We start from the raw sequence: 115343 nt of genomic DNA, 5'->3' as shown, positions 1-115343 counted from the left end.
ATTGCAATGGAAATCCCAACCAGAAAAGGAGAACCACACTTTTTATCTCAGGATGAAGCTTTTTCTAAGGCCAACTTTGAGAAAATGCGAACTTTAAGACCTGCATTTTCAAAAGACGGAACCGTAACAGCAGCGAGTTCCAGTCCAATGAGTGATGGGGCCAGTAGTATGGTTTTGACCGACGCCGAAACGCTAAAAAGTAAAGGACTAAAAGCTCAAGCCAAAATAGTGGCCTATGCAGAAGCCGAGCAAGACCCAATGTTTTTCACTACTGCTCCCGTTCTAGCTGCAAAAAAAGTATTAGAAAAATCTGGATTAGACATTTCTGACATAGATTTCTTTGAAGTAAACGAAGCCTTTGCGGTAGTGCCATTAGCCTTTATGAAGGTATTAGAAATAAGTCCAGAGAAAGTAAATATCCATGGCGGGGCTCTGGCAGTAGGTCATCCTTTAGGAAATTCAGGAAGTAGAATAGTCGTTACACTTCTCAATGTTTTGAAACAGAAAAAAGCAAAATATGGTATGGCAGCTATTTGTAATGGTGGTGGTGGAGCCAGTGCCATCATTGTAGAGAACTTGGACTTATAAATTGAGAATCAATCAGGCTTTCTTTTTTCCTGATTGAATAAATTTATCTTGATACATTTCTATCCACTGATTCACCGTCATTTTAGAAGCCAGCTGCCCTATCAGTTCAAAAGGGATTTCATCTGGTTTCTTAAAACGGATGCACGACTTACCCATATCCAGTTTTCTTGAGTTGTATTTTGGGTAAGCTTTCACAAACCAATCCTTTAGCTCTGGGTCTGCATATATTCCCATGTGATACACCGCCACGAAATTCTTTTGCGAAGCAATATTCATAAAAGGTAACGGTAATTTTGGATCACAGTGATAACCCGACGGAAATATAGCATGTGGCACCACATAACCAATCATGCCATAATTCATACATTCTTGAAAACCTTCTGGAATGTTTTCAAGAATTACATTTCTCAGCTTCGTCATAGCTGAGATGCGTTCCTCAGGAACTTTTGAGATATAATCGTCAGGGTTTTTGGCGTCAATGGTCATAAGATTAGGATGAAATTGATTTCCGAAAATACGAAAATCAATCTTTAATTTTTTCTACAAACTTCACTGCAAGTAATCTTAATCCAATACGCCTTCTTCCAAAGAGTTTCTAAAGACATATTCTTTCGTTGCCCTACCGCCTGCCTGTCGGCAGACAGGGGCATGCCTGACCTTTTTGTTTAGGCAAAAACTAATCGCGGCGGCGAACCGTTCAAACCACCTGTCAAAATAAACTTGCACAGTCAGAATTTTGCTAACAATTGAAATTGTTAACGAGTATTACTCCTATAATTCTGACCGTGCTTCAGACAATATTTTGACAAATCGGAATTTATTCCATTACTCTTCTGCATAGAAAGAAATAGTTAAATACCTTATATCGCTCTGTACTGTCTGAGCACAAGCAAAATTCTAACATCATAATCTAAATTACATCGACCAGCATTAAGAATTTTGAATATGCGAGTTTACAGTGTAGCTTTTTTTGGAGGAACGCCTCCCCGGTTCGTTTTTTACGCTAAAAAATGAAGTTCCCACTGGAAAGTGAGCCGAGAAGCAGAAACTCTTTCTTAACAATATTCTTTCCCAATGTGAAAATTTCAATCTCTAAAAAAACCTCCAATTACATCTCATCCGCACTAGGCCCATATGGTCCAGGGATTGAAATATCTAATAGTCTCAAGAATACACCCAACTGAGCTCTATGATGTGCATTTTGACCGAATGCATGTCTTACTGCCTCCCACTTTTCCATTTCTAAATAGGTGACATCTCCAGCACATAACTTCCATTTGTCTAAAAGAATATCATCTTTCGACTGCTCTAAAGCGGCACTTGCCTTTGCTACAGATTTCTCAAAAAATGCTAGCAATTCGTCGTTAGTTTTAAAAACAGTGGGCTGCCAAGCTTCTTCTTCAGCAAAATCCCATTTATCAGACAATAGTCCTTTCTCTATCATATCTGGAATTTCGGCTAGATGACAAGCCAAAACACCTAATTTCATACTCTTTGGGTGAGGCTGCCAGTCGTACTTCTCTACCGGTACTTTTTCCAACATCCTTCTTGTCTCCTTTGCCTCATCGGCCAATTCTCTTTTAAATGCTTCAATAAATGTTATCATGTTTTTTTTTGATTTAAATTGCTTTGAAACAAAACTATGAGTCGCCAGTGACAACCTTCTGTCAGTAGAGTGCCCGAGCTTTTACAATCAATATTCCTTTATCTGAAGAGATTGATAGAATTTGGGCGGAAAATGTGCTTTTCTGATTAAATTGCGTTTTAAAGGAAATCTTTACTCTACCAAATTGGTAGAGTATTAAAAACAGCCCTATATTTGCCCGAAATTGGTTCGCTAATTTATGCCAACAGACCAACTCATTTTCTTAACCTTAAGTCTTTATATACTGGGCTTTGCAGGGCTATTAACCTTTAGGAATTCCTTTTCTAAAATCATAGCTTCTGCTTTTTCTATTATTATAAATCTTACTGGCTTAACCATTGCCCTCTTATTACTCAGTCGTTTTCAAGAAGTAGAATTCTTTGAGTTTTCTTGGGTAACCTTCGTCAATTCTTCCTTATCTGCCAGTCTTCTCATAAATAAATTGACCTTATTAATGTGGGCTTTAGTGCAGTTTATAGCACTTCTGGTTCAACTTTTCTCTGTCAAATACATGGCACAAGACAGTAGGTTTAACCACTACTTTGCCTACTTAAATATGTTTGTCTTTTCTATGCTAGGCTTAGTCTGCAGTGGAAACCTCCTTTTCATATTCATCTTCTGGGAGTTGGTTGGCTTTAGTTCTTATCTCCTAATAGGATTCTGGTACAAAAAACAATCCGCCACTAACGCTTCTTTAAAAGCATTTATAATGAACCGCATTGGAGATGCAGGCTTTTTGATAGGTATAGGCCTCGTCTATTTTCAATTTGAAACTTTAGAGCTTTCTGCTCTGTCAACTATAATTTACGAACCAAGCAGCATATTAACCTTAACAGGCCTTATGCTTTTTGGCGGCTGTGTCGGAAAATCAGCACAGTTTCCATTACAGGTTTGGCTTCCTGACGCCATGGAAGGACCCACGCCCGTTTCGGCATTAATTCACGCCGCCACCATGGTAGCAGCAGGTATATTTTTATTGGCAAGAGTTGATTTCATTTTCACGCCTACAGCAGGCCAAGCAATTGCTTTCACTGGTGCTTTAACTTCTATTTTGGCGGCATATTCTGCCGTATTCCAGTCGGACATCAAAAAAGTTTTAGCCTACTCCACTGTATCACAATTAGGACTCATGGTCATGGCTATGGGTGCAGGAGCTACCAATGCCGCTCTTTTTCATTTATTTACCCACGCTTTCTTTAAAGCAGGTTTATTCTTAATAGCAGGGGCTGTGATACACCATTTCCATCACGAACAAAACATGTTCAAAATGGGTGGTCTTTTTTCTAAAAAAACACTTTTGGCTATTCTATTTATTATCTGTGGTGCTTCACTAGCCGGTTTGCCATTTTTCTCAGGATTCCTTTCCAAAGACGCCGTTTTACTTTCAACTTGGAATTGGGCAGAAAGCCAAAACTCAACATTGCTTTTCATCCCTATTTTGGGGATTTTAGCGTCTGTATTGACAGGGTATTATATGATGCGGGCCTTTGTTTTAGTATTCCTAAAAAGAGGAAACAGCCAAGAGCATCATACAGCCAGGAGCGGACTTAGCATTTTTGAGTGGTCTATACTTCCCTTGGCTCTTTTATCTTTTTGGTTTGCCTTTGGCAATAGTCCATTAAATTTTGAGGTGAACAGATTTACCAATCATTTCCCTATTCCTCATCAAAACAATCATTGGCTAGGTTACTTGGTTTTAGTCCTTGCTATTTTAGCAATAGCTCTATCTTATATTAAAACGAAAAAGGAAGCGGCTTTAGAAACACAAACACTTAATTTCTGGTCGAAACTAGGACTTAATCACTTTTATATTGATTGGTTTTATTTGAATAAAATCTCAAAACCTTTGGCAGGACAATTACACCAAATTGCCCATGAAGAAAGCCTCCACCCTGCAGGTACACTTCATAACATGAAAGGTTTTGCCAGAATGATTTATAAATTCGACCATCTTATCGTAGACGGAAGCATAAACCTTTTAACCAAAGCCTTCACAGGATTAGGAACGCTGGTCTATGCCATTGATGAAAAAGTAGTGGACGGAGGCGTAAAACTCATTTATATTTGGGTGGAACGCATTGGCAATAGATTAAAAACAATACAAGGAGGAAAAATACAGAGCTATTTGATAGCCCTAATTCTATTTTTCTTGGCAATAATGATACTTTTGAATTTGCTCTAGCAGAATATGACAGCATTTCTATTATCCTTTTTAATATTTTTACCGCTACTGGCGGCAGTACTCATTCTATTTTTACCGAATAGACTGGAGGCCTCATCCAAACATATAACCATTGGTATTTCCTTGGTTAACCTGCTCATCTGTATATTTCTCTTTTACAGTTTTGATAAAACCATTACTGGCTATCAGTTTTTGGAAGAAGCGTCTTGGATAAACCTAGACCTCGGAAAACTTGGTGTAATTAACATCAATTACATCTTAGGTGTTGACGGCATCAGCTTACCTATGGTTTTATTAGCGGGTATTGTGTTTATGGCCGCTGCCATAGCATCTACCAGCATTACTAAAAGGCCAAAGGCATATTTTGCCTTCTTTTTACTTTTGACATCTTCGGTTTATGGTTGTTTTATCGCCTTAGACTTTTTCTTATTCTTCCTGTTCTTTGAGTTTATGCTCTTGCCTATGTACTTTTTGATAGGTATTTGGGGGGGAGAAAGGAGAGAGTACGCCGCCATGAAATTCATTATTTATACCTTGGTGGGTTCCGTTTTTGTTTTGATTGTCATGTTAGCCATGGGCTTATCAGTGACTAATCCAGAGCTTTCTGCCGCACTTGGCAAAAACGCCTTTACTTTTGATTTTAGACTTTTATCAGACGCTTCTAATTATGTACCAGGTTCGGTTTTAGATGCTGCTAGCGGTACATATTGGTTTGGCTGGCCTGTCAAAAGCGTCCTTTTCATATTACTTCTAGTAGGTTTCGGTATAAAGCTTCCAATAGTTCCTTTTCATACATGGCTACCCGATGCTCACGTAGAAGCACCTACCGCCATTTCTGTGGTATTGGCAGGCATTCTTTTAAAAGTGGGTGGTTATGCATTCTTGAGAATAGGCATGGACTTTTTCCCGCAAGAAGCCATGGACATGGCTTCGGTCATTGCCATTTTGGGTGTACTTTCTATCATTTATGGAGCCTTTAACGCATTGGCTCAGGACGATTTGAAAAAGCTAATCGCTTATTCTTCCGTTTCTCACATGGGTTTTGTGTTCTTAGGCTTTGCGGCTTTTAACGAAGAAGGTATAAACGGAGGTATTTACCAGATGTTTAGTCATGGTATATTATCTTCTATGCTCTTTCTTATAGTGGGTGTAATTTACGACAGAACGCACAACAGACTTATTCAAAACTACCGAGGTTTAGCCAGCAAAATGCCTCTATTTACAGGCGTAGTTATTTTGGCTTTCTTTGGCTCTTTAGGTTTACCAGGAATTTCAGGATTTATTGGCGAGTTCTTCTCCCTTTTAGGTGCTTTCAAAACTTCAGCACTTTCTAAGTGGATTCCAGCCTTAGCAGTGCTAGGAATAGTTTTATCGGCCGTTTATCTTTTATGGACCTTACAAAGAATGTTTTTTGGCGAATTTTGGGTCAATAGAAAAATGGAAGAAAAAATGACCGACTTAAATACCAAAGAAGTGGTGTTACTTTTCTCTTTAGGTTTTCTTGCCATACTATTTGGGATATACCCAAATCTGCTTTTATCTATCTCAACCGGTGCAGTAGATGCATTTTTAAACAAATAAATGTTAGAGCAGCTTTCACATATCCTTCACAGTACTTCGTTTATTTCTGCCGAGATAAGCTTGGTTTTGGGAATAGTAGCCATTATTATTTTAATAGCCTTTGGCAAAAAAAACAGCACTTTTAGAACAGCTGCTTGGGCACTTGGTCTTTTAACTTTTATCGCTGCTTTTTTTCTAGTAGCCACCACTCCCGAAGCATCACAAAGCATTTTCAATGACCTTTTCATTAGTGATAAAACGAGCCTTTTTGGCAAAGAGTTAACCTTACTCGCTTCTATAGCCATTATGCTTCATATCAAAGTCATGAAGCACGACCTTGACGGCGAATATTATGTTATACTACTCGCCATTGTCACTGGGCTTCTTTTTCTTTTGATGGCTAACAGTTTTATTAGCGTTTTTGTTTCGTTAGAAACCGTTTCTATCTGCTCTTATATCTTAGTGGCCATGAATGGCAAAACCTATAACCTAGAAGCCAGTATAAAATATTTAATTTTTGGAGCTGCTAGTACCGCCATCATGTTATTTGGGATTTCCTTTTTATATGCCGCTACAGGGTCCTTAATATTCAACTCTGATGCATATTTAACACACATCCCAAACAATGCTGACTGGGTAATATTAACGGCTTTTAGTATGACCTTGGCAGGCCCTCTTTTTAAACTCTCCGCTGCTCCTTTTCATATCTGGGCACCTGATGTTTATGAAGCCACACCTACGCCATTGGTTTCATTCCTTGCCATTGCACCTAAAATTGCATCCGTCTTTTTAATTTATAAGTTATTAGGAGCTATTCCTGTAGACACCACATTGGTACTTGGTGTGATCATCTTGCTATCTATTCTGATAGGTAATTTCGCGGCCTTGTCGCAGAAAAATGCGAAAAGAATGATGGGTTATTCAGGAATAGCCCAAGCTGGTTTTATCTTAATTGGTTTACTAGCTTTTGAGAGTTCAGGTTTTCAGGCTTCCATTTTCTATTTGACGGTATACCTATTTATGTCCATCGGAGCATTCTTAATGTTGGATATGATTTCTGAAAAAACAAAGTCAGACCTTTTTGAAAAGATGGCAGGCTTAAGTCAGAAGTTCGTTTTCTTTGGCGTTGTGGGGCTTATATTTATGATAGCCTTGGTAGGTTTGCCGCCTACGGCAGGTTTTACCTCCAAGTTTTTGGTGTTTAGCTCGCTTTATGAGCAATACCATAGCTCTGGCAGAAGCATTCTAATGTGGGTCTTGGCTTTTGGTTTACTAAACACAGCCGTTTCCATTTATTACTATTTGAAGGTGCCTTATTTCATGTTTTTGAAAAAGCCAGCTGACACCCTAGAAAGTAAAAGTATTCCGCCGCTACAGCTTATTTACCTCAGCATACTGGCCTTTATAGTGCTTGGTCTTTTCTTTGCTCCGCAATGGGTGCAGGGGTGGTTTTAGTAGATAAGGGCTAAAGGGACTGTGAGCCCCCACAGAGTATGATACCTAGACCGGTCCATGGGGAAGTTCTTGGTGTTTTCAATTCCTTACTGTTCCATTCCGTTTTCAAAATGCCAATGTTCAATCGAAGCAGAAGAGAAGTGTTAAATGAAAAGTGACCCTTTCTGATTATCTCTTTTTGGCTCGAAATAATTCTTTGAAATAGCCCAATCATATAAGCTTATATCAACCGGCAGCTTATTCAAGGAACCGCTAAGAGAGTTCTTGCTTATCCAATCCTTGGACTTGCCAAACTCCGAAAAAATACCTGAAGGAATTGAAGACCCTTCTCCAATAAAAACAAACACATATTCTAACATAACTATTTATTATCAAAGGTAAAGTAATACACTAAAGTCCTTTTAGACATAAATTTCAACTAGCTAAAGAAAATCAATTCACCAAGCCTCTTCAAAAACATGACCAACAGCAGCATCCCTACTGAGTAAACACAGCACCCAATTCAAGAGTCTTGCTTAACTTTACCTAAAAGAAAGAAATCATGAAACCTTCAAACGAAACAATGCTGAGTTTTAAACAGCAACTAGAGTGACCGAAACTCAGTTAAGTGAAATGTACTCATTTGAACAAAACAAATTTATTATACTAAGAACGCAGATACCTACAGCGAGTGTCCTATTTTTTTATTTCGAATTGACTTCTTTAAATGTTCTTATTTTATCCGCTCGCTTCTGATGTACCCAATCTGGCCACGAAGTAGGATCTTCAGCATCATATATTCGGACTTTTTGGTTTTCACCATCGTTTAATAAGTCTTGTGACTTACAGCCCAGTACTACCGCTGCGGTTTCAAGCCCCGAATTAGTGGCACCACCAACACCGTGAAATAGTGTGCTTGCTCCAGTTAAGAACAGGTTTTCAATTTCTGTTTTAGGTTTAAAAGCCAAAGGACCAACGGCTTTCAATGTTTTTTCAGTTCCATATACATTGCCTCGAGTAGAGTTAATATAGTATCTATTGGTCATGGGAGTGCCTAATTCAACCTGAACGACGTGTTTTCTGGCATCAGGAATAAGACTTTCGACCGTATTTAACATCTTGTCTATCAACTTCTTTTTAAAGTCTTTATACTCTTTAGTATGATAATCTTGTCCTTTTTCGAATTGTTCAAACGCCGAAAAGTCTAAAAAAGTAACGATCTCAAAATTATGATAACGTCCATTAAAACTTGGAGGGTCTTTAAGTGTGGTGCAACTAAGAAAAACACCACTAAACTGTTCACCTTTTAGCACATCATTTTCGGTTAGCTTACCATAGACAGCATCTAAATCAGGATCGCTAATTTTCCAGACATTTCCGGAATCAATTCCATATTTTGTAACATCGATGTCTAATGTTAAAAACATGATGAGAGAGGTCACCGAATATTTAGTATTGTCTAATCTTTTCTTCAGCTTTTTGCTAATGTTATTTTCCCCTACGAGTTCCAAAAAGGTAATACTTGGATCTGCATTGGAAATTACATTTTTGGACTTGATTACTTCTCCGTTTTCTAGCTTTACACCAATGGCCTTTTTTTGTTCTACTAATATTCTTACCACTTTTGATTTGGTTCTAATTTCGCCCCCAAGTGATTTTATTTTTTTCGTGAATGCTTTTACATAACCTCCTCCACCTCCGGTGGGGTAAAATGAACCTTCAAAATAATGAGCCATTAGCATGGCATGAACCAAAAAACTTGCCTTAGATGGCGGCAAGCCGTGATCCCCGCACTGAACGTTGAGAATTGTTTTAAGTAGTGGGTCTTTAATATGCCAATCAATCACTCGTTTGAGTGAAAAAAGTCCATATTTACCAACATATCTCGTTTTGTAGGGAACTATTAGGTGATCCCAAAATCCTTTCATTGTTGGAATGAACATCATCTGAGTATAAATAGAGTTGACCAAATCGACATATTTAATAATGCCTTTTTCTTCTTTTGGAAAGCGTTTACATAATTCTCTTTTAAAATTTTCAATTCCAGCAGGTATTGAGAATTTCTCGTCTCCAATATGACAATGCTCGTATCCTTTTTTATTCATTTCAAAAAAGACAATGTCATTTGCAATTCCCAAACCACACAGCAGTTCATTGGTCCCTTCTCCTTCTCCAATTAAACCAACATAATGAACCCCTGGGCTAAAACGCTGACCGTTTAACGTAAAACTATGACACCAACCTCCTGGAACATCATGTTGCTCCAAAAGCAGGACTTTTTGACCAGCTCTAGCCAAACATAAAGCGTTTGATAAACCACCAGCACCTGAACCAACAATAATCGAATCGTATTCTTTATCCAAAGTCTTTAATTAATAATTAAATAATTCGCTTTGATACCAGTAGTCGCGTTCCGCAGAGCTAAACCGCTCTTCGGTTTTGAAGTAGCTCTTTATTTTTCAGTTTCAATATAAGCCTTTAATTCAACATTAATTTCGTTAAAACCAGATGGAGCTATTTTCATCATTGGCAAGTTTTACATTACCTTATTTAAGAAGTGCCTATTGAGATCCAAGACGCTACGCTCAAGAGCTTTATATACTATTTCTGTTTTTATTTAAGACGGCATTCAACTCAACCCTAAATATAGGGCAGTAGCTAAGCCCAAAAAAAAACATGACCTACGACAGTAAACCTATTGAGCTAACACAGCACCCAATTCAAGAGTCTTGCTTAGCTTTACAAAAAAGAAAGAGATTATGAAACCTTCAAACGAAACAATGCTGAGTTTTTATCAGCAACTAGGTAGAGTATTTTACGGCATTGCTGACGCAGACGGCACCGTCCGACTGGACGAAGTAGAAAAGCTTGACAGCATAGTAAAAGAGCATTGGCTTCCTTTAGAAGGTACTTTTGATGAGTTCGATACCGATGCTGCTTATCAAATTGAGATTGTATTTAGCTGGCTTCATGAAAACGACTGGCACGAAGGAAACACCTTACAAGAGTTTGGTGATTACATGAAAGAACACCCGAAGCTTTTCACAGAGAAAAACAGGCAACTAATTTACAATACCGCCGAGAAAATTGCGGAGTCTTTTCATGGCTTTAATAAAAAAGAAACCACCTTTTTGCATGCTTTGAGTGACTTGTTGAAGTATTAGTTTTTCTTCTGGGCTGAAAATAAAAGCTAGAACCTAGCTCACAGAAGCTTGGAGCCTCGGTGTGGAGTTTACAAATGGCTGGTTTAATAAGTAGCAGATATTAGCCAGAGGCTGATTAACCAGCCGACGGCAGACAGGCACTCCTACGAAGCTACAAACTTCGTAGAGCGAAAAATTGCATTAGTGTTTCAGAGCTCAAGAAATGGGAGGCGTTCCTAATTACTTATTATTAAAATAAATTAAGTTTACGACAATGAAATTTGAAGATTTTTTAGAGGTTCATAAAATAAACTCTGAGGGTAATCCCTTGTTTGAAATTTATTTCGAAAAAGTTGAATTGAATGATGACTCTTTTCGAGAGATAGAGGGCATACTAGGTTTTGAATTCCCTAACCATTTTAAACAGTTCTGGTTCTATTTTAAAGCTAAATATTTTGGTGGTTTAGTTTTATTACCTATAAAAACTAACCAAAAGGGTTCAATATTACAAGTATTAAAACAATTTGACTTCTTCTTGCCAAGGTATATTCCCTTTTGCGACGACCAAACTGGAGGACATTACTGTTTTGAAACAAATGGAAATATTGTCTTCCTTGACGAGGTTGGTAATCTTGAAGTTACGGAATATTTAGATTTTTTGGATTTTGTAATAAAAAATGCCTATTAGAATATAGTGAGAGGGGCGGTGTTGGTCAATCTTCAGATTGACCTAGCTCTCCGAAGCTTGTAGCTTCGGTGGGGTGATTACAAACCTCTGGTTTGAACGAGTAGCAAAAAATATCAGCCAGAGGATGATTAATACTCCTACGAAGCTACAAGCTTCGTGGAGCGGATTCAAGTTAAGACTTCATATAAATAAACAGAAGTTCTCTTTCCAGCTTTTGATTTCTCTCTATGCCTTCGAGAGAACGATTTTCTTTATAAAATGGATAAAAGCTATCCTTTAAACTAAAAGAAATCCTTTTAAGAGGTGAACGGTGTAATTCCACAAAAGGGATTATCGCAGAATTAACAGGTCTATAAATAATTAGTTCGGGTATTGAATTTGGCAAAATGTCATTTAAAAACCATTCTATATCTTCTTGAACTTTTAAAGGATATCTACTTCTTGATATTAATTCCATCGACAGATAAATGGATAAGCCATCAGTGTTAATACTATCCAAATACTTCGATGTCTTCTCTGAAATTAAAAGTATATTATCATAAAAATCACCTGAATCAATATATTCTACCAATTCATCTATATGTAATGCCTCAACCGAGTTTGGGCAAGTTGCTACCTTTTGTATAGCACCTTCTAGCCACTCGTATAATTTGTAAACTCCGTCCATTACTTTTTTACCAGTTGTTTTTTTTATTGCCTTTGGCCTTCCAGAAATATTGTCCAACCGCGACCCTATTACGGAGACGCCATTTGAGAATTGTTTAGGATTAACTACACTCTACATCAAAAAGAACCCCATCCCATGCGTTTTATTGGCCATTGGATGTAAGAAACAGAGGATTGCAATTCCCAGTAAAATCAATCGTAATTGTCTGTCGGTCAAATATCTTTTACAAATGGCTAAGCAGAAAAATATAGTCAAAAAAGCGAAGGTTCCGCTTCTGGTAGAATCATAAATTATCATGGCAGACAGCGTAGAAGCCGCACCTGCTATAAACATAGGAGCCAAAGCCAAGTATTCTTTTTTAGTCCACAGAATAGCACCAGCCAAAAGAAACAACAACCACCAGCCTTCAAACTGCCATAAGAGCCTAAAGCCTAAAGAGTCTATACTTTGCTGTATTCTGATAGCAAACTCGCCATCTGGATTATAAGTAGGTTTCATGCCCACCACATTCATCAAATAATAGCGACCTGCCACCCAAGCACCCCAAGCCAAAATAACGGCCACCATAGACCAGTTAAACTTGATTTTTATCTTCTCGTTTGCTTTAAACTGTGGATACCACCAAAGCCAAACAAAGGCTAATCCGCTACCTACAAAAGCTCTTTCATCGTTCCAAAAGGCCAGACTTAAAAAGATAAATACCAAATAAGGTTTTCGAGCAAAATAGATACCTAGAAATAAGAAGAAGTAAGAGAATAAATCGCCGTAGCCACCATTGTCAATAAAGAAACAAGCACCTAAGTAAATGGATGCTATGCCTAACATAGCATAAAGCGTGGCAGATTTATCTTTCAATAAGTCATTAATAAAACCTGTGAGCATGTAAAAGAATAACAAGCCACAGAGCAACTGCAAGCCATACAAAACAATGCTGATATGGGAAATACCTAAAACTCTTACAAAAATGGGTGCTACTAGCCTGAAGGTTCTACTTTCTTTGCCCGAATAGGGCTCATAATCAAAGTTTGAAGTGAGCGACTTTGCACGGTCTTCTACTGTTTGATAAAGGAAGTGTTCGGTCTTATCTACAAAAACAGATTGATAAAAATCTCCAAAAGATTTAAGCGGCGAAATATTATTAAAGAAAGATAAAACAACCACCAGAGCACATAGCAAAACAGTCTTAAATCTCCAGTTTTCGGCCGAAACAAATGATGCTACCCAAGCTTCTATTTTCTCTAAATAACCTGTAAGTATTGACATATCTTTCTAAGAGATTTTCTCTATTTTTTCTATAAAGGGCTTGTAATCTGAAAGTGGAATAAAGTGTTTATTACTACGATAACTCAACACGGTAAACACCAAAAACAAAGAGATAAAAAAGGCCTGAAGCACTATTATCATAAAACCAGAGGCTAATGAAGAAGCCCAACCTGGTGTAGCCATTTCTGCCACAAATTTCAATTCAAAGACAACTGCAATTCCTAGAAAGGAACAGGCTATCAGGAAGATGGAAAAAAGCATAATTCTTACTGCCGTCACATCCAAGAAAACGGCGATGGTGCTCATTCCATGTAATACCAATGACACAAAATTCATTTTAGATTCGCCTGCCAATCTAGTACCTCGCTCTAAAGGAATAGAAGTATAAGGTAGTTTTGAACGAATTACTCCACCAGGATAATTATTCCATATTTCAGAAACAAAAGCCAGCTTTTTTAACATCCCATGTGGCACTATAGAAAAATTACCAAAAGTGATAACCTGCGAAGTCAACAACTTAAATACCAACTTATAAATCTGATAAGATACTTTAAAGACTATACCCTCACTTCTTTTGCTTCTATGAGCAAATATTATTTTATCGGGGTTTTCGGTACTAGCCTTTATCATAGCCGGAATGTCGCTTGGCTTATCCTCGCCATCCGCATCCATTACCAGCACATTTGATTTAGCATCTGAATTCGCCAAATGAGCTAAACCTACCGCTATGGCCTTTTGATGCCCCACATTTCTTAATAAATGAACTACCGAAATATCCAAACTAGGATAACTAGCCACCTGCATAGGCAAACTGGAGCAATCGTTCATCACTTGCACCGAAAATCGAATTTTAAGCAAATTAGCCTGCTCTTCTATTTTTTCTAGAAGTTTAGAAAGGGCATCCCAGTCGTTAAAAACAGGGATTAAAATGGTAATGTTTTCAGACATTTATCTTTATCAAAGGCTATTCAAAAATCTAAAATATTTTATTTATTTGGCTTTTTCGCCAAGTACTTGAAAAAGAAGGTTTCTTCAGAGGCCACAAACTGCGTTATTGGGTAACTCACGCATATCTCTGGCAAACTTAAAACATCTTGTTCGTAGGGTGGCCTAAACTTAGGTTTATAGCCCGAATATTTGAATGAACCAACCATATCCATCATCGGACCTATCGAAGCCAAAACCAATAGAGCAATCATCCAAACTCGTTTAAGTTTTTTGGACTTCATGAATGCATTAAAAGCAAAAACTGAAAGCAGCACCAAGGAAGGCATAGACACTCTATTGCACCAGTCGTTCCAAAGTCCAAACCTATAAAGTGGAATTAAGAGTAACACCAAAGTAAGCAAGTAAAAAAGTGGCTTCTCTCCTTGTTCCCAATTACCCTTTTTGATGAAATAAATAGGCAGAACCCAAACCACTACTTCAAAGAACACAAAATAAAGGAAGACCAATATTTGATCTCTTAAGGCTGAGCCTTCAGCTGTAAAAATGAAGTGCTTCACCAAATCACCAGATTCAATGGCTAACAAATAGCTCGCTAGAAAAAGGAAAATAATTGGAGCTATCACCAAATTGGTAATATTAAAAACACCTTTAAATCTTTGCTGAAATAAAACGAAAACGAAATAAGGAAATATACCCACCAAAATCAGCGGCGACCACATCACCAGCAAACAAAGTAAAAAAGGTGTAAACGTAATGTTTTTATCTATCAGGCCATCATTAAGTAAAATCCCGATGCCCAAAATAGCAGGTATAAAATGCTGTGGTGTCCAGTAGAGCATATCCGTAATATGCAGGTAGTTTAAAGGAATCACATCCCAACTATTCATCCAAAAAACAAAACCGTGTTCGTTGACTCGTTTGAGTATTTCTGTAATAAAACCACTTTCATATTTAAAGATGAATGAAAATATAGAAATGCCACCGAACAGGACAAAGAATAAAAAGAATCGCCAATTAAAACCTCCTGCAGCACGAGCCAACCAAAATACACCTAAATAAACACCCAAAGCTGTCCATAAAAAAACGATGAGCTGTGCATAGGTATAGCCTATAAAACCTGCTACAAAAGGACCTACTATATAGAAGGATAGATAATGACTGAGGTACATTTTTTCACCATCCACGTCATATTCAAGCGGCCAGCTTAAATTACTTAATTCTTTAGCTAGCGTATTGTTTTTGACATGGTCAGAAACTTGATAACCCATGCCCCCTGCTCCGGAGAACAAGAGCCAAACTGTTAAAATAACAAGTCCGATAAGTAAGTCTCTTTTCCTTAAAATGAAGCGTTCTTTAAAATCCAGCGATTTTACATAATTGAAACCTCCAAAAAAGAGCAAGCCAAGCATAGGAATCCCATACTCCAACCTCACCCAACCTAAAAAGAAGGGAATTAGTGGAAAAGCGATGTATAAAAAAGTAATTATTCTGATGTATGATAGACGCAGATTCATTGATTTTATGCTGACTCAGCCCAAAAGTAGTAAACCTTTATGAGGACTTAGAAGTCATGTCTGATTTTGTGTTAGACTTTATTACTTTTGTTTACCCAATAAAAGTGATTCATAAATGGAGAAATCCTTACTGATAGTAGTCCCGTGTTATAACGAAGAAGAAATCTTACATTCTTCTTTTGATAAACTCAGTGCTTATCTTCAAAACTTAATTGACAAGAAGTTAGTATCCAGCTCAAGTAAATTATGCTTGGTGGATGACGGCAGCAAGGATAGAACTTGGGAAATCATTTCGGAGCTTACCGCAAAAAGTAACATCACCTCTTCTATCAAACTTTCTAAGAATTTCGGTCATCAAAATGCCGTCTTAGCGGGTCTTTTAGAAAACAACCTACAATACGACGCCTTCATTACCATAGATGCTGACCTCCAAGATGACATCAATGTGATAGAAAAAATGGTGCTTAGTTTCCTTCATGGCTCGCATGTAGTTTATGGTGTACGAGACGACAGGTCTTCTGATAGTTTCTTTAAGAAATTCACAGCCGAGTCTTTTTATAAACTGATGCAAAAAATGGGCGTTCCCGTTGTTTTTAACCATGCCGACTTCAGGCTTATGTCTAAAGAAGTTGTGAACGAATTAGGAGCTTATAAAGAGGTTAATTTATTCATTAGAGGCATTATACCTACCATAGGTTTTAAATCTGACAAAGTTTTCTATGCCAGAAAAATAAGAGAAGCGGGCGAAAGCAAATATCCTCTTTCTAAAATGCTGGCCTTTGCATGGAATGGCATCACCTCCTTTTCCACCACACCCATGAAAATCGTACTGTGGTTTGGAATCTTTAATTTCTTGCTAGCACTCGGAATCACCGCTTATGTTTTATACAGCAAACTGGTAGGTGTTACGGTTCAAGGGTGGACCTCCACCCTGCTTCCAATGGCGTACTTCAGCGGCTCAAATATGATCGCTGTTGGATTAATCGGGGAATATTTGGGTAAAGTTTATGAAGAAATAAAGGCTAGGCCAAGATACATTATTGAAGAGAAGGTCAACCTAAAAAAAAACTAGGAGCTTAAATGGTACAATACGTATCCGCTTAGTGGTTAAAACTTATATTAAACTTTCGTTAACCTTTATTGTTGTAAAAAAACCTTGGAGTCTGCTGGTATAATACCCACCTTTGTGTTTTAAAAATCGCAGGTAGTTATTTATTACAAAACATCCCAGATTTTTTGCTATGAGTGAAGCAATAAAACACGAATGCGGCATTGCCCTCATTCGCCTTCGCAAGCCTCTTGATTATTACATCGAGAAATATGGCTCACCACTTTACCCCATAAATAAGTTATATGTCCTCATGGAGAAACAATCCAACAGAGGGCAAGACGGTGCGGGAGTGGCTAATGTAAAAGTGAATGTTCCGGCGGGGCATCGTTACATTTCAAGATACAGGTCTATCCAGAATAGGCCTATCGTTGACATTTTTGGAAGGATAAATTCCAAATATCGAGATGTACTAAAAAACAATCCAAGTAAGTTCAAAGACGCAGATTGGCTACAACAAAACTTAGCCTTCACAGGAGAAGTTTGGCTAGGCCATCTGAGATACGGAACTCACGGAAAAAATGAAATTGAAAGCTGCCACCCAATGCTTAGACAGAGTAATTGGCGAAGCAGAAACCTAGTTTGTGCAGGTAACTTCAACATGACCAATGCGGAAGAACTTTTCAAAAAACTGGTTAAACTAGGTCAGCACCCTAAAGATATGGGTGACACTGTGACCGTAATGGAAAAAATCGGTCATTTCCTTGACGAAGAAAACCAAAGGGTTTTTGAAAGGTTTAAAGGAATTTATGACAATCCTGCTCTATCGGATATTATTGAAGATAACATGGACCTTCAAAGAGTCCTTCACAGAGCCTGTAGAGATTTTGATGGAGGATATGCACTTGCAGGTGTCACGGGATACGGTTCATCTTTTGTAGTAAGAGACCCCGCAGGAATTAGACCAGCATATTACTGGGCAGACGACGAGGTCGTGGTAGTCACTTCAGAGAGACCACCTTTAAAAGCCGCATTCGGAGCCAAATTTGAAGATATTAAAGAAATTCAACCCGGAAATGCTGTCATTATTGACAAATACGGTGAATTTGACGAATATAACATCGTTCCAGCTGTAGAGCGTAAAGCCTGTAGTTTTGAGAGAATCTATTTCTCAAAAGGGTCGGATGATGAAATCTATCAGGAAAGAAAAAAACTTGGTAAGCTTCTGGTTCCTCAGATTTTGAAAGAAATTGATCATGACCTAGAAAATACGGTCTTCTCCTATATTCCGAACTCTGCTGAAGCTTCTTTCTATGGATTAATGGAAGGTCTTGAAGAGCATCTCACAAAGTGGAGAAAAGAACAACTTCTCAAAGGAGATGTGAGCGAAGATAGACTTGACAAGATCTTAAATTTCAAACCTCGTTTTGAAAAACTGGTTTCTAAAGATGTAAAATTGAGGACTTTTATCACCAACGATAACGACAGAGGTGAGATGGTTTCTCAGGTTTATGAAATGACTCAAGGTGTGGTAAAAAGAGGCGTAGACACCATAGTGGTCATTGACGACTCTATTGTCAGAGGAACCACGCTTGAGAAGTCTATCCTTAAACTTCTGGATAAACTAGAACCTAAAAAAATAGTCATCGTTTCTTCTGCTCCGCAAATTAGATACCCAGATTGTTATGGTATTGACATGAGTAAGGTGAGAGAGTTTGTGGCCTTTAGAGCAATGCTGGCATTGTTAAAGCAAAAAGGTCTGGACTACATGAAAGAAGAAGTACTAGAAGAGATTCAAAGAAACTTTGCCAATAATAAAGGTCACAAACAAAACTATGTCAAGAGGCTTTATGACACCTTCGAATACGAAGAAGTTTCTGAAAAAATATCAGAAATATTAAAACCTGCCAAACTCAAGGCGGAGCTAGCCATCATTTACCAAACAGTGGAGAACCTGAATATTGCCTGTCCTAAAAACTTAGGAGACTGGTACTTTACGGGAAATTATCCAACCAAAGGAGGCAACAAGGTGGTAAATAAGGCCTATATGAACTTTATGGAAGGGAAAGAAGTAAGAGCTTACTAAAAAAATTAAGCCCCTTCCTTTTTTTTAGATGGAAGAGCGTAAACGTTAGCGGTTACCTCTTTCATCCCTATAAGTTTTAAACAGTCGTGAATATTTAAGAAAGACTCTTTACTGTTCTCCTTAGATTTCTGATTATTTTTGGTATCCATGATTTCTTGATTTTCGGTGTGTTAAATAGTTATTCAAAAATAGAACTGTGACACGCTTACTAAAGACATTATTTTAGAAATTTATTATACGGTAAACTATATTCGTAAGTTAATGAAAAAAAATCTATTTTTTATCTGTTCATTTCTGATAAGCTTCTCCACGTTTTCACAATCCAATGACCCCATAATCAAAGGACTAATTAAAAAAACTGAAAAGGCCATGGGTGGTCAAAAAGCTTTTGACGCCATCCATCATTTATCGTGGAACTTCTTTAACGCCAGAACATTGACTTGGAACAAAAAGTCTGGAGATGTGAGAATTGATAACCACAAGGAAAACACGGTTTACCTATATAACCTAGAAAATAAAACAGGGAGAGTACTTAAAAATGGCGTAGAATACACTCAAAAAGACTCTCTGGACAAATACTTGACTCAGGCTTATCAACAATGGGTTAATGACTCTTATTGGTTAATAATGCCATTCAAACTAGACGACCCAGGCGTTAATTTAGAATATATTGGTAAGAAAAACGCCATTGCTGGTGCCAGCTGTGATGTACTCCAACTTACCTTTGATCAAGTCGGTGTAACGCCTCAAAATAAATATTTAGTCTACATTGACGAGCAAACAGATTTAGTTTGCCAATGGGATTATTTTCCTAAAATCTCCGATACAGAGCCACGGTTTTCTACCCCGTGGAATAATTATCAAACCTATGAAAAAGTTAAGCTATCTGGAGATAGAGGAGAGCGGCAAATAACAGATATTCATGTTTACAAAAAATTAGACGCCGCTGTTTATACAGAATTTGAGAGACCTTCTTTTATAAAATAAATGAGTAAACGAATTAAGACTGGTGTATTTTTAGTCAATTTAGGAACGCCAGATAGTCCAAGTACGCCAGATGTAAGAAAGTATCTAAGAGAATTTTTAATGGATGGAAGGGTCATTGATATCCCTTTCCTTCAAAGGTGGCTTTTAGTCAATCTTATTATTGCCCCATTTAGATCTCCCAAATCGGCTAAGATTTATAAAGAATTATGGACAGAGCAAGGCTCTCCACTCAAAATTTATGGTGAAGCCAACGAAAAACAATTACAAGATTTACTGGGAGACGACTACATCGTAAAACTTGGTATGAGATACCAGAGTCCGTCTATTGAAGATGGTTTATTGGCTTTAAGAAAAGCTGGAGTGAAAAAGATAGTGGTCATTCCTCTTTTTCCTCAGTATGCCTCTGCCAGTACGGGTTCTGTGTATGAAGAAGTATCAAGGGTTTTAAGCACTTGGCAGAGCATCCCGGATCTGAAAATCGTTAGCAATTTTTACAACAGAGATAAATTCATCAACAGTTTCGTTGAAAACGCACAGGAGCTCCAAAAACAAAGAAAGTACGACCATGTGCTTTTTAGCTACCATGGCGTTCCAGAAAGGCAAGTCCTAAAAGGAGATGACGACAAAGACTGCTGTCAGCTAGGAAGTTGCTGTAATAAAATTACGGCCAAGAATCAGCTTTGTTATAGAGCCCAATGTTTTGAAACCACGCGATTAATGGCGAAAGCCATGGATTTGAAAGAGGGTGAATACACACTGTCATTTCAGTCAAGATTAGGACGTAGCGAATGGATTAAACCATACACAGACCATGTCGTTAAAGAACTGGCACAAAAGGGTGTGAAAAACATATTAGCTTTCTCCCCAGCCTTTGTGGCAGATTGCCTAGAGACGACTATTGAAGTGGCCGACGAATTCAATGAACTGTTCATTGAAAATGGAGGAGAGCACTTGCAGCTGGTACCTAGCCTTAACGACAAAGAGGGCTGGGTAGAGCTTCTAAAAGAATTGGTTTTAGAGGCTTAAGCAGCCTTCTTAAACCTAACTTGAAGTCCTCTATCGAGTTTTGCTTTAATGTCTTCAATCGTAACTAGCTGCGAAGAACCTAAATCCCAAGTAGGTTGAGAAATCCCTTGCTTGGGCTTACCGTATTTCTGCGTAAAATGTATGACTAAAGACTCCATCATTTCATTAGAAGCGGAATCCGTGTCTAAATAAATGTCTAACTGAACTTCATTGATAACATTTGAGGCATCATAAAGATAAAGAACGTCAACTATTTCGAATTCAGAAATCTCAAAAGTATAACCCAATAATTCTTCAGATTCTTCAAACTTCTCTAATTTCTCTTGTTCCTTAACCAGCGAAATAGGGTCTCCTAAATCGAAACCTCTGATGGTTTTCTCCCCACTACCCAAAATCTCATTCACCAAGCCCTCTGTATAAGCTGTAACTTCAGCTTTTTCTTCCACTAAAAACGAGGTGTTTTCAGCTTCCTCATTCTTATCAGATGTACAAGACACAACCGAAAAAAAACAAAATGCTACCAGTAATTTTTTTTTCATAATTATTAAAATAATGCTTCCAGAGGCCTATAAGCTATATTCCCCTAAAAACGCCGAAATATACTTTACTAAATCCATATTGATTCACCGATAGATTTATTTTTAAAGCGGTGCTATAGAACGATACCAAGTCAAAACCCACTCCACCGCCATAAATAACTTTATTGGACAGGCTACTTTGACTTAGTTCTGGATAGTAATTTTTGATATAACCCAAGTCTGCATAAACTATAGAATATAAAGCTAAAGGCATAGAATTAAATTGCTTAAACTTTAATATCTTAGATACATCAAGCATTTTATTGAATACCTGATATTTCAAATCAGTCTGTAATAAGCCAAAATGCTGACCATCTATAACGTTTAGTTCATAACCTCTTACCGTGTTCTTTTTAGACCCAAAACCAGAGATGAACGGATATAACTGTTTTTTAGGATAAGAAACCTGGCCTTTCAATATCACATCACCATAAAACTTCCCTCCCAACGGAAAATACTTTTGCAGGTTCAGTCCAAAGTTTAATTGATGAAGATGTTTTGACAATCCCAATCCATAATGAAGAGCACTGGCCGTAAAAACATACCCATCTAATGGGTATTGTATATTATTTACTTGCTCAAAACGGTAATCATACCTTAAAGTAAAGTATTTAAGATGGTCTATTGCAGAGCCAAAATAATTTGGATTTAATTCCGCAGCCACCTCGCTTAATTTACTGTCGGTATAACCTAAATATATTTTATGAGAATGATACAAGGCGTTTCTTAAGTTATACTCCACAAAAGCCCCCTTTCTTTCCACTGTTTTTAAATCGGTCTCTATAAAGTCTAGTTTGTCTTCCCATGTTCTGAAAGCAAAGCCCTTTTGAGTAGAATAAAATACACCACCCCTTAAGCCCATCCTCTGTTTTTTATCTATATATGGTCTCCCATAGGACATTTCAAAATAAGGCACAAAACCACCATAAGCTTTTAATTTTAAAACATCCGCATTTCCAGAAAGGTTAGAATGATTTAAAAGGAGCCCATAGGTCAAGCGTTTTAAATCGTGATTCCTATTATACCACCATTCATTGAAGCTTCTGTCTGCCAGAAAAATGATGGGCAATGGTAATAAATAGAGTCTTTCTCTTACTTCTAGAAAAATAGTAGCCTTCCCATTTACTTGGTCAAAATCTGCTTTAACCCATAAAAAAAGATTGGTATTGAAAATATTCTTCCGTGACCGTTCCAGCTTATCTGTTAACTCCCCTTCGCTTAGTGTATCACCAATTTGAAAAGTCATCTCCCTAATTATAATCTTTTCTTTAGTCTTAGCGTTGCCCAAGATCTCAATCCCTTCAACAAAAAGTTCTCTCTCATATGTAACCGTATCTTGCACAGGAAACGGCTCTATAATACTAAGAAAGCACAAAAAAATACCGAGTAGGCTCATCAACTAATTTTAGTAAACACGCAAAATAAACCTATTTTAAGTCCGAAATCATCTAAGGAACATCAATAAAACAAAAAATATACGCTTGAGTGTGCTCTAAGGATTCCAACATGACAATCTGAAAATAAAATATAACGAAAAGACCATTGCATTATTTATATCGTAATGTATTGCCCTCTTAAATTGCCGACATCTTAAAAAATTCCTATTTTTGCCGCCAGAATAATGAAACAAGAAATCTTAAATATTGCATGAATTATCACCTAGATCTAGTACCAGAGCGTACTTTAAAGCCAAGAGAATCAGGACTTACAATGGTCATGGACAAAGGCTTAAGTGTTCGTGAAATAGAAGATGTTTTATCGACATCTGCAGAATATATAGATATAGTTAAATTTGGTTGGGCTACGTCTTTCGTATCGCCAAACATTGAAGACAAAATCAAGATATACCAAGATGCCGGAATTCCGGTATATTTTGGAGGCACTTTATTTGAAGCTTTCACCGTAAGAGGCCAGTTTGAAGATTACTTAAGAGTATTAGAAAAGTTCAAAATAGAGCACGCTGAAGTGTCAGACGGTTCTATAACCCTGCCCCATGACGAAAAATGCGAGTACATCAGAACTATGGCTAAACACGTCAAAGTCCTTTCAGAAGTAGGTTCTAAAGATGCAGAGAAGATTTTCGCTCCATATAAGTGGATTGAAATGATGAGAGCTGAACTTGATGCTGGTGCGTGGAAAGTGATTGGCGAAGCCAGAGAAGGCGGAAACATCGGACTATATAGAAGCAGCGGTGAAGTGCGTCAAGGTTTAGTGGACGAGATCATTCATGCTATTCCACCAGAAAATATCATCTGGGAAGCCCCTCAAAAAGGTCAGCAAGTATATTTCGTAAAATTAGTTGGCTCAAATGTAAACCTTGGAAACATTGCTCCAAATGAGCTTATTCCTTTAGAAACCATCAGATTAGGACTAAGAGGAGACACTTTCGCCACTTTCTTACCAGACGATATTAAGAAAAAATACAAACTTGGCAAGTATTATCAGGACGACAGAATTGTACAAAACGATTAATCTTTAAATAAAAATCTGTTCATTATCTCATGGAAATCATTCACTTTCTGCTTGAGTTTTTGAAGGACCCACTGACTACGTTAGAAGGTTTCTTAGACCAATACGACACTTTAACATACGGTATTCTATTCTTAGTTATTTTCGTGGAAACTGGCCTAATTGTTATGCCACTTTTACCTGGCGACTCCTTACTTTTCGCTGTCGGGCTATTAGCGTCCACCACAGGAAAACTAGAATTAACTATTGTTATTCCTTTATTGATTGTGGCAGCATTACTTGGAGATAATGTCAATTATTTTGTTGGCCGAAAATTTAGTGCCTTTATAAAATCTAAAGAAAAAATACTCTTTCTTAAAAGAGTGTATATAGAGCAAACAGAGGAGTTTTTCAAAAAACATGGCCCAAAAGCAGTTATACTAGCACGTTTTATGCCTATCATTCGTACCATAGCTCCTTTTGTGGCAGGTGCGGGAAGTATGAATTATGGCAAATACATTCTAAACTGTTTCCTAGGTGCTGTGATATGGGTGACGTCTATTACTTCATTAGGATATTTTCTTGGTAATAATGCGTTCGTGAAAGACAACTTCGAAAAAGTAGTTTTGTTCATCATTTTCGTTTCTGTGGCACCCATGATTTGGGGAGTACTTAAAATGAAGTTGGCAAAGACAAGTTAACACCAAGGCGTTCTTAATAAATTTATGGAATTATTCGCCCTTATAGGATTTCCTCTTACGCATTCCTTTTCAAAAAAGTACTTTACAGAGAAGTTTGAAAAGTTGGGTATTTCGGAGACGCATCAATACGATCTAATTGAAATAGAAGACATATCAGCTTTCCCGAGTCTTTTTAAAGGAAATCCAGAATTAAGGGGTATCAATATTACCATACCGCATAAGCAAAAGGTATTTGATTTTTTAGACGCTTTAGACATATCTGCAGAAAAGGTAGGTGCCGTCAATGTGGTCAAAAGGACGGAAGACAATAAGCTCATTGGATATAATTCAGACTACTACGGATTTCAACGTTCTCTTCTTGAGTTTTTAGGCTCAGACATAAAAATAGATAACCTGAAAGCTTTAGTACTGGGGTATGGTGGAGCGGCAAAAGCGGTCGTAGCGGCCTTAGAAGACCTCGGCGTTAAAGTACAGCCCGTAAGTAGAAAATCCTCTGATAACGCAATAAATTACGCTCAAAGCAATGAAGTAATCAACGACCATAAAATTATTATCAATTGCTCACCTTTGGGAACATACCCAAAGACAGACCAATACCCAAGCATTGATTATGACCAACTAGGCGAAGGTCATTTTCTATTCGACTTAGTCTATAACCCTGCAGAAACTTTATTCCTCCAAAAAGGAAAAGCAATGGGGGCAAACATCAAAAACGGATACGACATGCTGGTCTACCAAGCAGAGAAATCTTGGGACATCTGGCAAGAAAAATAACAAAGAACACTTTTACAACAAGCTTTAATACCTCATTATGAAATTCAAGAAACACATTTTCATTTGTACCAATGACAAAGACGCCCCTAAGAAATGCTGTGGCAGTGAAAGAGGAATGGAACTGGTAGAAGCATTCAAGGCAAGCCTAACAGAAAAAGGACTTCAAAAAGAAATAAGAGCTCAAAAAGCTGGCTGCCTAGACACCTGTGCCTTTGGACCGTCTATGATAGTTTATCCAGAAGGAATACACTACGGGCACGTAACCCCAGAAGATGTAGAAGAAATAGTGAATGAACACCTAATTGGTAACAGGCCCGTAGAAAGACTTAAATTGGACTTATAGTTTTGTTTAAGCACAAAAAGCATCTTTTTTTCGATTTAGATCATACACTTTGGGATTTTGAAGGTAATGCCCAAGAATGTCTTATAGAAATTTATGATAAATTCGGTGTAAGTGAAATTACACCGAGTTTTGAAGCATTCTTTACCACTTTTAGTGAGTTAAACAGGTCCCTGTGGACCCAGTTAGAACAAAACCTTATCACGCATGAAACTATCAGAAAGTTTAGGTTTCAAATGGCTCTTGATAAACTCCAAGCCGTCATTGATATAAAACAGTCGGAGGCTATGAACGAAAGCCTTTTACAACTTCTACCTTACAAAAAAAAGCTTATTCCTGACTGTGAAGAAGTGCTGGACAGACTAAAGTCTAAGTACAGCCTTCATATTCTTAGCAATGGTTATGCAGAAATACAGGCAAAAAAACTTCAATATAGTGGCATTAACCACTACTTTAATGAAGTAATAACCAATGACGCCGCAGCATCTCGAAAACCTGACATTGGGATTTTTAATTTCGCTTTAAAAAAAACTTCCGCCACCACGCACCATGCACTCATGATAGGCGACAGCTACCAAGCTGACGTACTAGGTGCAAAAAATGCAGGCTGGGATACGATACATTTTCAGCCATTGCCCGAAGCTTCTGAGAACTTAAGTACACTTAAGATTACTGCACTCAAACAAATACTTGATTACCTTTAACAAAAACTAGCTGTAAAGTTTATGAATTATCTAGAAGCAAACATTGAAGTCAATGCTGAGTTTAGCGAGATTTTAGTAGCCGAATTAGCCGAAATAGGTTTTGACACTTTTTTGGAAAACGATAACGGTCTTCAAGCTTACAGTACAGATGAGCTGTTTGACGATATTGCCTTCAAACAACTCATGGAAGAATATGCTGCCAAAACAAGCCTATTCTATTCCCTAAAGAAAATTGAAAAAGAAAATTGGAATGAAGAATGGGAAAAAAGCTTTGAACCTATTCAAGTTTTGGATAAAATATTAGTTCGTGCTTCTTTCCATCAGCCATCTGCTGATTTTGAACATGAAATCATCATTACCCCTAAAATGTCCTTTGGCACAGGCCATCATGAAACCACATCTCAAATGATGGAACTTCAGCTAGACATAGACCATAGTGGTAAGTCCTTATTAGATGTAGGAACTGGCACAGGTATTCTGGCCATTTTAGGAGAGAAATTAGGAGCAAATGATATCAAAGCATTTGATATTGACGAATGGAGTGTTGAAAACACCATTGAGAACATTGAGCTAAACGCCTGTCAGAATATTGAGGTTTCTTTAGGAACAATAGCAGACGAACCACAGAAACAATATGATATTGTGATTGCAAATATTAACAGAAACATACTTTTAGACGAAATTCCAACCTATATCACATTCATAAAAGATGGTGGTCTATTGCTACTTAGTGGCTTTTATGAGAAAGATATAGCAGAAATAGAAGCTTGTTGCGTCCGCAACGGCATAAAAAAAATAAAGCAAATAAGTAAGAAGGAATGGGCTGCTGTCGTTTTTAGTAAGCCAACCGCCTAATTAATAGTTCAGAATGAAAATGAACGTGATTTTCAAAAGTTTTTCAACACTTCTTATTTTATTAGTATCAGGAACCTTTCTTCAAGCTCAGGTTATTCGGTTATCTACAGAAACCGACGCCTTTATGGAAGATTTCGAGAAAGTATTTAAGGATGGGAAAAACGCTGTATCTATAGCGGAATTTGAAACGTTCAAACCACATTTTCAAAACGATTTTACGCTTGACACCAAACAAGAGTTTATTGCTTTGTGTCAAAAAATGGCTCAGAAGAACCATAAAATGCCAGAATATTATAGGCTTTTAGTGCTTATAAATACGGCATATAATACAGAGGATTTCAATTCGGCCAATATGCCATCATTGGTTTCTACCCTAAAAGTATTAGCAGAAAAGCAGGCCTCAAAGAAAATCATTGAGACTTACGTCCAACTAAAAGAGCTGATAGCAACTAGATTACTTTATAATGGCAATTTCAATAAGCTTTACGTCTTAAATGGTACTTATGAGTTTCAATACCTTGAAAAAAAACAAGACTATTTTGAACCGCAAAAAACGCCCATAGAAACTGCTCCTAAGGATAAAGGCGAAGATTTTGGGTTGTTTGATGATTGGGACGAAACTGAAGAAGTGGATCCTTGGGACGACCCCAAGCTGACTGTTGACCCCAATAAATTTTACAGACGAATACCCATTCCTCTAATTTCCGACTTCATCATTATATTTTCGGGCGTAGATCTTGTTTTCGTTACTCCATCAGACTCCGTTTTTCTTAGAAACACCTCTGGTGCGGCAGATTTAATTCAAGATGTATGGGTGGGAAACAAGGGTAACATGAATTGGGAAAATTTAGAAATGCCAGATGTAAAAGCCAACTTAACAGAATACAGCTTCAAACTCTCTTCCCCAAAAATAACAGCCGAAAAAGTTACATTTACCTATGATAATTATCTATTAACACCAATTGAGGGGGTTTTGGAATTTAAAGGAGAAAAAAGGGTAGCGAATGCTTTGAGTAACTTTCCTCGATTTAAATCTTATGAAAATAATGCTCGGTTTAAAAAACTGGAATCCAATCTTAATTACAAAGGAGGCTTTTCATTAATAGGAAATAGAATTTACTCTACTTCTTTAAACCATAATGTTTCCACGCTTATTGTCAACAAGGGCTCACTAAACTCATTTAAGGTAGAAGGTAAAAAGATAGAATTTACAGATTCGCTAATCACAGCCGATTTTGTAAGTTTCACTACCTATATCAAAGAAGACTCCATTTATCATCCTGCCGTTAGATTAAAATTTAATTCCCTTACTAACCAGCTCAAACTTTATAAGCAAGAAAACGGTGGGTTCAGGAACTCCATGTACTCCGACACCTTCCATGAAATGGATATTAAATGCGATGCCATGCAGTGGAATCTTAACGATGGTAACATGGAGTTTTATATCATTGCCGGTAAGTCTGAAATTCCAGCGGTTTTTGAATCTTTTAATTATTATAACCCTGCCAGAATGAGAACGCTGAGCAATTTGACAGGTTTTAATCCGCTCATTTTTTTGGGCAATTATGTTTATCGAAAAGGTAAAAATCAATTCAACCTATTTGAGATTCAAAACAAAATAGCTAAAACACCCGACCAGATAAGAAACGGTGTAAATGTGGCTCGCCAGATGGGCTTTATTGACTATGACCCGCATACAGACCAATATCGCTTAAGCAGAAAAGGATTACACTATTTCAAATCTGCCACAGGAAATGGCGATTACGACGACTTAGTTTTTGCTTCTGTGGCTCCTGGTGGTGGCGGAAATGCAACGATTGATAGAAATTCCAATTCTTTAGATATTTCTGGAACTCAGGAATTTAAACTTTCAGATTCCCTAGGAATAAGATTCCTTCCAAGAGACCAATCTCTAAAAATGGAAGGAAGTAAGTCTTTCAAGTTTCATGGAGAAATTATTGTCAAAAACTATAGATTTATAGGAGACTTTGAAGTAGACTACGAACGCTTCTTGGTTAACTTGAACAGAATAGACTCTATTTCATTCATTCCTGTTGATATTTATAATGCAGGAGGTAGAACAGAGATTGGTGCTCATATGGAGTATGGAAAAACAGGTACATTATATCTCAATGCTCCAGATAATAAGTCTGGGAGAAAAAGCCTCCCGCAATACCCTCGACTAGTTATCCCAGATGGCGTTTTGGTCAAATTTAACAATCCGGTAAGAGGGAAGTATGCATATCCTGAAGATGTTTTCTTTAAAATTGACGCTGTAGATCATGACAGCCTGAACACCAGAAACCTGATGTATACAGGAATGTTTAGTTCGGGTGGTATCATTCCCCCTATCAGAGAAACCCTGATGGTTATGCCAGATACCTCCATAGGCTTTGTTCATAAACCTAAAGGTGCTTATGAGCTTTATAAAACACCTTCTACCTTTAAGTTTGACACGCCCATATCCATGACTAAAAAAGGTTTAATCTCCAGTGGCGTATTAAGTCATTTGGCGTCCAGTCTAGAAGTTGTCAAGGCAGAGTTTGGGCCAGAAAAGCTAATAATGGAGGGCGAAAAGGCACGCATTAAAGAATCATATACCACTGGAAATAACTATTTCCCAGATGTAGCTATCAATAACTACAAGGCCTCTTGGAAACCAGAAGCAGACAGTCTTGTTATAAAGTCACCAGAACCGTACAGTTTTTATAAAACCACCACCATGTTAAGCGGAGGCTTGGTAGTAAGACAAAATGGACTTTACGGGCAAGGTGTGCTAGAGAGAGATGATTCGCAAACTAAATCTGAGTCTATTAAATTTGATAAAACGGGTTTCTTAGCCTCAGAAACTGGATTTATTATCAAATCAACCACGGGTGGTGCTTTGCCTGTGTTAAAAGGACAGAAAGTTGAAATCAACTTCAATATCGAGAACAACTTAGTAGATATTTCTCCAAGAAGCGGCGATTTTAATGACACCATATCTTCCTCTATTTCTTTCCCTAATGCGGCATATAAAACCACTATTGATGATGCGAAATGGGATATCAATAAGAAAACCATTACCATGAAAGGCAATGTGTTAAACTCTAAGTTTACCTCAACTGCTGCCAATCAATTTGGACTTTCTTTTAATGGTGAATCTGCTCTCTATGACATTGCCCTAAACACTTTAAATGTAAGTGGTGTACCAGGCATAAACTCGGTAGATGCCATTATTGTGCCTAGAGATGGCAAAGTGGCCATTAAGGGCGAAGGAAAACTAGAACCTTTTACCAATGCCACCGTCATAGCAGATACCCTAAATAAGTATCATACCTTGTCCAATGCCAATATTACCATCAACTCAAAACTAAGCTATACGGGTAATGCCTCTTATCAGTTTGTAAATGTGAGCTCAGATACCTTTAACATAAAAATGGGTAGCTTTGAATTTGCTGAAATAAGCCCAGATGGACAGGTATTAAGAAGTAAGAAATCTCAAAAGCTCTCTACCATTGCAAAGGCTTCTTTAACAGAAAAGGACAGTGTTTACCTATCTCCTAAAATGCTTTATATAGGAGAAATAACCATGCAAGCACCCTTTAAAAACTTAAACTTAAACGGTCAGATAACGCCAGTTTTAAATAAATACCCAGCCTTAGGAAGCAATTGGATAAATTATTCTGGTAATAAATCTGAAGAAATAATTATCAATGTAGATGAAACACTAAAAGATGGTGGAAAACCATTATTTGCTGGTTTGCACTTAAAACCTTCCGCATCTTCGGAGGCCCTTTACCCTACTTTCCTTTCGGCTAAAGGTTATGAAGATGATTACGACCTATTCTTAGCAAGAGGTGTTTTTAAAAGAGATGAACCCAATAAAAGGTTTACCATTTACCCTAGTGAAAAGGATAATCTGGGAAATAAATATGAACTCTACGATGACGCTGGTCTTATAGAGCTAGAAGGTAAGTTTAATTTTTTAACACCAGACCTGTCTACTTATGTAGAAACAGTGGGCTTAGCAGAAGTAAACCTAGATTCCATGGTATATAAATTCAATACCATGATGAAATTTAACATGCCTATTCCTATCCCAATGCTTCTAAAAATGGGTGATAACATCGTTAAAACGAACCTAGATATTGGTAATTCTGACGGTGCCATAGCATTTGAGAGCCCAGAATTCTTAGCCAAAATGGCCCAGTTTGTAGGAACAAAAACCACTGAGGATTATAAAACCAAATACTATAAAGGGCATATTCCCTTATTTCAAGCTTCGCCAAAGTTTTTTGCCAGTATACTATTTAGCGACTTAAAATTAAAATGGAGTCCTATCTTTAACGCTTTTCATAGTACAGAGGCCTTGGGTATTTCCAATATTGGTGAAACTGATATTAATGCGAAAATCCCTGGATATTTTGAGATTAATAAAAATCCAAGAACAGGTGATGAAATCTATATTTTCTTGGAAGTTTCCCCAGACACTTGGTATTATATGGGCTACAAAGCAGGACAGTTGGGTATTATTTCGTCTGACTTTGAATTCAATAAAATGTTGGGTACTAAAGATAAAACAGCCAAAGGCATAGAACTCATAAACATTGACATGGCCGAAGCTATGGCCTTCAGAAAGCGTTATTTAATGTCTTATATGGGTGTTTCTGAAGAGGCTTTTAACCAGCCAAAACGAGCCACAAGCTCTACCCCGGGGAAAATAGAACCTATAACAGTACCAAGCACCGCAAACCCAACAGATGGGTCTGTCCCGAGCCAGCCTACTAAAAAAGTGATAGAAGAAAAATCCGATGGATTCTAAACTTTAGGGTGACAAAGATTCATGTTCCTATTTCCCTTGCTTAATATTTGGCATAAGTTAAGAAAAAAGAACGACCTTTGCGGCTGATTATGAAGACAAAAGGAAACAGAAAAACACACGTCAATATTGTTACATTGGGGTGTTCCAAAAACGTTGTAGACTCAGAAATTCTATTTACCCAGTTAAAAGGTAACGGTGTTTCTGTAGAACATGAGGCCAAAAACGATAACTCCAACATTGTGGTTATAAACACTTGTGGATTTATTGACAACGCCAAACAGGAATCTATTGACACTATACTAAGATATGTGGATGCCAAAGAAGCTGGCATCGTAGAGAAAGTATATGTTTCTGGCTGTCTTTCTCATAGGTTTAGAGATGAATTGGCTCCAGAAATCCCTCAAGTAGATGCCTGGTTTGGTACCAATGAACTCCCAAGGCTCTTAAAAACATTAAAGGCTGATTATAAGAAAGAGCTCGTAGGAGAAAGACTCTTAACCACTCCAGCTCATTTTGCTTATCTTAAGATAGCAGAAGGTTGTGATAGACCTTGCTCTTTCTGTGCCATTCCTTTAATGCGTGGAAAACACATTTCCACCCCAATGGAAGACCTCATTACGCAAGCCAAGAGCTTAGCCCGCAGAGGTACGAAAGAGTTAATCCTGATTGCTCAAGACTTAACCTACTACGGGTTAGATATTTATAAGAAGAGAAATCTAGCTGAACTCCTGGATAAACTAGCCGATGTGGAAGGCATAGACTGGATAAGACTGCAGTACGCCTACCCTGCTGGGTTTCCTATGGATATATTGGATGTCATTAAAAACAGACCTAATGTTTGTAATTATCTGGACATGCCCTTACAGCATGGTTCTTCCGAGATATTACAACTCATGAGACGTGGAATAAACAGAGAAAAGACAGAGGCATTAGTGGATGCCATACGTCAAAAAATACCTGAAATAGCTCTTAGAACTACACTCATAGCGGGTCATCCCGGAGAAACCGAAGACCATTTTGAAGAGATGTACCGTTTTGTAGAAAAAATGAGGTTTGACCGTCTTGGTGTTTTCCAATATTCTCATGAAATAGACACGCATTCTTTCTCTATGCCAGACGACATCCCTACCGACGTGAAGCAAGAAAGAACAGATCTTATTATGGAATTACAGCAAGGCATCTCTCAAGAGTTAAACTCAAAAAAAGTAGGCCAAACTTACAAAGTACTTTTTGACAGAAAAGAAGGTGATTACTTTATTGGTAGAACAGAGTTTGATTCCCCAGAAGTAGATAATGAGGTGTTGGTCAGTGCTAATCAATATGTAAGATTAGGAGACTTTGCCAATGTCAAAATTCACTCTGCCGAAGAATTTGATCTTTATGGAGATGTGGTAATCTAATTTTCTTTCTTAAGATATTTCGGAAATCTCATAAACCTTAGACCTATAGAAAAGTCTAGGCGATCCATTATTATTGGATTGTCTAGCGTTAGCATTCCTTTGCCGTCGCCATAGTCTATATCATTTAGTTTTCCAGAATTATATCCTGCCTCGAGGCTAAGAATAATATCTCTCCCTATGATGTCATTGCCTAAAAGGAAATCTAAACCTAAAGTAGCTGCAGCACCAAATTGTTTGCCAGTAAAGTTAAAATTAGCTCCATTATAGTCTCCCTTGTCGCTATAAAAGTACATCCCAGGACTTACACCCAAGACCACAAAAGTTTTAAAATCAATGCTTTTTCTTAAGAAAACTGCTGGCCCAATAAACTTTCGTGAAACTTTATTAGAAATACTTCCTGTCATTTCAGCATCCGTGATTTTATTCAAATAAGTTATATTATCAGCAGCGTTAGAAGATTTAAAATCGGTATAAACTACTCCAAGTCCAAAACTTTCCATTGGGAAAAATGCTAAATCTGCACCAAAAGTCCATCCTTTCAGAAGCTTCTCTTGGTATAAACCGTAAGCATTAGTTGCCTCAAATCCATTATCCAAAATATTTCCTATACCCGCCTTTACGCCTACTCTCCACTTTAAATAATTCTTAAATTCTCCCGTAGAAACTACTGGATTAGAGGAGATAACAGGTGCAGGACTTTTCTGAATTGGAACTGCTTGCTTTTCAACTTCCTTTTTCGTTTCAGTCTTTGGAGTATTTACTTTCAAATCTTTCCTTTCTGATGTCTTAGGAGCAATTTTATCAGCCGTACTTTCTTCTGTCTTTGGTGCTTCATCTAACTTGGGATTTGCTTTATCTTTTGATATTTTTGTACTCTCTAAATTCAAAGCTTCTTTCTCAATCCTTTTATTCTCTTTTTCTAGCTCCTTCTCCTTTTTCCTCAATTCCCTTTTGCTTTCAATCTCCTGAGCGGGAGAATTCTCTATTGACTCCTCCTCTAAAACAGGAATATTTGCCAATTCCGTGGTAAGCTTCTCTGCTTTGTCTTTAGAATCTTCCTGTATCTTTTCAGCCTTCGTGGCTTCTTCTTTATCCTCTTTTAAAGATTTTTTCTTGTTTCTCTTTTTTGTTTTAGCATCTAGTAAAATCAAATCGCTATCATATTTATTATAGCTAAAGCTTTTGACCAAATTCTTAAATATTTCATTTCTGAGTATTGTACCCTTTGGTCCTACATAAGCATATACAAACCTGGTAGGACTTTCATCCAATATTCTACAGCGAATTTCTTCGTTTGCCTGCGTTACAATAACATCCCTTTGAGCCGTAGCATTCAAAATGAAAAAAGCATTGAACACTACTAAAGCAATCATGAACTTAAAAAAGGCCATGGCCCTAAGTTTGATTACCTTCCTTATTATAAACTGTTTATTAGCTGTAAGCATGTTCTACTAGCACGTTAAATTATCTTATAACTTAAGAATGCAAAAACTATACCGCTATTATACCGTTGCATCGTTTTTTCTTTTCAAATGGAAATTACAAATTAATAGCTAATATAAATCTTGGAACGTATTTTGCACGTATGTAAGTAAGAAAGGCGAAAGTTTGATAGTGCTTAACTAACCGTTAACTAAGTTTTAAAGCTCAGAACTTGACATTATCAAAAACATTGCTTTATCTTTCGAACTCTTAATTATCAATTAAACCAAAAGCGAACAATATAGATACAAACCTCGACGTTAACTAAACGACATGTAAGAATGGAAAAAGTTCAGATTAACGAGAGTGAACTAGTATCAGCATATATCCATGGGGATGATGCGGCTTTTGACACGCTAGTAGAGCGTTACAAATCAAAGATATATACCACCATTTATCTCGTAGTGAAAGACCAGTATGTGGCTGAAGACCTTATGCAGGATACTTTTATCAAAGCGATAAAGACATTACGAAATGGTAAGTATAATGAAGAAGGAAAGTTTCTTCCTTGGATACTGAGAATAGGTCATAACCTCGCTATAGACTATTTCCGTAGAGCAAAACGCTACCCTAAGGTGGTTTTTGAAGACGGAAGCAATGTATTTAACACGCTTAACTTTTCTGAGAACTCGATAGAGACCAAACAGATTAAGAAGGAATCTCACGAGCATCTAAGAGGATTAATTAAGCAGTTACCAGATCAGCAGCGAGAAGTGCTCATAATGAGACACTATGAAGACATGAGTTTTCAGGAAATCGCTGATGCCACTGGGGTAAGCATTAATACAGCTTTAGGTCGTATGCGTTATGCTCTCATTAACTTAAGAAAAATGATGAGTAAATCTGTATATGCGTATGACACAAACCTTTACAACACAGTTGAATGATGTAGTTCGTTACATTTATAACGAAACATCTAAAAAAGAAAATGTTCAAATCGAAGCATCTCTTGCTAGAGATGTTAATCTGCTAGACTTCTATTTAGATAGTCTGAGTATTAAAGCAGAAATGGAAAACATAAAAATGATTCCTTCGGAACAGTCGGTTAGTAAAATATTGGCATTTTCTAGAAAAACCAGTCCTGTACTTTAAGTACAGACTGGTTTTTTTTATTTCCTCCCTTCTTAAAAAATTATCCTTTAATTCAATTAAGGGTTAATAAGGTATGCCTTTGTTATAAATTAATCTAAATACCTTAAACCCGCTTTATTCATCAGAAAATCTCCCGATTTTATCGGAACCGTAGCTAAATTGCTTCAAATCAGTTCGTAAACCCATTTAAACTCAATCACCAGAACCCTTCGACAAAAAGCTCAGGGCAGACTGCTATGATAATCTCGTTTAAATGTCTGATTTATTCCACTTTAAAACTCATTACGATTCTCCAATGCATAAACCGGGTTAAAATAAGACTCATAAATCTATTTTTTTGGTAAGTTTATTATACTTTTAATTCAAAAAACCTTGAAAGTATTAAGTTTCCCTTTCTTCCTAATGATATGGTTAAGCGGTCTTTTTAGTGCCTCTGCCCAATGGCGTGGCACATCGATAGCAGACTTCACTTCTCTGGTACCCGCAAGCCAATCCGATTCTCTTTTTATTCCGAAGGGATTTTCCTTTCAGGCCATTGCAGAAAAAGGAGAACCTATGGCTGATGGCAATACTTTTCCTGCAAATTTTGATTTCACTGGCTACGTCCCTATTAATGGAAGTAGCCAAAATGGGTACTTATCCATCAATTCGGAATATGTTCCTGGGGGTGTTTCTGTTATGGATATCAAATTGGACACGAATACACATCGCTGGAAAAGAGTTAACGAAAAAGCCATTGACTTTAGCTCTCTTGTAGGCACAATAGCCAACTGTTCTGGTACGGTCACGCCTTGGAACACTATTATTACTTGCGAAGAAATCATCAGTCAAATAGACTATGACAATAATGGTTATAATGATGCCGGCTGGGCTATTGAAATTGACCCAGTGTCCAAAACCATTGTCAAAAATCAAAAAATATGGGCTTTAGGAAATTTTGCACACGAAAACTTAGTGGTTCACACCAACCAAAGAACAGCCTATCAAGGTGCTGACAGTAGTCCTGGTTATCTCTTTAAATTTGTAGCAGATACTGCACAAAACTTGCATTCAGGAAAACTGTATGTTTATGTGGGATCAAAAAGTGGGTCAGGTAATTGGCTTTTGTTAAACAACACCACAGCAGCCGAAAGGAATTCGACCATGACCCAAGCCGCAAATTTAGGAGCCACAAGTTTCGCGGGAATTGAGGATGTGGAAATAAGCCCAATAGACGGGAAGGTTTATGTGGCCGTAAAAGGAGAAAGTGCCGTTTATAGATTTCAAGATTCTGACCCCATTACAGGAACTACCGTTACTAATTTTGAAACTTTTGTAGGCGGTACAGGTCAATACTACAATTTAAGCACAGAGCAAGGAGTCATATCTGAAGCTTGGGGTACAGGAAATGATAACCTTGCTTTTGATAATATTGGCAATTTGTGGGTGCTACAAGACGGCAGCAAAAACTATGTTTGGACGATAGGCCTAAACCACACACAATCCAGCCCCGACGTTAAAATTTTCATGAGAACTCCAGCTGGTTCCGAACCTACTGGGCTTACCTTTTCGCCAGACAATAAATTTATGTTTATGTCTATTCAGCACCCTTTAGGAGCTAATAATTCTAGCTCACAACGTGATGTAAGAGGGGTTCCTATAGCTTTTGAAAAGGATGCTGCCATAATAATTGCCCTAAATAAAGACTGGGGAATTTACCCATGCGAAAGTCAACTAATATTAGGAAATGGAATATTAGTCCCTGGTAAATATCAAAGTATAGATTTTATAAAATCTTCTTCACTCATTAAATCCGATGTAAAAGTTGATTTACAAGCCAAAGATTACATTATGTTAATGCCGGGATTTAGGACTGAACAGGGTTCTACGTTTTCTAGCTATACCGGTCAATGTGAAAATTAAGAGCCAAATTCACTTTACGATCGTACCTATTATTCAACCGAGACTTCTTTCATAGCAAATTATACATGACTAAATACCTGTTATTTACCTTCATCCTTTTATCTGGCTGTACCATCACCCAGAAAAAAAGTCAAAAACTTTTTCAAGCGGCTCAAAATAGGGTTTACGATATGGTTATTGTACCAGGAACACCGCATAATGGAGAACAATGGGACAAAATTTTAAGATGGAGGGTATATTGGGGCAAATACTTATATGATCAAGGCATAGCCAAAAATGTCATGTTTTCTGGCAGTTCCGTTTACACGCCTTATTACGAGTCAAAAATAATGGCCTTATATGCAAAAGAGATAGGCTTGCCAGAAAACGTCATTTATACCGAAACGAAAGCTGAACATAGCACAGAAAATATCTATTATGGGTTTAAAAAGGCAAAGCTATTAGGTTATGAAAAAATAGCACTCGCCACGGACCCTTTTCAATCCAAAATGCTGAAAAAATTTATTAAAAAGAAGGTGGATTCTTCCGTAGGGATAATTCCGTTCGTTTACGACAGTCTGTCTCTATTGGAGCCGATCATGATAAACCCAGAAATAGAAGATACTTTGGCATATAATCCAGACTTTGTTTCTATTATGGAAAGAGAATCTTTTAGAAAGAGGTTTCGTGGCACACAAGGAAAAAACCTAAACAAATCATATTATTCGAAATAGCTAAATCCATGATATATCTATTTATCCGTGAATCTTATATACCCTTTGAGCCGTTTCACCCATCACGTTAGAAATCTCATTCTCTGAAAAATCGCTTAAATATCTTTCTAAAATTCCTTTTACTTTGCCATATTCTCCTGCAACAAGACAAACCGGCCAATCCGAACCAAACATCAAACGCTCCGTTCCAAAGGCATTAAAGACAATATCTAAATAGGGCACTATTTCTTCGTAGCTCCATTTGTCCCAATCTGCCTCTGTAATAATACCAGACACTTTGCAACTCAAATTTTCTATCTGGGCTAGTGCTTTCACATCATTTGCCCATTCGTCTATCAGACCATCTTTGATATATGGTTTGGCAATATGATCTAAAACAAAAGGTTGGTTTTTAAAATCTTGAACCAACTTCAATGCATTTTTAAGGTGCTTGGGGTAAATGAGAATATCATAAACATAATTATAATCACCCAAAAGCCCAATGCCCCTTTTAAAGTCTGGATGAAGCATATAGGCATCATCTGGCTCTGCTTGTAGCACATGCCTAAAACCTTTTATCAGCTCTATTGAAGCATATTTATCCAATTGACTTTCTAAGTCTTCCGATTTCAAATCTACCCAGCCTACTACCCCTTTCACAAAAGAATTCTTTTGTGCCAGATCCAACAAAAACGCCGTTTCAGACTCACTTTGACTTGCTTGTACCGCAATACAAGCATCTATTCCGTTTTGAGCCAAAACAGGCTTTAAATCCTGAGGTAAAAAATCTTTTTGGATAACAGACATATCTTCTGAAATCCAAGAATCTCTTATAGGATCAAATTTCCAGAAGTGCTGATGAGCATCTATTTTCATAATTTTTAAATGGTTTGAGGTAGTTTAAAAACTTGCTCCATTAAAACCCATTTCTCTCCCGGCTTAGCACCAGGAATACTTTGCTGAAAGCCCCACATCAGGTTCTCCCACTCCACAGATTTAGGACTTTGATTTATCTCATTCATTCTTTCAAAACTAAAACTTTCATCCACCTCCATTATCATGAACATGCGATTGGCGAATAAATAAATTTCCATATTTAACACTCCCGCCGCCTTAATATTTGCATTAATTTCTGGCCATTGATTCTCAGGTGCATGATGCCATTTATACTTTTTAATTAATTCCGCATCATCTTTTAAATCCAATGCTAAGCAATATTTTTTACTCATTTCTACTTGTTTCAATCGGTTTACTATTGTTTTAGGCCAGCGTTAAGCCATTTCATAAAGCACTTATCAAAATTAAGATGCTCAAAAAATAAGTCCCGTGCAATTTTCATCTAATTCAACGAAATTAATCCTAAAAAGAAAGCAAAACATAATACTAAACTGGCAATGTCCATTATGGATGCTAAAACTTACTATGATATTATATTAATTTCAGACAACATTTACTTTAAAATATATTTAACCTTAATAGCGAAATGCAGAAAATAGCGATTATTCTTTGTTTGTTAGCATGTTTCTCATGCTCCAAAAAAGAAAAAGACAAACCGAATATAGTTTTTATTTTTACAGATGACCAGACTTTCGATGCTGTAAATGGGCTCGGAAACAAACAAGTTAAAACACCCAATCTAGACAAGCTCTTTCAAAGTGGAACCACTTTTTCACATGCATACAATATGGGTTCATGGAGTGGTGCTGTATGTACGGCTTCTCGTTCTATGATCATATCCGGAATGTCTGTTTGGAACGCCAACAAAAACAGAGAAAATTGGCACCAAAAGGACTCTGCTTCTATAGCACAGACTTGGCCAAAGCTCATGGAAAGTGCAGGCTATGACACCTATATGACCGGAAAATGGCACGTGGATGTTCCTGCCGAATCAATATTCCAGAACACCGTTCATATTAGACCAGGCATGCCAGATGATTCCTACAAAAATGCTAACATGGGACAAGTTTTTAAAGAGCAAGTAGCAACAGGTAAAAAAACTTTTGCCGAGGTGATGCCAAATGGTTATAACAGACCATTAAGTCCTACCGATAATTCTTGGAGCCCAACAGATACCAGCAAAGGTGGATATTGGCAAGGCGGAAAACACTGGAGTGAAGTCTTAAAAGACGACGCCAAAACCTTTATTAACAAAGCTTCTACCAAAGATAACCCCTTCTTTATGTATTTGGCTTTTAACGCTCCTCACGACCCACGTCAAGCACCACAAGAGTTCTTAGATTTATATAACGTGGAAGATATAGAAATACCAGCAAGCTTTCAGGCAGACTATCCATTACATGACGAGATTGGTGTAGGACCAAAACTGAGAGACGAAGCTTTAGCACCGTTTCCTAGAACTGAATTTGCCATAAAAACGCACTTAAAAGAGTACTATGCCTTAATATCTCATCTTGACCATCAGATAGGAAAAATAGTGAACGAATTAGAAGAAAAAGGTTTGATGGAAAACACTTATATTTTCCTTACAGCAGATCATGGATTAGCTATGGGAAAACATGGTCTACTAGGAAAACAAAATATGTATGACCATAGCATGAGGGTTCCTTTATTGGTCGCTGGACCAGACGTGCCAAAAGGCACGACCAACGACCAAGACGTTTTTCTTCAAGACATCATGGCCACCAGCCTAGAATTAGCACAAATAGAGAAACCAGCTTTTATAGAATTTAACAGTTTACTATCTAAAGTTAAAAATCCTGAAGAAAAGTCTAAACTTAACGGCGTTTATGGAGCCTATCTGGGTCTTCAAAGAATGATGAGAAAAGATGGCTACAAGTTGATCGTCTATCCCAAAGCCAAGCAAACGCTCTTATTTGACATGACCGCAGACCCGTTGGAGATGAATAACCTTTCAGAAGACCCTGCCTTTGAGGATAAGAAACAAGAACTCTTAACAAACCTAATTGCAAAACAAAAAGAGCTTAATGACGAACTTGATTTAAGTCCTTTTTTGAATAGCAGCAAATAGCTTTAGTTCTATCATTTTTTTGAATATCAATTCAAAAATTAACGAAAGCCCTTAAGGAGATCTTGAGGGCTTTCGTTTTGGCAATTAGCCAAGATCGTTAAACCCGATTTATGCATTAGGCAATCTCCCGATTTTATCAGGACCGTAGCTAAATTACTTCAAATCAGTATACTTCGCCAAGCTCAGCACAGGCAACATCCATTTAAACTCAATCACCATAGCCCTTAGACATTAGCTCAGGGTAAACGCGATGCTAATTTCCTTTAATTGTCTCATTTATTGCACTTTAAAACTCATAACGATTCCCCCGTATAAATCGGGTTAATCTGCCTTAGCCAGCTCTTCTTTGGGTTTCGTTCGCATTAAACCCACCATCATGACTAAGGCTGTCAAAATAATCACTTGTATCACCAAGGAGTTATTCACCAAGTCAATGGATTGACTTACAGGAATACTTAAAAACAAAAGGATAGTAATTAAACCCCGAGGAGCCAGATAAACGAGCGGACTTATTTGCAATCTGAATAACTTTAAGAAAACCATTCTTAACACAAATAAGCCAAGTGTAATCAAGACCGCCCAAGAAATGGTATCTACATTTAATATTTCTTCTATTTCAATAAGAAATCCAAATAAGAGAAAGAACAAAGCCCTTATTAAGAATGTTATTTCAGTAGTCAGCTCTTTGAATTTATGTACCTCCTTATTGAAGTTGATTGGGTGAAACTGCTGAATGAATTTATAGTGCCTTAATTCATCTATGTTTCCCATAAACAAACCAAATAACAAGATAAATATGAGTGCTGGTAAATGAAAGATTTTGGAAAAGGCATAAATAAGTGTCAATAGGATGATAATAGGAATGAATTTTATGTGGTGCTTTATTTTATGTAAGAATAAAGCAAGAGCTAAAGTGGCTATAAAAGAAACAAAAAGCATACACAAAATTTGCACTACGAAAAACAGAATGGACTCTGTATTGAAATATTCATTTAGCGTTATGAAATTGAAAAAAATAACGCCAAATATATCCGAGAAGCTACTCTCATAAGTAATAAATTCCTTGTCTTTTGCCAAGAGATTAACTGCACTTGGAATAGCAATGGCACTGCTTATGACCGCAAAGGGTATGGCGTTGGCCAAAGCAATCTTGAAAGGAACCTGTCCAAAATACTGAAAGACATAGGCAAGACCAAAACTTAAAAGTATTAAAGGAATTAAAGCGAGAAGCGATGACTTTCTAATGACTTGAAGTTTGGATTTATTAATCTCTAACTCTAAAGAACCTTCTAAAACAATCAAGATTAAACCCACAGTACCTAAAACGGGTAATACTGGCGTAAGATCAGGGATATTTATTGAAAAAAAATCTCCTACCTGTTTGGTCAAAAAGCCCAATACTAGGAGTAGGATGACAGACGGAATTCGAGTTTTGGCTGAAGTAATATCAAAGAGATAAGCCATTAAGATCAGTATACAAATCGTAATAATTACAGTCATACACAAAAAATTATATGGATAAAAAGATTCTTGAATATCTAAGAAACATTACCGCTCTTACTTTGGGTTATTAAATTTTATTCAACGCATATCGTCCTTATGAACAAAGCTTCTTATAAAGTCGAATGTTGATATAAGTTCGTGATTATACTAAATGCTTATTTAAAATAATATGTCAGATCATTAACATGGCTACGATTTAATTACTTTAATGAAATAAAATCTTCGTATTGTTTTAATTTATATCATGTAAACTATCTGAACGTACACACAGTTTATATATGACGCAAGCACAGAATATGCTCTTCAATATTTACCCCCGAATTATGAACAAGGATATCGGCAATATCTTTAAGGCTGATATTCAAAATTTCTAGTGCTACTTTCTAGGCGAGTACTATTCCCATTACGGATTCTAACATTCAAAATATATGCTTCGGGAATGAATGACAAGAACGCTTCCCTAAATTTATTTAGCAAGTTGTTTTTACTTACCAGAAACACTTTGAAAAAGACAACTTTTTACGCTCCTTATTAAACGCCTACATCACAGTACAGGACACCTTTTGGTACTTTTAAGCATATGTTTGAAGTTAAAAACCTGAATTATTCTTTTTTTAACACCGAATAATTTAAAGTAAAAAATGAATCTTTAAGAATGAGACTACTACTATTAGCACTGTTTTGCCTTCACTTGTTTCCTTTGCAAGCTCAAAAACAACAATCCCAAAAGCCGAACATTATATTCATCTTGACTGATGACCAGCGATTTGATGCTTTAGGCTATGCGGGGAACAAACTGATTTCTACGCCCGAAATGGACAAATTGGCTGAAGAGGGTACCTACTTTCAAAATGCTATGGTAACCACGCCTATTTGTGCGGCAAGTAGGGCAAGTATACTTACTGGGATGTATGAGCGTAAACACAATTTCAATTTCCAAACAGGAAATATTCGAGAATCATATATGATGAATTCTTATCCCACTGTTCTAAAAGAGAATGGTTACAAAACAGGTTTCTATGGGAAATATGGTGTTAGATACGACAATTTAGAAAGCCAGTTTGATGAATACGAATCCTACGACCGGAATAATGCCTTTCCTGATAGAAGAGGTTATTATTATAAAACCATTGGAGAAGACACCGTACATCTTACTCGCTATACAGGACAGCAAGCCATTGATTTTATTGACAGATCAGAAGCAGATAAACCTTTCTGTCTTTCGCTAAGCTTCAGTGCTCCTCATGCACATGACTCCGCAAAGGATCAATACTTTTGGCAGAAGGAAACAGATGAATTGCTTCAAGACATCGAAATGCCCGATCCCGACCTTGGCGAAGATAGCTTCTTTGAGTCTCTACCAAAAATAGTGCGTGATGGCTTTAACAGATTACGCTGGACATGGCGTTACGATACTCCAGAAAAATATCAGCATAGCGTAAAGGGTTACTACCGCATGATTTCAGGTATTGACCTCGAAATAGCCAAAATTCGTGCGGAGCTTAAGAAAAAGGGATTAGATCAAAATACGGTTATCATTCTTATGGGTGATAATGGTTATTTTTTAGGTGAGCGACAACTAGCCGGAAAGTGGCTGCTTTATGATAACTCTATTCGGGTGCCACTTATCGTCTTTGACCCTAGACAAGTCAAGCAAAAGGACAGTGACGTGATGGCATTAAATATTGATGTACCCCCTACTATTTTAGAGCTTGCTGGTATTAAACAACCTACAGGCTGGCAAGGTAAAAGCTTGATGTCCATTGTAGAAAACTCAAATAAAGACTTTGGTCGAGATACGGTGTTAATAGAACATATTTGGGAGTTTGAAAACATTCCGCCTAGTGAAGGTGTTCGTACCAAAGACTGGAAATATTTTAGATATGTCAATGACCAATCCATTGAAGAACTGTACAATCTCAAAGACGATCCTAAGGAGATAAACAACCTGGCTAAAAATCTTAAGTATCAAGAAAAGCTAAAGGTCTTTCGTCTAAAAACGAATAAACTTATTCTAGCATATTCTGATGAATATTCTGAAGGGCCTCGCGATTTGATTGTGGAGTGGATAAGAGATACTAAAGATGTTGAAATAATAGATAGCAAACCAGAATTTGGTTGGGTCGTGCCAGATGGTGCCGTTACCCAATCTGCCTATCAAGTTTTGGTGGCTTCTTCTGAAGAAAACATAAACAATAACATTGGTGATGTTTGGAATAGTCAGCAAGTGCGTTCCAATAGATCTATTGAAATAGAATACCAAGGTCAACCTTTAACTCCTGGAAAAACATACTACTGGAAATCACGTATTTGGGATCAAGACAATCGACTTTCCAGATATTCAGAGATTCAATCTTTTAAAATGGGTAGTCCACGAAAGACCATCACAACGGCTAATAGTTTCCAAATTGATAGAATCAAACCTTCTGTTTTCGAAAAACGTGAAAACACCTATTTCATAGATTTCGGGAAAGCCGCCTTTGGTACCATTGATTTTACATATAAGGCAAAAAAGGCACATGTCTTAACCTTTAGAATTGGGGAACAACTGGATGGCGAAAACATAAACAGGACGCCGTTTCCTAAAAGCCATATCAGGTATCAAGAAATTAAAATTCCGGTTAAGCCTGGCCAAACCGAATACCAGCTTCCTATAAAAGTAGACCGAAGAAATACCTTGCCGGGTAAAGCTCTACCACTTCCAGATGGGTTTCCAGTTATGATGCCGTTTAGGTATGCCGAAATAGAAGGTACACAAGAGCTATTAGGAGCTCAAAACCTTACACAGTTAGCTTATCACAGTTATTGGGATGAGTCTGCCAGTGCTTTTATAAGCTCAAACGATATCCTAAATCAAGTTTGGGATATATGTAAATACACCATCAAAGCCACCACTTTTAATGGGCTTTACGTAGATGGTGACCGAGAACGAATTCCTTATGAGGCGGATGCTTATTTGAATCAATTAAGTCATTACACGACCGACCGTGAATATGCCATTGCCAGGCAAACCATAGAGTATTTTATGGAGCATCCCACCTGGCCTACCGAATGGCAACAGCACGTGGCACTCATGTTTCATGCTGATTATATGTACACTGGAAACACAGAGCTTATAGCGAAGTATTACGAAAAACTAAAATTCAAAACACTTTATGAGCTGACAAATGAAGATGGCCTGATAACTTCTACCAAAATGACTCCAGAATTAATGGCAAACCTTGGTTTCCCTGAAATCATGAAGGAGACTTTTAGAGATATTGTAGATTGGCCCTCTGCCGGCTGGGGAGGTGACCCTTCCAACAAAGGTGAGCGTGATGCCTATGTTTTTAAAGATTATAACACCGTCGTGAATGCTTTTTATTATCAAAACATGAAAATCATGTCAGAATTTGCCAAAGTTTTGGGCAAAACCCAAGAGGCAACCGACTTTGAATTGCGTGCTCTAAAGGCTAAAAAAGCGGTGAATGATCAAATGTTTGACTCGAAGCGTGGCGTCTACGTGGATGGCATAGGTACAGACCACGCGGCCTTACATGCCAATATGCTTCCGCTTGCCTTTAATATGGTTCCTGAGGAGCATCTTCAATCTGTGGTAGAACATGTGAAATCTCGGGGGATGGCCTGCAGTGTTTATGGCTCTCAATATTTAATGGATGGTCTTTATAATGCAGGAGCTAGCGATTATGCCTTAGAACTTTTGGTAGATACCAGTGACAGAAGTTGGTATAATATGATTAGAGCAGGCTCTACGATGACTTTAGAAGCATGGGATTTGAAGTATAAAAATAATCTCGATTGGAATCATGCTTGGGGAGCAGTACCTGCCAATGTAATACCAAGAGGACTTTGGGGAATTCAACCTAAAACTCCGGGTTTTGGCATTGCCAGCATTAAACCACAAATGAGTAAATTGAAAAATAGTCAAATTGAAGTGCCTACCATAAAAGGAACCATCAAAGGGAGCTATGAATTTATAAACCCACGTTTACAGGTATTTGAAATTGAAATTCCTGCAAATATGGTTGCTGAGTTTGAGATAGCTCCTGAACCCGGAAAAGAGTTGATGCACAACGGCCAAAAAGTAAATGCGGCTTTCAGCTCAGTCCGTTTGAGCCCAGGAAAACATGAAATAAAATTAGTTATAAACTCATTTTAAAAAATCCGACTAGCGAAAAAGTGAGTGATTAATCTAATTTTTAGGAGCGTTCGATATCAAGATATCGAACGCTCATTCTTTTCAGATGAATCTGGAAGTCAAAATATTTAAATAATGTCTTCTTTGCCCGTTTTAGAAAGGTGTCTTCATCCTATCACATAGAGATTGAAAAAGGTAAGTGATGTATGAGGAGGTAAACAGTCTTGCAAATTCTGGTTCCCTGCCACTTTTCTCCGCGTGTCACCAAATAATGTCACATTGACCACTGTAAAGGGATATTTTTCTTTGAATTTTCAATTAAATTGTAAGGATTAGAACTAAATGTTTGCACTTCTGATATTATGCCAATAACAAGCAGGTACTTATTTGACCATTTTTAAAAGTAGCTCGTTATAAGGTTTGTAAAGCTCATACTTTCCGAATAAATTAGCATCCTATTGAAAAGATACCTAAGAATAAATTTATGACGAAATCCAAATTTCGCCGCTCTGTATTGCTACCTTTTATAGTAACTTTCTTACTTCTCGGGGCTACTTCTTGTTCCGAAATAAAAGACAAAAAAGTACTTTATTTTGCTCATTCCTTACCTATTACACACCCTGTGCATAAAGGAATTCTGGCATTTCAGGAGTCGTTGAATGAAAAATCGGAGGGTAAACTCCAATTAAAAATATTCCCGGATGCTCAGTTGGGAAGTGAACGTGAAGTACTTGAATTGCTGCAAATTGGTAGCGTAGCTATGACCAAAGTGAGTGCAGCATCTATGTCGAGTTTTGCCCCAGAATATGAAGTTTTGGGAATCCCATATTTATTCAAAGATTCGGAGCATTTATTCCGTGTATTAGAAGGTGAAATAGGAAAAGAGCTCTTAGCCGCAGGGAGCGAATACTTACTTCGAGGCTTATGTTTTTATGATGCAGGAAGCCGTAGTTTTTATGCAAAAGAAAAGGCTATTCAAACACCTAGCGATTTGAAAGGCATGAAGATAAGGGTGATGAGCGATAAAATGTCGGTGGATATGGTGAACACTTTAGGCGGTTCTGCCACGCCAATGGCTTACGGAGAATTGTATACGGCCCTGCAACAAAAAGTTGTTGATGGAGCAGAAAATAACATCCCATCGTTTGTGACTTCAAACCATTATGAAATCTGCAAATACTATACTTTTGACGAGCATAGCATGATACCTGACGTAGTGGTTATGAGTTCTACTTTTTGGAAAACATTAAGCGAAACAGAAAAAAAATGGGTACAAGATGCTGCCAACGAAAGTGTCGTTAAAGAAAAACAATACTGGAAAGAAACCGTAGAGGAAAACATGAAAGTGCTTAAAGAAGCTAATGTTCAATTTATCTATCCTGATAAAACCTTGTTTTCCGATCAAGCGGAAGCTCTTACCAAAATTTTGATGCAAGATCCTAAAAAGAAAGCAATGATTGAGCGTATCAGAGCTGTTGGTGTTCAAGAATAATAGCCAATTATCAACATATAATTCAAAATGCAAAAAACATATACTTTTCTTAGTAAATCCATCGAAAACATGCTTGTGGCCATCTTCGGTTTGCTTGTCATAGACGTGGTTTGGCAAGTGGCTTCTCGCTATATCATTGGGCAATCGAGCTCTTTTACTGAAGAATTTGCCCGTTTTTCATTGATCTGGCTTGCCATTTTAGGTGCAGCTTATATAAACGGACAAAAAGAAGGACACCTATCCATGGATTTTCTTGTCACCAAATTGCCTCCAAAGAAGCAAGTGGCACGCAAGAAAAACATTCAATTATTTATGATATTATTTGCCATTGTTGTTATGGTTATTGGTGGTGGTAATCTTGTATATATCACTTTAAAACTTGGACAAACATCCCCAGCTTTACATGTGCCTTTGGGTTATGTTTATGCCATTGTTCCAGTCAGCGGCTTACTTATTATTTTCTTTTGTGTTCATCGGATTTTAGAAGATAAAGAATAAGACTCAATACCTAATGTCCATCACCTACTGCTAACTGAAAAAACAAAAACATGAGTATCGAAACTATCAGCATTATTTTGTTATTTATTACATTTTTTGGATTACTGGCTTATGGCGTTCCAGTGGCGTACTCCATTGGAATTTCGACAACATCTACACTTCTGCTCAATATTGCGTTTATGCCTGCCATAACTACGGCTTGCCAACGCATGACAACAGGGATTGATAATTTTGCCTTACTGGCAATTCCGTTTTTTATATTGGCGGGAGAGGTGATGAATCGAGGAGGGATTGCCAACCGACTAATTGCCTTTGCAAAATCTTTAATTGGAAGTCTTCCCGGTGGAATGCTCTATGTAAATACACTTGCTGCAATGCTTTTTGGAGCCATTTCGGGTTCGGCCATTGCTGCGGCATCAGCTATTGGCAGTACACTCACCGAAAAAATGGCAAAAGACGGCTATCCACGAGACTTTAGTGCTGCCGTAAATATTACTTCTTCTACCACTGGTTTGCTAATTCCGCCAAGCAATGTCTTCATTATTTTCGCATTGGCTAGTGGTGGTACTGCTTCTGTAGCAGCACTATTTATAGCAGGTTATATTCCAGGTTTATTAGTAGGAGCCACCATTATGCTTATGATTTACCTATATGGTAAACGCAATGGACTGCCGATGGGTGAACGTGTTAGTTTGAGACAATTATTTATTGACTTCAAAAACTCTATTCTAAGCCTTTCGCTGCTTTTTATCGTTGTAGGCGGTATAGTTGGCGGAATTTTTACAGCAACAGAGGCTGCCGCAATTGCCGTAGTTTATGCCGTTATTTTAGGCTTTATAAATCGAGAATTAAAACTAAAAGATTTTAGATCCATTTTGCTTAAAAGTGCCAAAACAACTGCCATAGTTATGTTTTTGATTTGCACATCTATGGCGATGTCCTGGTTGTTCTCATTTGAGAGCATCCCACAAATGTTTACCGACTTTCTCATAGAATCTGTAAAGAATCCCTTTTTGGTGCTTTTGGTTATTAATATTACGTTGCTGGTTGTAGGTACCTTTATGGACATGACACCCGCTGTACTCATTTTTACACCTATCTTTTTACCAGTAGTAATGGCCTTGGGCATGCACCCTGTTCAGTTCGGTATGGTGATGGTACTGAATCTTTGTATTGGCGTTTGTACGCCACCAGTTGGTACACTTTTATTCGTAGGCAGTGGCGTGGCAAAAGTGCCAGTGACCAAAGTCATAAAGAAACTCATGCCGATTCTCGGGGCAATGACCATCGTTCTTTTAATCATCACGTATGTTCCTGCTATATCACTTTGGTTGCCAAGGTTTTTCGGGTTGATTGAGTAAGGTTTTCATGATATGAGCCGCTTTAGTACCTGCTGTGATGAGGAAGTCTCATCAGTAAAAAGTAAGCTGTGAGAATTACTTATTTGAAAATATCCTCAGATAGGAGTCCAAGTAAAAAGAGGCTGTCTCACACTTTTGAGACAGCCTCTTTTTTATCTTTAGCAGCTTTGTAGGTCAGCATGGTATAGAGTTCTACATCTAAAAGGCTATTTTTCGTCTGTAGCCAGAAATTTTCACATATTTCTGGCTATAATAACTTTACTAAATCTTCCAAATCTTGATTTTTAGAGTTATGCCCAAATTCAGAATTTAACAGCTATCCCCCAACTTTTGGTTTTGGTCCAACAGAAGAAACAACGCTTCAGCAGAATCTTTCAAGCGAGGCGTCGCAGCGTGCTAAGATCAAAGCTTTTAGATCTAGGTTTAGAGGTGTCAGGAGTATTGAATTCTTCCTTTTTAGACTATGTCAAATTTATGCTTAAAGAACTCATCCCCCAGATTTTGCACTTGACCCGAGTTTTCCCAAAAGTCAGAATTTAACATCTATAAAATTGGAAGAACTAGTAAAGCTATTGTTGCCCGAATTGTTAGTCGATAATTTCAATCTGATAAAGGTCGATAAGGATAAAAAGACTGAAATTCTGCGAATTTACTTAGAAGAGAAGTTGGATATTCCACAGGAATTATCAGAACTAAAACTTCATTCAAAAGGCTTCTATGATGAAATAACCATCCAAGACTTTCCGATTCGTAATTACAAAGTGTTCCTTCATGTCAAACGTCGTAAATGGAAGGATTTGGAAACAGGAAAGAACGTAACAAGGAATTGGGAAATAGTAGCTCAGGGAACTCGAATGACAACAGAGTTTGCTGCTTTTTTAAAAGAATTCAATAGATACACAGGCTATTGATGTCGAAACGGTTGGCAAGTTCTTCGGATTGAATGGGAAGAAACTACAGCGGCAGTATAAGAATCATTTAAGCGACTTCAAAAACTGGAAGCAAAAGCCAAGAGCCAAAGAATGGCTAATCTACCCACAAAATATGGGAGAATATCTGTCAATAGATGAAACTAGCCTTTCGGATGGAGAACTCTATACTATTCTGACCAATAAAGAAGCGAAAGGAAAAAAAGGGAGCATTGTTGCCATCATAGCAGGCACTAAGGCGGCTGATATTATAAAAGCCCTACGTAAAATACCAGAGCCTAAACGTAAGAAAGTCAAAGAAGTAACCCTTGACATGGCTCCTAATATGGAGTTGGCTATCAAAAAATCATTTCCTTGGGCCAAACGAGTTACCGATAGGTTTCACGTACAAAAATTAGCCTGGGATGCGGTGCAAGAAATGCGAATCAAGCATCGTTGGGAGGCTATAGACCAAGAAAGTGATGCCATCGAACTTGCAAAAGTAAAGGGAACTCCTTATAAACCTGAGATACTAAGTAATGGCGATACACTCAAGCAGCTTTTAGCTAGAGGTAGATATGTACTTTATAAACGACCAGCAAACTGGTCTAAGTCGCAAGCCGAAAGAGCTGCTCTATTATTTGAACGCTATCCAGATATTGAAAAAGCCTTCGGACTGGGTATTAAACTAGCCGAGATTTATGACAAAACCACTGACCAAACTTATGGTTTAGCTCGACTAGCCAAATGGCATGAAGAAGTAAGACAAGCAGGCTTTAAATCCTTTAATTCAATTGCCCGAACATTTGAGCATCATTACAGAACTATTCTTAATTATTTTGATAATAGAAGTACCAATGCTTCAGCAGAATCTTTCAATGCGAAAATCAAAGCTTTTAGATCTAGGTTTAGAGGTGTCAGGAGTATTGAATTCTTCCTATTTAGACTATGTCAAATTTATGCATAAAGAACTCATCCCCCAGATTTTGCTCTTGACCCCCAAAATGGACCCATCACGAATTCGGGAAACCATAAAAAAAGAAAAAGCCTGACAATCTTTAGATTATCAGGCTAATATCTCTCACATTTCTGTGACCCATACGGGAATCGAACCCGTGTTTCAGCCGTGAAAGGGCCGTGTCCTAACCGCTAGACGAATGGGCCGACTGGTCCCATAATTCGTTGCAAGAAGCGTAAAAACTTACCTGTTTTTGACATTATGTCCAACTCGTTTCCGAATTGAGATGCAAAAGTACACGAAGGAATTGGACTACACAAGTCCTGAGTAAAAATAATTCAATTATTTTTAAAAATATTTTCAAAATGCCTCTTAAACGGCCATTTCAGCCAATTGTCGTATTTTTGGACACTCGAAATGAAAAAAATATATTTCATCCTATTTTGGCTAAGCACCTTTACTTCTGTAATAGGTCAAAATCTGATGTCCCCCTCGGCCTTTTTAGGATATGAGTTGGGAAGTAGATTTACCTTTCATGCTGACTTAGAGCGATACTGTGATCACATACTGGCCTCTAAACCTCAACAATTCATCAAACTTAATTATGGTAAGACAGAAGAAGGGCGAAATCTGTTTGCTATTCTTCATTCTTCAAACGCACTGCCTTCAAAAATTGAGAATAGAAGAATTAATCATTTAAAAAACATTGGCTTGTTAGAGGGTCCCAAAACGTCCGAAAATACTTTAATCTCCTGGTACAGTTTCAACATACATGGAGACGAAGCCTCGAGCTCTGAAGCGGCCATGGCCTATTTATTCTTCCTCGCCACTCACGATATCGTACAGGAAGATATAGTCATTATAGACCCATGCCTAAATCCAGATGGCAGAGAGCATTATGTACAGTGGTTTTCTGCTGTGCACTTAAAACAAAGTTTATATCATAAAAATGCCTTTGAAAGAAGCCAACCTTGGCCAGAAGGCAGATTCAATCATTACTTAAGTGACCTCAACAGAGACTGGGTATGGCAGGTTCAGAAAGAAAGTCAACAAAGATTAAAACTCTATAATGCTTGGATGCCACATGTCCACGCAGATTTTCATGAGATGGAGCCTAGGAAAAGTTATTTCTTTCCCCCTCCTGCCGAACCCATACACGAGGCTACAGAGGCCTACCAAAAGCGTCTTTTAAATAAAATTGGTGCTGAGCTTGGACATGTTTTCAAGGAAAAAAAGTGGGATTATTTCTCAGAAAAAGAATTTGACTTACTTTATCCCTCTTACGGAGACACCTACACCACATTTAACGGTGGGCTGGGACTTACGCTAGAACAAGGAGGTGGAGATAAAGCAGGATTACTATTTATCAAGGAAAATGGCGACACTTTAAGTCTTAAATCCAGAATTGACAAGCATTTTGAAGCGGCTAAAACCCTTCAAATATCTGCGGCTAAAAATAGAAGGGAAATTCTGACCAGCTTTCAAAGCTATCATTTAAACACGCTTAGCCAAGGAAATGGCTATTATAAAGAATTTGTACTGAAAAATGACGTCCCTGCGAAGACCAAATCATTAACACAGCTGCTTGAAAAACTTGGAATTGTATATACTTATTCTAGAGAAAATAAATCTTTAATAGGTTTCAACTTTCAGAATAAGACACTTCAAAATTTTGAAATTGGTATTAACGATATCGTGGTTTCCACCTATCAACCCAAAGGCCACCTGGTAAGGGTTCTTTTTGAACCACACACTTCCATGAAGGATTTTAAAACCTACGACATTAGTGGCTGGGCTTTACCCTACCTTCACCACATAAATTGCTATGGATTATCGGAGAGAATTGATGCCATTACCGATAAAAAACCCTCTGAAATTTCATGGACCACCTCGCCATCGGATACTTCAGGATTAGAAATCAAATGGAACTCGCCTGCTGCGGTTAAATTCTTGGCAGAAATACTCACAAAAAAGGCCTCTATAAGGCTTAACGCTCTCAATGGAGCCACTTCCCTAGTTTTAATAAAAGAAGAGAACAAGAGCCGTTTTAAAGAACTCACAGCACTCGCAAGTCAGCTATCTCTTGATTGTAATCCCATCCATAAGAAAACAGTTAGAAATATCATTAAACGTGAGCTCCCTTTGATAAAAACACCGAGAATAGGTGTCTTACAGGGTGAGGGATTTTCAGAAGAAGAACTCGGAGACATTTTATTTTACTTGGACAAATATCTGTCGTATCCGTTCTCTCAAATTTCTGTCAACAGTTTTGACCGCATAGATTATGACGATTTTGACATTATCATTGTTTCAAAGGGAGATGTTGGGAAGGTTGAATTTGACGATGATAAACTAAAAAGATGGTTAGCTCATGGTGGTAAACTTATTCTCATTCAAAGTGGTTTGACGCTTACAGAGAAACTAAAAATTGGCACCTTAAATGACAAAAACCTGGAAGAGATAAATTATTCAGAGGACAGATATAAACCAACTAATTTAATTCAAGGTGCCATTTTCAATACCGCTATTGCAAATCATAGCCCATTAAAATATGGTTTGGAAGATGGCCTAAACTTTCTAATGGAGGATATTCCTCATTATGATGTTCTAAAGTCAAAAACCCATCATGCCTCTTCCATTAATTATTCTAATTATTTAGGTGGATTTGTAGGAGAAAATGCCATGAATTATCTGGAGAATTCCTTCATTTTAGGTTCTTATTACTTTGGAAATGGAGTCATTTATCAATTTGCCATAAACCCCTTGTTCAGAGGAATAATGGAAGATGGGAAAGTTCTGATGGGCAATGCCTTATTTCTATCGAAACCCATTAAGGCATCGGTAGACCAAATACTTAAATAGGAAATAGGAATCCACAATGAATATGTTACAGCGGTCAACGCGAATAACATTTCTTTTATGAACCGTTTCTCAGCACCTTGAGCTGTTCCTTACATCATTAACGCCCAAGCATTTTATATCTCACTCCATTGAAGCTGCAACGGCTTTTAATAACTTCAAATCGGCATGCTCTGGGTGTCACTTCTTCTGTACACTCAAGATATAACAAATCAGCTCCATAACTAAGCTAAATTCAACAATCATAAGGAGCACTATTTTTCCAACTTACGTAACTGACTCACTGACACTCTATCCTTCATAACGGTATATTATAAACACGTCAAAGTCTTCATTAGCGTTCAAGCTTAAACCCAGTTTATACATAGAGAATCGTAATGAGTTTTAAAGTGCGATAAATCAGACATATAAACGAGGTTAGCATAGCGGTTTACCCTGAGCTAATGTCAGTGGTTCTGGTGATTGAGTTTAAATGGATTTACGCCTGCACTGAGCCTGACGAAGTGGACTGATTTGTGTTACCCTTGGCTTGCCGATTGGAAGCAATTTAGTTACGGTCCTGATAAAATCGGGAGATTGCCTAATGCATAAAGTGGGTTAAACATAAAAAGTCCGTCAAAGCAATGCTCTGACGGACTCAAGGTTTATTGTTTCAATTATTATATTATCTCGCGATGGTAATATAGCCTACCAAAGGCTTAGTATTCTTATCGGTCTTGATGTTATAGAAGTAAGTACCATCTGGAACAAACTCATCACTATCAAACCTAATACCTTGGTTAGACCTACCATTCCACTCAAGCACTTTTTCAAGCGTCTCAATGTTTTCTGGTCTCCATACTAAGTGTCCCCATCTATTGTAAACTTCTAGGTCGGTAACTTTAACACCCGTTGGGATATCTAGTTTCCAAGTATCATTTACACCATCGTCATTAGGAGAGAAACCACCTGGCAATACCAGATTCACATCAGATGAAATTGGTAAAGTAACTACTGTCGGAGAAGAATTTCCTACTTCTAGGGAGTCTCCATCATTCGAGCTATCCGTTACTATAGTGCCTGCACCTAAACCACTTCCTATGACCTGATTCTTATACGGCCCTGCTACGCCTTCATGATATAGTCTTACTGTGAAGTACACACTATCAGACTTACCAACTTGAAGGATACTACTGCTATCAGCTAACAGAAGCTTCGTATCCGTTTTACCGTTGAAGTTACTGTTTATATGAAGCTGACCATCGGCATTTATAACCGGCGTACCCACTATTTCAAAGTCCAAGGTATCGCTGAAAGTTAATAACAGACTGTCAACCAACTGAACATTGCTCAAGTCTACATTACCTACGTTTTTAACAATGACACGATAAGTAATATCATAGCTGATATCATTATGTTTAATTGCTTCTACCGCTCTTAGACTTACGCCAATTGCAGGATTTGCAGATAAGCTATCCACATCAAACTTAACTGGTGTAGCCTCATCGTTATTTCTTGGGTCTCCATCATTGTCAGGGTCTGCAGATAATCCATTTGTAGACGTATCACTTACTCTGTTAGAATCTTTCCCTGCATATCCGATGGCGGTGTTAAAGAACTGGTCTGTACTAGCTTCAGTAACATCAACCACAACTTTAAAGTCTATTGCAAATCTGCCACCCACAGCTAGTGTACTTAACGAGTCTACCAATAGATTAAGTCCACCTACTTTTCCTGTGAAATTAGGATTAGCAACCAATGTACCTGTTGTATTTACCGAGATGGTATCACTAACTATCACAGCTCCATTTCCGAATGTTCTATCTAGATCATCCGTCACTTGAACATTTGTGAGAGCTCCGCCACCCATGTTAGATACATAAATGGTGTATGGTACTTCAAACTGATTGTTTCCAAGATTCACAAAGTCTCCAACCACTTTAGATACACCTATCAAGTTGCCATCTATTGGGTTGTTGATAACAAACTCACTTATATTATTAGAAAGTGTATTATCAATCTGGTCGACTTCGAGTAACTCCGCTTTATTTACAATCTTACCTGCTGCTGTTACTTTTGAAACATATGAGAACGTGGCATTTGCACCAACTTTCACTGAATCAAATGTGGCCGAGATAATTCCATTTACAAAGCTGGCATTACTGCTAGCAGATACAAATGTCAATCCGTTTGGCAAGATATCTCTCACCACTACTCCTGTAGCAACATGCTGACTAAGGTTACTCACTTTTACCGTATAAGTAACGCTATCTCCAACGTTCACTGAGCTAGATGAACCTGTTTTCACAACAGCCACATCTACATACTGCGTAGAATCCACTACGACAGAATCTGCTCCACAATCTGTGATGGTTACTTTGATAGCCGAAGGCACGCTGTAACATCCCAAGTTACTTCTTTCAAACACATAGTAAGTTCCTGATGAAACCATACCCGTATTTGTAATTAGTGGAGAGTTCACCGAGTTACTCGTATGGAACTCAAGTTTTCCTGTTGGAGTGCTCGTTATCGCACTGCTTAAGTCTACCGTTTCAAACGGACAAACATTGGCAATTGTGGCCAATACCACCGGTTTAACTACGGCACCACCTACTGATATTGTAACTTCATTAGATTTTGCACTTTGACAAGTTCCAATGTTAGACTTACAGATGGCAGTATATGTATAAGTACCCACTTCTGTTGGAACAACCTCAAGTACACCTCCCGTCTGGCCATTTGACCAAACTAAAGTTCCAGTACAACCCGTTCCAGTAATTGAAGCCTTCTCACCAAGACAAATCGTTGTTGTTTTACAAGCGATGAATGGTTTGTTAGGTAGGCCTACAGCAATCTCTAGAGAATCTGCATTCGGGCTCTTACAAGTTCCATTTGAACAGAACGCTGTAAACTTAGTGCTCTCTTCAAGACTCACTGAAATAGTGTTTCCTGTAGCCCCTGTCGACCATGTCACTATACCACTACATCCATAAGCTTTCAGCGTCACTGATTCACCAGGGCAAACCAAGTCTGTGCTACAAGATAATGTAGGTTTCTCTGCTGAGCCAACCGTAATAGTTACCGGGTCAGAAAGAACACTGATACAGTTATTTCCTTCCTTACAGATGGCTGTATACTTCGTGGTCGCAAACGGTCTCACTACAATAGAGCTTGTGGTTTGCCCTGAAGACCAAATCACGGCACCGTTACAATTGTTAACCGATAAGGTTACATCTGCTATTTCACATATATTTAAAGTACTTGCGGTAATAACCGGTTTCTTCACATCACATGTGCCACAGCCATTCACTTTTCTAGTAATCACTACGCCCTCAGACTTGACACTAGTACCACATGTATTGGTACAAGTAGCCATATAAGTGCCCACCGAATCAATTACGATTGATGCTGTTGTGGCTCCAGTGCTCCAAGTTATAGTTCCCATACATCCTGATGCAGAGATTATAGCACTTTCGTTCTCACAGATCTGGTTTGTGGTAGTTGAAAGTATTGGTGCAGAAGGTTTTCCTCCTGATGTAATAACTGCTTTTTCAGATGGCATACTGGTTCCACAAGCATTAGTACAAGTGGCAGTATATGACCCAGCAGCAGTTACATAAATAGTATCACCTACCGCTCCGTTACTCCATTTCACTGTTCCAGTACAAATGTCCCCAATTAACATGGCAGAATCTGGAAGACAAAGGCTCGTTTTGTTCGCTAGAATTCTAGGAGGTGATGGATTACCATTGCTTCCTATAACTATTGCTCCAGAAGAACCGCTTTCGCCACAGCTATTCACACATTTCACCGTATAAGTACCTGCACCTACTTGAATTATCTCACCAGTTGCACCATTACTCCATACATAGTTGAAATCACAACCAATTCCTTTCAGTGAAGCTTTCTCCTCTCCACAAACATTCACTCTGTCTGTCGTGATGATAGGCGTGTTTGGTACACTGGTTTTAATAATTTCAACCTTATTGCTTACAGGACTATCTCCACAACTTCCTTTACAAATTGCAGAATAAACGCCAGCCTTACTTACAGTTATTGATGTTCCAGTAGCACCTGTTGACCACAGTATGGTACCTGAGCAATTCACTCCAGCTATGGTTAAGCTTTCTGCTCCACATATTTCAAGCTTAGTAGCAGAAATGACCGGTGCAGCAGGCGTTTCACTTACTTTTATTACTATTTCAGTGCTCTTATCAGAAATTCCACAAGTACTGGTACAAGTAGCCGAATATGTTCCAGCACCTACTTGAATAGAAGCACCCGTTTCTAATGTACTCCAAGTAATAACACCAGAACAGTTTGTCGCTGTTAAAGTCGCCTTATCTGTTCCGCACAACGCTGTCTTATCTGCTTTCACTGTAGGCGGGTTTGCTTTTGTACCTACCACTATTACTACAGCGTTACTCTTATCTGATGTTCCACAAGCACTACTACAAGTAGCAGTATATGTTCCTACCCCTACTTGAAAACTGGCTCCAGTAGCTCCTGAACTCCATACCACTGTTCCTGAACAATCGCTGACAGTCAAGGTTACTTTTCCTGTTCCACAAACTTCCGATCCACTTGCGGTTACGGTTGGCTTAGCAGGTTTAATTCCAGAACCAATCACTACTTCATTACTATGTACTGATGTTCCACAAGAGCTGGTACATGTAGCGTAGTATGTTCCTGTACCCACTTGAATAGTAGTTCCAGTTGCTCCTGAGCTCCATGTTATAGTTCCAGAACAGTTAGTTGCTGTTAAAGTAGCTTTCTCTGTTCCACAAACATTAGGCTTGCTAGATGTAATACTAGGAGCTGGTGGCACAACACCACCATTAATAACTACTTCATTACTGTTAACCGAAGTTCCACAAGAGCTCACACATGTTGCAGTATATGTTCCGGCCCCTACTTGAATACTAATTCCTGTAGCTCCTGAGCTCCATGTTATAGTTCCAGTACAGTTAGTTGCTGTTAAAGTAGCTTTCTCTGTTCCACATACTTCTGTTTTATTAGCAGTTATGCTTGGTGCAGTTGGTGCTACGCCACCGCTTATCACTAACTCATTACTTACAGCAGACGCTCCACAAGCGTTTGAACATGTTGCGGTATAAGTACCCGCTCCTACCTGAATGCTAAGCCCTGTGGCTGCATTACTCCAATTCACAGTACCAGAACAATTTGTGGCTGTTAAAGTAGCCTTATCTGTTCCACATACTTGTGTCTTATTAGAGGCTATAGTTGGTGTAGCAGGTGTGTTTCCTTTTCCTATAACAATAGGATTAGAATCAGAGCTTGCTCCACAATCATTTACACACTTCACTGTATAGGTTCCTATTCCAACGGAAATCATACTTCCTGTGGCACCATTACTCCATACAATATTATAATCACATCCTATCGCTAATAGATTAGCTTTATCATCTCCACAGACCGATGTTTTGTCTGAAGTCACAATAGGTGTGTTAGGCGTATTCACTTTATTGATATCAATCACATTACTTCCTACAGACTGTCCACAAGAATTAGAACATTTAGCCCAATAAGAACCTTTGCCAACTGATATCGTGGTCGTTGTTGCTCCTGTACTCCATAATAATTCCCCTGAACAATTAGAAGCTGTTATGGTCACTTTCTCATCACCACATATTTGAGTTTTCAAAGATGTAATTACTGGTGCATTTGGTGCAACACCTTGACCAATGGTCAATTCATTGCTCTTAGGCGATGTCCCACAAGAAGTGCTACATGTCGCCGTATACTTCCCAGCACCTACTTCAATGCTCGCCCCTGTAGCTCCTGAACTCCAAGTTATCACTCCTGAACAGTTCGCTGCTGTTAACGTAGCCTTGGTTGTTCCACAAACTTCCGTTTTCGAAGAAGTGATGGTAGGTGCCGTTGGTAACACTCCAGTAGTTATAGTTACTGATTCACTATTTTCAGATACACTACATAGGTTTCTACATTTTGCAAAGTATGTACCTGCTCCTACTTGGATTTTAGAACCATTAATTCCAGTACTCCACTCTATCACGTCACTACAACCTGTTGCTGTTAATTCAACCAGTTCTGCTCCACAAATAGATGTTTTGCTAGCAGTTATGGTAGGCTTCGTTGCCGTGGTATAAACATTTATTACCAAGGCAGCAGATGCCACGCTAGCTCCACAGTCATTTGAACAAGTAGCGGTGTAGCTACCAGCAGTGGAAACTACAATTTGAGTTCCAGATTGACCATTACTCCATTTAACTGTTCCAGTACAACCAGTAGCAGTTAAAGTAGCAGATTCACCTGGGCATAGATCCGGTTCTGTACAAGATACCGTTGGCGGATTAGGCACAGCTCCTTGACCAATGGTAATCGTGTTACTCTTATCTGATGTTCCACAAGAGGTGCTACACGTTGCCGTGTAGGTTCCTGCTCCTACTTGGATACTTGCTCCAGTAGCTCCTGAACTCCAGGTAACTGTTCCTGCACAATTCGCAGCCGTTAACGTCGCCTTATCCGTTCCACAAACCTCTGTCTTATTTGAAGTAATACTTGGGGCTGATGGTGGTGTTCCGGTCGTTATCGTTACGGTGTTACTATTTACTGACGCTCCACAGCTGTTGCTACAAGTGGCAGTATAAGTTCCTGCTCCTACACTTATCGTTGCTGTTGTTTCATTCGTGCTCCATTTCAAGTCTCCTGTACAGCTTGTCGCTGTCAAGGTCGCTTTCTCTGTGCCACAAACTACCGTCTTATTCGGTGTAATCACTGGGGCACTTGGCACAGCTCCTTGACCGATGGTAATCGTGTTACTCTTATCTGATGTTCCACAAGAGGTGCTACACGTTGCCGTGTAGGTTCCTGCTCCTACTTGGATACTTGCTCCAGTAGCTCCTGAACTCCAGGTAACTGTTCCTGCACAATTCGCAGCCGTTAACGTCGCCTTATCCGTTCCACAAACCTCTGTCTTATTTGAAGTAATACTTGGGGCTGATGGTGGTGTTCCGGTCGTTATCGTTACGGTGTTACTATTTACTGACGCTCCACAGCTGTTGCTACAAGTGGCAGTATAAGTTCCTGCTCCTACACTTATCGTTGCTGTTGTTTCATTCGTGCTCCATTTCAAGTCTCCTGTACAGCTTGTCGCTGTCAAGGTCGCTTTCTCTGTGCCACAAACTACCGTCTTATTCGGTGTAATCACTGGGGCACTTGGCACAGCTCCTTGACCGATGGTAATCGTGTTACTCTTATCTGATGTTCCACAAGAGGTGCTACACGTTGCCGTGTAGGTTCCTGCTCCTACTTGGATACTTGCTCCAGTAGCTCCTGAACTCCAGGTAACTGTTCCTGCACAATTCGCAGCCGTTAACGTCGCCTTATCCGTTCCACAAACCTCTGTCTTATTTGAAGTAATACTTGGGGCTGATGGTGGTGTTCCGGTCGTTATCGTTACGGTGTTACTATTTACTGACGCTCCACAGCTGTTGCTACAAGTGGCAGTATAAGTTCCTGCTCCTACACTTATCGTTGCTGTTGTTTCATTCGTGCTCCATTTCAAGTCTCCTGTACAGCTTGTCGCTGTCAAGGTCGCTTTCTCTGTGCCACAAACTACCGTCTTATTCGGTGTAATCACTGGGGCACTTGGCACAGCTCCTTGACCGATGGTAATCGTGTTACTCTTATCTGATGTTCCACAAGAGGTGCTACACGTTGCCGTGTAGGTTCCTGCCCCTACTTGGATACTTGCTCCAGTAGCTCCTGAACTCCAGGTAACTGTTCCTGCACAATTCGCAGCCGTTAACGTTGCTTTATCCGTTCCACAAACCTCTGTCTTATTTGAAGTAATACTTGGGGCTGATGGTGGTGTTCCGGTCGTTATCGTTACGGTGTTACTATTTACTGACGCTCCACAGCTGTTGCCACAAGTGGCAGTATAAGTTCCTGCTCCTACGCTTATCGTTGCTGTTGTTTCATTCGTGCTCCATTTCAAGTCTCCTGTACAGCTTGTCGCTGTCAAGGTCGCCTTCTCTGTTCCGCAAACTACCGTCTTATTCGGTGTAATCACAGGGGCACTTGGCACAGCTCCTTGACCGATGGTAATCGTGTTACTCTTATCTGATGTTCCACAAGAGGTGCTACACGTTGCCGTGTAGGTACCTGATCCTACTTGGATACTTATTCCAGTAGCTCCTGAACTCCAGGTAACTGTTCCTGCACAATTCGCAGCCGTTAAAGTCGCCTTATCCGTTCCACAAACCTCCGTCTTATTTGAAGTAATACTTGGGGCTGATGGTGGTGTTCCGGTCGTTATCGTTACCGTGTTACTATTTACTGACGTTCCACAGCTGTTGCTACAAGTGGCAGTATAAGTTCCTGCTCCTACACTTATCGTTGCTGTTGTTTCGTTCGTGCTCCATTTCAAGTCGCCTGTACAGCTTGTCGCTGTCAAGGTCGCCTTCTCTGTGCCGCAAACTACCGTCTTGTTTGGCGTAATTACTGGGGCAGCTGGTGGTGTTCCGGTTGTTATTGTAATAACATTAGATTTAACACTCTCGCCACATAAGGTCTTACAAGTAGCGGTGTAGCTTCCTGCTACCGTTACTGTAATACTCGCTCCTATTTCGCCATTACTCCAGTTTACTTCTCCGTTACAATTCGTGGCACTCAACACTGCTGATGCTCCTGAACATAACTCCAGCTTAGTTGAAGTTATAACTGGCACCGTTGGCTTAGGTGGTGTTTGAATCGTAATCTTCTTTGTACTTGTGGCACTACCACAGTTATTCGTACAAGTCGCTGTATAATCTCCAGCTGTGTTCACCTGAATCTCGGTGCCTGTAGCTCCGTTGCTCCAAGTTATTGTTCCTGTTGTACAACCTGTTGCTTTCAAGGTAGCATACTCACCATCACAACAAATACCCTTGTTTGTACTGATATCTGGGGCGGTTGGTGCAGTTCCTTGACCGATGGTAATCGTGTTACTCTTATCTGATGTTCCACAAGAGGTGCTACACGTTGCCGTGTAGGTTCCTGCTCCTACTTGGATACTTGCTCCAGTAGCTCCTGAACTCCAGGTAACTGTTCCTGCACAATTCGCAGCCGTTAACGTCGCTTTATCCGTTCCACAAACCTCTGTCTTATTTGAAGTAATACTTGGGGCTGATGGTGGTGTTCCGGTCGTTATCGTTACGGTGTTACTATTCACTGACGCTCCACAGCTGTTGCTACAAGTGGCAGTATAAATTCCTGCTCCTACGCTTATCGTTGCTGTTGTTTCATTCGTGCTCCATTTCAAGTCTCCTGTACAGCTTGTCGCTGTCAAGGTCGCCTTCTCTGTGCCACAAACTACCGTCTTGTTTGGCGTAATCACTGGGGCAGCTGGTGGTGTTCCTGTTGTTATTGTAATAACATTAGATTTAACACTCTCGCCACATAAGGTCTTACAAGTAGCGGTGTAGCTTCCTGCTACAGTTACTGTAATACTCGCTCCTTTTTCTCCATTACTCCAGTTTACTTCTCCGTTACAATTCGTGGCACTCAGCACTGCTGATGCTCCTGAACATAACTCCAGCTTAGTTGAAGTTATAACTGGCACCGTTGGCTTAGGTGGTGTTTGAATCGTAATCTTCTTAGTACTCGTTGCACTACCACAGTTATTCGTACAAGTCGCTGTATAATCTCCAGCTGTGTTCACCTGAATCTCGGTGCCTGTAGCTCCGTTGCTCCAAGTTATTGTTCCTGTTGTACAACCTGTTGCTTTCAAGGTAGCATACTCACCATCACAACAAATACCCTTGTTTGTACTGATATCTGGGGCGGTTGGTGCAGTTCCTTGACCGATGGTAATCGTGTTACTCTTATCTGATGTTCCACAAGAGGTGCTACACGTTGCCGTGTAGGTTCCTGCTCCTACTTGGATACTTGCTCCAGTAGCTCCTGAACTCCAGGTAACTGTTCCTGCACAATTCGCAGCCGTTAACGTCGCTTTATCCGTTCCACAAACCTCTGTCTTATTTGAAGTAATACTTGGGGCTGATGGTGGTGTTCCGGTCGTTATCGTTACGGTGTTACTATTCACTGACGCTCCACAGCTGTTGCTACAAGTGGCAGTATAAATTCCTGCTCCTACGCTTATCGTTGCTGTTGTTTCATTCGTGCTCCATTTCAAGTCTCCTGTACAGCTTGTCGCTGTCAAGGTCGCCTTCTCTGTGCCACAAACTACCGTCTTGTTTGGCGTAATCACTGGGGCAGCTGGTGGTGTTCCTGTTGTTATTGTAATAACATTAGATTTAACACTCTCGCCACATAAGGTCTTACAAGTAGCGGTGTAGCTTCCTGCTACAGTTACTGTAATACTCGCTCCTTTTTCTCCATTACTCCAGTTCACTTCTCCGTTACAATTCGTGGCACTCAGCACTGCTGATGCTCCTGAACATAACTCCAGCTTAGTTGAAGTTATAACTGGCACCGTTGGCTTAGGTGGTGTTTGAATCGTAATCTTCTTTGTACTTGTGGCACTACCACAGTTATTCGTACAAGTCGCTGTATAATCTCCAGCTGTGTTCACCTGAATCTCGGTGCCTGTAGCTCCGTTACTCCAAGTTATTGTTCCTGTTGTACAACCTGTTGCTTTCAAGGTAGCATACTCACCATCACAACAAATACCCTTGTTTGTACTGATATCTGGGGCGGTTGGTGCAGTTCCTTGACCAATGGTAATCGTGTTACTCTTATCTGATGTTCCACAAGAGGTGCTACACGTTGCCGTGTAGGTTCCTGCTCCTACTTGGATACTGGCTCCAGTAGCTCCTGAACTCCAGGTAACTGTTCCTGCACAATTCGCAGCCGTTAACGTCGCCTTATCCGTTCCGCAAACCTCCGTCTTATTAGAAGTAATACTTGGGGCTGATGGTGGTGTTCCGGTCGTTATCGTTACGGTGTTACTATTTACTGACGCTCCACAGCTGTTGCTACAAGTGGCAGTATAAATTCCTGCTCCTACACTTATCGTTGCTGTTGTTTCATTCGTGCTCCATTTCAAGTCGCCTGTACAGCTTGTCGCTGTCAAGGTCGCCTTCTCTGTGCCGCAAACTACCGTCTTGTTTGGCGTAATTACTGGGGCAGCTGGTGGTGTTCCGGTTGTTATTGTAATAACATTAGATTTAACACTCTCGCCACATAAGGTCTTACAAGTAGCGGTGTAGCTTCCTGCTACCGTTACTGTAATACTCGCTCCTATTTCGCCATTACTCCAGTTTACTTCTCCGTTACAATTCGTGGCACTCAACACTGCTGATGCTCCTGAACATAACTCCAGCTTAGTTGAAGTTATAACTGGCACCGTTGGCTTAGGTGGTGTTTGAATCGTAATCTTCTTTGTACTTGTGGCACTACCACAGTTATTCGTACAAGTCGCTGTATAATCTCCAGCTGTGTTCACCTGAATCTCGGTGCCTGTAGCTCCGTTGCTCCAAGTTATTGTTCCTGTTGTACAACCTGTTGCTTTCAAGGTAGCATACTCACCATCACAACAAATACCCTTGTTTGTACTGATATCTGGGGCGGTTGGTGCAGTTCCTTGACCGATGGTAATCGTGTTACTCTTATCTGATGTTCCACAAGAGGTGCTACACGTTGCCGTGTAGGTTCCTGCTCCTACTTGGATACTTGCTCCAGTAGCTCCTGAACTCCAGGTAACTGTTCCTGCACAATTCGCAGCCGTTAACGTCGCTTTATCCGTTCCACAAACCTCTGTCTTATTTGAAGTAATACTTGGGGCTGATGGTGGTGTTCCGGTCGTTATCGTTACGGTGTTACTATTCACTGACGCTCCACAGCTGTTGCTACAAGTGGCAGTATAAATTCCTGCTCCTACGCTTATCGTTGCTGTTGTTTCATTCGTGCTCCATTTCAAGTCTCCTGTACAGCTTGTCGCTGTCAAGGTCGCCTTCTCTGTGCCACAAACTACCGTCTTGTTTGGCGTAATCACTGGGGCAGCTGGTGGTGTTCCTGTTGTTATTGTAATAACATTAGATTTAACACTCTCGCCACATAAGGTCTTACAAGTAGCGGTGTAGCTTCCTGCTACAGTTACTGTAATACTCGCTCCTTTTTCTCCATTACTCCAGTTTACTTCTCCGTTACAATTCGTGGCACTCAGCACTGCTGATGCTCCTGAACATAACTCCAGCTTAGTTGAAGTTATAACTGGCACCGTTGGCTTAGGTGGTGTTTGAATCGTAATCTTCTTAGTACTCGTTGCACTACCACAGTTATTCGTACAAGTCGCTGTATAATCTCCAGCTGTGTTCACCTGAATCTCGGTGCCTGTAGCTCCGTTGCTCCAAGTTATTGTTCCTGTTGTACAACCTGTTGCTTTCAAGGTAGCATACTCACCATCACAACAAATACCCTTGTTTGTACTGATATCTGGGGCGGTTGGTGGGTTATCTGTTGTAACCTTAACTTCATTAGATTTATCAGAAACCCCACAAATTGTTTTACAAGTAGCAGTATAAGTTCCTGCCGTGGTTACTTGAATAATATTTCCTTCCTCATTATTACTCCAAACTACCACACCATTACAATTTGTCGCTGTTAATGTTGCAAAACTATTAACACATAGATCAGCATTCTTAACTGTAATCACAGGGACTGTTGGGGTATCACCTGTAAATATCTCAATTGGTTTAGATTCCACCGCGGTACCACAAGAATTAGAACATGATACCGTATAGATTCCGGCTACATTTACTGTAATACTAGGTTCATGTGAGCCTGTACTCCAAGTTAATATTCCATTACAGCCAGTTGCTGTCAATGTTGCCGATGAGCCATCACAACAAATCGTTTTGTTTGCTGATATAATCGGCTTCACGGGAGCAGATCCTTTCTCAACTACGATTTCATTTGACTTATCACTGATACAGTCATTAGAAGTACAAGTCGCAGAATATGTTCCTTCTTGCGTTACTGTAATACTAGCTCCGGTGGCACCATTAGACCATTTTACAATACCTGAACAACCTTCGGCCACTAAATTCACAGAACCTCCAGTACAAATTACATTTTGCCCATTTATTTTAATAACTGGGGCAGCTGGTTTTGGTTTAACTGTTACAAATGCATAAGCAATTAAGTTACAATTTTGATAGGTAACGGTTAGGGTATAAGTACCACTATTGTTTGCCTGAGCATTCGGAATATTTATGGTAGTTGTATTACTCACAAATCCGTTTGGTCCCGTCCATTTGTAGGTATATCCAACTCCATAGGTAGGGGCTACAATGTTTATAGTAGCACCTATGCAAACCTCATCATTAATATTCGCTAAGTCTGGTAGGTCAGTAACTATAACTGCTGTCGTGGCTGTTGTTGAACATCCATTCGCATCTTGTATTGTCACTGTGTAAACACCAACATTGGATTGTTTCGCACTAGCAATCGTTGGGTTTTGAACTCCTGAACTAAATCCAGCAGGTCCTGTCCAGCTATAATTAGTTCCTCCGCTTGCGGTGAAGTTTATTGCTGAACCTTCACAAACCGGTGAGTTACTAGAAGCAATACCCACTAACTTGGCTGGTTCTCCCACTACTATACCTTTTACTACTGCAATACATCCTTTAGAGTCCGTTACCGTAACAGAATAGGTACCTGCTGTTAAACCCGTTATTTCTTGAGTTATCTTACCATTACTCCATACATAACTATATCCAGGTGTTCCACCAAATGGGTCAACCTTAGCCGTACCATCTACTCCATTATTACAGCTTACATCCACAGTTGAAGGATTTGCTCCTAGTGCCGTTGGCTGAGTGATGGTTACACTCGCTGTCGCTGTACAAGAGTTCGCATCCGTTACGACTACTGAATAAGTTCCTGCTGCTATACCTGTTAAGTCTTTTGTTATGGCATTATTGCTCCACTTATAAGTCAACACTCCTGTTCCGCCTCCGGCTGTCAAGGTCGCTTTGCCTGATAGGTCTCCGTTACACAATAGGTTCGTTCCTACGATGCTCGCTGTTACTGGCGTTGGCTGAGTGATGGTTACACTCGCTGTCGCTGTACAAGAGTTCGCATCCGTTACGACTACTGAATAAGTTCCTGCTGCTATACCTGTTAAGTCTTTTGTTATGGCATTATTGCTCCACTTATAAGTCAACACTCCTGTTCCGCCTCCGGCTGTCAAGGTCGCTTTGCCTGATAGGTCTCCGTTACACAATAGGTTCGTTCCTACGATGCTCGCTGTTACTGGCGTTGGCTGAGTGATGGTTACACTCGCTGTCGCTGTACAAGAGTTCGCATCCGTTACGACTACCGAGTAGGTGCCTGCTGCTATACCTGTTAGGTCTTTTGTTATGGCATTATTACTCCACTTATAAGTCAACGCTCCTGTTCCGCCTCCGGCTGTCAAGGTCGCTTTGCCTGATAGGTCTCCGTTACACAATAGGTTCGTTCCTACGATGCTCGCTGTTACTGGCGTTGGCTGAGTGATGGTTACACTCGCTGTCGCTGTACAAGAGTTCGCATCCGTTACGACTACTGAATAAGTTCCTGCTGCTATACCTGTTAAGTCTTTTGTTATGGCATTATTGCTCCACTTATAAGTCAACACTCCTGTTCCGCCTCCGGCTGTCAAGGTCGCTTTGCCTGATAGGTCTCCGTTACACAATAGGTTCGTTCCTACGATGCTCGCTGTTACTGGCGTTGGCTGAGTGATGGTTACACTCGCTGTCGCTGTACAAGAGTTCGCATCCGTTACGACTACCGAGTAGGTGCCTGCTGCTATACCTGTTAGGTCTTTTGTTATGGCATTATTACTCCACTTATAAGTCAACGCTCCTGTTCCGCCTCCGGCTGTCAAGGTCGCTTTGCCTGATAGGTCTCCGTTACACAATAGGTTCGTTCCTACGATGCTCGCTGTTACTGGCGTTGGCTGAGTGATGGTTACACTCGCTGTCGCTGTACAAGAGTTGGCATCCGTTACGACTACTGAATAAGTTCCTGCTGCTATACCTGTTAAGTCTTTTGTGATGGCATTATTGCTCCACTTATAAGTCAACACTCCTGTTCCGCCTCCGGCTGTCAAGGTCGCTTTGCCTGATAGGTCTCCGTTACACAATAGGTTCGTTCCTACGATGCTCGCTGTTACTGGCGTTGGCTGAGTGATGGTTACACTCGCTGTCGCTGTACAAGAGTTCGCATCCGTTACGACTACTGAATAAGTTCCTGCTGCTATACCTGTTAAGTCTTTTGTTATGGCATTATTGCTCCACTTATAGCTCAAAGCTCCTGTTCCGCCTCCGGCTGTCAAGGTCGCTTTGCCTGATAGGTCTCCATTACACAATAGGTTCGTTCCTACGATGCTCGCTGTTACTGGCGTTGGCTGAGTGATGGTTACACTCGCTGTCGCTGTACAAGAGTTCGCATCCGTTACGACTACTGAATAAGTTCCTGCTGCTATACCTGTTAAGTCTTTTGTTATGGCATTATTGCTCCACTTATAAGTCAACACTCCTGTTCCGCCTCCGGCTGTCAAGGTCGCTTTGCCTGATAGGTCTCCGTTACACAATAGGTTCGTTCCTACGATGCTCGCTGTTACTGGCGTTGGCTGAGTGATGGTTACACTCGCTGTCGCTGTACAAGAGTTCGCATCCGTTACGACTACTGAATAAGTTCCTGCTGCTATACCTGTTAAGTCTTTTGTTATGGCATTATTGCTCCACTTATAAGTCAACACTCCTGTTCCGCCTCCGGCTGTCAAGGTCGCTTTGCCTGATAGGTCTCCGTTACACAATAGGTTCGTTCCTACGATGCTCGCTGTTACTGGCGTTGGCTGAGTGATGGTTACACTCGCTGTCGCTGTACAAGAGTTCGCATCCGTTACGACTACCGAGTAGGTGCCTGCTGCTATACCTGTTAGGTCTTTTGTTATGGCATTATTACTCCACTTATAAGTCAACGCTCCTGTTCCGCCTCCGGCTGTCAAGGTCGCTTTGCCTGATAGGTCTCCGTTACACAATAGGTTCGTTCCTACGATGCTCGCTGTTACTGGCGTTGGCTGAGTGATGGTTACACTCGCTGTCGCTGTACAAGAGTTCGCATCCGTTACGACTACTGAATAAGTTCCTGCTGCTATACCTGTTAAGTCTTTTGTTATGGCATTATTGCTCCACTTATAAGTCAACACTCCTGTTCCGCCTCCGGCTGTCAAGGTCGCTTTGCCTGATAGGTCTCCGTTACACAATAGGTTCGTTCCTACGATGCTCGCTGTTACTGGCGTTGGCTGAGTGATGGTTACACTCGCTGTCGCTGTACAAGAGTTGGCATCCGTTACGACTACCGAGTAGGTGCCTGCTGCTATACCTGTTAGGTCTTTTGTTATGGCATTATTACTCCACTTATAAGTCAACGCTCCTGTTCCGCCTCCGGCTGTCAAGGTCGCTTTGCCTGATAGGTCTCCGTTACACAATAGGTTCGTTCCTACGATGCTCGCTGTTACTGGCGTTGGCTGAGTGATGGTTACACTCGCTGTCGCTGTACAAGAGTTGGCATCCGTTACGACTACTGAATAAGTTCCTGCTGCTATACCTGTTAAGTCTTTTGTTATGGCATTATTGCTCCACTTATAAGTCAACACTCCTGTTCCGCCTCCGGCTGTCAAGGTCGCTTTGCCTGATAGGTCTCCGTTACACAATAGGTTCGTTCCTACGATGCTCGCTGTTACTGGCGTTGGCTGAGTGATGGTTACACTCGCTGTCGCTGTACAAGAGTTGGCATCCGTTACGACTACTGAATAAGTTCCTGCTGCTATACCTGTTAAGTCTTTTGTTATGGCATTATTGCTCCACTTATAAGTCAACACTCCTGTTCCGCCTCCGGCTGTCAAGGTCGCTTTGCCTGATAGGTCTCCGTTACACAATAGGTTCGTTCCTACGATGCTCGCTGTTACTGGCGTTGGCTGAGTGATGGTTACACTCGCTGTCGCTGTACAAGAGTTCGCATCCGTTACGACTACTGAATAAGTTCCTGCTGCTATACCTGTTAAGTCTTTTGTTATGGCATTATTGCTCCACTTATAGCTCAAAGCTCCTGTTCCGCCTCCGGCTGTCAAGGTCGCTTTGCCTGATAGGTCTCCATTACACAATAGGTTCGTTCCTACGATGCTCGCTGTTACTGGCGTTGGCTGAGTGATGGTTACACTCGCTGTCGCTGTACAAGAGTTCGCATCCGTTACGACTACTGAATAAGTTCCTGCTGCTATACCTGTTAAGTCTTTTGTTATGGCATTATTGCTCCACTTATAAGTCAACACTCCTGTTCCGCCTCCGGCTGTCAAGGTCGCTTTGCCTGATAGGTCTCCGTTACACAATAGGTTCGTTCCTACGATGCTCGCTGTTACTGGCGTTGGCTGAGTGATGGTTACACTCGCTGTCGCTGTACAAGAGTTCGCATCCGTTACGACTACTGAATAAGTTCCTGCTGCTATACCTGTTAAGTCTTTTGTGATGGCATTATTGCTCCACTTATAAGTCAACACTCCTGTTCCGCCTCCGGCTGTCAAGGTCGCTTTGCCTGATAGGTCTCCATTACACAATAGGTTCGTTCCTACGATGCTCGCTGTTACTGGCGTTGGCTGAGTGATGGTTACACTCGCTGTCGCTGTACAAGAGTTCGCATCCGTTACGACTACCGAGTAGGTGCCTGCTGCTATACCTGTTAGGTCTTTTGTGATGGCATTATTGCTCCACTTATAAGTCAACACTCCTGTTCCGCCTCCGGCTGTCAAGGTCGCTTTGCCTGATAGGTCTCCATTACACAATAGGTTCGTTCCTACGATGCTCGCTGTTACTGGCGTTGGCTGAGTGATGGTTACACTCGCTGTCGCTGTACAAGAGTTCGCATCCGTTACGACTACTGAATAAGTTCCTGCTGCTATACCTGTTAGGTCTTTTGTTATGGCATTATTACTCCACTTATAAGTCAAAGCTCCTGTTCCGCCTCCGGCTGTCAAGGTCGCTTTGCCTGATAGGTCTCCATTACACAATAGGTTCGTTCCTACGATGCTCGCTGTTACTGGCGTTGGCTGAGTGATGGTTACACTCGCTGTCGCTGTACAAGAGTTGGCATCCGTTACGACTACTGAATAAGTTCCTGCTGCTATACCTGTTAAGTCTTTTGTTATGGCATTATTGCTCCACTTATAAGTCAACGCTCCTGTTCCGCCTCCGGCTGTCAAGGTCGCTTTGCCTGATAGGTCTCCGTTACACAATAGGTTCGTTCCTACGATGCTCGCTGTTACTGGCGTTGGCTGAGTGATGGTTACACTCGCTGTCGCTGTACAAGAGTTCGCATCCGTTACGACTACTGAATAAGTTCCTGCTGCTATACCTGTTAAGTCTTTTGTTATGGCATTATTGCTCCACTTATAAGTCAACACTCCTGTTCCGCCTCCGGCTGTCAAGGTCGCTTTGCCTGATAGGTCTCCGTTACACAATAGGTTCGTTCCTACGATGCTCGCTGTTACTGGCGTTGGCTGAGTGATGGTTACACTCGCTGTCGCTGTACAAGAGTTCGCATCCGTTACGATTACTGAATAAGTTCCTGCTGCTATACCTGTTAGGTCTTTTGTTATGGCATTATTGCTCCACTTATAAGTCAACACTCCTGTTCCGCCTCCGGCTGTCAAGGTCGCTTTGCCTGATAGGTCGCCGTTACACAATAGGTTCGTTCCTACGATGCTCGCTGTTACTGGCGTTGGCTGAGTGATGGTTACACTCGCTGTCGCTGTACAAGAGTTGGCATCCGTTACGACTACTGAATAAGTTCCTGCTGCTATACCTGTTAAGTCTTTTGTTATGGCATTATTGCTCCACTTATAAGTCAACGCTCCTGTTCCGCCTCCGGCTGTCAAGGTCGCTTTGCCTGATAGGTCTCCGTTACACAATAGGTTCGTTCCTACGATGCTCGCTGTTACTGGCGTTGGCTGAGTGATGGTTACACTCGCTGTCGCTGTACAAGAGTTCGCATCCGTTACGACTACTGAATAAGTTCCTGCTGCTATACCTGTTAGGTCTTTTGTGATGGCATTATTGCTCCACTTATAAGTCAACACTCCTGTTCCGCCTCCGGCTGTCAAGGTCGCTTTGCCTGATAGGTCTCCGTTACACAATAGGTTCGTTCCTACGATGCTCGCTGTTACTGGCGTTGGCTGAGTGATGGTTACACTCGCTGTCGCTGTACAAGAGTTCGCATCCGTTACGACTACTGAATAAGTTCCTGCTGCTATACCTGTTAGGTCTTTTGTTATGGCATTATTACTCCACTTATAAGTCAACGCTCCTGTTCCGCCTCCGGCTGTCAAGGTCGCTTTGCCTGATAGGTCTCCGTTACACAATAGGTTCGTTCCTACGATGCTCGCTGTTACTGGCGTTGGCTGAGTGATGGTTACACTCGCTGTCGCTGTACAAGAGTTCGCATCCGTTACGATTACTGAATAAGTTCCTGCTGCTATACCTGTTAGGTCTTTTGTTATGGCATTATTGCTCCACTTATAAGTCAACACTCCTGTTCCGCCTCCGGCTGTCAAGGTCGCTTTGCCTGATAGGTCACCGTTACACAATAGGTTCGTTCCTACGATGCTCGCTGTTACTGGCGTTGGCTGAGTGATGGTTACACTCGCTGTCGCTGTACAACCATTTACATCTTTGACAGTTACAGAATAAGTACCAATTGCAAGTCCGATTAAGTCTTCAGTTATGGCACCATTACTCCAACTGTAAACTATTGGATCAGTAGCATTTGATACAGTAAGATTTACTTTACCATCATTTGCTCCATTACAAGTTACATTGGTAACAACAGTTGAAACTGTCGTAGTACATGGAATTACTGGTTCATTATCTTCATCATCTTCACCGTCTATATCAATACTTCCATCATTAGGATTTGTATCTTCCGTTCCAATTAAACCGTCACCATCTGGATCAACACCCGAGGTTGGGTCAGAATCAGGGTCATACTGATCAGAAGCCGTAATTTCTGCAATATTGTCATAATCAACACCTGATCCAGGTGCAAGCACTACTGCATCAAAAGTTAATAATGGAATAGCATCATTTGGTGCAGATAATCCATTCCATGTAATTGTACTTCCAGATATTGTACCTCCATTATTAATGTTATGAATTCCGTTGTATCCATTAGGTACATAATCCTTGATCTGCACATTTGAACCATCCTGTGGTCCTAAGTTTCTCAGTTCAATTGTGAAAGTAACTGTATCTCCAACATTTGGAGTTGCATCATTAACCACTTTAATTAAACTCAAATCAGCTACTTGTGGTAGTACTGGCTCATCATCTGCATCATCCTCATCGTCTGGGTCAATACCCGTATCGTTTGGATTATTATCTACAGAACCTATTAGACCGTCACCGTCTATATCGGCAGCGTTCGTTGGGTCTGAATCTGAATCATACTGGTCTACGTCTGTAATCTTAGCAATGTTGTTATAAACCACACCCGTTAATGGTGCTTTAACTTTCACATCAAACTTCAACTCTGCCGATGCTCCATTGAGTATGCTCGCTACACTCCAATTGATTGTACTTCCTGTCGCTATGCCGCCTGCTGTAATATTAGTAATTGCTTCGTATCCGTTTGGTACGACATCTTCTACTTTAACATTCGTTGCGGTTTGAGGGCCTTTGTTGCTCACCTTGATAGTAAACGTTACTACGTCTCCTACGTTTGGTGTGCCATTGCTTACCGTTTTCACTAACTCTAGGTCAGCTACTTGTGGTGCTACTGGCTCATCATCTGCATCATCCTCATCGTCTGGGTCAATACCCGTATCGTTTGGATTATTATCTACAGAACCTATTAGACCGTCACCGTCTATATCGGCAGCGTTCGTTGGGTCTGAATCTGAATCATACTGGTCTACGTCTGTAATCTTAGCAATGTTGTTATAAACCACACCCGTTAATGGTGCTTTAACTTTCACATCAAACTTCAACTCTGCCGATGCTCCATTGAGTATGCTCGCTACACTCCAATTGATTGTACTTCCTGTCGCTATGCCGCCTGCTGTAATATTAGTAATTGCTTCGTATCCGTTTGGTACGACATCTTCTACTTTAACATTCGTTGCGGTTTGAGGGCCTTTGTTGCTCACCTTGATAGTAAACGTTACTACGTCTCCTACGTTTGGTGTGCCATTGCTTACCGTTTTCACTAACTCTAGGTCAGCTACTTGTGGTGCTACTGGCTCATCATCTGCATCATCCTCATCGTCTGGGTCAATACCCGTATCGTTTGGATTATTATCTACAGAACCTATTAGACCGTCACCGTCTATATCGGCAGCGTTCGTTGGGTCTGAATCTGAATCATACTGGTCTACGTCTGTAATCTTAGCAATGTTGTTATAAACCACACCCGTTAATGGTGCTTTAACTTTCACATCAAACTTCAACTCTGCCGATGCTCCATTGAGTATGCTCGCTACACTCCAATTGATTGTACTTCCTGTCGCTATGCCGCCTGCTGTAATATTAGTAATTGCTTCGTATCCGTTTGGTACGACATCTTCTACTTTAACATTCGTTGCGGTTTGAGGGCCTTTGTTGCTCACCTTGATAGTAAACGTTACTACGTCTCCTACGTTTGGTGTGCCATTGCTTACCGTTTTCACTAACTCTAGGTCAGCTACTTGTGGTGCTACTGGCTCATCATCTGCATCATCCTCATCGTCTGGGTCAATACCCGTATCGTTTGGATTATTATCTACAGAACCTATTAGACCGTCACCGTCTATATCGGCAGCGTTCGTTGGGTCTGAATCTGAATCATACTGGTCTACGTCTGTAATCTTAGCAATGTTGTTATAAACCACACCCGTTAATGGTGCTTTAACTTTCACATCAAACTTCAACTCTGCCGATGCTCCATTGAGTATGCTCGCTACACTCCAATTGATTGTACTTCCTGTCGCTATGCCGCCTGCTGTAATATTAGTAATTGCTTCGTATCCGTTTGGTACGACATCTTCTACTTTAACATTCGTTGCGGTTTGAGGGCCTTTGTTGCTCACCTTGATAGTAAACGTTACTACGTCTCCTACGTTTGGTGTGCCATTGCTTACCGTTTTCACTAACTCTAGGTCAGCTACTTGTGGTGCTACTGGCTCATCATCTGCATCATCCTCATCGTCTGGGTCAATACCCGTATCGTTTGGATTATTATCTACAGAACCTATTAGACCGTCACCGTCTATATCGGCAGCGTTCGTTGGGTCTGAATCTGAATCATACTGGTCTACGTCTGTAATCTTAGCAATGTTGTTATAAACCACACCCGTTAATGGTGCTTTAACTTTCACATCAAACTTCAACTCTGCCGATGCTCCATTGAGTATGCTCGCTACACTCCAATTGATTGTACTTCCTGTCGCTATGCCGCCTGCTGTAATATTAGTAATTGCTTCGTATCCGTTTGGTACGACATCTTCTACTTTAACATTCGTTGCGGTTTGAGGGCCTTTGTTGCTCACCTTGATAGTAAACGTTACTACGTCTCCTACGTTTGGTGTGCCATTGCTTACCGTTTTCACTAACTCTAGGTCGGCTACTTGTGGTACAACTGGCTCATTATCCTCATCATCCTCGCCGTTAGTATCTACACTTCCATCATTTGGATTGTTATCTTCAGTTCCAATTAAACCATCACCATCTGGGTCAATTCCTGATTTAGGGTCTGAATCAGGATCATATTGATCAGAAGCTGTTATCTCAGCCAAGTTATCGTAGCCCACTCCTTGAAGAGGTGCCAACACGACGGCGTCAAAAGACAATATCGGTATTGCATCATTTGGTGCTGATAGATTACTCCATACTATGGTATCATTTGCAAACAATCCTGAATTGCTAATATTATGAATATTAGTGTATCCATTTGGAAGATAATCTTTCACTTGTACTCCAGTTCCATGGTTTGGACCGGCATTGCGAACTTCAATATAGAAGGTCACCGTATCTCCAACATTTGGTGTCGGATCGTTTACTCTTTTCACAAGACTTAAATCAGCGATAAGAAGATAACCTGCGTCAATCCTAGGCTCTTTCTCGCCACTTGTAAGCGTTACCACATGAGACTTTCCAGATATTTTGTCCGCATCAGAATCATTATTAACATCATTTAAGTCTGTATTTTGACCAGTAGCATTTGCAGTAGTCAGACTAGCCGCTGGGTCTCCCGTAATAGTGGCATTCAGTGGGAACACAACAATGTAATCCCCTGGTATCAGATTGGTAAATTCATAAGACCCATTAGGCTTAGTTAACACCGAGCCTATTGCTACACCGTCAGCGTCAACAACAGGATTACCTGAAGCATCTGTTAAGTTAATGGCTACACCTCCTAAACCTAGTTCTCCTATATCCTGTATGCCATTTGCATTATTGTCAACAAAAACGGTATCACCAAGACTTGCTGGCAGGTAGTATCCCGCATCTACTCTCGGCTCAAATTCACCATAAGATAATGTATATGATTCCGTTAATCCTGAAATTCTATCTGCATCTGAATCCTTGTTTGTATCACTACCATCCGTATTACCACCTGTTGCATCATCTTTGGTTAATTTGCCCCCTGATGTTCCATTAATTGTAGCAGTCGTTGGGAATGTTACCGTATAAACTCCAGGCTCCAACCCAATAAACTCATAGAAACCTTGTGGGTTAGTAGTTGCAGTCTGAGCTGGTATTGCCGAACCGTTAACTATTCCATTTAGAGTAACTTTTATTCCTCCAAGTCCTATTTCTCCCGGATCTTGCAAGCCATTACCGTTGTTATCTACAAAAACGGTATCTCCCAAAGCAGCCAGTAGATCAATACAAGCCGTATCTCTATCTATTTCAAATTCATTCAGGTCTAATAGAACTGATTCATTGAAAAGACCATTTCCTTTGGTAAGTGTATTATTACCTCCAGAAGCAGAACATTCAGTGTATTTATTATCTCCAGAAGAACTTTGTTCAAGGTTTAACTTAACTCCTACAGTTAAAATATAAGTATGCTTTTGTCCGATTGCCAAAGCGACATCCTGTGATAAGTTCCAAATTGCGTCTCCAGTATTTAAAGTATTTGGAGCTACGCCTGCATTATTAGTATAACTGACAGATTGAATCTCTACATCAGAATCAAAACCAGGAGCATCTTGTAATCCATAAATCCCTTGGGCTCCACCTTTGTTTTCAACTTCAATAGTGTACTCTATGATATAATCATCTCTATCAATTTGTGTTCTATTTGAAGCAACTTTCGTGTGTACAATATAAGGTAAGTCGCCACATGCTGTATCTTTTTCTATTACCTGCTCTTTCAGGTCTAAAAGGAATGACTCGTTAAACAGACCTTCTCCTGCTGTGAATTCTGAGGAGGTACTCTTAGTACCACAAGCCTGGTAAATATTATCTCCACTCGAGCCAGAACTCAGGTCGATCTGCGTTTCAACACTTACGGTATAAGTGTGTGTGCCACCCGCAGCTAAAGTAATATCCTGCGATAGGTTCCAGGGACCATTGCCAGCCAAGGCTCCGCCTGGTACTGTTGGTGCTGTAGAGGTATAAGATGCACTTAAGATTGAAATATCATCCTCATAGCTTGGATCATCTTTCAGACCATAGGTCCCTGCTGCTGCTCCAGTATTCTTAACCTCTATCTCATAAGTTACCGTGTACTTATTATTTCCTTTTGGTGTAACTACACCAAAAGTCTTCGTATGCGTAATAAATGGTAAGTCACCACAAGCAGTGTCTTTCTCAATAACCATTCCTTCGCTGTCTTTCAGAATCGACTCATTGAACAAGCCTTCGCCTGCTGTATAGTCTGTCGTGGTGCTTTTTGAACCACAAGCAGTATAAACATTGTCGCCTCCTGATCCTGCACTAAGGTCTATCTTCACTTTCACAACTACCTGATAGGTTTCTGTTGCTCCCGCGAGAATGGTATTATTAGTCGTTAATGTTAGTGGGAATGCATCACCCGTAAAGGCTGCTGCTCCCGTTTCAGGTGAGCTGAAACTTCCATCTATTATCTCAATATCATCTTCAAAGTTAGCGTCATCTTCAAGTGAATAAGTCGTGCTTACGCCTCCCTTATTCTCTACTTTGATTTCATAAACTACCTGATGCTCATTGTTTCCAAGGTCTGTAATACTCTTTACAGTCTTGGCATGAACAATATAAGGTAAGTCGCCACAAGCCGTATCTTTCTCAATCACCTGCTCTTTCAGGTCTAAAAGGAATGACTCGTTAAACAGACCTTCTCCTGCTGTGAATTCTGAGGACGTACTCTTAGTACCACAAGCCTCGTAAATATTATCTCCACTCGAGCCAGAACTCAGGTCGATCTGCGTTTCAACACTTACGGTATAAGTGTGTGTGCCACCCGCAGCTAAAGTAATATCCTGCGATAGGTTCCAAGGACCATTGCCAGCCAAGGCTCCGCCTGGTACTGTTGGTGCTGTAGAGGTATAAGATGCACTTAAGATTGAAATATCATCCTCATAGCTTGGATCATCTTTCAGACCATAGGTCCCTGCTGCTGCTCCAGTATTCTTAACCTCTATCTCATAAGTTACCGTGTACTTATTATTTCCTTTTGGTGTAACTACACCAAAAGTCTTCGTATGCGTAATAAATGGTAAGTCACCACAAGCAGTGTCTTTCTCAATAACCATTCCTTCGCTGTCTTTCAGAATCGACTCATTGAACAAGCCTTCGCCTGCTGTATAGTCTGTCGTGGTGCTTTTTGAACCACAAGCAGTATAAACATTGTCGCCTCCTGATCCTGCACTAAGGTCTATCTTCACTTTCACAACTACCTGATAGGTTTCTGTTGCTCCCGCGAGAATGGTATTATTAGTCGTTAATGTTAGTGGGAATGCATCACCCGTAAAGGCTGCTGCTCCCGTTTCAGGTGAGCTGAAACTTCCATCTATTATCTCAATATCATCTTCAAAGTTAGCGTCATCTTCAAGTGAATAAGTCGTGCTTACGCCTCCCTTATTCTCTACTTTGATTTCATAAACTACCTGATGCTCATTGTTTCCAAGGTCTGTAATACTCTTTACAGTCTTGGCATGAACAATATAAGGTAAGTCGCCACAAGCCGTATCTTTCTCAATCACCTGCTCTTTCAGGTCTAAAAGGAATGACTCGTTAAACAGACCTTCTCCTGCTGTGAATTCTGAGGACGTACTCTTAGTACCACAAGCCTCGTAAATATTATCTCCACTCGAGCCAGAACTCAGGTCGATCTGCGTTTCAACACTTACGGTATAAGTGTGTGTGCCACCCGCAGCTAAAGTAATATCCTGCGATAGGTTCCAAGGACCATTGCCAGCCAAGGCTCCGCCTGGTACTGTTGGTGCTGTAGAGGTATAAGATGCACTTAAGATTGAAATATCATCCTCATAGCTTGGATCATCTTTCAGACCATAGGTCCCTGCTGCTCCTCCAGTATTCTTAACCTCTATTTCATAAGTAACCGTGTACTTATTATTTCCTTTTGGCGTAACTACACCAAAAGTCTTCGTATGCGTAATAAATGGTAAGTCACCACAAGCAGTGTCTTTCTCAATGACTACTTCATCCCCGTTTAGAAGTGATGCAACATTAAATAACCCTTCACCAGAGCTTAAGGTTTGCGAACTTCCAGAACCACATTTTTTGTATATATCATCGCCGACAAGACCGTCATTAAGGTCGATCTTAGCTCTTACAACTATTGTATAAGTATGGGCTGATCCTCCAGTTAACGGAACATCATTTGAAATCGCCCATGGTCCATTGCCATTTAGGTTAGTACCCGGGAAACCAGGAGCATCCGAAGTATATGTCGCAGAAATGATAGTTACATCATCATCAAATGATGGGGTATCAGAAACGCCATAAGTGGTTGGAGCTACTCCTGAATTATTAACTCCAATGGTATAGGTTATATCAAATTGATTATTACCTAAATCAGTAGCCGAAATAAAGGTCTTTTTGATATTCAGTTTAGGGTTTCGGATCAATCCAAAATCAACGGTCATATCCCCGTAAGAATCCTTCAGATTATCTTGAGCACCACCTGTCTTATTGTCTGTATTACCTAGTAATTCATCATTCCCAGTCGGTTCTCCATTTGGTTCAAGGATAATTACCTGTGATACAACATCTTGACCGGCAGCTGTCTGGCTACCATTATTATTTCCATCTACTTCTTCCGTATTAATTGTAGTCTCACTTACATATTGATATCCTACCGGAAGATTTGAACCTGTAATTTTCACCTGATAAGTGCCCGGAATTAGTCCGTCAAAATAATAATTACCATCAGTATCGGTTACATCAGACTTAATGAAATTATTGCTTCCATCATAAAGAGAAACTGTAATACCCGAAAGACCCTCTTCATTACTGTCTATAATTCCATTATTATTCTCATCCGCCCAAACTGTAGATCCTATACTTCCACAAGAGTCTGCTTTAACCACAGTGCTTGCGGTAGCTATACAGCCATTCTTATCAGTAACCGTAACAGTATATGAACCTACTCCCAAACCGGTAGCAGAAGCAGTCGTCTGAACAGGATTGGTATTCCAACTATAAGAATAAGCCAGAGTTCCTCCATTAACGTTAGCTGTGGCTGTACCATCCAAATCACCAAAACAATCTATTCTTATTTCTGGCACACTTACCGTCAACAAGTTTGGTTGAGTAATTGTTACAGAGGCACTCGCTGTACAGCTATTTGCATCGGTCACTGTGACACTGTATGTTCCACTTACTAAACCAGTAGCCGTTGCCGTAGTTTGACCATTACTCCATAAATAAGTGTAATTAGGTTTTCCTTTTGTTACTGTAGCCGTTGCAGTACCATCTGTTCCTCCAAAACAAGAAACATCTGTCTTAGTTACGGTTAAAGCAGTTCCATCAAAGATGGTAATAGTAACCTCATTGGAAGACCTTGTTCCACAACAGTTTGTCGCATTTCTTCTATATTTTGTAGTTTCTGTTAAGAATGGAGGATCGTAAGATTTCCCCATTTCATTTGCAATATCTACCCAAGCTCCATTTTTAAATACTTGCCACTGATAAACTAAATCGTTATTTACTGACTCGCATTTAATAAGATTGGTTATCTGACCATCTACTGGAATTGAAGATGAAACTAATTTTAGAGAGCCAAATTGATCACCAGTTACAATTGGAACAGAACAAGAAAGGTGAATTTTTACAGTTTGGCGAAGTAATGCTTTAGTAGCATTATCATAAATTTTAACTTCAACGGTGCTGGTCATCTTATCACCATTATTAGTGACTGTGAAACGTCCATTCAAAGCCACTGTTCCCTTAAAATAATCACCATTATTTACCTCTATATAAACTTCTGGATCACCGTTGGTATTTCCAATGCTATCCCATTTCCCACCAATTGTCCCTTGATGGTTCTGAGGCACTTGATTACTTCCTCCATTATAAAGTAGATCAACGGCTATTGGCTTAGTTCCTAAATCGCAGCAATCTTCTACCACTGTATTCCCACATTCGCCTGTAGCATCGATGACACTATTTATTACACTTGCATCAAATGGACCACAATTTGATTGGTCCGGTGCAATAGTTCCAGGTTCCAAAATCTCATTGTTTAATTCAACCAATACTTGGTCTGTGTCAGAACAGCCCGTTGCATTATCAGTTACGGTTAATGTATAGGTCGTAGTTACCGTTGGACTTACCGAAATACTTTGAGTTGTAGCTCCTGTGCTCCATAAGTAAGAATAATTACCTGCGGTATTTGGTAAACCATTCACCCAAGCATCTACGATTGAAGTAACATTCCATTTGTAATCTTGTTTCGCAGTTACCAACTGGCTTGCCAACATTGGATCTCCTGGATTAATTACACCAGCAGTATTCCAATTTACACCCTGAGCACTTTTAAGCCAAGTCACCTTATCTGCATCCCAAGCAGTTGAAATAGGATACACACCTACCGTTAAATTTCCTGTATCCTTAGATTTTAAAACTAATTCTGCTTTGTCAATTTTACCGGAAATTGAGCTAATATTAAAATTAACTAAAGACCTATCATTTTCCTTTCCGTCATATCCTACAGCAATATCATCATGATTATGAGTCATATGATCCGAACCACTTTCAATACGTGCCCTTTGTGATGCCAATATCGTAATTGGTGTAGAGCTTCCGTTTTGATAAATCAACAATCTTGGTCCTTCAGAACCATCCTTCTCAAATTCAATATTATTCTCTGTTGACGTATTTTCTGGTTCAGATTTAAGTAGGAAACCATTGGATGAAGAAGAAAAGCCAACACCACCAGTTAAGGTGGTTGCACCACCATCACAGACTGTTTTATCTACACCGGCGTTTGCATAAACCTGTGGCTTAACTGTTTTAGTCACTATGTTAGAGTAACCAAAACCACAACAGTTAGTCGCTACTCTTCTATAGCTCGTAGTTGTAGTGATATACCCAGGATTATAAGTAAGGCCTGTTGCCCCAGTAATGACGTTCCAGTTACCATTACCCATCTTTGATTCCCAAGTATATTTAAGTCCACTTGAGCCACCATATGTTACATTATTAGAACCTTTAACCGCTGTTAGTAAAAGTGAACCAAATTGATCACCTATTGTAATTGGAACTGAACAAGAGGTATGAATTGTGACAGTTTGTAAAAGTGTTCCACCTTGCTGATTATAAATGCTTACAACAATAGGATTAGATAGTGTAGACCCTCCATTTGTAACCGTAAATTCAGAACCATTAGCAACAGTTCCAGTGTATTGACTATTATTAACAGAGACATAAACACTGGCAGCACCATTAGAACCTGAACCACTTTCAGTACAATCCCATTTGCCACCTTTTGTTCCCTGAGTATTTACAGATTGAGAACAGTTTTTACCATTATATACTAATGTCATTGATAATGGCTTCCCTGAACCAGAATCACAAATATCATTACCTGTTATCTCTGGACCCCCACAATCTTCTCCATCTGATTTTGTTACACTCGTAATAAGGGCCGCCATATAAGGTCCACATAAAGATTCATTATCTTTTATTGTACCTCCTGAAACAGTCTTTGGAGTAATTGTTTTAGTAACAACATTAGAAAAACCTTCTCCGCAACAGTTCGTAGCTACTCGTCTAAATTGCGTTGTTTGAGATATTTTTGAAGGTTGATAATCTTTTCCTGTAGCTCCTGCAATCGCTAACCAAGTTCCGGAAGTTCCAGCTCTTTGTTGCCAAGTATATTTGATTCCACTTGTACCACCGTATGTTACATTATTAGAACCTTTAACTGCAGTCAGTAAAAGTGAGCCAAATTGATCGCCTATTGTGATTGGAACAGAGCACGATGTGTGAATCGTAACCGTTTGCAAAAGTGTTCCACCTTGCTGATTATAAATGCTTACAACAATAGGATTAGATAAGGTAGACCCTCCATTGGTAACCGTAAATTCAGAGCCATTGGTAACAGTTCCAGCGTATTGACTACTATTGACAACGATATAAACACTGGCAGCACCATTAGGACCTGAACCACTTTCTGTACAATCCCATTTGCCACCTTTTGTTCCTTGAGTATTTACAGATTGAGAACAGTTTTTACCATTATATACTAATGTCATTGATAATGGCTTCCCTGAACCAGAATCACAAATATCATTACCTGTTATATCTGGCCCTCCACAATTCTCACCACCAGATTCCGTCACATTCGTAATTGTCGTTGGGACATAAGGGCCACAAAAATCTTCATCCGCTTTTATGGTTCCGCCCGTAGGTTTTAAGAAATTCGTAACTACTGTGGTTGCTGTGGCACTACAGTTGTTTCCGGTAGTTGCCGTAACTGTATAAGTACCAGTAATAGTGGTAGTTGCCGTGGCATTATTTTGTGTAACAAATCCAGAAGGCCCTGACCATGAATAAGATACACCACTTGATGTTGAAGATGCCGTTAAAGTTACAGTCTCACCTTCACATTTTGGAGAATTATTAGTTGCTGTAACAGCAATATTATCGGATTTATTACATGCTATTAATTCAATATTATCTAAATCCCAAGCAGAAATACTTGCTCCATTTCCAACTGCGTCAAACGCAGTCAATTGGAACTCATAAGTTGAATTTGCCGTAAATTCAAAATCAGGGTCACTGCTTAAATCGATATTCTCAGTAGTCCAGTTAGTAGGACTGGTAGAACGATTTAATGACTCAAATACCAAACTTCCTGATTTATAGATCCTTAAAGAGTATTTCTTAGGGTAATTATTCGATGCCGACCCGCCACTAGATGCCGGTGATGGTGAATAATTCAGTGTTGCAGCTGCCCTTTGGTTAAATTTAAGTGAAGTAATATCACCAATTTGTGATGGTTTTAATGTTACACTAAACTTAACAGCTTTACCCCAATCTGCACTAGAACCTGTATTGGCACTAACACACATGGCTCTATCACTATTAGACTGCCCTGTAAAACCAACTACACAACTATGGAAATTTGTATTAGCGTTGTCTCTGTATACATTTGTTGCCGTAATTGTAGAAAAATTAGCATTATTTGGATAGGTAGGTAAAAATTCACTGTAACTATAAGCTTCGTTTAAAGCAAGACACTGATCTAAGTTCCATTTAACAACGGTCTTAGGTGTACAAGTCAAACATATATTATTATTACAGTTAGGATCTACTGTAACTGTTACAGATTGGTCGGCACTACAAGACCCATTTGAACAACTAACTAAATAACTAGTTGTGGCTTGTGGGCTTACCGTAATCTTGGCAGTAGTAGCACCTGTATTCCATAAAATAGTACCAGAGCAATTAGAAACTGTTAGATCTATAGACTCTCCTTTACAGATATTTGCATTACTAACGTTTATAACTGGCTTAGGAACAGTGGTACCACAACAGCCGTCTAATTTCACATTATCGATTTCCCAAACCGTACAGTTTCCCGTTGGATTAAAACCAATAATTTCAAAATCATAAGTTGTGGCCGCATCAGAAATGAAATTTCCTGTTTCTGCAAAAGTTACAGTTTTGTCTTTCCAAGATTTCGTTAATCCCGTAATAACCTCTTCATGAACTTTTTCACCGTTCTTAAAAACATAAAGTACTAAAGACTGAGAGCCACCATCTGTACACTGATAACCACTTCGTTTATAACTAAACTTTAAGTTGCCTAATTTATAAGACTTACCACTTGAAGGTGTAATGGTTGTAGAAAATCTTACGGCCTTATCATTACCGGCATTCGGAGTAGTGGTTGAACTAATTCCATTCACACACATGGCATCGGAACCATCGGGACCATCTGCACATGAATGTTTATTTACATCAGGATTTAATCTATAAATAGTAGAAGCCGAAATTTCACCACAACCTCCTTTATTTATGCTTGGTGTAAATTCTCCATACCAGTTACCACCTGTTCCTGTATTACAATTATTTAAATCCCAACTTACTAATGTAACTGGTGTACAGTTTGGAACACAAACTGGGGTTTCTTCACAATTACTATTGACTATAATATTTACAGTAGAAGTAACGCTACAAATTTTCCCTCCAGAAATAAAGCTCGCGGTAACAGTATAAACTCCAGCCTGGTTTGACTGAAGATTACTAAGAGAAAAAGATTGAGTCGTACTAACAACCGTATTGGTAGGAGATTTCCATGAATACGACGGACTACAAGAAGATGGAACATCACCTTTAAACTGAGCATTGAAAGTTACATCACCGCCTACACAAATAGATGGAGCACTCGCTGTGGCTGTAAGTTCAAAAGGAACAATATTTCCTAAGTTGAAGTTAAAGTCACCATGACTACTTTTTCCAGACCAACCGTTGGTACCACTGTTTTTGAAATTCAGTTCAAACCAACCGCTAGCTCCAAAATCATTGGTATTCACATTTGCCCCTGTTCCAATTTGAAACGAAGGCATGGTATTGGTTGAATTATCAGATATTTCTATTTCAAGTCCACTATAAATACCACTCGCTCCCCCATTTATTGTTCCTGACGCACTGGTATAGTAATACAGGTCATTTCCATATGTAGTACAAGAATTGGCTTTCGGACTATATTGTGGCGTAACGGCTGTTCTACCCGAAAGTACATAGACTACGTCTAGATAATCATTTGTTCCGCCCGCTGCAGGTTTTACTCTACCATAAATTTTGGCGGTTCCATCACAATATTCTTCAAACTTAAGATCTGTCGTTTTAAAATATTGATGATTAGTCTTTCCTGCTGAAGAATTCATGTTCAGCCATAAAGCGTAGTACGTACTTGACGATGTATTACAAGCTCCAGAAAGTTTATTATCAGTAATTACCCTAGAACCAGAAAAACAAACAGGGTCGTTTGTACCAATATCTTTAACCGTAATAACATATTTCACAAAAGACCCACAAGGATCTCCAGATTTGAAATAGGCATAATAATAATAGGTACCGTTAGAGGAGGGTGCTGTCACCTGCAGCGAAGCCGCTCCACCTGAAACATTAGCCTGACCAACAACCGTCTTATTTGTAAGCTGAGAAAGAGCGGTAACGTTTTGCGTAGATCTCACCCACTCTAACACCGTATTATTTGGTGCATTGGTACTCAAACTCAGCGGAAAAACTTGGTTCTTAACAGCCTCAGCCGTACTTGGGTCTGGGTTAGTTAAAGTAAAATAAGTACACGCAGGAGGGGCAACATATACACCACTGGTTCCTGATGTCATACTAAACTTAGCAGAACTCGTATACCAACCCCCAACGAAAATGCCATTGCTTAATGAAGACGTTTCAAAGCTTTTATTGGGATCTCCGGTTGTTAACCAATATCCAGTAAAGAATCCGCCTCCACTGAAATCACTTGCACCTGAAACTAAGGATCCGGTTCCATTATTTGTTCTCGGTCCTTGAGGATAAGGAAGTGCAGGATTACTCCCCCCCCCACTAGCGTTTAGATCTCCTGCGACATTTATAAAATTTGATGGCAATAATCCTCCTAGAGGAACAATTGCTCCACCACTTTGAGGCTTTACAGTTCCTTGATAACCATTATTTGGATTGCCATCTTCATCCCATCTAAGAATGAAAATGTCACTAGCGTCTCCTGTAATATTTATTTGTGAGCTAAAACCTAGACCCGATGTAATATTGATGACAAAAGTTTCCGCTATACCATTTTGTGTATTTAAACCATTTAATGAAGTGGAAGATTTACTAGAATATCCTGAAGTCGCAGATAAAGCGTTGATTTGAGCAAAAGCAGAACTTAAATCACTTTCCAAACCACTTATTCTAGAACCTTGATTAAGACTAGCAGATGCCTTACCAGAATTATTATCTACGATGTCTTGCCAATCACTGAGCGAGGAAGCATTGGTATAAATAACACCTGAGTATGCAAAAGAACCAGATGTCCTTTCACTGGCCTGAATCCCATCTACAGCAACATTGCCTACAAAACCCTTTGAAGCACTTTGCCAATTGGCATCATCACTTCCGTTAGTGAAGACTAAATGATAATCTGTCAAGTTTCCAAGGTTTACACCTCCTAAAACCGTCTGGGCTTGAGTTGACCCAATGACAATTGCCAGGAGAGCAGTTAACAAAACCCTTTGCAAAAAGGAATGTACAATAATATTCCTCAAAGAAAACAAAACATCTTCTTTGTAAACGGAATTAAGAATTGCCGAAGACTTAAAAACAGTTCCAAAAGATTCTTTTAGACGTGCAAATGATTTAAGAATTCCAAACACTATTAGCGTATTAAAAATACGCATGCTGGTTTTTGTGGAAGAACTTTTAATAGTACTCATTTTTTCAATTAGTAAAGTTTCACTCAATAATTTCGAAATCTATATTTGATTCAACTCAATATTCTAAAACCCTTTCGGGAATTAATTTCTTTATTTACGCTAGTTTTTTTGACCAATCTAGTTTTGGTATGCCTTGCAACCCTAAATAATCTACGCTATTAGCATTGCCAGCTGGACTGAAAACACATAGATGTTTAATACTCCATCTACGCCCAGCGTTTAAGGCTAAAGTCCAATTTATCTTTGATTTCTTTTTGGTCTGAGGAAGCTCTGCTAAGTCATCTATTTGACCTTCAAGCGAATGATAAGAACCACCTCTAGGAGCTATTGTCTCATATATGATTAAGCCATATCTTGAAGCATAAGTAGGACTACCGTTAGTCGTTTCTTTTATTAATTTGAGAGAAAACTTAGAACCGGCTGAACTAGATTTATTGGTTAATTCATAAGTCTCCTTATTATTAATTAAACAAGCATTATTATCATTAACCGAATCAAATAAAGTTTCAGCTACCATTGAACAAGAAGCGTCCATTGGAGTAATCATTACCGTAATGGCAACAAACAAGGTGGAATACAAAAGGATATACCTTTTTTTAAGTAAGTTTTTTTTCAAATCAATCAGTTTTTATAAATTCACTCAGCAACTAAAACTCCCTCAAAGAATTATTGTTACCATAATACAAAATAAAAAAAAGCAACATCATCAAATTCCCAAAAACAGCATGTTCTACAAGGCCTCAAGGACCTATAAAAATTATGCCAGTATTCAGGAATGCACGATATTACTTTCGGAAAAAGCCCCCAGATGCACCCTAAGGGCATTTTAAAGACTTTATTTTTATTTCATCGAAAAACGGCAAGCGTCATTCTTCGAAGTCAATAATATATATGCAAATACCGTGCTAAAATGACCCCACTAAATAATTTTTACTTTTCATTTTATTAGACCTGCCTTTCTACATTAGGTCACATTCTTCGTTAATTTGTATCTCATTAATTTAAACATTGCTGACGTGAAACTTTGGAATAAAGACAACGGGAAAAAAGTCCAGGAGAATATTGAAAAATTTACAGTAGGTCAAGACAGGGTTTTGGATATACATCTAGCTCCTTTTGATGTACTGGGCTCTATGGCACATGCCATCATGCTTGAAAGCATTGGTCTATTAGAAAAAGAAGAGCTCTCTTCCTTAATAAAGGAATGCAAATTAATTCTTGAAGATATTGATAGTGGTGTGTTTGTTATTGAGGATGATGTAGAGGATGTGCATAGTCAAGTAGAACTAATGCTCACTAAAAAACTTGGAGATACTGGAAAAAAAATTCACAGCGGGAGATCTAGAAACGATCAAGTTTTAGTGGATTTAAAAATGTATCTCAGACAAAAAATTGAAGAAATTTCTAAGCAGGTTTTTTCCCTTTTTGAAACCCTCATTGAAAAAAGTAATCTACATAAAAATGACCTCCTTCCGGGTTACACCCACTTTCAGATTGCCATGCCTTCTTCTTTTGGACTATGGTTTGGTGCTTATGCAGAGAGTCTGATAGATGACCTTACTTTACTGCAGGCTGTCTATAAGATAGTCAACAAAAACCCTTTAGGCAGCGGAGCTGGCTTTGGCTCATCCTTCCCTTTAAATCGAACTTTAACCACGGAGCTCTTGGGCTTTGAAGACCTAAATTATAATGTGGTCTATGCCCAAATGACGAGAGGAAAAATGGAATATGCCGTCTCTTCCGCCTTGAGCAACCTCGCCAATACCCTTTCTCGTTTGGCCATGGATGTCTGTCTTTATAATAGCCAGAACTTTGGTTTTATTAAACTACCTGAAGAAATAACAACAGGTAGCAGTATAATGCCTCACAAAAAGAATCCTGATGTCGCTGAAATTTTAAGAGGAAAAACCAACTTACTAAAAAGTCTCCCTACCCAAATTAACGCTCTGCTTTCAAATTTACCTAGCGGATATCATAGAGAATTACAATTGCTTAAAGAATTGGTAATCCCTGCGTTTGAGAACTTCTCTGAATGTCTTGAGATTACAGCATTCATGATTAAAGAAATGGAGGTTAAAAAGAATATCCTAGACGACCCAAAATACGACCTAATATTTAGTGTAGAGAACGTAAACAACCTGGTTTTAAGTGGCGTTCCTTTTCGGGATGCCTATAAAATAACGGGTGAAGGAATTAACGAAGGCAAATTTATTCCTGATAGAAGTTTAAACCATACACTAGAGGGAAGCATGGGTAACCTTTGCAATGACGCTCTTTCTAATAATATGAACGCAGTAATGGATTCCTTTAACTTTGTTAAGGTTGAAAAGGCCTTTGAAAAATTAAAAAAACGCCCATTCTAGTATCTGGAATTTGAGCATAAAAAAAAGCATTCGATATGATATCGAATGCTTTTTTTATGTCTTTACAGAAATGAGTTCTTCTTAGAAACAAGAATCATCACCGTTTGAGCAACATCTAGAGAATCTCTTGCCCATTTTTTTGTATTGTTTCTCAGTGATTTGAATATACACTTTACCATCATCACCAACTTTCATCTCTTGTTTAGTGAAGTTGGCTTTAAGGTCTATTGGTAAGTTTATGTTTCTTTCAGAAGGCTGATTGCCTTTGTCATCACAAATTTCAACAGCATGAGTAAGGTTGCTGCTTCCAGTTAACATATATTGAAGTGCAGAGGCTCCAGCCACACCATATTGTCCTAAACAAAGGTATTTGTCAGCAGATTCTCCCTTCGTTAATTTTCCTGCTTTAGTAGCATGAGCTATAACTGTAACAGTAGGGTTATGCTCCTTACTTACCACTTCACTAATGGCGTCGTTACCCGCAAAAAATAATGTTTGTTTCTTTTTACCTATTACGCCATCACTACTTCCATCCATTGTTTCAGCGTCAGCCTTATCAATCTCAGGAGCAGATAAACCTTCCATTGTTTCTGATGCCATATCTGTGGCACACACAGGATAAGATTTCTTAAGCACTTTAAAACGTTTCTTGGTCACATCCATTCTAATGGCACCATCACTTCCGAAGCTAGTTTGACCTTTTTCTAAATTAAAATCTAGGTTTACAGGTATTTTTAAATCTATCGCAGAAAGTACATTTCCATTTTGGTTATCAATAGAAACTTTCTCAGATGCACTCGTAGAACCTGAGGCAGCATACTCGTAAGCTACATTAACAGGAACACTTAATTTACCCAAACAAAGGCTTTGACCACCATAAGAAGCTACTAATTCCACCTCTTTAGTATCCTTTAAATAATCGCCACTGGCAATTTTACCATCACCAGACAAATTAATACTCTGCTGAACTGTTTCTTGACAATCTGGACATTGAACACATTCACAAAATGGGTTTGCTTTATTATTAGCACTCCAAGAAGAGAAGTTATTACACTCTGGACATGGAATATTTTGATCACAAGGAGGAATATCTTGATAGAAGATATTACCGCAAGTCTTCATGATATAAACGAAACAAGGTCCATCTTTTACAAAAATTTGATACCCTTCAAAGTCCTTTCCGAATTTAGCTTTGAAATACTTAGTACTTCCTGAGCCCATCCAACCTACAGCACCCGCAGGTACAATCACTGGAGTTATATCACTGGCATCAAAATCAGGATCATTAGCCCCTGTATAACCCAGAGTTCTTAATAATCTATCCAATTCAGCTGCCTGTCTTTTACCTCTTTTTTTAACACTTTTAAGGTGAGAATAAGCTGAAGCCGCAGTATGTCTACTAATACGACCAAACTGAGGATTAGTCCCTAATTTATTAAGGACTTTCGGAGCGGCACCTTGTGGCATGGTGGTTACTACTTCTTTATGGAAAAACTTATTTAAAGTTTCTACACAAGGAACTGAACCCTGAGCATTAGATAATGTACTAAATGCTACAGTTAGCAGAAAAGCACCGATAAGAATGAAAGGCTTCTTCATTTGAAAAATTGTTCTTATTTAGTTATGAGAGAGTAAAAATACAATAAAGAATCGTTAGAAATCAACAAACTCAACACTAAAATATTAAAGAAAAAAACGGTACGATTTTTTACAGTTAGCCTAATTATCTTGCAAAAGTGCTTTTTTGAAGAAATTTGGGGAATATCATATTTAATAGAATACTGCTATTTTTGCAGATAGAATATTAAAAACCAAACATCATACATGAGTTTATTAACAGTAGGGTCCGTAGCATTTGATAAAATAGAGACTCCTTTTGGCAAAACTGACAAAATAATTGGTGGGGCAGCCACTTTCATTTCATTAACCGCTTCTTATTTTACAAAGAAAAATAACTTAGTAGGTATTGTGGGTGGTGACTTCCCTTCAGAGATGATTTCTACTTTCCAAAAGCATGGCATAAACACCGACGGCCTAGAAGTAGACCCAAATGGAAAAACTTTCTTCTGGTCCGGAAAATATCATAATGATATGAACAGTAGAGACACGCTTGATACTCAGCTGAACGTCTTAGAGAATTATGAGCCTACCATCCCAGAAGGATACCAAGATTGTGAATTTCTAATGCTAGGAAATATGGTGCCCGCTGTTCAGCACGCCACTTTGAATAAATTCAAGAAAAGACCAAAGTTTGTGATGCTAGACACCATGAATTTATGGATGGATATTGCAATGGATGAACTAAAGGCCGTTATAGCGGATATAGATTGTCTTACCATAAACGATTCTGAGGCTCGTCAGCTATCTGGAGATTATTCTTTAAGAAAAGCGGCTAAAACCATTTTAACAATGGGTCCTAAAACTTTGGTGATAAAAAAAGGAGAACATGGTGCACTCTTATTTCAAGGAGAAAAGATATTCTTCTGCCCTGCTTTACCTTTAGAGGACGTGTTTGACCCGACGGGTGCTGGAGATTCTTTTGCTGGAGGTTTTATTGGCCACTTGGCAAAAACAGATGATTTATCTTTTGAAAACATGAAAAGAGCCATGATTTACGGTTCTGCAATGGCGTCTTTCTGTGTAGAAAAATTTGGAACCGAAAGACTATTAAATCTTACAAGCGAAGAAATTGCAGATAGGGTAAAAGAATTTATTAGCCTTTCTAGTTTTGAAATAGCTTAAACTTCTTAACTATTATAACAGCGGTAGGTTTAAATTAGAATCCTCCGCTGTTGTAATATTGCCTTCTCCTACTCACTTTTAGGTCTGACAGTAAAGACGAACGCACCCTTAGGTCAAAGCTATAATTAGAGGCTCTACTAGAATTCCCTGCAATCGGCGTCCAGTTAAAGCTCATATCCCAGCAGTGCAGCTCCCTCATCATTCCGATATTAGTCAGGGTCACCTCTTTATAAACAAAATCCCAACCTGTACTATAGGTTACTTTCCATTTTGGGGTTAAACTAAAATCTCCCTGAAACTGTAAGGCCTGAGTTACTCTGGCGTCTGCCAGACCTTGCTTATTATAACTTATGGTATAAGCAATACTTAGGCTCCAAGGAATAGAGAAATCAACATAGGCCATGGGATTAGCTTTAATAAAACGTTCCATAGCTTCTCTAGCAGGATCTACATTTGGATTTTTCTTTTCTGGTTGCTGCTTGGTCTTGTCGAAAGTTTTAGGACTCAGTTGCGTATTAACCGACACATTAAAATTACTCAGATAATTACCCACATCTATTCCAGAGTTTTCAGCATCCTTTACCCATTTATATTCTGTTATTCTTTGCCCAGCCAAGTTGCTTGATATTAAATCATCTTTTTCATACTTATAAGGATCGATAGTTCCTCCCACATTTAACCTTATTAAGTTCTTAAACAAGGTACTATTGGCACTCATGTTAATATTAGAAAGGGCAAACTCTCCGAGAGAACTCTTGGCAAGAAGGTTATAACTACTATTAATACTAAAATTATCCAACAAAGAAACCTTCTCAAATTCACTTTGTGCGGTATCCGATTTACTCCTAAACTTAGCCTCGAGTTGATTAGAAATACCAAAGCTAATATTGGCAGCCTGGGAGCCTATACCCGCAGAAGAATTCACAAATCTCGGCAAATACTTCTGAGTTTGTTGACCCGTGCTATCCTCACGAATAACGGTATTAAAAGCATATTGACCCTCCGTATCTGGCGTATAGCTTAAACTCACAGATGGTGAAACGGTATGTCTTATGGCCTGCATTCTTCCATTGCCATTAAACCTGTAAGTACCATAAACCCTCGTGTTCATACTTGCTCCAAAGGAATAGCTTTGCCCAAAAGACAGTCCATTAAGCGTGTCTATCACCACTACTCCACCACCATTGGCATCGGCCAAAACCGTTAAATTCTGATTTTCATCATAAGAGTAAGTTAAGGAATCCTGTCCTTCAGTAGACTTTACAGTTACTATTCTTCCATCGGTCAGTTGCACCACCTCTTCTCCTACTCCTGGACCTACATAAGTATATTTTAATTCCTTCGTATAAATGTCTCCTTTGTAGGACATACTCGGAGTCAAATTAATAAACTTAGCAATTTTGATATTAGGTAAGGCTATAGGCACCGTATAGGAGGTGTTAAAAACGCCGTTTTTCAATATATTATCAATACCTGTAATAACGGGACTATCCAAAGCCTCTAATTCCGCTTGATAAAGTGTTCTTAATTCATCAGATAAGTTTGAGGAATTAAGTAAAAGCTCTAACTCTTGTTTCCTTCTTTCTTCGATGGTAGAAATTGGTTCGTTAGAAATTCCTGCAATATTATAATCATTATAACTGGTAGACCTTGCATTGTTCTGGTTTGTTACCGAGTATCCTCCATTTAAGGTTAGTCCTACCCTAAAAGACTCGTACCAATTTCCCACTTGTTTTTTTTCTGGCACAAAGGGGTTGAACTGATTTACAGCTAAACTATAGGTTCCACCACCATTTAATACCTTCGTTGATACATTTTGATTTATTCTTAAAGCCGTACTGGTTCTTATTAACTTTCCAAAGTCTTTAGAATACTGAATAGAGGAACCAAAGGTATTGCTAGTATACTGGTCAACAGCATCTAGTCTTACGTTGTTCTGATTAAAGCCATTACTTACAATATTGACAGAGGCAGAAAAACTTCTATCTGTTCTTTTATTTTGAGGTGAATGTGACCAAGATATATTAAAATCCCTTGAGGTTGGTTGTAGAGAAAGTTCGTCTCCTGGTTTATTATTATTAAACTGAAGGTTCAAGTTTCCCGAATATTTATATTTTTTAATATACTGCGACTGCACTCCTAAACCCCAGCTACCTTTGGAGTAAATTTGGGCTAAAACTTTGGCTCCGATATACTCACTAAATGCGTGGTAATATCCAAAATCTCTAAAGTAGTAACCTCTACTATTAGGCTCTTCTCCATAGCTCCCCATAATAAATCCCGACGTACCTATTTCCTTTTTCTTTGGAACAGGAAAGAAACCAAACGGCAGCCCTATTGGCAAAGGAACACCCGCAAGAACCAAGTTAAACGGTCCAGAAATAATAGATTTCTTATTAACCAGCTTGATTTTCTTAGCGGCAATATGAAAATGAGGCTCTGCCAAATCGCAAGTAGAGTACTTGGCATCTACTAAATAAAGATTATCTGTCGGGTCTTTTTTTACCGTTTTGCCCTGAATTATACCTTCGCCTTCTTGTGTAACTATACCTTTAATTATGGCCTTTCTAGAAGTAAAGTTGTATCGAATCGTATCCGTATTATAGCTATCTGCCCCTTGAATAAAAATAGGTTTGCCTTTGACCTTCTCTCCTACCAATTTGGTAGAATCTGGCATACCGTGAGCAAAAACCTCGCTAATACCCCAGTTCATACGGATGTAATCTGCTTTTAATTTAATATCACCATACTCCACCACAGCATTACCATAAAGATATATGGTTTCACCATCCACATCCATTATGGTAGAATCTTCTGCCGTATAAACCACTGTGGTTTCCAAATTACCATCTGCACTTACCAAAGAATCTGCAATAACAGACTTAACGGTATCCTTTGGAGCGACCAAAGCGTCTGTTTGGGAAAAGCATGCTCCCGAAACACATAGGAATAATAAAACCAAAGGGCTCAAAAATGGTTTGAAAACATCTCTGAAATTTATGAAAAGCAGCAAGACAATATTTTTAAATTTTTCCTGTTTTATCAAAAAAGTTAAATTTGAGGTACAAAAGTAGTTTAAAAGTGCTTCCTTATAACGTAATTGAGCTACAAATATCGTGTTAAAATAACCTAAATGACACTTAATTATGCTTTCCAAAAAACCATTTATAATCGCTTTCCTATTAATTTCTACATTGTTTTTCTCCTTTTGCACGCTAAAACATTACCCTGGAAACTCCATCCAGAAAGTGGTGATTGATGCAGGGCATGGAGGAAAAGACCCCGGCACTGGAAACGGGAAAGAAAAGAGGTACGCCCTAGATATTGCCTTAAAACTGGGTGATAAAATAAAAAGAAATTTAAAAGATGTAGATGTGATTTACACCAGAGATTCTGATGTTTTTATACCTCTTAATACCCGTGCCGAAATTGCCAATAAAAACAAAGCAGATTTATTTATATCTATTCACTGCAATGCCTTTAGCAGCTCCCATGCCAGCGGCACTGAAACCTATGTGATGGGTCTTCATAAAACAGAAGCTAACCTAGACTTGGCTAAAAGAGAGAACAACGTTATTTTAATGGAGGACAACTACACCAAAACCTACAAAGGCTTTAATCCAAACTCTCCTCTGGCTCATATTATGCTAGCCAACTATCAAAGTGCATTTATGAATCAAAGCATGGATTTTGCTGCCAGAGTTGAACAGCAGTTTACTAAGCACGGAAACAAAAGCCGTGGTGTAAAACAAGCTGGTTTTTTAGTTATATGGGAAACCACCATGCCTAGTGTTTTAATAGAAACTGGTTATCTTTCTAATCCAAACGATGCCAAGATGTTAGGTACAGAAAATGGTCGAGACAATATTGCCCAAGCCATCTATACGGCCTTTAATTCCTACAAGACCGACGTGGAAAGGAATCAATAAGGCATTATATTTGTATCGTTAATGGTATTCACAGGCATAAACAGCAAAAAATGAAAATAACGAAGGAAGCGAAGGTAGGTTTGTTAGGTATTATTTCGCTGGTTGTACTATATCTTGGCTTCAATTACCTCAAAGGATTGGATTTATTCTCTACAGAAAACGAGTATAAAGTGGTTTTTAAAGATGTTGAAGGACTGAAGACGTCGAACATTGTAACCTATAAAGGCGTTAATGTGGGTCGTGTTATGAAGTTAGAAACAGACCAAAAGAATGACCAAATTAGAGTGACCCTCGCAGTTAGGAAACAAATAAAGATTACAGATAAGACTGTAGCCCTTTTAGTAGACGATGGCCTTATTGGTGGTAAACTGATTAAACTTCAAATAGCTCCTGGTGCCAGTTTACCAGAAGGTGGAGAAATTATTGGTGGCATAGAACTGGGGCTGGCTGATGCCGCTATTTCTAAAATAACACCTGCTCTCCAAAACGTGGACTCTTTAATTATCAACCTAAACCATGTTATCAAACAATTTGACCAGACAGGCTATGCTCTCAATGAATTATTAACCTCGGCTAATAAAACCACTGATGGTCTAAATTTGGTGGTAGCACAAAATACCAATGGTTTAGCCAAAGTCATTTCAAATGCAACCACTGTTACGGAAAATTTGGGCGTAGTAACTGGTAACTTAGATGCTCAAATAGCCCCTATCATGCAGCAGGCTGGAGAATTTACTCAAAAGCTAAGTACGCTAGAGTTGGAAAAAACCGTAGCAAACCTAAACACGGCTATTAGTGGTTTACAAGATATCTTGGCTAATGTAAACAACGGTCAAGGTACCTTAGGAAAACTTACTTCTGACGATTCACTTTATCTTAACTTAGACAATACCGCAGCTTCATTAGACGCTCTTCTTTCTGATTTAAAAAACAATCCGAGACGATATGTACATTTTTCTCTTTTTGGAGGAAAAGACAAGAAGAAAGATAAGGTAGAATAATATATTAAACCAACTTTATCCCTTCTGGTTCAATAACAATTAGCTTTTGTTTATAAAGGCTACCGATAGCTCTTTTGAAAGATTTTTTACTCATTTCTAATAAAGACTGAATCTCCATAGAATCAGATTTATCTGAAAGTGGAAGGAATCCTTCATGGTCCTTTAAGGTTTCCAAAATCTTCTTAGCGTTAGGCTCATTGATGTTTTCAAAGCCTTGTTTTTGAAGGGTAATATCAATTTTTCCGTCTTCACGAACCACTTTTACAAACCCTTTGGTGGTATCTCCCCAAGCTACTCTTTGGAATATCTCATTTTCATAAATCAGTCCACGATATTTATGATTTACAGCTACATTATAACCCAGGTCGGTTTTATCCAAAATAAGTAAGTCAACCTCCTCGCCCTCTTTCAGGTCAATGTCTTCAAACTCAAAGTGCCTATTTAGTCGACATGAACCTACTAACCTGTCCGTTTCGGTATCTAAATAAAGATAAACTACCGTATAGTCTCCTTCTTTTAGTTTTTGATTTTGCTCTCTAAAAGGAACAAAAAGGTCTTTTTCTAAACCCCAGTCAAGAAAAGCACCAATTTTGGTGGCGGCACTTACCTGTAAACAAGCGAACTGATTAAGCTTAATTAAGGGTTCTAGTGTAGTGGCAATAACCCTATCCTCAGAATCTCGATATAAAAAGACGTCTATATCGTCACCCACATTTAGATTCTCAGGGATATATTTATGAGGCAAAAGCACATCATTATTTTCGTCGTCACCTAGGTAAAAACCTACAGACGTTCCTCTTAAAACCTTTAATAAATTCTGTTGTCCCACTTTTAGCATGCTCAAAGCTAGGGAATGTTCATCGGACATTAATTAATATTTCATAATTTTGCGTTCTTTTTAAAGAAGAGAGCTTGAAATGACCTAATCATTTCATTATACAAAGATTAATACAGATGTTACTGAACGAGCAAGAAATCCTTAGAAGGCAAAAGAGAGAAGAATTAATGGGTATGGGTATCAATCCCTATCCACCAGAACTTTTTGAAATCAACGCAACTTCTGCCGAAATAAAGGCAGGCTTTGACGCAGAAAAAGGAAATTTCAATCAAATAAGCCTTGCGGGTAGATTGATGAGTGTACGTGGAAAAGGTAGTGCAGCTTTTGCCGAACTTCAAGATAGCTCTGGAAGAATCCAGGTCTATTTCAGAAGAGACGACATTTGCCCAGATGAAGACAAAACCATGTATAATATTGTCTTCAAAAAATTGCTTGACATTGGCGATATTCTTGGAATCACGGGATATGCTTTTATCACACAGGTAGGAGAAATTTCTATCCATGTAACATCTTTCAAAATACTTAACAAATCTCTCAAGCCTCTTCCAATCGTAAAGAGAGACAAAGACGGTCATGTTCATGACGGTTTCACAGACCCAGAACTAAGATTTCGTCAGCGTTATGTAGATCTTATCGTAAATCCTGAGGTTAAAGACACCTTTATTAAAAGAGCAAAGATTATCTCTACTATGAGAAACATTTTTGACGCCGAAGGCTGGCTAGAAGTAGAAACGCCCATCTTACAACCCATACATGGTGGTGCTGCCGCAAAACCATTCGGAACTCATCATAATACATTGGACATTCCTCTTTATATGAGAATTGCCAATGAGCTTTATTTGAAAAGGTTGATAGTTGGAGGATTTGACGGCGTATATGAGTTTGGTAAAATGTTCAGAAATGAAGGTATGGACCGTACCCATAACCCAGAATATACCGCTCTAGAATTCTACGTAGCTTATAAAGACTACGAATGGATGATGGACATGACCGAAACCATTCTTGAAAAAGTAGCCATAGCGGTGCATGGTAAAACAACTTTCCCTCTTGGTGAAAACGAAATCAACTTTGCAGGACCTTTTGAAAGATTAAGCATCCTGGGTTCTATTGAAAAGTATACAGGTGTGGACCTTACAGACCTTTCTGAAGAAGAGACACGTGATTATTGTAAGCAGTGGGGTATAGAGATTGACGATTCTATGGGTAAGGCCAAATTGATTGACGAAATTTTCGGAGAGAAAGTAGAGGCCCATTTGATACAGCCGACATTCATTATTGACTATCCTGTAGAAATGTCTCCTTTAACTAAAAAACATAGGTCTAAAGAGGGCTTAGTAGAGCGTTTTGAGCTCTTTGTTAATGGTAAAGAGCTAGCCAATGCTTATACCGAGCTTAATGATCCTATTGACCAAAAAGAGCGTTTTGAGGACCAACTAAAACTAGCTGCCAGAGGAGATGAAGAAGCCATGGCCATGGATGACGACTTCCTAAGGTCACTAGAATATGGAATGCCACCTACCTCAGGTATTGGTATAGGGATAGACAGACTCACGATGTTTTTGACGAACAATAGCAGTATTCAAGAAGTATTATTTTTCCCTCAAATGAGACCTGAGAAAAAATCACATGCCGCTACCACCGCAGAATATACTGCAGCTGGTGTGTCAGAAGAATGGATTCCTGCTCTTCAGAAAATGGGAATTTTGACTATAGAGGCTTTAAAAGAAGCCAATCCGAATAAAATATTTAATGACTTAGGCGGAATGCGTAAAAAACTAAAAATTGACGCTAAACTACCTTCTAAGGAAGATATTGAAAACTGGATTTCCTGAAAAAGCACTAATTTAAAGCATTTTAAGACTTATAACTTCAGCCCCCCTTGCTATTAGCAAAGGGGGTTTTTTTTGTTTCAAAGTACTAATAAGATATCTAAATCACACATTTTAAAGTATAAATGGCTTCCAATTAAAATTGATTCCACCTCAAATATATTTTTTTTAATATTGGAATAATACAACACGAAGAAAGATGGATCAACTCAACCCATATCTCCTACTTTCTGATCAAGTATTGTATTTATTTAATATTATGTTATAATCATCTATCTTTTTTATGGCATTTGTTCATTTTTGCCATATTTAATTTTTTTAAATACATTAAGAGCAGTACACTTGAACTGTATTTAGAAACAATACAGAATTTAGCAAGCGAAACTTCCCATCCCGACCGCAACAATGGCGAAAGTTTTACAACAGCTATGCTGGTAGCATGGCAATTGTGAACAATAGTGTCTAGTGTGGTAATAATTATTCTAAACTAATCTTAAGAAACTTGTTCACGAGCATTACAAATCGTGAATTCAAAAATAAAATGTTTTCTCCGCCTCAGGTCAATGTTAAGAACCGAGCGGTCGGGGAACTCCATTTTCCGGGCGGGGAAAACATTTAAAAACTTGAACAATAAATCTTAAGCTAAACTGAACCTAAATGAAAAAAGTTGTACTATTTAAAAGAGTGTTAGTTCTGCTGCTTTGTGCCTTCATGGCAAATGCTCAGACTATCTCGGGGGTAGTGTCTTCCGCAGAGGACGGTCCCTTACCAGGTGTATCCATTGCTATCAAAGGTACCACCACTGGTACTATATCAGATTTTGACGGTAAATTTACGTTAAAAGCTCCTTCTAAAGAATCTATCTTAGTTTTTAGTGCCATTGCATTTGCTACTCAAGAAATAGCAGTAGGAAACAAAACAACTTTTGATGTTTTACTAAAATCTGACAATAAACTTCTTAATGAAGTGGTAGTAACTGCATTAGGAATTAGTAGAGAAAAGAAATCTTTAGGTTTCTCTCAACAAGAAGTATCTGGCGAATCTTTAACAGAATCAAGATCTAATAACGTAGTTAATGGACTTTCTGGTAAGATAGCTGGTGTACGTATATCTAGTAACGGAGGTCCAGGTAGTGGCTCTAACATCCAGATAAGAGGTTCTTCTTCTGTTTCTGGAAATAACCAACCATTGATAGTTATTAATGGTGTGCCAATGCAGCAAACTACCAGCAACACGTATGGTGGTGGTATTTCTGAGGTAAACCCTGACAATATCAAAACGATGTCGGTTCTTAAAGGACCAAATGCAGCAGCACTTTACGGTTCTAGAGCGGCCAATGGTGTCATCTTAATTACCACTAAAGATGGTAGTTCAACAAAAGGAATTGGTGTTGAATACAATGCAAACTTCACTGTAGAAAGACCTTTTGTTAAGCCTGATTTTCAGAATACTTATGGCGGTGGAAACGGCTATAGAACATGGTACTCAGATGGATGGAGTGGTGTTATAAAGCCAGATGCATATGACCAATACCAAGCAGCATACGGAAATTTAGTACCAGGAGGTACTACAGGAACTGCCGGTACAGACGAAAGCTGGGGTGCTCCTTTAGACGGCAGATTGGTAAGACAATGGTGGACAGGTACTGATGTAGCTCCATTAACGCCTCAACCAAACAACTGGGAAGAGTTCTGGGAAACAGGAACTACACTTACAAACAGCCTGTCTCTTTCAGGAGGAAATGAAGAAGGTAATTTCAGATTAAGCTATAGCAAATTAAATCAAAAAGGTATTGCAGCCTATAATGATTATAACAGAGACAACTTTACTTTGTCGTCTGGATACAATTTAACAAAATGGTTAAAAGCTAACTTTAACGCTGATTACATCAAAACTGGTGGTAATAGAAACTATCAATCTGGTTCTCAGTTTATCTGGGCTCACCGTCATATCTCTTGGGATCAATTGGCCAACTGGTCTGATTATGTAGATACTCATATTCAAAAAGTAGGAGACACAGACCCACCAAACTGGCAACACACGTATTTCACAAACCCATATTACACGAACGAGCTTTTACCATCTACGAATGACAAAGACCGTTTATTGGGTAATATTTCTATTCAAGCAAAAATCACGGATAACCTTAACCTAATGCTTAGGTCTGGTACTGATGTTTGGACAGACACTAGAATTAATGTTTCAAGTTTTGAACGTACAAGAAACGGAAATACATCTCCAGGTAGATATTCTGAAACGGTGATGAGAGAGCAAGAAAATAATCATGATTTCCTTTTGTCTTACGACAAAATGTTCAGCAATGATTTCTCTTTTGTAGGCCAAGCAGGTGGAGCAGTAAGATCAAATTACTATAAGTATAACTATACTTACGTTGGTGAATTGGTTGTGGATGGTATTTATAACCTTTCAAATGGTAACCCAAGTCAAAACACGGCAGCAAGTACTATCAAAGAATCAGAGGTACAGAGTGTATATGGTTCTTTTCAAATGGGTTATTTAAACGCATTATTCTTAGACTTAACAGCTAGAAATGACTGGTCGAGTACTTTACCAAACGGTAACAATTCTTACTTCTACCCTTCTGCTTCGCTTAGTGCTGTAGTTACAGACTTATTAGACATCAATAGCCCGATACTATCTTTCGGTAAACTAAGAGCTAGCTGGGCACAAGTTGGAAACGATGCAAATCCTTATCAGTTAAGCCAAACTTTCAGTGCAGAAGGCTCTTGGGATGGTTCTGTTCCAGAATATTCTGAAAATACAGAAATCGCTAATGCCTTTTTAAAGCCAGAAATCACGACTGGAATAGAATTAGGAGCTGACTTGAGATTCTTCAAGAGTCGTTTAGGATTAGACATTACTTACTATGACCAAACCACTAAAAATCAAATCTTAGGTGTTGAAATTTCAAAAGCGAGTGGTTATAATTCTAGAGTTCTTAATGCAGGAAAAGTAAATAACAGCGGTATTGAAATTAGCCTTAGTGGAACAGCATTTGAATCTAATTCTGGTTTCAAATGGGATGTGTCTTTAAACTATGCTAAAAACAAAAACAAGGTATTAGAATTAGCAGAAGGTTTAGATACTTATACATTGGTATCCACTAGAGGTTTATCTTCGGTTGCTACCATTGGTCAGCCTTATGGTACTCTTTTTGGAATTGGTTTTGCCAAGAGCCCAGACGGACAGATAATTTATAAAGATGGCTTACCTCAAGTAGAAAGTACTCCTCAAATATTAGGAAACGTTCAGCCAGACTGGACAGGTGGATTCTCGAATACATTAAGTTATAAGAACATCTCTCTTTCTGCTCTTATAGATGCCAGATTTGGTGGAGACTTCTTTGACGAAGGTACCGCTACTGCAAGATGGACAGGACAATATGCTGAAACAGCTATTGGTCGTGAAGAAGGTGTGATAGGAAAGGGTGTTATGAACGTAGGAACTACCGAAAGCCCAGAATATGTACCAAATACGGTGATGGTTGCTGGAAATCAATTCTATGGTTATAACAACCCAAGAAGATATCATGAAGCGGCTATTTTTGACGGAACATATGTAAAACTTAGAGAACTTTCTCTAGGGTATACTTTCAGCTCTGCCTTATTACAAAAAGCCAAAATTCAAAACGCCAAACTTTCTTTAGTAGGTCGTAACGTGCTATTACTTTTCTCTAATGCACCTCACATTGACCCAGAAGTGGATTCATATGGTGGCAACTCTCAAGGATTTTCTTACGGACAGCTTCCTAACTCAAGAAGCATGGGCTTCAACCTGTCTCTAGGATTTTAATCACTAAAAAATTGACAAGAAAATGAAAATAAATAATAAAGTATTTCTATCTGCTCTTGCTGGAATCATGTTGACTTTGACGAATGCATGCACAGGTGATTTCGAAGAACTAAACACCGACCCTAATAATCCAACTGCGATTGGGTCACAGTATCTCCTACCTTACGCCATTGAGCAATCAGTGGATAGGTACTGGGGAGGAACCACACGTTTCGAAAGATTAAATCTTGATGGAGCTATGCTCTGGATTCAATACTTAGCAAGAAACATCTACTCGAACGAAGGTGACAGTTATGGTATAACTCCAGGGTTCTATAACAGCACTTGGGAGTCTCTATATAATGAAGGTCTTACTAACTTTCAAAGAATAGAAACCCTTACAGGTACAGATGGCTTAAACCCAAATACCAACTATGAAGGAATTGCTTTAGTGATGAAGTCTTGGGTATATTCTTTACTTACAGATATGTATGGTGCCGTACCTTATTCTCAAGCGGTATCAGGAACTGCAGCAGAGCCTATCTATACGCCAGAATATGACGCTATGGAAGTTGTATACGCTGGTTTGTTAGCCGATTTAAAATTGGCCAATGAAAAGCTTAAAGTTGGCGGCCCTACAGTAGCAGGTGACATCCTTTACAAAGGTGACATCCTAAAGTGGAAGAAATTTGCTAACTCTCTTCGTTTAAAATTAGCAAACAGACAAGCAGCTAAGAAGTCTGCTGAATCTAAAGCCATCATGGCGGAGATTTTAGGTTCTCCTTCTACCTATCCTATTTTCACTAGCAATGCTGACAATGCACAATTAGTGCATACGGCTACTAGACCAAGTAACAATAGCTGGAATGAAGTAATGGTACAAGGAGGTCGTACAGACTGGAGCATGAGTAAGACTTTCGTTGACTTAATGAATTCTACTTCTGACCCAAGGATAGCAGCTATTGCAACCTCTGTTAACGGTGGGTATAATGGAATACCAAACGGACTTCCAGATGCCATAGCCACCACATACTTAAGCTCCGCTTCTATTTTGCAAAGCAAATATAGTGCAGCAACAGCTCCAAGTATATTGATGACCTATAGTGAATTGAACTTCGTTTTAGCAGAAGCGGCCTTAGATGGTGACATCTCTGGAGACGCCAGTGCTTACTTCAAAACTGGCTTAGAAGCTTCATTTAGCTCTCACGGATTGGCTATGCCAAGTGGTTTTGATACTTCTCTAGGAGCATTGACAAAAAAGACCCTAATGACTCAAAAATGGGTGGCTCTTTTCGGACAAGGCGTAGAGGCATGGACAGAATATCGTAGAACTGGTTTCCCTGAGATTCCAGCTGCAGACCCTAGGGCAATATTCGAGAACGGCGGTATTATCCCTACGCGTCTTCCTTATCCTACTACTGAGTATTCTCTAAACAAAGTAAGGTTAGATGCAGGTGTTAGCCTAAACGGAGGCCCAGACAACATGCAAACTAAGCTTTGGTGGGCAGAGTAATTTTTTGAATCAAAAAAACTTAAGACAATGAAAAGAATATCAAATTTCATCATAGCATTCGCTCTAGCTGCCACTTTCCTGGCGTGTGAAAAGCAGGACCCATTTGTGGACCGCATAGTATCTCCAGTATTAATACAGGCGATAGGCACTAACGGTACACCTACCTCCGGACTATCAACAGACCCCACCATATCTGCCACTTACGGAGATATGGCGAAACTAAGCCTCAAAGTTATGGAGCTTGACAAAACGAACATCTTGGATTACACTAAAGGCATTGACTCCATTCCATTGGCATCAGTATCTCTATTAGTGAAATTTAGAGGTGGTGCTGAAGTAGGGACGTTTACTACTGGATCAGATGGTTTAGCTTCAATAGAAGTACCGTGGTCTTCACTAGGAATCACCTCTGCTGGCTCAACCGTTTCGTTAAGTGCTTCTGGTACTTACAAAGATGTGGCATTTACCAAATTATTTAAACTAGCCTCAAACTAACCTTTTGGAGCCCTTTTAGGAGGGCTCCGAATTTTTTTAAACTCTGAATTGATCAAATAAAAAACAGTAAAAATGAAAAAATCTCTTAATCGCAGAAACATGCTTAAGACAGGTTTAATGTCTCTTGGAGGCATGGCCTTGGCACCTCACATCGCAAAAGGAGCATTCTCAAATACCCCTTTTAAACTTGACTCTAGCAACAGACTTATCTATAGCCCATTAGCTAGAGAGTATTTTGTAGATGAGAATTTCGCACCAGAAATCGTAGCCAAACTTACATCAAACGAAAACCCTTATGGCCCACCAGCTAGTGCTAAGCAAGCGGTTATCGATTCTGTAAATGGTGGTAACCGTTACGCATGGAGTGAAATGGCTACGTTGATGGATATGATTGCTAAGAAAGAAGGTGTAACTACCAAGCACCTAATGATGGGACCTGGTTCTTCTGACCTTTTAGAAAAAGTAGCCTTAGTTCGTTTCATGAATGGTGGTGGAAACATTGTTTCTGCAGATCCTACTTATATGTCTTTGATTCGTGTTGCTGAAAGAGTTGGAGCTACTTGGAAAGCTATTCCATGTACTTCTGACTGGTCTCATGATTTAGATGCTATGGCTAAAGCTGTAGATTCAGAAACCAAATTGGTTTACATCTGCAACCCAAACAACCCTGTTGGAACCATGACTGCTGCTAAAGACTTAGAAGCATTCTGTAAAAAAGTATCTAAAACAGTTCCGATTTTCATTGACGAGGCATACATGGAATTAGCTTACGGTCCAGAAGCTGTTACACAGTCTCCATTGGTAAAAGACGGTTATAATGTTATCGTTTGTCGTACATTCTCTAAAATCATGGGAATGGCCGGTTTAAGAATTGGTTTCATGTTGGCTCAGCCAGAATTTATTGACGAAATCTCAAGTGTTACACGTGGTGGAATGGGTATTTCCCTAACATCTATCCATGCTGCTATAGCTGCTTATGGTGATGATGGTTTCCAAGAAATGACGAAAACAAAGAATGACGCGGCCAAGAAATATACAATGGCAGCGGTGAAAGAAATGGGTTACGATCCAATTCCTTCTTTTACAAACTTCATGATGTTCCAGATAAACATGGATGGTAAAGAATTCTTAGGCAAAATGCGTGACCATGGCGTAGGCTGTAGAGCATTCACCATTTTTGATAAAGACATGTGTCGTGTAAGTTTCGGTACCATGGACGAAATGAAAATGTTCGTAAGTGCTCTTAAAACTTTAAGTTGATCAATCCTTTCAAAGCAGGTTCAGTAGATTTCTACTGACCTGTTTTATTTAAATATTTAATCCAATGAACGAAGCTATCATAAAAACCATTACCCTTATATTATTGATCGGAGTTGGTTTTGTCATTAAAGCCAAATTCGGTTCAAAAGACAAAGTCAACGGTATAAAGGAAATTGTGCTCTCTGTGGCACTGCCAGCTACTATTTTTATTGCTATCATGAAGATTGATTTAGATGCCTCTCTTCTTTTCATTCCAGTAGTAGCTCTCCTATTTAACTTCATTTTATATTTAAGTACACCTGCTCTTCTTTCGCTATGTGGTATAGCTAAAGATTCTGCGAGTTCCAGAACCTTAACCCTTTTGATTCCTTCATTGGCTCCTGGCTTATCTTGCTTTCCTTTTATCATTGAATTTCTTGGAGAAGAGAGTCTAGCTATGGCCGCAATGGCCGATATCGGAAATAAGTTTTTTGTTCTCATCTTTCTCTACATTATAGCCATGAACATGTCGTTGAAAAACACAGGTTCAGAAAATTCGAATGTCAAGGAAAAAATAAAATCACTGCTATCAAGTTTAGCCCAAGAGCCTATTAATATCATCTTGGTGGCCGCTATCTTATTATTGAGTTTTGGCATCAATTATCAGACCCTCCCAGAAATTATATCTGGCGTTTTTGACAAGACCAGTGCCATCATGACGCCTTTGGTACTTATCTTCATCGGTTTAGCTGTAAATTTAAAAGAAGGTAAAAAGAAGTTGGTACTTTCTCTTTTAAGCATGAGAGCTGGCTTAAGCCTTATTGTAAGTGCCATATTTATTGCGGCAACAGGCATTTCGGCATATAACCATGTTTTACTAATCATCATTGTGCCGTTAAGCTGTGTTAGTTTCTGGCCATTTGCACATATTTCATTCTTTCAGGCTAAAGAGGAAAGCATGAACATTCCAGCAGAAAAAAGAACTTTTAATTCAGAGCTTGCCATTATGGTTTTAGCCATTTCTTTACCATTTTCTACTGCTCTAATTTTAACCATATTAACCGCAGGTGCCTATTTTACAGATATCTGGATGGTGACTATGTTAGGCGTAGGTCTCATGGTTTTAGGATTAGTTCCTGTGCTGGCCTCCAAACTACATTTTAAAACAGGAAAAACAAGCGTAAGCGAAAACCGAGCTTAAATTACTTTTACATCAATAACCTAAAAATCAGCATGACCCTCATTTACCAAAATGGGGGTCTTTTTTTTGAAATAAACCGCCAAAATCAATAAAACATTTATGTCAGAAACTTAGACTATTTTCCTACTAATGTCTTTATTTGAGAGCAGAAAAGAATATGCAATATCAGAATCGACATTAAACAGAATATTTTCCTATGAATCACATAGACCCTGTTGATTTAAAAATACTTAAGCTATTGGTCAAAGATGGCTTATGCACCAATAAAGAAATTGCAGCGGAACTTAACCTTACCACCACTCCTGTTCATGAACGAATTAAAAGACTGAGAAGGGATGGTATTATTGAGAAATACACCATAGAACTAAACAGAAAAAAACTTCACAAAAATCTCTTAGTGTTTTGTAACGTCAGTTTAAAAGAACATGCAGCGGAGTTTCTTTTAAAATTTGAGAAAGATATTCAAACCCTCCCTGAGGTGGTAGAGTGCTATTGTATTTCTGGAGGGGCAGATTTTCTGCTTAAAATCATAGTAGAAGACATGGACGAATATAAAGTCTTTATTCTGGATAAACTTTCCGCCTTGGCAAACATTGGAAACGCCCAAAGCTTATTTGTGGTGAAAGAAGTAAAACAAAGCGGTATCCTTTCTTAAACGTTTTTAAGAGATAAAAACTATCTTTAAGAATCTCATAAATCTCAGCATATTTTGGACTTTCTCTCAGACCATAGCCTACTAGAATGGGCTTTCGTATTTTTTGCATCTTTTATAGTGGGCTTTTCCAAGGCTGGATTAAGAGGAGTTGATGTCATGAACGTCACCATTATGGCCTTGGTTTTTGGTTCAAAGGCCTCCACTGGTATAGTACTACCCTTACTCTGTATGGCGGATGTAATGGCGGTTATCTATTACAACAGGCACGCCCAATGGCAGCATTTCAGAATACTCATGCCTTGGATGATAGCAGGTGTACTGTTCGGCTGGTATATTGGAAAAGACATTGACGAAACTACCTTTAAAAGAATAATGGCTGTCATTATTCTCTCTGCAGTAGGTCTATTAATCTGGTGGGAAAGAAGAAAGTCTGAAACGCTACCCAAAGGTATTTTGTTTTCCAGCACCATGGGCTTAGTCACAGGCTTTACCACTATGATAGGCAATCTGGCAGGCTCCTTTTCTAATATCTATTTTCTCATTTTAAAATTCCCTAAAAATGAATTTATAGGAACTGTGTCTTGGATGTTTCTCTTCATAAACCTCTTCAAAGTACCATTTCACATATTTTCCTGGGAAACCATTAGCCTCAACACATTTAAGATTGACCTTTTTCTTGCTCCCATAATGATTGCAGGTTTCTTCGTGGGTGTAAGGATAGTCAAGAAAATCAATAACGATTCCTACCGAAAGCTCATTTTAGGTTTAACCATTTTGGGTGCCTTGGTCATCTTCTTCAGATAACAGCTGTGTAACTAAACTCACAAATTCCGTAGAAAGTGTTCCATACTTTTGCTATCCAATTAAACACAAAAAACGATGTTTGAATTTATCAAAAATATGCTTGGCGGAAACACAGAAGAATTAAAGGAACTCGTAAACAATGGTGCCGTCATCATCGACGTAAGATCGGTTGGCGAATTTAAAGGAGGCCATGCACCAAAAGCCCTAAACTACCCTTTAGATGCTCTGGACTCCAATTTTTCAACAATTCAGAAGATCAAGAAGCCTATTATATTGTGCTGTGCTTCTGGGATGCGTTCTGCAAGGGCAAAAGCCATTTTAAAAAGCAAGGGTATGGAAAACCTTTATGACGCAGGAGCTTGGACTAATTTAAGATAGTCCCTTTCCTACTTCTTCATCATTCTTTTAAGAGGCAGATTTTTTTTACAATGTAGTTATTAAAATATTTTAATAACTTTGATAGGAAACCTATCAATAAAAAATGAAAAGAATCTTTAATCTCTTCCTATTAATTCTGACGACGGCTTCTGCCTTTGCCCAACATCAGATAATACCTGCTCCTGTAAGCTTTGAGCAGACAGATGTATTGTTTATGTTGGACAATCAGGTGAGCCTTGATTTAAAAACCGATAATGCGGAAGTAAAAAAATACGCCGAAAATTTTCAAAGCTTTCTGGCAAATTCTGGCACTAAAATAAATTTCAAAAATGTTTCAACACCTTCCAATACCGAGAAGGTGATTCGCATTTCTTTAAATTCTAATGCAGAATTAGCTAAAGAAGGATACACCTTGGAAGTAAAAGAGGATCAAATCTTGCTCAATGCCAATGAACCTGCTGGTATTTTTAACGCATTCCAAACTCTTCGCCAACTTTTGCCAAGAGAGTTTGAAATGACAGACGCTTATGGCATGGGTATGGGCATGATTTCTGGCTGTAAAATCACCGATTACCCAAGATTTGGGTGGAGGGGATTAATGCTGGATGTTAGCAGACATTTCTTTTCTGTAGAGGATGTGAAAGCCTACTTGGATAAAATGGCTCAATATAAATTGAATGTTTTCCACTGGCACTTAACAGATGACGAAGGCTGGAGAATAGAGATTAAGTCATTGCCAAAACTGACAGAAATTGGTGCTTGGAGAGTTCCAAGACACGGTCGTTTTGGTGTAGACAGACCTTTTCCTAAAGAAGGAGAAAAAGCAACTGAAGGTGGTTTCTATACCCAGGAGCAAATTAAAGACGTCATAAAATATGCCGCCGAAAGGAATATTACCATCGTTCCAGAAATTGACATTCCAGGTCACAGCATGGCAGTTTTGGCAGCATATCCCGAACTTTCCACCAAAAAAGAGCCTAAAGTGGTGAATCCCGGCGGCTATTTTGCAGATTGGACGGGACCACATTTCAAAATGCTGATAGAAAATACTCTGAATCCAGCAGACGAAAAGGTCTATGAATTTGTGGATAAAGTGATGACTGAAGTGGCTGCACTTTTCCCAAATCAATACATCCATATGGGTGGCGATGAGTGTTACCACGGCTACTGGGAAGAAAGTGCTGAAGTACAAAAATTCATGAAGAAAAACGGTATAAAAAACACCCATGAACTTCAAAGCTACTTTGTAACACGTGTGCAGAAAATCATTAACAGCAAAGGTAAAAAGATGATTGGATGGGACGAAATTTTAGAAGGTGGCCTTTCTGAAGGAGCAGCTGTTATGAGCTGGCAAGGTATGAAAGGTGGTATAGAAGCTGCTAAGCTTGGCCATAACGTAGTAATGACACCTACCACTTTCGCCTACTTAGATTATACCCAGGGTGACCCCTCTTTAGAAAATCCAATTTACGCCAGCTTGAGCTTAAAGAAAAGTTATTCTTTTGAGCCTGTTCCAGATGAAGTGGATGCCAAATACATTTTAGGAGGACAAGGAAACCTATGGACGGAAGTTATTCCCAATATCCAATATGCTTTTCATATGACCTATCCACGTGCTTTTGCATTAGCAGAAACTTTTTGGACTCCTAAAGAAAATAAGAATTACGACTTCTTTCTACAGCGAACTGAACATCATTTCGGAAGATTTGAGGCCTCTAAAACGAATATTTCCCAAGCCGTACTAGACCCAATTGTCACGGTCACAAAAGACGGAGATAAACTACTAGTAACCTTAGAAAATGATATCGCCAATACAGAAATTTTCTATACCATTGACAATACTTACCCCGTGCAGTTTGGAAAAAAATACGAAGGTACTTTTGAAGTTCCGGAAGGCGATTTAAGCTTAAGAACTCAAACTTTCAGAAACGGCACAGCCATTGGCCGTGACCTAAAAATATCAAGAGAAGAACTGGTAAAAAGGGCTAAATAAGCTACTTAAGCTCATTATACATCTCCTATTCGTTTATAAAATAAATTGATAGGAGATGTATTGTTTTCAAAATATTTAATTTTATTTTCGCAATCCAAAAATTAAATATCACATTATGAAACACTTCTTTTTCTTAGTATCCCTTGTTCTATGTTCTCATTTGGCTCATGCCCAAGATTTGGCCGGCAGAAAAATAGTTAATGGGAATTTGACTGCAGAAATTATCTCTGGAACAAACAACGATTTTACTGCATTAAACGCTTCCCTATTATTTGGGAAAATCAAGTCTGACAATACCTACTGGGCCTTTGGCGGAAAGTTTACCCTCCATCCCACTAATAATTTAAACAATTCCATTTCGATAGGACCATCTGTGGAACGTGGTAAATTCATTCCTTTAGTTGATAAATTATATCTTGCTCCATATATTGGAGGGTCTGC

65 protein-coding genes and 1 tRNA gene (2 of these 66 only partly in view) are annotated in these 115343 nt (G+C 39.1%); 45 read left to right on the top strand and 21 right to left on the bottom strand.

The window, feature by feature from the left end; all coding sequences use genetic code 11:
- A protein-coding gene (locus ACSBFT_RS21615; RefSeq protein ID WP_489602398.1) for a thiolase family protein crosses the window boundary here: on the top strand, positions 1 to 588 show its end. It extends 597 nt beyond the left edge of the window; the window shows 588 of its 1185 coding nt (coding positions 598-1185); the start codon falls outside the window, past its left edge; it ends in the stop codon at positions 586 to 588.
- Positions 589 to 600: 12 nt separating this feature from the next.
- Here ACSBFT_RS21615 and ACSBFT_RS21610 read toward each other — a convergent pair whose 3' ends face one another.
- Both ACSBFT_RS21610 and ACSBFT_RS21605 read right to left on the bottom strand, forming a co-directional pair.
- Entirely contained in the window at positions 601 to 1074 is a 474-nt protein-coding gene (locus tag ACSBFT_RS21610; protein WP_489602397.1) for a DUF1801 domain-containing protein, read from the bottom strand.
- Positions 1075 to 1696: 622 nt separating this feature from the next.
- Positions 1697 to 2194, bottom strand: coding sequence for a DinB family protein (locus ACSBFT_RS21605; RefSeq protein WP_489602396.1), 498 nt, complete (start codon positions 2192 to 2194; stop codon positions 1697 to 1699).
- Between the two features lie 238 nt (positions 2195 to 2432).
- Here ACSBFT_RS21605 and ACSBFT_RS21600 point away from each other — a divergent pair, with 238 nt between their 5' ends.
- The 3 genes from ACSBFT_RS21600 to ACSBFT_RS21590 are packed head-to-tail and all read left to right on the top strand — an operon-like array spanning position 2433 to position 7430.
- Positions 2433 to 4415 carry an NADH-quinone oxidoreductase subunit 5 family protein gene (locus tag ACSBFT_RS21600; protein ID WP_489602395.1) on the top strand — a complete coding sequence of 661 codons (1983 nt, stop codon included), beginning with the start codon at positions 2433 to 2435 and terminating at the stop codon, positions 4413 to 4415.
- 6 nt (positions 4416 to 4421) lie between these two features.
- A complete protein-coding gene (locus ACSBFT_RS21595) occupies positions 4422 to 5996 on the top strand; it encodes a complex I subunit 4 family protein (protein ID WP_489602394.1) in 1575 nt (524 codons plus the stop codon).
- Positions 5997 to 7430, top strand: a complete 1434-nt coding sequence (locus ACSBFT_RS21590) for an NADH-quinone oxidoreductase subunit N (RefSeq protein WP_463046070.1) — start codon at positions 5997 to 5999, stop codon at positions 7428 to 7430.
- 143 nt (positions 7431 to 7573) lie between these two features.
- Here the strand turns inward: ACSBFT_RS21590 and ACSBFT_RS21585 are convergent, their stop codons facing one another.
- Together ACSBFT_RS21585 and ACSBFT_RS21580 are read right to left on the bottom strand one after the other, a co-directional pair.
- Positions 7574 to 7789 carry a DUF7710 domain-containing protein gene (locus tag ACSBFT_RS21585; RefSeq protein ID WP_489602393.1) on the bottom strand — a complete coding sequence of 72 codons (216 nt, stop codon included), beginning with the start codon at positions 7787 to 7789 and terminating at the stop codon, positions 7574 to 7576.
- Between the two features lie 324 nt (positions 7790 to 8113).
- The gene (locus ACSBFT_RS21580; RefSeq protein ID WP_489602392.1) at positions 8114 to 9772 is read right to left on the bottom strand and encodes a phytoene desaturase family protein; all 1659 of its coding nucleotides are present in this window, start codon (positions 9770 to 9772) and stop codon (positions 8114 to 8116) included.
- Between the two features lie 396 nt (positions 9773 to 10168).
- On the opposite strand from ACSBFT_RS21580, the gene ACSBFT_RS21575 reads away from it, so the two are divergent.
- A complete protein-coding gene (locus tag ACSBFT_RS21575; protein ID WP_489602391.1) occupies positions 10169 to 10573 on the top strand; it encodes a hypothetical protein in 405 nt (134 codons plus the stop codon).
- Between the two features lie 253 nt (positions 10574 to 10826).
- Positions 10827 to 11240 carry an SMI1/KNR4 family protein gene (locus ACSBFT_RS21570; RefSeq protein ID WP_489602390.1) on the top strand — a complete coding sequence of 138 codons (414 nt, stop codon included), beginning with the start codon at positions 10827 to 10829 and terminating at the stop codon, positions 11238 to 11240.
- A gap of 172 nt (positions 11241 to 11412) precedes the next feature.
- Here ACSBFT_RS21570 and ACSBFT_RS21565 read toward each other — a convergent pair whose 3' ends face one another.
- The 4 genes from ACSBFT_RS21565 to ACSBFT_RS21550 all read right to left on the bottom strand — a co-directional run bounded on the left by ACSBFT_RS21565 (position 11413) and on the right by ACSBFT_RS21550 (position 15632).
- Entirely contained in the window at positions 11413 to 11907 is a 495-nt protein-coding gene (locus ACSBFT_RS21565; RefSeq protein ID WP_489602389.1) for a hypothetical protein, read from the bottom strand.
- A 111-nt stretch (positions 11908 to 12018) separates the two neighbouring features.
- Entirely contained in the window at positions 12019 to 13170 is a 1152-nt protein-coding gene (locus tag ACSBFT_RS21560; RefSeq protein WP_489602388.1) for a hypothetical protein, read from the bottom strand.
- Between the two features lie 6 nt (positions 13171 to 13176).
- Entirely contained in the window at positions 13177 to 14118 is a 942-nt protein-coding gene (locus ACSBFT_RS21555; protein ID WP_489602387.1) for a glycosyltransferase, read from the bottom strand.
- A 38-nt stretch (positions 14119 to 14156) separates the two neighbouring features.
- Positions 14157 to 15632, bottom strand: a complete 1476-nt coding sequence (locus ACSBFT_RS21550; RefSeq protein ID WP_489602386.1) for a hypothetical protein — start codon at positions 15630 to 15632, stop codon at positions 14157 to 14159.
- Positions 15633 to 15747: 115 nt separating this feature from the next.
- On the opposite strand from ACSBFT_RS21550, the gene ACSBFT_RS21545 reads away from it, so the two are divergent.
- Both ACSBFT_RS21545 and ACSBFT_RS21540 read left to right on the top strand, forming a co-directional pair.
- The gene (locus tag ACSBFT_RS21545) at positions 15748 to 16704 is read left to right on the top strand and encodes a glycosyltransferase family 2 protein (RefSeq protein WP_489602385.1); all 957 of its coding nucleotides are present in this window, start codon (positions 15748 to 15750) and stop codon (positions 16702 to 16704) included.
- A 169-nt stretch (positions 16705 to 16873) separates the two neighbouring features.
- Positions 16874 to 18766: an amidophosphoribosyltransferase gene (locus ACSBFT_RS21540; RefSeq protein WP_489602384.1), complete on the top strand. Its 1893-nt coding sequence runs from the start codon at positions 16874 to 16876 to the stop codon at positions 18764 to 18766.
- Positions 18767 to 18771: 5 nt separating this feature from the next.
- On the opposite strand, the gene ACSBFT_RS21535 is transcribed toward ACSBFT_RS21540, so the two are convergent.
- Positions 18772 to 18915: a hypothetical protein gene (locus tag ACSBFT_RS21535; protein WP_463046081.1), complete on the bottom strand. Its 144-nt coding sequence runs from the start codon at positions 18913 to 18915 to the stop codon at positions 18772 to 18774.
- Positions 18916 to 19027: 112 nt separating this feature from the next.
- Here ACSBFT_RS21535 and ACSBFT_RS21530 point away from each other — a divergent pair, with 112 nt between their 5' ends.
- A complete protein-coding gene (locus tag ACSBFT_RS21530) occupies positions 19028 to 19753 on the top strand; it encodes a hypothetical protein (protein ID WP_489602383.1) in 726 nt (241 codons plus the stop codon).
- A complete protein-coding gene (gene hemH, locus ACSBFT_RS21525) occupies positions 19754 to 20779 on the top strand; it encodes a ferrochelatase (RefSeq protein ID WP_489602382.1) in 1026 nt (341 codons plus the stop codon).
- Here hemH and ACSBFT_RS21520 read toward each other — a convergent pair.
- Both ACSBFT_RS21520 and ACSBFT_RS21515 read right to left on the bottom strand, forming a co-directional pair.
- A complete protein-coding gene (locus ACSBFT_RS21520) occupies positions 20776 to 21318 on the bottom strand; it encodes a hypothetical protein (protein ID WP_489602381.1) in 543 nt (180 codons plus the stop codon). The genes hemH and ACSBFT_RS21520 overlap by 4 nt on opposite strands.
- A 34-nt stretch (positions 21319 to 21352) precedes the next feature.
- Positions 21353 to 22753 carry a POTRA domain-containing protein gene (locus ACSBFT_RS21515; RefSeq protein WP_489604854.1) on the bottom strand — a complete coding sequence of 467 codons (1401 nt, stop codon included), beginning with the start codon at positions 22751 to 22753 and terminating at the stop codon, positions 21353 to 21355.
- Positions 22754 to 23004: 251 nt separating this feature from the next.
- Here ACSBFT_RS21515 and ACSBFT_RS21510 point away from each other — a divergent pair, with 251 nt between their 5' ends.
- From ACSBFT_RS21510 to rimO, 8 genes are all read left to right on the top strand, one after another.
- Entirely contained in the window at positions 23005 to 23829 is an 825-nt protein-coding gene (locus ACSBFT_RS21510) for a phosphosulfolactate synthase (protein WP_463046086.1), read from the top strand.
- Between the two features lie 29 nt (positions 23830 to 23858).
- Positions 23859 to 24506, top strand: a complete 648-nt coding sequence (locus ACSBFT_RS21505; protein ID WP_463046087.1) for a VTT domain-containing protein — start codon at positions 23859 to 23861, stop codon at positions 24504 to 24506.
- 24 nt (positions 24507 to 24530) lie between these two features.
- A complete protein-coding gene (locus ACSBFT_RS21500) occupies positions 24531 to 25280 on the top strand; it encodes a shikimate dehydrogenase family protein (RefSeq protein ID WP_489602380.1) in 750 nt (249 codons plus the stop codon).
- Between the two features lie 37 nt (positions 25281 to 25317).
- Positions 25318 to 25623 carry a (2Fe-2S) ferredoxin domain-containing protein gene (locus ACSBFT_RS21495; RefSeq protein ID WP_463046089.1) on the top strand — a complete coding sequence of 102 codons (306 nt, stop codon included), beginning with the start codon at positions 25318 to 25320 and terminating at the stop codon, positions 25621 to 25623.
- Positions 25624 to 25625: 2 nt separating this feature from the next.
- Positions 25626 to 26324: a YjjG family noncanonical pyrimidine nucleotidase gene (locus ACSBFT_RS21490; protein WP_489602379.1), complete on the top strand. Its 699-nt coding sequence runs from the start codon at positions 25626 to 25628 to the stop codon at positions 26322 to 26324.
- Between the two features lie 21 nt (positions 26325 to 26345).
- Complete coding sequence (gene prmA, locus ACSBFT_RS21485) at positions 26346 to 27179, top strand: 50S ribosomal protein L11 methyltransferase (protein ID WP_463048242.1); 834 nt, start codon at positions 26346 to 26348, stop codon at positions 27177 to 27179.
- A gap of 13 nt (positions 27180 to 27192) precedes the next feature.
- Positions 27193 to 31983 (top strand): hypothetical protein, encoded by a 4791-nt coding sequence (locus ACSBFT_RS21480; protein WP_489602378.1) that lies wholly within the window; start codon positions 27193 to 27195, stop codon positions 31981 to 31983.
- Between the two features lie 89 nt (positions 31984 to 32072).
- Positions 32073 to 33383 (top strand): 30S ribosomal protein S12 methylthiotransferase RimO, encoded by a 1311-nt coding sequence (gene rimO / locus ACSBFT_RS21475; RefSeq protein WP_489602377.1) that lies wholly within the window; start codon positions 32073 to 32075, stop codon positions 33381 to 33383.
- Here the strand turns inward: rimO and ACSBFT_RS21470 are convergent.
- Positions 33380 to 34774, bottom strand: coding sequence for a hypothetical protein (locus ACSBFT_RS21470; protein WP_489602376.1), 1395 nt, complete (start codon positions 34772 to 34774; stop codon positions 33380 to 33382). The genes rimO and ACSBFT_RS21470 overlap by 4 nt on opposite strands.
- A 372-nt stretch (positions 34775 to 35146) precedes the next feature.
- Between ACSBFT_RS21470 and ACSBFT_RS21465 the strand changes: the two genes are divergently transcribed.
- From ACSBFT_RS21465 to ACSBFT_RS21450, 4 genes are all read left to right on the top strand, one after another.
- A complete protein-coding gene (locus tag ACSBFT_RS21465) occupies positions 35147 to 35752 on the top strand; it encodes an RNA polymerase sigma factor (RefSeq protein WP_463048238.1) in 606 nt (201 codons plus the stop codon).
- Entirely contained in the window at positions 35721 to 35957 is a 237-nt protein-coding gene (locus ACSBFT_RS21460) for a hypothetical protein (RefSeq protein WP_463048237.1), read from the top strand. The genes ACSBFT_RS21465 and ACSBFT_RS21460 overlap by 32 nt, the downstream gene beginning before the upstream one ends.
- Before the next feature lie 372 nt (positions 35958 to 36329).
- Positions 36330 to 37859 (top strand): PhoX family protein, encoded by a 1530-nt coding sequence (locus ACSBFT_RS21455; RefSeq protein ID WP_489602375.1) that lies wholly within the window; start codon positions 36330 to 36332, stop codon positions 37857 to 37859.
- A 65-nt stretch (positions 37860 to 37924) separates the two neighbouring features.
- Positions 37925 to 38572: a YdcF family protein gene (locus ACSBFT_RS21450; protein ID WP_463048235.1), complete on the top strand. Its 648-nt coding sequence runs from the start codon at positions 37925 to 37927 to the stop codon at positions 38570 to 38572.
- A 21-nt stretch (positions 38573 to 38593) separates the two neighbouring features.
- On the opposite strand, the gene ACSBFT_RS21445 is transcribed toward ACSBFT_RS21450, so the two are convergent.
- Both ACSBFT_RS21445 and ACSBFT_RS21440 read right to left on the bottom strand, forming a co-directional pair.
- Positions 38594 to 39427: an amidohydrolase family protein gene (locus tag ACSBFT_RS21445; protein ID WP_489602374.1), complete on the bottom strand. Its 834-nt coding sequence runs from the start codon at positions 39425 to 39427 to the stop codon at positions 38594 to 38596.
- A gap of 5 nt (positions 39428 to 39432) precedes the next feature.
- On the bottom strand, positions 39433 to 39780 hold the full coding sequence (locus ACSBFT_RS21440; RefSeq protein WP_489602373.1) for an L-rhamnose mutarotase: 348 nt from the start codon (positions 39778 to 39780) through the stop codon (positions 39433 to 39435).
- A gap of 254 nt (positions 39781 to 40034) precedes the next feature.
- On the opposite strand from ACSBFT_RS21440, the gene ACSBFT_RS21435 reads away from it, so the two are divergent.
- Positions 40035 to 41540, top strand: coding sequence for a sulfatase family protein (locus ACSBFT_RS21435; protein WP_489602372.1), 1506 nt, complete (start codon positions 40035 to 40037; stop codon positions 41538 to 41540).
- Between the two features lie 321 nt (positions 41541 to 41861).
- Here the strand turns inward: ACSBFT_RS21435 and ACSBFT_RS21430 are convergent, their stop codons facing one another.
- The gene (locus ACSBFT_RS21430) at positions 41862 to 43004 is read right to left on the bottom strand and encodes a cation:proton antiporter (RefSeq protein ID WP_463048231.1); all 1143 of its coding nucleotides are present in this window, start codon (positions 43002 to 43004) and stop codon (positions 41862 to 41864) included.
- 694 nt (positions 43005 to 43698) lie between these two features.
- On the opposite strand from ACSBFT_RS21430, the gene ACSBFT_RS21425 reads away from it, so the two are divergent.
- The 6 genes from ACSBFT_RS21425 (at position 43699) to ACSBFT_RS21400 (ending at position 52407) form a co-directional block, all read left to right on the top strand.
- Positions 43699 to 47202 carry a sulfatase-like hydrolase/transferase gene (locus ACSBFT_RS21425; RefSeq protein ID WP_489602371.1) on the top strand — a complete coding sequence of 1168 codons (3504 nt, stop codon included), beginning with the start codon at positions 43699 to 43701 and terminating at the stop codon, positions 47200 to 47202.
- Positions 47203 to 47665: 463 nt separating this feature from the next.
- Positions 47666 to 48673: a TRAP transporter substrate-binding protein gene (locus ACSBFT_RS21420; RefSeq protein ID WP_489602370.1), complete on the top strand. Its 1008-nt coding sequence runs from the start codon at positions 47666 to 47668 to the stop codon at positions 48671 to 48673.
- A 27-nt stretch (positions 48674 to 48700) separates the two neighbouring features.
- A complete protein-coding gene (locus ACSBFT_RS21415; protein WP_463048227.1) occupies positions 48701 to 49171 on the top strand; it encodes a TRAP transporter small permease in 471 nt (156 codons plus the stop codon).
- Between the two features lie 56 nt (positions 49172 to 49227).
- Positions 49228 to 50532 carry a TRAP transporter large permease gene (locus ACSBFT_RS21410; RefSeq protein WP_463048245.1) on the top strand — a complete coding sequence of 435 codons (1305 nt, stop codon included), beginning with the start codon at positions 49228 to 49230 and terminating at the stop codon, positions 50530 to 50532.
- A 551-nt stretch (positions 50533 to 51083) separates the two neighbouring features.
- Complete coding sequence (locus ACSBFT_RS21405) at positions 51084 to 51443, top strand: ISAon1 family transposase N-terminal region protein (protein ID WP_489601691.1); 360 nt, start codon at positions 51084 to 51086, stop codon at positions 51441 to 51443.
- 28 nt (positions 51444 to 51471) lie between these two features.
- Positions 51472 to 52407, top strand: a complete 936-nt coding sequence (locus ACSBFT_RS21400; RefSeq protein WP_489601806.1) for an ISAon1 family transposase — start codon at positions 51472 to 51474, stop codon at positions 52405 to 52407.
- A 125-nt stretch (positions 52408 to 52532) separates the two neighbouring features.
- Here ACSBFT_RS21400 and ACSBFT_RS21395 read toward each other — a convergent pair.
- Positions 52533 to 52604 (bottom strand) — tRNA-Glu (locus ACSBFT_RS21395).
- Between the two features lie 211 nt (positions 52605 to 52815).
- Here ACSBFT_RS21395 and ACSBFT_RS21390 point away from each other — a divergent pair.
- A complete protein-coding gene (locus ACSBFT_RS21390) occupies positions 52816 to 55260 on the top strand; it encodes a M14 family zinc carboxypeptidase (RefSeq protein WP_489602369.1) in 2445 nt (814 codons plus the stop codon).
- Positions 55261 to 55921: 661 nt separating this feature from the next.
- Here ACSBFT_RS21390 and ACSBFT_RS21385 read toward each other — a convergent pair.
- Together ACSBFT_RS21385 and ACSBFT_RS21380 are read right to left on the bottom strand one after the other, a co-directional pair.
- On the bottom strand, positions 55922 to 90130 hold the full coding sequence (locus ACSBFT_RS21385; RefSeq protein WP_489602368.1) for a DUF7467 domain-containing protein: 34209 nt from the start codon (positions 90128 to 90130) through the stop codon (positions 55922 to 55924).
- Between the two features lie 94 nt (positions 90131 to 90224).
- Positions 90225 to 90746, bottom strand: coding sequence for a hypothetical protein (locus ACSBFT_RS21380; protein WP_489602367.1), 522 nt, complete (start codon positions 90744 to 90746; stop codon positions 90225 to 90227).
- A gap of 400 nt (positions 90747 to 91146) precedes the next feature.
- Between ACSBFT_RS21380 and argH the strand changes: the two genes are divergently transcribed.
- Positions 91147 to 92493, top strand: a complete 1347-nt coding sequence (argH, locus tag ACSBFT_RS21375; protein WP_489602366.1) for an argininosuccinate lyase — start codon at positions 91147 to 91149, stop codon at positions 92491 to 92493.
- Positions 92494 to 92574: 81 nt separating this feature from the next.
- Here the strand turns inward: argH and ACSBFT_RS21370 are convergent, their stop codons facing one another.
- Positions 92575 to 94092 (bottom strand): DNA gyrase inhibitor YacG, encoded by a 1518-nt coding sequence (locus ACSBFT_RS21370; protein ID WP_489602365.1) that lies wholly within the window; start codon positions 94090 to 94092, stop codon positions 92575 to 92577.
- Between the two features lie 225 nt (positions 94093 to 94317).
- On the opposite strand from ACSBFT_RS21370, the gene ACSBFT_RS21365 reads away from it, so the two are divergent.
- A complete protein-coding gene (locus ACSBFT_RS21365; protein WP_489602364.1) occupies positions 94318 to 95235 on the top strand; it encodes a PfkB family carbohydrate kinase in 918 nt (305 codons plus the stop codon).
- A 34-nt stretch (positions 95236 to 95269) separates the two neighbouring features.
- On the opposite strand, the gene ACSBFT_RS21360 is transcribed toward ACSBFT_RS21365, so the two are convergent.
- Complete coding sequence (locus ACSBFT_RS21360) at positions 95270 to 98248, bottom strand: putative LPS assembly protein LptD (protein ID WP_489602363.1); 2979 nt, start codon at positions 98246 to 98248, stop codon at positions 95270 to 95272.
- 133 nt (positions 98249 to 98381) lie between these two features.
- On the opposite strand from ACSBFT_RS21360, the gene ACSBFT_RS21355 reads away from it, so the two are divergent.
- Together ACSBFT_RS21355 and ACSBFT_RS21350 are read left to right on the top strand one after the other, a co-directional pair.
- Positions 98382 to 99164 carry an N-acetylmuramoyl-L-alanine amidase family protein gene (locus tag ACSBFT_RS21355; RefSeq protein ID WP_463045723.1) on the top strand — a complete coding sequence of 261 codons (783 nt, stop codon included), beginning with the start codon at positions 98382 to 98384 and terminating at the stop codon, positions 99162 to 99164.
- A 50-nt stretch (positions 99165 to 99214) separates the two neighbouring features.
- Positions 99215 to 100165 carry an MlaD family protein gene (locus tag ACSBFT_RS21350; RefSeq protein ID WP_489602362.1) on the top strand — a complete coding sequence of 317 codons (951 nt, stop codon included), beginning with the start codon at positions 99215 to 99217 and terminating at the stop codon, positions 100163 to 100165.
- 4 nt (positions 100166 to 100169) lie between these two features.
- Here ACSBFT_RS21350 and ACSBFT_RS21345 read toward each other — a convergent pair whose 3' ends face one another.
- Entirely contained in the window at positions 100170 to 101033 is an 864-nt protein-coding gene (locus tag ACSBFT_RS21345) for a CvfB family protein (RefSeq protein WP_463046179.1), read from the bottom strand.
- An 86-nt stretch (positions 101034 to 101119) separates the two neighbouring features.
- Between ACSBFT_RS21345 and lysS the strand changes: the two genes are divergently transcribed.
- From lysS to ACSBFT_RS21290, 11 genes are all read left to right on the top strand, one after another.
- Positions 101120 to 102835, top strand: a complete 1716-nt coding sequence (gene lysS / locus ACSBFT_RS21340; RefSeq protein WP_489602361.1) for a lysine--tRNA ligase — start codon at positions 101120 to 101122, stop codon at positions 102833 to 102835.
- A 654-nt stretch (positions 102836 to 103489) separates the two neighbouring features.
- Positions 103490 to 106645: a SusC/RagA family TonB-linked outer membrane protein gene (locus ACSBFT_RS21335; protein ID WP_489602360.1), complete on the top strand. Its 3156-nt coding sequence runs from the start codon at positions 103490 to 103492 to the stop codon at positions 106643 to 106645.
- Between the two features lie 22 nt (positions 106646 to 106667).
- Positions 106668 to 108137, top strand: coding sequence for a SusD/RagB family nutrient-binding outer membrane lipoprotein (locus ACSBFT_RS21330; RefSeq protein WP_463046176.1), 1470 nt, complete (start codon positions 106668 to 106670; stop codon positions 108135 to 108137).
- A gap of 27 nt (positions 108138 to 108164) precedes the next feature.
- The gene (locus ACSBFT_RS21325; protein ID WP_489602359.1) at positions 108165 to 108632 is read left to right on the top strand and encodes a hypothetical protein; all 468 of its coding nucleotides are present in this window, start codon (positions 108165 to 108167) and stop codon (positions 108630 to 108632) included.
- Positions 108633 to 108704: 72 nt separating this feature from the next.
- Complete coding sequence (locus ACSBFT_RS21320; RefSeq protein WP_489602358.1) at positions 108705 to 109892, top strand: pyridoxal phosphate-dependent aminotransferase; 1188 nt, start codon at positions 108705 to 108707, stop codon at positions 109890 to 109892.
- A 64-nt stretch (positions 109893 to 109956) separates the two neighbouring features.
- Positions 109957 to 111072: an AEC family transporter gene (locus tag ACSBFT_RS21315; RefSeq protein ID WP_489602357.1), complete on the top strand. Its 1116-nt coding sequence runs from the start codon at positions 109957 to 109959 to the stop codon at positions 111070 to 111072.
- Positions 111073 to 111268: 196 nt separating this feature from the next.
- Complete coding sequence (locus ACSBFT_RS21310; protein WP_463046172.1) at positions 111269 to 111727, top strand: Lrp/AsnC family transcriptional regulator; 459 nt, start codon at positions 111269 to 111271, stop codon at positions 111725 to 111727.
- Between the two features lie 54 nt (positions 111728 to 111781).
- Entirely contained in the window at positions 111782 to 112531 is a 750-nt protein-coding gene (locus ACSBFT_RS21305) for a sulfite exporter TauE/SafE family protein (RefSeq protein WP_463046171.1), read from the top strand.
- 75 nt (positions 112532 to 112606) lie between these two features.
- Positions 112607 to 112909, top strand: a complete 303-nt coding sequence (locus ACSBFT_RS21300) for a rhodanese-like domain-containing protein (RefSeq protein ID WP_489602356.1) — start codon at positions 112607 to 112609, stop codon at positions 112907 to 112909.
- Between the two features lie 103 nt (positions 112910 to 113012).
- Positions 113013 to 114902: a beta-N-acetylhexosaminidase gene (locus ACSBFT_RS21295; RefSeq protein WP_489602355.1), complete on the top strand. Its 1890-nt coding sequence runs from the start codon at positions 113013 to 113015 to the stop codon at positions 114900 to 114902.
- A gap of 115 nt (positions 114903 to 115017) precedes the next feature.
- Positions 115018 to 115343, top strand: the 5' portion of a protein-coding gene (locus ACSBFT_RS21290; RefSeq protein WP_489602354.1) for a hypothetical protein. 214 nt of this gene lie beyond the right edge of the window; the window shows 326 of its 540 coding nt (coding positions 1-326); it begins with the start codon at positions 115018 to 115020; its stop codon lies beyond the right edge, outside the window.

This window comes from Arcticibacterium sp. SM2516, assembly GCF_057914865.1.
The sequence above is the reverse complement of the archived record's forward strand: the minus strand, read 5'-3'. Positions and strand labels throughout refer to the sequence as shown.

What these genes read in the sequence shown, in the direction of transcription:
- ACSBFT_RS21600 (WP_489602395.1), top strand. Translation starts at nt 2,433, where the DNA reads ATGCCAACAGACCAACTCATTTTCTTAACCTTAAGTCTTTATATACTG.
- ACSBFT_RS21510 (WP_463046086.1), top strand. Translation starts at nt 23,005, where the DNA reads ATGAATTATCACCTAGATCTAGTACCAGAGCGTACTTTAAAGCCAAGA.
- ACSBFT_RS21605 (WP_489602396.1), bottom strand. Translation starts at nt 2,194, where the DNA reads ATGATAACATTTATTGAAGCATTTAAAAGAGAATTGGCCGATGAGGCA.
- ACSBFT_RS21355 (WP_463045723.1), top strand. Translation starts at nt 98,382, where the DNA reads ATGCTTTCCAAAAAACCATTTATAATCGCTTTCCTATTAATTTCTACA.
- ACSBFT_RS21530 (WP_489602383.1), top strand. Translation starts at nt 19,028, where the DNA reads ATGAAAAAAAATCTATTTTTTATCTGTTCATTTCTGATAAGCTTCTCC.
- ACSBFT_RS21350 (WP_489602362.1), top strand. Translation starts at nt 99,215, where the DNA reads ATGAAAATAACGAAGGAAGCGAAGGTAGGTTTGTTAGGTATTATTTCG.
- ACSBFT_RS21505 (WP_463046087.1), top strand. Translation starts at nt 23,859, where the DNA reads ATGGAAATCATTCACTTTCTGCTTGAGTTTTTGAAGGACCCACTGACT.
- ACSBFT_RS21555 (WP_489602387.1), bottom strand. Translation starts at nt 14,118, where the DNA reads ATGTCTGAAAACATTACCATTTTAATCCCTGTTTTTAACGACTGGGAT.
- ACSBFT_RS21610 (WP_489602397.1), bottom strand. Translation starts at nt 1,074, where the DNA reads ATGACCATTGACGCCAAAAACCCTGACGATTATATCTCAAAAGTTCCT.
- ACSBFT_RS21415 (WP_463048227.1), top strand. Translation starts at nt 48,701, where the DNA reads ATGCAAAAAACATATACTTTTCTTAGTAAATCCATCGAAAACATGCTT.
- ACSBFT_RS21465 (WP_463048238.1), top strand. Translation starts at nt 35,147, where the DNA reads ATGGAAAAAGTTCAGATTAACGAGAGTGAACTAGTATCAGCATATATC.
- ACSBFT_RS21365 (WP_489602364.1), top strand. Translation starts at nt 94,318, where the DNA reads ATGAGTTTATTAACAGTAGGGTCCGTAGCATTTGATAAAATAGAGACT.
- ACSBFT_RS21450 (WP_463048235.1), top strand. Translation starts at nt 37,925, where the DNA reads ATGACTAAATACCTGTTATTTACCTTCATCCTTTTATCTGGCTGTACC.
- ACSBFT_RS21480 (WP_489602378.1), top strand. Translation starts at nt 27,193, where the DNA reads ATGAAAATGAACGTGATTTTCAAAAGTTTTTCAACACTTCTTATTTTA.
- ACSBFT_RS21330 (WP_463046176.1), top strand. Translation starts at nt 106,668, where the DNA reads ATGAAAATAAATAATAAAGTATTTCTATCTGCTCTTGCTGGAATCATG.
- rimO (WP_489602377.1), top strand. Translation starts at nt 32,073, where the DNA reads ATGAAGACAAAAGGAAACAGAAAAACACACGTCAATATTGTTACATTG.
- ACSBFT_RS21595 (WP_489602394.1), top strand. Translation starts at nt 4,422, where the DNA reads ATGACAGCATTTCTATTATCCTTTTTAATATTTTTACCGCTACTGGCG.
- hemH (WP_489602382.1), top strand. Translation starts at nt 19,754, where the DNA reads ATGAGTAAACGAATTAAGACTGGTGTATTTTTAGTCAATTTAGGAACG.
- ACSBFT_RS21495 (WP_463046089.1), top strand. Translation starts at nt 25,318, where the DNA reads ATGAAATTCAAGAAACACATTTTCATTTGTACCAATGACAAAGACGCC.
- ACSBFT_RS21470 (WP_489602376.1), bottom strand. Translation starts at nt 34,774, where the DNA reads ATGGCCTTTTTTAAGTTCATGATTGCTTTAGTAGTGTTCAATGCTTTT.
- ACSBFT_RS21540 (WP_489602384.1), top strand. Translation starts at nt 16,874, where the DNA reads ATGAGTGAAGCAATAAAACACGAATGCGGCATTGCCCTCATTCGCCTT.
- ACSBFT_RS21560 (WP_489602388.1), bottom strand. Translation starts at nt 13,170, where the DNA reads ATGTCAATACTTACAGGTTATTTAGAGAAAATAGAAGCTTGGGTAGCA.
- ACSBFT_RS21570 (WP_489602390.1), top strand. Translation starts at nt 10,827, where the DNA reads ATGAAATTTGAAGATTTTTTAGAGGTTCATAAAATAAACTCTGAGGGT.
- ACSBFT_RS21425 (WP_489602371.1), top strand. Translation starts at nt 43,699, where the DNA reads ATGAGACTACTACTATTAGCACTGTTTTGCCTTCACTTGTTTCCTTTG.
- ACSBFT_RS21545 (WP_489602385.1), top strand. Translation starts at nt 15,748, where the DNA reads ATGGAGAAATCCTTACTGATAGTAGTCCCGTGTTATAACGAAGAAGAA.
- ACSBFT_RS21315 (WP_489602357.1), top strand. Translation starts at nt 109,957, where the DNA reads ATGAACGAAGCTATCATAAAAACCATTACCCTTATATTATTGATCGGA.
- ACSBFT_RS21445 (WP_489602374.1), bottom strand. Translation starts at nt 39,427, where the DNA reads ATGAAAATAGATGCTCATCAGCACTTCTGGAAATTTGATCCTATAAGA.
- ACSBFT_RS21420 (WP_489602370.1), top strand. Translation starts at nt 47,666, where the DNA reads ATGACGAAATCCAAATTTCGCCGCTCTGTATTGCTACCTTTTATAGTA.
- lysS (WP_489602361.1), top strand. Translation starts at nt 101,120, where the DNA reads ATGTTACTGAACGAGCAAGAAATCCTTAGAAGGCAAAAGAGAGAAGAA.
- ACSBFT_RS21590 (WP_463046070.1), top strand. Translation starts at nt 5,997, where the DNA reads ATGTTAGAGCAGCTTTCACATATCCTTCACAGTACTTCGTTTATTTCT.
- ACSBFT_RS21295 (WP_489602355.1), top strand. Translation starts at nt 113,013, where the DNA reads ATGAAAAGAATCTTTAATCTCTTCCTATTAATTCTGACGACGGCTTCT.
- ACSBFT_RS21460 (WP_463048237.1), top strand. Translation starts at nt 35,721, where the DNA reads ATGACACAAACCTTTACAACACAGTTGAATGATGTAGTTCGTTACATT.
- ACSBFT_RS21345 (WP_463046179.1), bottom strand. Translation starts at nt 101,033, where the DNA reads ATGTCCGATGAACATTCCCTAGCTTTGAGCATGCTAAAAGTGGGACAA.
- ACSBFT_RS21565 (WP_489602389.1), bottom strand. Translation starts at nt 11,907, where the DNA reads ATGGACGGAGTTTACAAATTATACGAGTGGCTAGAAGGTGCTATACAA.
- ACSBFT_RS21440 (WP_489602373.1), bottom strand. Translation starts at nt 39,780, where the DNA reads ATGAGTAAAAAATATTGCTTAGCATTGGATTTAAAAGATGATGCGGAA.
- ACSBFT_RS21550 (WP_489602386.1), bottom strand. Translation starts at nt 15,632, where the DNA reads ATGAATCTGCGTCTATCATACATCAGAATAATTACTTTTTTATACATC.
- ACSBFT_RS21320 (WP_489602358.1), top strand. Translation starts at nt 108,705, where the DNA reads ATGAAAAAATCTCTTAATCGCAGAAACATGCTTAAGACAGGTTTAATG.
- ACSBFT_RS21500 (WP_489602380.1), top strand. Translation starts at nt 24,531, where the DNA reads ATGGAATTATTCGCCCTTATAGGATTTCCTCTTACGCATTCCTTTTCA.
- ACSBFT_RS21515 (WP_489604854.1), bottom strand. Translation starts at nt 22,753, where the DNA reads ATGAGCCTACTCGGTATTTTTTTGTGCTTTCTTAGTATTATAGAGCCG.
- ACSBFT_RS21335 (WP_489602360.1), top strand. Translation starts at nt 103,490, where the DNA reads ATGAAAAAAGTTGTACTATTTAAAAGAGTGTTAGTTCTGCTGCTTTGT.
- ACSBFT_RS21575 (WP_489602391.1), top strand. Translation starts at nt 10,169, where the DNA reads ATGAAACCTTCAAACGAAACAATGCTGAGTTTTTATCAGCAACTAGGT.
- ACSBFT_RS21390 (WP_489602369.1), top strand. Translation starts at nt 52,816, where the DNA reads ATGAAAAAAATATATTTCATCCTATTTTGGCTAAGCACCTTTACTTCT.
- ACSBFT_RS21535 (WP_463046081.1), bottom strand. Translation starts at nt 18,915, where the DNA reads ATGGATACCAAAAATAATCAGAAATCTAAGGAGAACAGTAAAGAGTCT.
- ACSBFT_RS21435 (WP_489602372.1), top strand. Translation starts at nt 40,035, where the DNA reads ATGCAGAAAATAGCGATTATTCTTTGTTTGTTAGCATGTTTCTCATGC.
- ACSBFT_RS21310 (WP_463046172.1), top strand. Translation starts at nt 111,269, where the DNA reads ATGAATCACATAGACCCTGTTGATTTAAAAATACTTAAGCTATTGGTC.
- ACSBFT_RS21370 (WP_489602365.1), bottom strand. Translation starts at nt 94,092, where the DNA reads ATGAAGAAGCCTTTCATTCTTATCGGTGCTTTTCTGCTAACTGTAGCA.
- ACSBFT_RS21385 (WP_489602368.1), bottom strand. Translation starts at nt 90,130, where the DNA reads ATGAGTACTATTAAAAGTTCTTCCACAAAAACCAGCATGCGTATTTTT.
- ACSBFT_RS21585 (WP_489602393.1), bottom strand. Translation starts at nt 7,789, where the DNA reads ATGTTAGAATATGTGTTTGTTTTTATTGGAGAAGGGTCTTCAATTCCT.
- ACSBFT_RS21300 (WP_489602356.1), top strand. Translation starts at nt 112,607, where the DNA reads ATGTTTGAATTTATCAAAAATATGCTTGGCGGAAACACAGAAGAATTA.
- prmA (WP_463048242.1), top strand. Translation starts at nt 26,346, where the DNA reads ATGAATTATCTAGAAGCAAACATTGAAGTCAATGCTGAGTTTAGCGAG.
- ACSBFT_RS21325 (WP_489602359.1), top strand. Translation starts at nt 108,165, where the DNA reads ATGAAAAGAATATCAAATTTCATCATAGCATTCGCTCTAGCTGCCACT.
- ACSBFT_RS21520 (WP_489602381.1), bottom strand. Translation starts at nt 21,318, where the DNA reads ATGAAAAAAAAATTACTGGTAGCATTTTGTTTTTTTTCGGTTGTGTCT.
- ACSBFT_RS21430 (WP_463048231.1), bottom strand. Translation starts at nt 43,004, where the DNA reads ATGGCTTATCTCTTTGATATTACTTCAGCCAAAACTCGAATTCCGTCT.